Below are 100,330 nucleotides of genomic sequence, written 5' to 3'. Positions count from 1 at the left end.
GTCATCATGCCCTACCAATCCCCAATCTCCCCCGGCCGCTCCTGGTACGAGGGCACGGCCGGCCCACGGCCCGAATATCCGGCGCTCGACGGCGATCGGACATGCGATGTCGTCATCGTCGGCGGCGGCTTCACCGGCCTGTCGGCGGCGGCGCATCTCGCTAAGGCCGGCAGCAATGTCGTGCTGATCGAAGCGCATCGTTTCGGCGACGGCGCATCGGGCCGCAATGGCGGCCAGCTCGGCACCGGCCAGCGCGCCTGGGCCGAGGAACTGGAAGCGGAATACGGCTTTTCCCGCGCCAAGGCGCTGCTCGACCTCGCCGAAGAGGCCAAGGCGCATCTCTTCGAATTCGCCGCCGTCAACAAGATCGAGATCGACTACATGCCCGGCCAGATGTCGGTGGCGCACAAGCAGCGCTATGTCGACGACTATAAGGCGCATGCCGAGATCATGGCGAACCGCTTCGGCTATCCGCACATCACCTTCATGGACGCGAGGGAGACGGCGGAGCGGTTGGGCTCGACGCGCTACTTCGGCGGCACCCGTGACACCGGCACAGGGCACATCCATCCGCTGAAGCTGGCGATCGGCACGGCAAAGGTGGCGGCGCAGGCGGGCGCGCAGCTGTTCGAGCAGACGCCGGCGACCGGCATCGCGTCCCTTGGCGGCAAGGTGAAAGTGACGACGCCGAAAGGCACGATATCGGCCGAGAAATGTCTGATCGGCGTCAACGCCCATGGCGGCACGCTCGAGCCGATCAGTGCCGCGCACATCATGCCGATCGGCTCCTTCATCGGCGCGACGGTGCCGCTCGGGGCCGACACAAAAGTGCTGCCGGGCGGTGAGGCGGTCGATGATTCCCGCTTCGTCGTGCGCTACTTCCGCAAATCGACGGATGGGCGGCTGCTGTTCGGCGGGCGCGAGATCTACGCCGTCAACGATCCGAAAGACATCCATGTCCACATCCGCCGGCAGATCGCCGAGCTTTACCCTGACCTCAGGGATGTCGAGATATCCCATGGCTGGGGCGGCTATGTCGGCATCACGATGCCGAGAAAACCCTTTGTGCGCGAGGTGATGCCCAATGTGATCTCGGTGGGCGGCTATTCCGGCCACGGCGTCATGCTGTCGAACTTTTTCGGCAAGCTCTATGCCGAAACCGTTGCCGGCAACCGGGACCGGCTGAGGCTGATCGAGGATCTAAAAATCCCGGCCTTTCCCGGTGGCCGTCGCTTCCGCGCACCCCTGCTCTTTCTTGCGCTCAATTGGTATGCCTTGAGGGACCGGATCTAACCACAGGTTGCAGAATCCCTCGCGAACATGCAGAATCCCGTGCAAGGGCGCAGTGATGCCACAATCGCAGGCAAAAGATGAGGGCCGTGGGCAGTTAAACGGGGGAATTTGCGGGCCTGCCCGCTTTTTGGTTTTGGGACCGATCTAACGCCGGTTTTCCGATTGAACGTCGGCCCGCAAATGGAGGTTGCAAGAGTGAGAGAGCCCTTCAGTTTCGGCGCGCCGGAACGACGGCGCTTTGCGATGCAGTTTGGCTACGACATGAGGCCCAGGTTTTGGCAGAAAGTCCGGTCGAACTTGCATCTGGTAATCGCCGCGCTTGGCACAGCAGCGCTGCTTGGCGTGGCCGCGGTGGCGCTATGGCTGGCATTGCCGGCCAATGAGAGACAAGCTGTCGCGAGCCCCGAGCAGATCGTTCCAAGCGTTCCCGTAAAAACGACGAAGATCGTGCCGGCTGCTGCCTCGACGGTCGCCGCGGTGCAGCCGGCCACTGGCAAGGCCGATGCGGTTTCGCCGGCGGTGGTTGCGGCTGAGGCCGAGATACCGGCGCTGGCGCCCAATGATCCTCGCTGGACAGGATCGAGGCAGAAGACCGCATCCGGCCAGATGGCGGGCCAAGTCGAACCAACGGCAGACAAGCCGTCCACTGCGGCGGCATTCGCCGATCCGGCAGCGAAAAACAAAGCCGCAGCATTGCTTGCCAAAGTCGCGGCTCCCAACAAGACGGCGCCGGACGGTGCGCAAACCGCCGCCATTCCCACTGCTAAGCCGCAATTGCCGGCGGCGACGCAAGCCAAGGTCGAGGCCAAGAAAGTGAGCGCGGCAGACACCGGACGCATACTAAGGGCCGTCACCATGCGCACCGGACCGAAGAAGAATGCGGCCCCCATAGTCACCGTTCCCGCCAAGACCTCGGTTCAGGTGATGGGCTGCAAGAAATGGTGCCAGATCGTCTACAACGGCAAACGCGGCTGGATCTACAAGAGCTTTATCAAGACTGGCGCGTAGGACTGCTCGGGCTCAGATGGCTTCCGTACTATGGTTGGCGGCCGAGCAGACGCCGAAAGCGTTGCCATCGTCTGGCATGCCTGCGTTCCCTGACATGGTTGCGATGCTCTTCGAACGGCACTTCGAACAGACCGCAGGTATCGCAGCCTTCCCGCTTGCCGCAGACGGGAACCCAGCATTTGACGTCGTGCTTCCAAGCCAGCGCGATCCTCTCTAGGTGAAGACGGGACGAGCTCTTGAGTAAAATGAGCTCACCGGCGACGGCCGTCCGCTTGATGTGGTCCGAGACCTCCTTGGGCATACGCAATTCGTGAAAGCGGCCGGCGTCACGATCGTCTTGCCCGGCTCCCGAGCGATGCGCATTGTCGCCGACATAGATGACCTGGTCTGCGATTTCCCGCGCGGTCTTGTAGGCGTAATGGTACTTTCTGGTCGAGCCTGCATAGTCTGAAATCTGCCCCAGAACGATGCGCTTCCGCTCGACAGTGGCCTTGGCCATCATGTCGAACGCAAGATTGATCGAATGCCAGGGCGACTTGGCGGCGTCGACGATGAATTGCGGACCGCCATTGGTGACGAGCACCTGGCATCGATTTGGCAGTGGCTGAAATGTCGCCACCCTTGCCGCCACTTTTTCGGGAGGAACGCCAAGCTCCAGCGCTACGCTGACTGCTGCGGCGGTCGGCAGCCAAAAATGTTCGGCCGGGAACGGCGTCTTCAACTCTAGCACGCCGCCACGCCAATGGATGGCCAGCTCCAGCCTATCCGGATAGGCGGCATTGACATTAGTCACGCGGTAGTCGGCCTGTTCCGACAGGCCGAAAGTGACGACGCGATGCGGAGTGGCGGAAGCCATGCCGATCACATGGGGATCATCCGCATTGAGCAGAGCGAAGCCGCCCGGCTGCAGCGCATCGACCAATGCGCGCTTTTCCCCGGCGACGTTCTCCAGGGTCCTGAAAGCTGTAAAATGTTCGAGGCGCACCATGGTGACCACAGCCACATGCGGCTGCAACATATCCGCCATCGGCTTGAGCGTATCGGGCCCATGGGCTCCGGCTTCGAAAACGACGTAGTCGACCTCACCATCAGTCTTCATGCGCTTGTAAAGTGTGCTTACCAGCGACTTGATCGTGTTGGCGAGAACCTGTGCATAGACTGAGCCATGGCTGGCCAGTATGTGTCCGAGCAAACTCGCTGCCGTCGACTTACCCGAACTGCCGGTAATGCCGATGAAAGTCGCGCTGCTTTTTGCCCGAGCGCGTCTTGCTTTATAGACTCTGAGACGTTGCCCCAGGTCTTCGCGAACTTTCCGCAATCTAGCGTTCATCGCGCCACCAAACCCCCACCCTATTGCCGTCTTATGCCTTTCGCTGGATGGTCAAGTCAATTGAAGCCAGGCAAGTTGAAGCCCGATATGGCCGGACGGCTCAGATGCAACGTCCACCATCGACCTCCAACGCCACGCCGGTGATGAAAGCCGCCTCGTCCGACGCCAGCCAGAGCGCCGCGTTGGCTATGTCGAGCGGCGTCGAAAGCCGGCCAAGCGGGATCGACGCGCGAAATTTCTCGCGGATTTCCGGCGTGTCGGCGCCCATGAATTTTCCCAGCATGCCGGTCTCGCCGGCGACCGGACACAGGCAGTTGACGCGGATGTTCTTGGGCGCGAGCTCCACCGCCATCGACTTGGTCGCGGTGATCGCCCAGCCCTTCGACGCGTTGTACCAGGTAAGGCCGGGCCGCGGCCTGATGCCGGCCGTCGAGGCCGTGGTCAGGATGACGCCGCCGCCCTGCCGATCCATGATCGGCACGACCGCCAGAGCGGCGTGGTAGATCGCCTTCATGTTGACAGCCGTGATCAGGTCGAAGGTCGTCTCGTCGACATCCAGCATGTCGCCGTTGCGATGGGTGTAGCCGGCATTGTTGACCATGATGTCGATGCGGCCGAAGGCACTCTTTGCCGCATGGACCATCTCGTCGAACTCGGAACGCAACGAGACGTCGGTCTGGGTCCAGATCGCCGCGCGGCCGATCTCGTTGGCGACGCGTTCGGCGCCCTTGGCGTTGAGGTCGGCGACAACGACGCTCGCGCCCTCTTCGGCAAAACGCTTGGCCATGCCTTCGCCGAAACCTGACGCGGCACCGGTGATGATGGCAACTTTGTTTTCCAGGCGCATGGTTTTCTCACTCATGATTGAAGACGATGGCTCGGCCAACCGCCGGCGATGGCGGCCGAAAGATCAATATACTCTCGATTTCTCCTTTGGCTTTCAGCTCGGTCCCGCTTTATGCTGCATCTGCGAAGGCCTCCCGGAACCACCTCGCCGACAAGCGTCCGGGTTGCGCCAGTGTCAAGGGCACACATCAGGACCAATCGGCAAAGGCCGATTGGCCTTGGAGTGTGACGCCGTGGCACTGGAAAATCTAAATCGATTAGATTATATCAGCCGCGTCACAGCGACCGGCGTCAAAGCGGACAGACCATGACCAGCCAGATCATTCCCGTCGACCCTTTCGACTTCATCATTTTCGGCGGCACCGGCGATCTGTCGGAACGCAAGCTTTTGCCGTCGCTCTACCATCGCCAGCGCGACCATCAGTTTTCCGAACCGACGCGCATCATCGGCACGTCGCGCTCGAAAATGACCGACGAGGAATTTCGGGATTTCGCCAGGCAGGCGATTTCCGACCATGTGAGACCGGCCGATATCGACGCCGCGGAGCTGAAGACGTTCCTTGCCCGGCTTTCCTACGTCTCGGCCGATGCGACCACTGGCGCGGGCTTCGACAAATTGAAGAAGGCGATCGGCGAAAGCGAATGCATCCGCGCCTTCTACCTGGCAGTCGCGCCGGCGCTGTTCGGCGACATCTCGCACAAGCTGAAAGAGAACGGGCTGATCACGCCGAACTCGCGCATCGTGCTGGAGAAACCGATCGGGCGCGATCTCGCCTCGGCGCGCGCGCTCAACGATCTGGTCGGCGATGATTTCCATGAAAGCCAGATCTTCCGCATCGACCACTATCTCGGCAAGGAGACGGTGCAGAATCTGATGGCGCTGCGCTTTGCCAACGCGCTCTACGAGCCGCTGTGGAATTCCGCCAATGTCGACCATGTCCAGATCACCGTCGCCGAGACGGTCGGCCTCGAGGATCGCGTCACCTATTACGACAAGGCCGGCGCGTTGCGCGACATGGTGCAGAACCACATGCTGCAGCTTCTCTGTCTCGTCGCCATGGAGGCACCGTCGTCGATGGATGCCGATGCCGTGCGCGACGAAAAGCTGAAAGTGTTGCGCGCGCTGAAACGCATCAACGGCAACGAAGCGCCCAAGCACACGGTGCGCGGGCAGTACCGTGCCGGGGCCTCGGCCGGCGGGCCGGTGAAAGGCTATGTCGAGGAGCTCGGCAAGAACAGCAACACCGAGACATTCGTTGCGCTCAAGGCCGAAATCGGCAACTGGCGGTGGGCGGGCGTGCCGTTCTACCTCAGAACGGGCAAGCGGCTGGCGACCCGCGTCTCGGAGATCGTCATCGAATTCAAGCCGATCCCGCACTCGATCTTCGGCGACAGCGCCGGGCCGATCTCCGCCAACCAGCTGGTCATCAGGCTGCAACCCGACGAAGGCGTCAAGCAGTTCATCATGATCAAGGATCCGGGGCCGGGCGGCATGCGGCTGCGCCAGATCCCGCTCGACATGAGCTTCGCGCAATCCTTCGACGGCCGCGCGCCCGATGCCTATGAGCGCCTGATCATGGATGTCATCCGCGGCAACCAGACGCTGTTCATGCGCCGCGACGAGGTCGAGGCGGCGTGGAAATGGATCGACCCGATCCAGGATGCCTGGGAAAGCGGAAGGCAAGAGGCACAGGGCTACACGGCCGGCACATGGGGCCCCTCGGCCTCGATTGCGCTGATCGAACGCGACGGGCGGACATGGCACGAGAGCAATTGAACAGCGCCGCCTACAACTGGCACGCGTTTGCCGGACGCCAGGACCTGGCGGCAGCACTTGCCGGCCACGTCGCAGGCCGCCTGACCAATGCAATCGCTGAGCGCGGCACAGGGCTGCTCGCTGTTTCCGGCGGCACGACGCCGGCGAGATTTTTCGCATCGCTTTCGAATATCCCGATCGCCTGGAACAAGGTGACGGTGACGCTGGTCGACGAGCGTTGCGTGCCGGCCTCCTCTCCGCGCTCCAACGCCGGGCTGGTCGCCGCTAATCTCTTGCAAAACGCGGCTGCAGCCGCACGTTTCGTGCCGCTCTATGAAGAGGTAGCAAGCGGTGGCGATACGTCGGAGTCCGATAGCAGGATGTTGCGGTCGCTGCCCTGGCCGCTCGATGTAGTCGTGCTTGGCATGGGAACCGATGGCCATACCGCATCGTTCTTTCCTGACGCCGACAATCTGGAAAAACTGCTCGATCCGTCCTCGGAAAGGGTCGTGCTCCCGGTTCACGCGGCAAGCGCCGACGAGGCGCGGCTGACGCTGGCGCTGGCGCGGCTCGTCGAAGCCGGCTTCGTCGCGCTGCACATCGAAGGCGAAGACAAGCGCAAGGCATTCGAGAGCGCGATGGCATCGGTAACACGAAAGCCCATTCGCGCCGTGCTCGACGCAGCCGAGAGGCCCGTAGAGGTTTTCTGGGCACCCTGATTTCAACTTGCCGAGGGTCCCGGCAGATAGCCGGAAGGTGTTTGCGGGACCTCGCCTGAAAGGACCGACGTCATGACCGCGAGACGCGACATCGAAGCCATCACCGAGCGCATCCGCCAACGCTCCAGACCTGGTCGCGAGGCCTATCTCGTCCGCATCGCCGAGGCCTCGAACCGCACCGCCAACCGGGCCGTGCTTTCCTGCGGCAACCTCGCCCATGGCTTTGCCGTCTGCAGCCCTTCGGAGAAGGTGGCACTTGGCGGCGACCGGGTGCCGAACCTCGGCATCATCACCTCCTATAACGACATGCTGTCGGCGCATCAGCCTTTCGAGACATTTCCGGCCCTGATCAAGGACGCAGCGCGCGAGGCCGGCGGCATTGCCCAAGTCGCCGGCGGTGTGCCGGCGATGTGCGACGGCGTCACGCAGGGCCAGCCCGGCATGGAGCTGTCACTGTTCTCGCGCGACGTGATCGCCATGGCCGCGGCGATCGGCCTGTCGCACAACATGTTCGACGCGGCTGTCTATCTCGGCGTCTGCGACAAGATCGTGCCGGGGCTGGTGATCGCAGCCCTGACCTTCGGCCATCTGCCGGCGGTATTCATCCCGGCCGGGCCGATGACGACAGGCCTGCCCAATGACGAAAAGGCCAAGGTCCGCCAGCTCTATGCCGAAGGCAAGGCAGGAAGGGCCGAACTGCTCGAGGCCGAGTCCAAATCCTATCACGGACCAGGAACCTGCACCTTCTACGGCACGGCGAACTCCAACCAGATGCTGATGGAGATCATGGGCCTGCACACGCCAGGCGCCTCCTTCGTCAACCCCGGCACGCCGTTGCGCGACGCGCTGACCCGAGAGGCGACGAAGCGGGCTCTGGCGATCACCGCGCTCGGCAACGCCTATACGCCGGTCGGCCGGATGATCGACGAGCGCTCGATCGTCAACGGCATCGTCGGCCTGCATGCCACCGGCGGATCGACCAATCACACCATCCATCTGATCGCCATGGCGGCCGCGGCCGGCATCGCCATCACCTGGCAGGATATTTCGGACCTTTCGGAAGCCGTGCCGCTGCTGGCGCGGGTCTATCCGAACGGCCTTGCCGACGTGAACCATTTCCATGCGGCCGGCGGGCTCGGCTTCCTGATCCGCGAACTGCTCGACGAAGGCATCCTGCACGAGGACGTCCAGACGGTTTGGGGCGAAGGCCTGCGGCCTTATGCGGTCGAAGCCAAGCTCGGCGCCGATGGCGGCGTGGTGCGCGAGGCCTCACCCCGCGAAAGCGGCGACGAGAAGGTGCTGGCGCCGTTCAAGAAAGCGTTCCAGCCAACGGGCGGATTGAAAATGCTCTCGGGCAATCTCGGCCACGCCGTCATCAAGACGTCCGCCGTGAAACCGGAGCGGCGCATCATCGAGGCGCCGGCAAAGGTTTTCGACAGCCAGCAAGGGCTCAACGAGGCGTTCAAGGCAGGCACATTGACCGGCGATTTCATTGCCGTCATCCGCTTCCAGGGGCCGAAAGCCAATGGCATGCCGGAGCTGCACAGGCTGACCACCGTGCTCGGCGTCCTGCAGGATCGCGGCCAGCATGTGGCGCTGGTCACTGACGGACGCATGTCGGGCGCGAGCGGCAAGGTGCCGGCGGCCATCCACGTGACGCCGGAAGCGGTCGAGGACGGGCCGATCGCCAGGATCCATGAGGGCGATATCATCAGGCTCGACGCCGAGGCCGGAACGCTGGAAGTGCTGGTGCCGGCCGGCGATTTCGCACTGCGACGGGCGGCGGACAGCGATCTTATCGCCAATGAATTCGGCTTCGGCCGCGAGCTTTTCGCTGGGTTCCGGCAAATGGTCGGCCGTGCCGATCACGGCGCCAGCGCCTTCGGAAACAACGTGGCGGAACTCGCACTGCAGTGAAAAAAGGGCGGCGCAATGCCGTGGCTGGCGGGCCGCCCTTTTGCCGGCGTCGAATTACGTCCCTACTGCACCGTCAGCTCGGCTCGCTCGCCGGCCTTGATCGTCACTGTGCTTTCCCTTGAGCTGTTGTCCAACTTCTCCGAGACGACCGCATAGTCGCCGGCCGGCAGCGCCGCCTGATACTTCTCGTCATAGGCGTAACCGAGCGATTTGCGGTTGCCGTTGATGTCCTTTTTCGGATCGAAAATCTCGATCTTCGAGGCCCCTGGCGCGGTGATCGCCAGCACGCCGGCATTGATGGCGATCTTCAGATCCTGATTCTCACCGGCCTTGACGCTGAACGGCTGCTCGGCGACGGCGAGGTCGACCGTCGCCATCAACACATAGTCATCGGGCGGCAGATCGAACTTGCTGTCGGGACCATAGGCATAAGTCACCTCTTCCCTCGTTCCGTCGATCTTCTTTTTTGCCTTGAACACCTTGAAGCCGATGCCCGAACCGTCGGCCTTGTCGCCGCCGGCGACATAGTAGGCGTTGGCGACGACGTGGCCGACGCCGACGATGATATCCTTGTCGATGACCCTGCCGGCCGTGAGCGAGATGGTTTCGGTAACCTCGCCCTGCCCAATCGTGACCGTCACTTTCTGGTCGCCGGCCGGCAACACGACTTTCGTGTCGCCATAATAAGTCGGGGGCGTATCGACGCCCGGATAGACGATCACGACAGCTGCGCCATCGGCCACATCCGCTCCCTCACTTGGCCGCGGGTGAATGATGAGCGTGCCGGCATTCAGCGCGAAGATAGGCTTATAGACCTGCCCCGCCTCGACCTTGAGCTTCTGTTCGGTCCTGGCCTCGCCATCGCGTGCGACAATTATGTAGTCGTCGGGTTCCAGATTGCCCTTGTAGGCGCCGTATTCGGTGGTGACGTAATCGCCGCGCGTGCCGTCGGAGCTCGCCTTGTAGATCTCCCAGGAATTGCCGTCGGTGACGGGATCGCCACCCTCGGCTAGCACCACGGTCGGCACGAAGTTGAACTCTGGCTTTTCCGGCTCGAGAGCCGGCGCCGGTTGCGGCGCAGGCGCTGGTTCGGGCGCCGGTGCAGGCGCGGCGGCGATAGTTTCGACCAATGCGTTCTGTAGCGCTTGCTCGTCGGACGCCTGGATGTATTTGCCGCCGGTGTTGTCGGCGAGGCAAGCGACCTGCCTGCCCTCGTCCGCGGTCAGGCCGAAGCCGACGACGTCGACGGTGAAGTCGACACCGGCAGCCTTCAGCTCCTTGCCGAGCGCGCACGGGTCGCCATTGCAGGTCTCAAGCCCGTCGGTGATCAGGATGACGGTGGCCTTGTCCTCGGTGTATTTCAGCGCCTCGGCCGCCTGCTTGACGGCCGCGGTCAGCGGCGTCTTGCCGATGAATTTCAGACTGTCGGCGGCAGCGGAAACAGCACCTGCCGAGCCGGCTTGCGGCGGCACGATGAGCTCGATGTCCTCGCAACTGCCCTTCTCGCGATGACCATAGGCCATGAAGCCGATTTCCTTGTCGGCGGGGACCGACTGCAGCACGGTTCGAAGCGATTCGCGGGCAATTTCGAGCTTGGGCTTGCCGTCGATCTGCGCCCACATGGAGCCGGAAGCGTCGAGAACGATGACGACACGGTCGGCGGCATGGCCGGGCGTCGTCATCCACAACAGGAGCATCGCCGCGGCGAGGCTCCGTGCAAGTCCCGCCATGAAAATCTCCCCCAGTCAGTCACCGTCAGTTCCGGGAAGCTATTTGACGCGGCACTAGGACACAAGCCCGGACGCAGGGTGTGGGAGGGTCGGCCCTTGAGCCAAACCCCTCAATACGTCGTGCGCCGCTCTTCGGAAGGCGGCCGGCCGAACTGCAGCCGATAGCTCTGGGCAAAATATGAGTGTGAGGTGAAGCCGGTGGCGATCGCCACGTCGAGGATCGGCATGTTGGTCTGGCGCAGCAATTCGCGCGCGCGCTCAAGCCTGAGCCGCATATAATAGCGACCGGGCGTCACTGTGAGGTGACGCAGGAACAGGCGCTCGACCTGGCGCACCGACAGGCCCGCCGACTTGGCGAGTTGCACCGCCGACAACGGCTCGTCGAGATGATCGGCCATCAGCTCGACGATGCGCCGCAGCTTTTCCGATTTGCCGGTCAGGTCGCGCTCAGGGCCGACGCGCTGGCGGTCTCCGGCGGAGCGGATGCGCTCGTGTTGGAACTGGTTGGCGACGCCGTTGGCGAGGCTGGAGCCGAAATCGCCGCGCACGATCTCCAGCATCAGGTCGATGGAAGTGGTGCCACCGGCGCAGGTGTAGCGCTTGCGGTCGATCTCGAAGACATTGCCGGTGCAGTTGATGTCGGGAAACCGCTCGACGAAGCCGGCGCGGTTTTCCCAGTGGATGGTGCAGCGATAGCCTTCGAGCTGGCCTGCCTCGGCGAGCAGATAGGAGCCGACCGAGAGTGCGCCGAGCGCGTTGCCGCGCCGGCCCCAGCTGCGCAGCGCTGCCAGCACCTTGCTCTTGCCGGGAAACTCCGTCGTCAGCCCGACCGAGACGAAAAGGATATCGACCGGCGGCAGATCGGCGACAGCGTAGTCGATCTTGAGCGGCAGGCCGTTGGAGGCCATGACGGCATCGCCATCGGCCGACACCGTCGTCCAGCCATAGAAGTCGCGGCCGAGCAGCCGGTTCGCCGACCGGAACGTGTCGATTGCCGCAGCCAGCGAGAACATGGAAAACTTGTCGACCAGCAGGAACCCGAACTGCCGGCCGCCTTGAACGGGATCGTTCGTGACCGGCCGCTCTGAGGGAACAGTGAGGTTCGGCAAAGCTGCGCTTTCCAGGATCAGAAGGAGGGCCGTTTCAACCCGGCCGCGAGATAGGCAGAAGCTAGCGTGTTGGCCATCAGCATGGCAATGGTCATCGGTCCGACGCCGCCAGGCACCGGCGTGATGGCGCCGGCCATCTTCGCCGCTTCCGCATAGGCGACGTCTCCGACCAGGCGGGTCTTGCCCTCGCCCTTTTCGGGCGCCGCGATGCGGTTGATGCCGACGTCGATGACGGTAGCACCGGATTTGACCCAATCACCCCTGACCATTTCAGGTCTCCCGACAGCGGCAACGAGAATGTCGGCGGTGCGCGCCAGTGCAGCCAGGTCCTTGGTGCGGCTATGCGCGATGGTGACGGTGCAGTTGGCGGCGAGCAAAAGATTGGCCATCGGCTTGCCGACGATGTTGGAGCGGCCGACGACCACCGCATTGAGGCCGGAAAGATCCTTGCCGCGCACGCGCTCGATCAGCAGCATCGAGCCGGCCGGTGTGCAAGGCACGAACGCCGTCTCCAGTTCGCCGGTGCCGAGCTTGCCGACATTGATGAAGTGGAAGCCGTCGACATCCTTTTGCGGCGCTATTGCCTGGATGACCTTGCCCGCATCGACATGGCCAGGCAGCGGCAGCTGCACCAGGATGCCGTTGATGGCCGGATCAGCGTTGAGTTCGCCGATGATATCAAGCAGCTCCTGTTCGGAGATCTCGGCCGGCAGCGTGTGCTGGACCGAATGAAAGCCGCATTCCTTGGCGGTGCGGGATTTGGAGGCGACGTAAACCTGGCTGGCCGGATCCTCGCCGACGATGACCACGGCGAGACCGGGCTTCTGCGCGCCCTTTTCCATCAGCTCGACAGTCAAGGCCTTGACCCGCTGCACCACGTCTTCGGCGATGCGTTTTCCGTCAATCAACTCGGCCATGAAGCACCTTCAACATCATTCTTCTTCGGGCGGCATTTTCACGAAAATGCGGCTGGGCAATCCCGTCAAAGCGCCGTCTTATGCCGTTAACTCGAAACCGAGGGCTTTTATTCGGCGCTCAGAAATAGCGGCGGCCCGATCGGCTTTCGGTGAGTTCGCGAACCGCTTCGCGGAATTCGCGCAGGCTGGCTCGGATTTCCTCGATAGAGGCTTGCTGTGCAGCGGCTTCCGAAGCCTGATTTGCCTTGTCCCATGGGGCTCGGGGATAGATCGACTGCTGCTGCGGATAAGGCACTTGCCCGGCATCGGGCTTCGGCGGCTGCGTATAGGGGTACGCCTGCATTGGCGGGGCCGGATACATCTGTTGCGGGTGCGAAGCATAGGCGCCCTGCTCGGCTTGCGGCTGCTCGTAGCCGGCAGGCGCCGGCTGACGCGGCGCGAAGGGAGACGCCGGTTCCGGGCGAGCGGAATAGATCGGATTCCGCTTCGCGCTTTCGGCGACTGCCGGTGAGCCACTGGCCGGTGAGCCGGAACGCGTGTTGGCAGGGTCTTCTCTGCTCACCTTGCGCGGCATGATGTTGCTCACCGCCGACAGCAGCGCACTGATCGGACCTGAACGCCTGGTGGCCTCGACTGGCGGAACGGGCGGCGGCGCCTCGTATGCCTTGTTTTCAATGGGTGTCCGGCGCTCGTCCGTCCTTCGGCGCGGCCGCGTATTGGCGGTTTCGCGCAGGCTCGCATAGGCACCGCGCATGGCGCCCAGACCGACACCAGAGGCGGGGCCCGCCAGCAGGCCGGCAAGCACCGTCACGGCGCGCGAAGGTCCGTTCGGCTCAAGCGGGGCGAAGGCCTTGGAGATCACGTTGATGTTGGCGGTGTTGATGTCCTTTTGCTCGCCGGTTTCCTTGGCGCGCAGAAGATATTGTTCATAGACGGAGCGCTTGGCGGCGGCCTCGCGCTCCAGTTCGCGCAGGGTGACCAGGTCGCTGTTGACGTCGCCGCTGCGGACCTTCAACTGCGCCAGTCGGGAGGCCAGATCCTGTTCGAGCTGCACGGCGCGCTTCAGGTCGACCTGCAGCGAAGAGGCGATGCGGCGCAGCTCCCCGGTGATACGCTCGCGCGAGCCGGCAAGCTGGGCATTGAGCGCCTGGAGCTCGGGATGGCGCGGCCCGAACCGGATCGCGGCGCGGTCGGCCTCCTGTTTGAGCGTCGCATATTGCGAGCGCAATTCGCTCATGGTGTTGGAGTTGATCTCCTCCGGCAAGGTGCCGCTCAGAACCGAATTCACGTCGATCGAGCGCGCCGACGCCGCACGGGCGTTGAGTTCCAGCGTGCGCGCGCGGGCGATGGCAAGCTGCTGGTTGAGCTTGAGCATCTCGTCGTCGCTGATCAGATGACCTTGCGCGTCGACGAGGTCATGCGTGGCCCTGAAATCCTCGACCTTGCGCTCGGCCACTTCCACGCCCTCGCGCAGCTCGTCGAGCCTGCCGGTCAGCTCGTTGGTCGCGCGGCCAGCGGTGTCGGACTGGATCTGTCCGAAGGTCTGCAGGAAAACGTCCGTCATCGTGTTGGCGATGAGGGCCGACTTCTCGCCATTTTGCGTGGTGGCGCTGACGGAGATGACGAAGGTCTTGCCGCCGCGCTCGACCGAAAGGCTTTCGGCCAGATTGCCGACGGCCAGCGCACGGCGGCGGTCCGCATCGGCACCCGGCTCGTCATTGCGCGACAGGATCGACCGGATGAGCGTCATCACGCCCAGGCCGCCGGAATCTTGCCCGTTGAACTCCGGATCGTTGACGAGATGAAGCTTGTCCACGACCTTGTTGAGAACAGTGCCGGAGGTGAGCACGCGAACTTGGTTTTCGACGATGGCCAGCGTGGCGTCGGATGCAACCACTGATTGGGTAAGATCGCGGTCGGTGAGCTTCAGGTCGCGCGGGTCGACGATCAGCTCTGCGGTGGCTTCGTATTTCTTCGGCGTCGACAGCGCGATCGCGACGCCAAGCGTGGCGCCCAGTATGGTCATGGCGACGATCAGCAGCTTCGACCGGGCAATGCCGCGGACGACCTGCATCGGATCGATCAACGGCCTCCATTCTTGTCCGTCGTCGCGGGAAGACCGTTGCTCGTCATCGGCATATCGGGGCTCGAATGCGGCATATCGAGGCTCGAATGCGGCATATCGAGGCTCGAATGCAGCATATCGAGGCTCGTCGCCGGTGTATCGAGGCTCGGACGCGGCATATCGAGACTCGTCACCGGTGTATCGAGGCTCGAACGCGGCATGTCGGGGATCGGCATCGAAACGGCGGTCCCCGGAAACACCGGCAGCAACCGGCTCCTCCCGCAGCCTGGCTTCCGCATAGTCTGCTTCAACGGCCTCGTCGGTCTCAAGCGGTATCCGGGCGGCCGAAGCGGATGCATAGCCGGCTCGAGGCTGGCTTGTTTCATCGTCTGCCGAGAATTCCGAAGCTACCGGGCGTTCCTGGGGTGCCGAGGGCTCCGGAGCTGCGGAGAGTTCCGGATGCGCTCGCGCCTCCCGGCGTGAGCGCGCGAGACGATGGCGCGTGGCGGCATCCTCGCGCCATGACGGGTCCGCCCGGTCCCCGATCGAAACCAGCGATGGTTCAGCGTCATCTTCGCCGCGCATCGCCTGGCCGAGCGCCAGCAAGGATCGCTCGCGCTTCCAATCTTCACGGTTTTGCCTGTCGACCATTGTCGTGGAGCTTGCCCCTGGCGGCTTGGACGCGCGGTCAGCCATTCGTTAAGCCACGCTAAACAAGCATAGGAAACAAAAGGTTAATTTCTCTGCCTTGAAGATGAGGTTTCCCTCTTCGGTTGTGTCCTTCTTGAAGCAACAAAAGCGTTCAGAACGGCGCGTTAAACTTTCCAACCTATGCTGTCTCCGACACATGACTCAGGCTGGCAACATCCCGCAAAGGCGGCCCCTCGCCCGGATCGGCGCTTTCGTGGCCGAGCGACGGGGACTGGTTCGCGACTATCTCTCGGCGATCAGCGGCGCAGGCGGGCGGCTGGTGTTTTCGCTCGCCTATTTCATCGCGCTGGCCAACACGCTGTCCATCGCCGAGTTCGGCATGTTCGCGACCGCTTCGGCGGCCGGCGTGATGCTGTCGCGCATCCTGGGCTTCGGCTTCATCTCGGCGCTTTACCGAACCGCCACCATCCGCCCCAATCTGATAGGCACCTTCACCGCCGGCTTCCTTCTGCTCGGAGTGATATCGCTGCCGTTGCTGGCTGCCGCCTCCTACGGCGTCTACCTGATCTTCTTTGCCAGCACCGTGCCGCTGTCGGTCTTTGCGGCGATCGTCTTTGCCGAGGCGCTGTTATGGCGGCCGGTCGAGGTCGCGCTGATCGTCAACAACGGCCTCGGCAAGTTCGGCCGCGCCGCGCTGCTGACGATCCTGGCAACGGCCTTGCGGGCGCTCGGCGCCGTGCTGTTCATGTTCGCTGCGCAGCCGACCATAGGGGTCTGGTCCTGGTTTTATATCGGCGCCAACGCCGCCTCGCTGCTCATCGCCTTCGGATTTTTCTATCCGCGCCAGAGGCTGCGGCTGCGACTGGAACTCTATCTGCGGCGGCTCGCCGATTCCATCTACGTGGCCGGCGCGGAGGTGCTGTTCTACCTGCAGATGGAATTCGACAAGCTGCTGGTGCTGGCGATCGGCGGTCCGCACCTCGCCGGCATCTATGCCATCATCATGCGGCTTGTCGACCTGACCGCGATCCCGATCCGCACCTTCTCGATGATGCTGGTGCAGCGCATGATGCGCGCGCCGGAACTGCTGTCGCGCCTTTCGGTCAAGAGCGGCATCGAAGGCGGCGTGTTCCTGGTCTCGACGCTGGCGCTGGCGGCGCTCGCCATCGTGCTGCATTTCTTTCCCAACGCGCTGGGCAAGAATGTTGCCGAGGCTGCCCCTCTGGTGGCGCTGGCGATCTGCGTGCCAGGGCTGCGCAACCTGGTCGAATATCAGGCCGAGCTTCTGTTCGCGCGCGGCCAGACGCTGGTGCGGGCGATCAACCTGGCCCTGCTTGCCGGGCTGAAGGCGGTCCTGCTGACCTATGTGCTGACCACCATCCTGGACATGCCGGAACTGGTGTTGTCGCTCAATGTCGTCTTCCTGCTGCTCTACCTCGCCTCGACGCTGCTCACCTATTCGGCGATGCGCAATCCGGCCAAGCCGGTGTAGGGTCGATCAACTGCCTGCCGTCAATGGCCGAGATGGGATGGAAAGTTTCCCTCTCGACATGCAATATCGGGGGGCATGACCGAGTTATCTTTCCGCCACCTGAACCCTAACTGGAACGCCGAGCCCAATGCTCCTGACGTAGAGCTAGTCGTCGAGGGCGACACAGTTCAGATTTCCTTTCTTTTGAAGCCATTGGCCCACGACGCCGAAGAGGGAGAGTCGGCAACGCTTCGCTTCGTTGGCTGTAGTCGTTGGCAATGGGACGCCTCAGATGATCGCGCGTGGTTTGCAGGTGAAGGCCGTTACAGCAATCAGGCTCCAAAATGGGGGGCGTTCTACGAGGTGACCGGCGAGAGCCGGGCAACCGACGATTGGGAGATTCTGGCGCCAGACAGTCCGAATTCACGGCATTTCGTGTTATGTTTTCGAGACGACATCATAGAATTTGTTGCCCGAGATTGGTCGCTCACTCGAAAAAATGCCTGATGTCGAATAGCGGGGAAAGCGCCGCCGTTTACCGACCTTGCCGCCGCTTCTCCAGAGCTACGTTCGCGCCACGACTGCTACCGGTTCGTTGCGGCCGTTTATCGTTCAGCCCGCCTCAGTTAGGCATTGCGCGGCAGTGTGCTATCGGGCAGGTGAGCCCGGGCCAATAGGGTTGGGCCCGGGCCAACAGAGTGATGAGATGCGTCTGAGCAACTGCCACAACTTCCATGACTTCCGCAGCATGGCCAAACAGCGCCTTCCCCGACCGATCTTCAACTACATTGACGGCGCGGCAGATGACGAAGTCACCTATCGGCGCAACAGGGCTGCCTTCGATGACTGCGACCTGGTGCCGAATGTCCTGCGCGGCGTGACCAATGTGGACATGTCGGTGACCGTCATGGGCCAGAAGCTGGCGATGCCGGTCTACTGCTCGCCAACAGCGCTCCAGCGCCTGTTCCACCATCAGGGCGAACGTGCGGTGGCGGCAGCGGCGGCGAAATATGGCACGATGTTCGGCGTCTCCTCGCTCGGCACCGTCAGCCTCGAAGAGGCGCGCCAGATCAGCAATGGGCCGCAAGTCTACCAATTCTACTTTCACAAGGACCGCGGATTGAACCGCGAGATGATGGCCCGGGCCAAGCAGGCGGGAGTAGAGGTGATGATGCTGACGGTCGACAGCATCACCGGCGGCAACCGCGAGCGTGACAAGCGAACGGGGTTCGCTATTCCCTTCAAGCTCAACCTCGCTGGCATCGCCCAGTTCGCGGTCAAACCATCGTGGGCGATCAACTACTACACGCATGAGCGGCTCAAGCTGCCGCAGCTCGACGGTCATGTCGACATGGGCGGCGGCGCGATGTCGATCAGCCGCTACTTCACGGAGATGTTGGACCCCGCAATGTCGTGGAACGACGTTGCCGAGATGGTGCAGCACTGGGGCGGACAGTTCTGCCTGAAAGGCATCATGTCGGTCGAGGACGCCAGGCGTGCGATCGAGATTGGCTGCACCGGAATTGTCCTCTCCAATCACGGCGGTCGACAACTCGACGGCTCGCGTACCGCGTTCGACCAGCTTGCGGAGATCGTCGCTGCGGTGGGAGACAGAATCGATGTGATGATGGATGGCGGCGTGCAGCGCGGCACGCATGTGCTCAAGGCGCTCTCGCTGGGCGCAAAAGCCGTCGGATTGGGCCGCTACTATCTCTTCCCACTGGCGGCCGCCGGGCAGGCCGGCGTCGAACGCGCGCTGGAATTGATGCACATCGAGATCGAGCGTGGCATGAAGCTGATGGGCTGCACCTCGGTCAACGAACTCACGCGACGGAACCTGCGCTTCCGTCTGTAACAGGTGACTTCCACCCTTTCATCACCCCTACCGGGAAAACGGCAAGGGGTCGAAAACCGGTCGTTCAGGGTCTGACCCAAGGACTAGTCGAGCCGATCAGGCGGCGGATTCGGCCGATATCCGTGCCGATGAAGGACTGCATGCCGATGGCCACTTGTTCCGGCGCCATGGCGGCGACGAAGCGGCGGAACTCGTCATCCGACAGCGCTTCGCCCGTCCAGTGGACGCGGCAGAATTCCTCCGAGCCGTGGAAATGGCCGGCACCGGCGAGCACGTCGTCGACATAGCGGCCGTAGATCATGCATTCGGAGAATTTGCGCACCGCACCGACGATTTCGACCCAGTTGCGGCCATGGACCTTCTCGATCCGGGCACACATGGCGGTCACTGTTTCGCGGCGCCATGCGATCAGCGTCGAAATGTAATCGTGGGTGGAAACCTCTGATGGCTCGATGCCGAGCGCCGAGCCCGCATTGCGCGACCAGATCCGGTGTTCCTCATGGCCTTCGGACAGCACGCCGCCGCGGCGGAACAGACGCACCTTGCCATCGCGCCAGAAGGCGCTGCAGTCGAAAGGTTTTAGGAACGCCACGTCGGAATCGCAGAAGATCAGCACGTCTTCCCCGGCACGCGCTGATATCGCGATGCGGCGAAGCTGCTGCACATGCCAGCCGCGCAGCGGCATGGTCTTCAGGCTGAGCCAGATGCGCCGGCGGAACAGGCTCAGTGGATCGTCGAAGGCGTGCAGCCAGCGCGGCAACAGGTCCCGCTCGTCGACGACGGTGCGGCGGCTGTTCTCCAACTGGCGAAACAACGCCACGTCGCGATGCTCGACAAGAATATAGTGGTGCGCCACGCCGGAAACGTAGCGGTCGAGGGTTTCGCACAGCAGGCGACAACGCTCCAAATCCGGCGCATAGCTTGCCGTCACGACCGCCGCCGTCGGCGTCCGGCGAAGGACATCGGGGGCGGCGGCAGGGCTCGGCACGAACCGGCTGTTCAACGGCCCACTCCGGAGCCTGCTCCGCGGCCTGATCTGGCAGGGGCGGGCCTGCGCAAGAATTTCTGGCCAATGACGCGCCACAGAAACACAGGATTACCGACGACATAGCGGCGCCAGAGGCGGCCCGGCTCGATCCACAGCCGAAACAGCCATTCGAGCCTGAGCCGGCGCATCCACAGCGGCGCCCGCGGCACCGCGCCGCTCAGGAAATCGAGCAGCGCGCCGACGGCGATCGGCAGTGTGCAGTGGCGCGCATCGATGTGGCGCGCGATCCACAATTCCTGGCGCGGCACGCCCATGGCGACAAGCAGCACGTCCGGCCGCAATCTGGCGATGCGATCGACGATTGCCGGCTCCTCTGCGGGGGAGAAATAGCCGTCGTGGATGACCACGAATCTGTGCTGCAACGCGAGCGCTGCCAGCTTCTTCGATGCCGCCTCGGCGTTGGCCTGCGTCGCGCCGAGCAGCCCCACGGTCAGCGGCCTGGCGGACGCCTGGAGGAAAGCAGGGATGAAATCGGTGCCGTTGAGATTGTCGGGAAACCACGTTCCGTAGAGCAGTTTCGCCGCCAGATCGACACCGACACCGTCAGGCAGGATGAGAAAATCGTCGAGCGCCTCGGCAAAGACCGGCTCCGTGTAGGCGACATTGGCATTGTGGGCGTTGAGAAAGCTGACCTTGGTGAAGCGTCGCTCCGCAATCAATCGGGTCAGCAGGGCGACCGCATCGTCCCAGCGGATGGCGAGAACGGATATACCGAGGATCGATTTCAAACTGTCGACCCCGAATGCGGCGCGGGCGGTGTGCATGTTCACGCGAACACCTCCTGCCTGATGGGATCGAGCTTTTTCAGGCCACGCCTGATTGCGGCATCGAGCGCTTTCATCTGCCGGCGGTGGAAAGCGCTGCCGTCGACGTCCCTGACGTCGGTTGCCGCGGCTTCCAGGGCGCCGGCGAAGGCGACCGGATCGTCGGTCACGATGCAATTGACCGGGCGATGATCGATGCCGCGCAGCGAATGGCTGGTGGCGACGGAAGGCAGGCCGAGTTCGAAGGTTTCGATGGACTTGAGCTGCACGCCGCTGCCGGAGGTGCTGATCAGCGGGATGACGGCGGCACTGCGCACGAAGGCCTGCGCGTCCGGCACGCGACCGACGAATTCGACACCGGGATGCGTGGAAATGACGCCCGGCGGCACGCTGCCGGCGATCCTGACCCGGAAATCCGGCCTGAGATGCGGCACCACTTTGTCCAGGAACCAATCGAGGCCGATGCGGTTCGGCTGCCAGGTCCAGGTGCCGATCAATGCCGCGTCGCAATCGATACTGCGCAGGGTTTTTTGCGCGGGCGGCTCGGCGCAAGTCACCAGCGGCAGCATCGCCGAACGATCGTCGGAGCCGACGCCGAGCGCTGAGCGATCTTCCTCGGCCAGCGTGAAGACGAAGCGTGCCCGGCGGCAAAGCCGTGCTTCAATGACCTTGAGCAGCTTGGCCTCACGGCGAAACAACATGCGCTGGAAAAGACCGCCGGCAGCAGCGGCGTTCTGCAGCGCCGAACTGTGCTCGACATTGTGGGCGACGAAGATCGACGGCCGGTCGCCGAAGAGGCTTTCGAAGGCGCCGGCGAACTGCACGGAATTCAAGACATAGCCGTCAAAAGGGCCGGCGCGATCGACGGCGGCCTGGACCTCGCTGTCGGTGACCACGCGCAGCTTGACCGACGCGAAAGTGAGGCCGGAGAGCAGCGCCTTTGCAACCCAAGCGAGCTTTTGCAGCGATGACGCGCTTTCGGTGCGCACATCGACGGCACCGAGCACGATGGTGTTTTGCGGATCGCTCGCAGGCTTGCCGGGCCAGGTGAAGCCGATCACCGTGACGCGCGCGCCGGCGCGCCGCAACGCGGCGATGATCGCGGCATTGGCGATCTCATAGCCCGAGGCAAGAGCGCCGTCGGGCACGATCGATGTGGCGAACAGCAGATGCATCTCACCTATCCTGAGCGGATACAGCTAGCAAAGCGCGGTGAAGCCTTGATTAAGTGAAGGTATTTGGCGGCCTGGAGTCGCGGATTTGCGGGCTTGTCCGCGAAAGGTGATTAACGAAACGTTATCGTCGCGATGCTATCAAGGACCAAACTCACCATCCCGGGCTGAACACGGATGATCCCATTGCCATCGGACGATTCGGTATCGATCGCGGGGCGCTCTCCGGGACTTGTCACGACGGCCGTCGAGGCGGTCGTGACGCTGCCGACCTTCAAACGGCCCGAGCAGCTGCTGGCGACGCTGGCATCGCTCAAGGCCCAGCAAACCGGCAGACGCTTCGCAATCATCGTCATTGAGAACGAGGCCGAGGCGCGCGCCGGCGCCAGGGCGGCGCTGCCGCTGTTCGAGCGCGGCGAGATATCAGGCATGGTCATCGTTGCGCATGAGCGCGGCAATTGCAGCGCCTATAATGCCGGCTGGCAGACGGCGATCCTGCACTTTCCAAATTTCAGGCACTTGCTGGTCATCGACGATGACGAGATCGCCGATCCGCAATGGCTCGAGCGCATGTGCACGGCGGCCGAGACACTCAGTGCCGACATCGTCGGTGGCCCGCAAAGGCCTGTGTTTGCCGACGCCGCCCATGCCGGATGGGCCGATCACCCGGTCTTTGCGCCACCCTACCGGGAGACCAGGCGTGTGCCTGCGCTCTATTCCTCCGGCAATCTGCTGGTTGGGCGTTACGTGCTCACCGCCATGGGGCCGCCCTTCCTCGACCTGAAATTCAACTTCATAGGCGGCGGCGATTCCGATTTCCTGAGTCGCGCCGCGCAAAGAGGCTTTGTGCTTGGCTGGTGCGCCGAGGCGCAAGTGCGGGAAAGCGTCCCGGCCCGACGCGTCGAAGCCGACTGGATCCGCGCCCGCAGCCTGCGCAATGGCGTCATCTCGACACTGGTCGAGAAGAAGAAACGGGCTGGCACGCCGTTCGCCGGCACCAAGGTCTTTCTAAAGAGCCTGGCGCTGCTTGCCGCCTCGCCGTTTCGCGGCGCGGCCAGGCTGATGCGGACGGGATCATCGGCGGCCGCCTTATACCCCATTCATGTCGCCCTCGGCCGCGTGCTTGCCGAATTCGGATATGCCAATGAGCAATACCGGCAGCCTGAGAAGAACTGAGCGCGCGCCGCTCAGCGCGGCGTTCACGCGCGACGGCGTCGCGACCGCGATCGCGGCGCTGCTGTTCACCGTCATCCTGGTGTCGTTCCGCCCCTTCCAGCCGGCCGGCGCCGAAATGACCGGCGACGGCGGCGACATCGTCAACCAGCTCGGCTTCGGCTCGCTTGGCGCGATCTCGATCTTCTCGCTGATGGCTTTCGCCGACGCGCGCGTGGTGCGCTCGCTGCTCAGCCCGTCCTGGCTGCTGATGCTGGCTTTCCTCGTGCTGTCGGTGGTGATGGCGACCGACCCGCCGTCGGCCATGCGCGCCGCCTCCTTCACGCTGATCGGCATTTTGACGATGGCGACGATCCTGGCGTTGCCGCGCGACGCCGAGGCTTTCTCGAAAGTCATCATCTTTACGTCAGTCGTCGTCATGGCCCTCTCCTACATCGGGCTCGTCGTTTTTCCGCACGAGGCGCTGCACACCACCGCTTCGCTGGAGCCGGAACATGCCGGCCTGTGGCGCGGCGTATTCACCCACAAGAATATCGCCGGGCCTGTCATGGCGTGTTTCAGCTTCGCCGGGCTGTACCTCTACCGGCGCGGACAGCGGCTATGGGGCGCGTCGATCTTTTGCGCGGCGATGATTTTCATGTTGCACACCGGTTCCAAGACGACCGCGGGACTGGTGCCGTTTTCGATCCTGATCGTCGTGCTGCCGAGCCTGATCGGCATGCGGCTCGGCACGCCGATCCTGTTTGCGCTGGCGATCATCGCCACGGCGATCGCCACGCTGGGTATCGTCTTCCTGCCGCTGGTGAAGCATCTGGCGGCACTCTATTTCCCCGACCTGACCTACACCGGGCGGACGACGCTGTGGGAGTTCGCCGGCGAGATGCTGGCGAAGCGGCCGTGGACCGGCTACGGCTACGAGAGCTTCTGGGGCACGCCGCTGCTGCTCAACCAGGACCAGCCCTTCGACCGGGCCTGGGATATCAGAACCATCGTGCATGGCCATAATGGCTATCTCGACATCGCGGTGCTGATGGGCATCCCGGCGCTCTGCGTGGCGGTCTACACGTTCCTGATCGCGCCGCTGCGCGACTACATGCGCATCCCCTTGCGCAAGGAAAACATCTATCTCGGCGACTTCTTCATGATGGTGGTGCTGTTCGCAGCGCTGAACGCCTTCCTCGAAAGCTTCTTCTTCCATCGCGCCGATCCGGTCTGGTTGTTCTTCGTGTTCGGCATGTTCGGCCTGAGGCAGGTGTCGCTGCGGCCGATGGCAGTTCGGGGCCTGTCCTGACGCCATCCGTCCCAAGAGGGCTTTCCCGCCTAGTCGCGAGCGTCTATGGGAGAACCTTTTAGCGGAGGTTTTCCATGACGATCAGGCTCGTTCTCGCCGGCTGCGGCAATATGGGTCACGCCATGCTCTCGGGCTGGCTGAAATCGGGCAAGCTCCCCCCGGCGGCGGTTTTCGTGGTCGAGCCCAATGCCGATCTGCGCAAGCGCGCCGAAGCGCTGGGCTGCGGTGCCGCCGCAGATGCCGGCGGCATTCCGGCGGACGCGGTGCCGGCCCTCGTCGTCATCGCGGTGAAGCCGCAGGTGATCCGCGACGTGACCGCCGCCTACAAGCGCTTCAATGATGGCCGCACCACCTTCGTCAGCATCGCCGCCGGAACGCCGGTCGCCACGTTCGAGGCCATTCTGGGCGATCGCGCGCCGATCGTGCGCTGCATGCCCAACACGCCGGCGGCGATTGGCAAGGGCATGATGGTGGTGTTTTCCAACAGGCTGGTTTCCGACGACACCAAGCGTTTCGTCGCCGATCTGCTTTCGGCGAGTGGGGAAGTGACCGATATCGACGACGAAGGCCTGATGGATGCGGTGACGGCGGTGTCCGGGTCGGGACCCGCCTATATCTTCCATTTCATCGAAGCGTTGACCGTGGCGGCCGAGAAGGCCGGCTTGCCGACCAAGACGGCCAGGCTGCTGGCCATGCAGACGGTCTATGGCGCCGCCTCGCTCGCCGCCGAAAGCGGCGAAGATCCGGGCGTGCTGCGCCAGCAGGTGACCAGCCCGAACGGCACCACGGCCGCCGCGCTGGCCGTGCTGATGGGCGAGGACCGGCTGACCCACCTGCTCACCGAAGCGGTGGAATCGGCGCGGCTTAGGTCGATCGAGTTGGGGAAGTAGGTTCGGCTTCGCGGATTACGCGAGATCGGTATGCGAAAAGTCGTTACCCTTGTAGAGCAGTGCGGAGCCATGACTTTTTGCGCAGGCATAAGAAAGGCAGTCGGCTAAGTTGAGCTGGGCGGGATGCCCACGCCCCTTTCCATAGTCTGAAAACGCCTGGATCGCGAGCGCGGCATCGCCGGCGTCGATCGGCACGATTTCGATTTCAGCCTCGCGAAGAAACGCCTCTATCGCGTCCCCGGCGACAACCGGCTGGACGGCGAGCATCGTTGAAAGCCGCATCGCCGCTTCAAGCACGACCAGCGCCGAAGTTATCCTTGCTGGCGCTGCCTCGATGCGGTTGCTCCACTCGCCGGCATCCTCTTCTCCTGAAAGAATCGCGACAACCACGGAGGTGTCGACGAACATCAGGAATGCCCCCACATTTCGTCGATCTCATCCTTCGTCACAGCCCGACCGCCCTGGCCTGCCTTGGCCTGGAAGTCGTTGGCAATGGCTGCTAGCCGCGCCGCCAGGGGAATGCGTCCGCTTTCCCGCTTCAATTCGGATTCAAGCGCTTCGATGACCGCTTCGGTCATCGAAATCTTTCGTTTGGCAGCAAGCTCTCGCGCCAGTTCGCGTGCGCGCGGGTCCCTGATCTGAAGATTCATGTAATCGGCCTCCGCCTTCGCTGTCACTACAATATAGAGAGTTTGTCATGACAATACCAGCGTGCTCGGGAAAGCCGTCCGACAGCTCCCACTCTCGACGGCATCAAGCCCCATACAGCATTTCGTCCTGCAGCCGGCGCAAGGCGAACAGCCTAGTCGTCGGGTCGGGCGCGGCATTGCCTGATGTCAGCAGCTCGCCCTTCCTGACCGGTCTCAGCACCTTGCCGCCTTCGAGCAGGCCGACCGGCACAGCGCGGTTGGCGCGGGCCTCTTCGACAGTCATGGTCCACGAGCGGTAGCAGGTCTCGCCGATCGCATCGAAAATCTCTCCTGCCGCCAGATCGCGCTTGGCCACGGCGCAGACCTCGGCAACCGGCCTCGGCAGCGGCACCATGTCCGGTTTGCCATAGAGCGCTATTCGGGCGGCGGTGAGCGGCACTTCCAGCGAGGTCAGATGATAGGGCCGGAAGAAGCTGTAATACGGGCCGTGGCCGATATGCAGATCGTCCATGCGCTCGATGATGCGCGGATGCGTCGCCTCGACGATGACGAAGACGCCGGGCGCCACGCCTTTGCCGATGGTGTAGTCGACGACGCCCTTCTTCGACAGGATGCCGCCATCCGCGCGCGGGATGAGCACCTTGGCCAATTCATCGCGATCGGCCTTGGGGCCATGCATGCCGGCAATGTCAGGCACCAGCCCGGTGGCGTTGGCGATGGCGCACATCTCGACCATGGTTTTGGATCCGTCGACGAACTCGACCAGCATGCGCGGGTTCATGTTGCGGCGCAGCGCTTCCGCGCGATAATCATCGGGCACGGCGTCGTGGTTGAGCGGGTTGTTCTTGCCCTTGCCGGCCGAGACGATGGTGTAGCCGAGCGCCGAGGCGAACTCGATCAGTTCCATGCAGCTCGACGGCTCGTCGCCGGCACCGACCGAATAGACGACGCCGAGCCGGTCGGCCTGCTGCTTCAAATAGCAGCCGATGGTGACGTCGGCCTCGACGTTCATCATCACCAGATGCTTGCCGTGCTCCATCGCCATCAGGTCAAAATCGGCGGCGACCCCTGGCTTGCCGGTGGCGTCGATCACCACGTCGATCAGCGGGTTGGTCACCAGCATCTCGTTCGAGGTGATGGCGATCTTGCCGCTCTCGATCGCCTCGCTGACCTTCGACGGCGTATCGGCCTCCCGTGCCATCGCCTCGTCGCCATAGGCGATGCGGACGGCGTCACGTGCCGTGTGCGGGCGCCGGGTCGAAACGGCGCACACCGAAATGCCCGGCATAAGCATGCCCTGCGTCACCAGGTCGGTGCCCATCTCGCCGGAGCCGATGACGCCGATGCGCACCGGACGGCCTTCCGCGGCGCGCTTGGCGAGATCGCGGGCAAGCCCGGTCAGGGCGACATTGGTCATGCGCAAGTCCACTGCTTTTGATTTGAAGGGGGAATAGCAGGGAACGGTAACCTTTTGCCAACGAAACCGGCCGCCGTCGGCAATTTCTTGTGGCTGGCTCTCACGCCACGACCGGATAGTGTTCAGCCTAGATACTGTTCAGAGATGAGGAGACGTCCTTGTCGGCGCGGCGCGCCCGACAGGGTCTCAGGCGAGGTTGGCATGACAAAATGAGTTCACGCCCACACCGCAGTCATGCTGCCGTCAGAGCGACGACGGTGCCCAAGCCTGCGCTCAATTGCCTGAGGCCGGCTTGGGTCGTCCAGGGACCGCAGTCGGTTCGTCTGCTGGCGTCGTTTAGACTAGAACTTGTATGCGAGGCCTACAGAGACGGTGTGCATCGTCAGGTCGACTTCCCCGCGCGTGATGTCTTCCGTGCCGAAATCGTAATAGCGATACTCGGCCCGTCCAAGCCAGTTGTCGGTGAAAGCATGTTCAGCGCCGAGCCCCGCGGTCCAGCCGGTGAAGCTCATATCGTCATCTTCCACAACCGTAGACACTTCGCCATGCGCAAAAGCAATACCGGCCGTGCCAAAAAGCAAGGTGCGATCCCAAGCGTAGCCCACACGTCCGCGCACGGACCCGAACCAGTCGATCTCGGCGTCCCCGTCATCATCGTCGAGCTCGATCCAGCTCTTGTTTATGTCACCCTCGACACCGAACACGAAATTCCCGGACTGGAAATTATAGCCGGCAAGCGCTCCAACAAATGCTCCGTCCAGATCGGCCGTTCCAACAAGTGGTGGATTGGTGAAAATCGTCACATCCGCATCAGCCCAGCCATATCCGCCTTGCACGCCAAGGTAGACACCGCTCCAGTCATAGACTGAAGCGACCACGGGCTCCTCATATACTGGGTCTGCCGCGAGAGCGCATCCGCCCCAGGCAAGCAGCATCGTGGCGGTCAAAGCAGTCCGTCTGATGGAAAACATGGCACCCCTCCTCGGCTCCAGAATATCCCCCACAGTAGCCGGCTATCTCCCCGAAGTCTGTTGCTGAACTGCAACGCTGCGGGAAAACATTCAGCACGTCGAACTCTGGCCGTATTGCCGTAAAGGGGAACCGCACGCCCGCTCCCAGGTCTGCAATCTCCGCCGCCTGCTACCTCCTCGTCGTAGCAGTGGCACCTCGCCAAACAACTCAAGATCCATCACCTAACCCCCGGATCCAAACGGACCAGGACTTCTCCCATTTGCTGCTCTGGTCCGCTGCCGTGCTGCCTCTAATTGCTTGCTGAGAAGCAGGTGAGCAAAACATGTGGAATCTGGCGAAAGAGGGCTGGGCACTCCTTGCAGAGAGCGTCCTCGGCTTCATCAATGACAACGCCCTGAGTCACGGCGCAGCGATGGCGTTTTATGCCACAACCTCGCTCGCGCCGATCCTGCTCATCGTTGTCGCTATCGCTGGCCTGGCCTTCGGAAACGATGCGGCGCAACTTGCCCTTTCGGCCCAGCTCGCGGGCCTGATGGGGCCGCAGAGCGCGGAGCTTTTGCAAGCGACGATCGAAAACGCCTCCCAACGGACGGCGGGCACTCTTGCTGCCATCCTGGGGCTCGTCACGCTGTTCGTCACCGCATCCGGCGTGTTCGGCGAAATGCAGCTTGCGCTGAACGAAATCTGGAAAGTCAAACCGGTTAAGACATCGATTTCCGGGCTTGTGCGGGCCCGCGCCGCAAGCCTCGGGCTCGTCGCCGCGCTTGGCTTCCTGCTCCTGGTGTCCCTGGTCGCGAGCGCCGCAATTTCTGCGCTCGGCGAAATCATCAACGCATATCTACCCTTCGGCACCATTATCCTGAGTACAATCAACGGGATCGTCTCGTTTGCCCTGATCGCGCTTTTGTTCGCGGCAATCTACAAGGTCCTGCCCGACCGCGCGCTGCGATGGCGCGACGTTGGCATCGGCGCCGTGGTGACGGCGTTTCTCTTCACGATCGGCAAGTCGCTGATCGGCTGGTATATCGGAGCAAGCGCGACCGCATCGTCATACGGCGCAGCCGGCGCATTGCTCGTCGTGCTGTTGTGGGTCTTTTATTCGTCCGAGATCTTTCTGCTGGGCGCCGAATTTACACGAGCCTACTCGGTTCGATACGGCAGCCGATCCGATCTGGAGGCGACCATCAAAGCAAGTGATCGCGAACAGAAGCTGGCGACGGCGGCCAGGATTGAAAAGTCTGAAAACGAAATCCTCGGCTGGATTGTTTTCAGCAGTCTGCTCACCGCGTTTCTAAGCCATTTCTGGCATCAACACCGGCGTTGAGACGTCCGGCGCGGCGGCCCGAGCCTAGCAGCGGCTTGGGGACATCCGATCGAAGCGACGTGCGAAGTTCCTTCGCCGCCGCCACCAGCTTGGCGCGGTTGCTTCCATATCTCTTGATCAACTGATGGACTTGCGCTGGAGTGATGCCGTTTTGCCGGGCAAAATGCGCTACTATGTAGTCCTCGCTGCCGGAGATCCGATCCCGGTGGCGGGGATAGAGCTTCGCCGCGTCGGCTGTCATGCTTACTCTCCTTTGGTCACGTTTGCTGAACGATGCATGATTGGCCAACGCAAAAGGGGCGATTTCGTTGCCGCATGCGACACCAGTGCACTCCGCTTTTTCGCCGCAGCCCTAACGCAGCAAAGCAATCGGCCGACGCGCGCCTTCGGTTCCATACGTCGATTTTTCGAGACTCAGCCCTCTGGCACGCGCATGATATGGGCAGGGAGGAAAAGCCATGCGCGAATTGCCAAAGAGCATTGACGCAGACGTTGTAATCGAAATCAGCAGGTTGCTCGACGACCGTGCGAAGTCGGCACCAGTGCCAGTCCACAAGCTTGCCTCGATGATCTCGAATAGTGTCGAGACCGACCTGCCGACAGCTTCCATTGAAGAGCTGATCGTTGAAATGGCCATGACCCGCCAACTCCCGATGCTGTTCGATCTACCGGGGGCGGATGCAGATAACGTCATATCGATCGCCTTGGCGCGCGCCAGCTGATCCCGCTGGGGAACCTTTCTGTCGAGTTTCAAGACGCGGATGGTTCCATTCGCTCCCCTGCTCCAATTCGCCCCGCCGGCTCCGGCTGGCGGCTTTTTGCTCGCCAACAATAATCGTCATGGGCGATCCGCTGCTCGGGAACGTGTGGTGTCCAATTGCATTTCCTCTAGACGACAAAAGGAGGAATCCATGAATTGGGATCAAATCAAGGGAAAATGGATGCAGTTCAAAGGCAAGGCCAAGGAGCAATGGGGCGACCTTACGGACGATGACCTTGATCGCATCGAGGGCAATCGTGACCAACTCGCAGGGCGTATTCAGGAGCGGTATGGAATCGCCAAGGAAGAGGCAGAGCGCCAGATAGACGACTGGTCCAGAAGCCTCACCTGAGCGTTCAGAATCAAGGCTGCGCCACAGATCGGCGCAGCCTTTCCAAAGCCTGCCGCTCCGAAATGAGCGGCGGGCGACGTGTATGCGATGGTGGCGAGGTGATCTACGCCACTGTCGCTTTCAGGATGTTCGGAACGAGAACTAGCGCGCCGATTGTCTGTTGGCTTGTGCGGCGACTGCCGTGAGGAAAGCCGTTGCAGCAGTATCGCACGCCGCTCGGGACGGGCTGTAGGCGAAAAGGATCAGCTCGGCAGCCCCTATCGTAAGGCCATGCTTTTCAGCGAAAGCAGCTATTTCGTAGGGCTTGTCGTGACCTATGGCCAGATCGTAGTCTTCGTTCATTATTTCCTCCCGTTTGCGACGTTCCTCGCCTTGGCCCCTCCTTGGCGCAAAGATTAAGTTCCGGGGCATTGAGAGAGTCTACCAATTGGAGATTGCAAAAGGCTTAGGCCTACGGTGCCTGATGCGATCCGGTCGAGGCGGAGGACTCCATTTTGTCCGCTGCACATCGAAAAAGATTATATGATTGCGCTGATATCGCAGGTGGTCGACGCAAGCCAATGCCGATTTTTTCAGTCAAGCACACGACCGTCTATCGCTACACGCAACCGGTGACGTTCGGCGAGCACCGGCTGATGTTCAGGCCGCGCGATAGTTTCGATCAGCGACTTCTCGATCACGCGCTGTTTGTGAACCCCAAGCCCAAAGAGATTCGCTGGATCCACGACGTTTTCGGAAACTGCGTTGCGGTGGTCGACTTCAAGGGTTCCGAAGACGAACTGCGTTTCGTGACAGACATTCGGCTCGATCACACACCGCAGCATGCGCCTGATTTCCGGATCGATGAAGCGGCACTCAGCTATCCCTTCTCCTATGATCCCGACGAGGCAACCGACCTCACTCAAACCATGGAGCGCCATCATCTCGATGACGGCGACGAGATCGGCAAATGGGCGCGACAGTTCGTGAGTGCCAGAGGGCACACCGAGACGGGCAAATTGTTGATGACGCTTTGCTACGCCATCCACGAGAGCTTTGTGTATTCCCGACGAACTGAACCAGGGACGCAACCGCCGCTCATGACGTTGCACCTGCGTCGAGGCACATGCCGGGACTTTGCGTTGTTCATGATGGAAGCGGTTCGTTCGCTGGGTTTTGCCGCGCGTTTTGTGACTGGCTATGTCTATGTGCCGAACCGCGACAGTGCTTCTGTCCTCGGCGGCGGTTCGACGCACGCCTGGTGCCAGGTCTATTTGCCTGGCGCGGGTTGGGTCGAGTTCGATCCCACCAATGGCATTGTCGGCAACCGGGATCTGATCAGGGTGGCCGTCGCCAGGCATCCGCAGCAAGCCATCCCCCTCTCCGGGAGCTACTCCGGCAGCGCGTCGAGTTTTCTCGGCATGACGGTGGAGGTCAAGGTGGCGAAGGACGCTGGCACCAATGGAAATTAGAGAACCCTAATGTTTTGCGGAACTGTTCGGACAGTCTGGAGTTTGCTGAAATCAACGCGTTGGAGCTGCCATGCGTATCCGCGCCGGTTTCAAGCTTGCCTACGAATGTCCGCAGCCGACACCGATGCTGCTCGTCCTTGATATCCATCCTTCACGTCGCATCGATCTTTTGACAGAACAAATCATCGGCTTCGATCGCCCGAGCGAGGCCCGCGGCTATATCGACGCTTTCGGCAATCTATGCACGAGAATAGAAGCGCCCGCCGGGCTGACGACGATATCAACGAACTTCGAAATCTATGACACCGGTAAGCCAGAAATTGTGGTCGCCGACGCCATCCAGCACGATATCAAAGAGCTGCCCGACTACGTGCTCAGGTTTCTTCTCGGCAGTCGCTATTGCGATACCGATCGGCTTGGCGACTTCGCTTGGGCCAATTTCGGCAACACCGCACCCGGATGGGCGCGCGTCCAGGCGATCTGTGATTTCGTTCACGAACACATCGCCTTCAACTACCAGGCCGCGGACACGCTGCGGACCGCCTACGGCGCGCTAACCGATCGGGCCGGCGTTTGTCGTGATTTTGCGCATCTGGCAATCACGCTGTGCCGTTGCATGCACATTCCGGCGCGATATTGCACCGGCTACCTCGGCGACATCGGGATACCGCCGATGCCGTATCCCATGGATTTCAACGCATGGTTCCAAGCCTATCTCAGCGGCCATTGGTTCACCTTTGATGCACGGCATAACCAGCCTCGTATCGGCAGAATCCTGATGGCGACGGGATGCGATGCGAATGACGTCGCCATCTCAACGAGCTTCGGTCTTTCCCGGCTTACTCGCTTCGAAGTCATCACAGAAGAAGTCCAAGCCGAGCCTGAGAAGGCGCCAGCCCGCCGCACCTTTCGGCATGACGGGCTTCAGCGGGAGGGGTCAAGTCAATCGTAGACCTTCACAATCTTGCGGGTACCTGGATCGACCAGGACGGTTCGGCCGTCGATGACTACGTAGCGGTACTGAACGTCCGGCACCTCGTAGAGCTCGACTGTCTCGGGCAGAGCAGTGCCGATGTTGAGCTCCACGCCGGGAAGGCTGAGGGATGCCAACGGTTTCTTTTTCACGTATTCCCGGATCACAGTGTCCTGCTCGGGTTGAATGATGACGTCCTGAGCAGCGGCGGCGCTGACACCAACGAGCAGAAGGATGCCTGCCGCAGCCGATGTAAGTTGCTTACCCATATTAGCCTCCGAGCAACCTTCAGCTGCGGTGCTTGATTGCTGCCGCCACGGGTTGCTTACTTATCTAAAACGGGGCGGAGCAATTCTTGTTCCGGTGGCGCGGCGCGAACCCGCTGCCACGGCATATCAACGCTGACGTTTGAGGTCGCGCCCGCTCAAGGCTTAGTTTCTTCCTGAGGAGGCGCTCTTGGGACTGGACAATCAGGATGCGGCCATTGTTCACACGGAGAGGGCTTGTCGCCAGCGTCGCCATAACGTTCCACGAGTTTTGCGAATCCGTAGGCGAAGGCGGCAAGAAGCGCCAGGATAACCACTATGCGAGCGGCCATACGGTATTGTAGCAGGATCCGGCTTAGGATTGACCCAGCATCAGCTTGCGCTCGGCAGGCTGCCCGTCACTTTCTGCGAAACTTGTCTCGGTTCCGAAGGTCCCAAGCATAATAGTAGGCGGCCATGATGCAGGGCAGCCCGATACCGATCAACAAAAAGAAACCGACCTCACCGATCAGCGGCTCGAGCAATTTGCCGATCGCCAAGAGCGCGAACAATCCGATTAAGACCACAACAGGCATCGCGTCTTTTAGCTGACGGGAGACATACCGTCACTCCTCGTCGACGGCTTGAATTTCCGCACGACTCGTAAATGCAACAGGAACAAAGTCCACGGAAAATCCACGGATACTGGTCCCGTGTTGCGCCTTCGTTCGCCTGCTGGTGCCGGAAGAAGAAATGACCAGGCGAAGCGCACTATTGAAAATCTTCGGGAAATCTGGTGCTGCGAGAGAGGATTGAACTCTCGACCTCTCCCTTACCAAGGGAGTGCTCTACCACTGAGCTACCGCAGCCGCTAATGGCGGGGCTTCTGCCATATAGAACCGGCAAGCGCAAGGCCAAGCGCAAGCCATCTGTGAAAGCCCGCTCCGACGGCTTTTCCGGACATGGCACCGCCACAATGTTGGCTATCCCTGAATAGCGGCTGGCGAGATAAAAAGTGTTAGAGCGTACTTTGTGCGTCCAAGCGGACGCATGTCGCTCTAATCGCCGGCCGGGACGGGACCATGAACGACACGACAATTCCACCTGACAAGGGCGGTCCATCGAAGAAGGACAGTCAACCGAAAAAGGCCGACCGCAAGAGCCGGCTTGCCGAGCAATTGCGCGCCAATCTGCAGAAGCGCAAGGCGCAGTCGCGCTCGCGGCGCGCTGGCGACGCCGACAAGCAGCGCGCTGGCGACGCCGACAAGCGGCCTGACGGGCTTGGTCCGTTAAGGGAAAAACAAAAGGATTGACCTATATCAACAGGCTGGGTCCAGGGTGGGAATCCTGTTTCTTGAACCAAGTCGGCCAATGGTCTAGACCGGCCACAACAGACTCAACCGATTGAAAACCGGCCTTTCGGCCGAGGGGAACGTTCTTTCATGGATCGCATCAGAATTGTCGGCGGCAACAAGCTTGCCGGAAGCATTCCGATCTCGGGCGCGAAAAATGCCGCGCTGCCGCTGATGATCGCCTCGCTTTTGACCGACGACACGCTGACCCTGGAAAACGTGCCGCACTTAGCCGATGTCGAGCAGCTTATCCGCATCCTCGGCAATCATGGCGTCGACTATTCGGTCAACGGCCGCCGCGAAAAGCAGCAAGAAGGCTATTCGCGCACCATCAATTTTTCCGCCCGCAACATTGTCGACACCACGGCACCCTACGAGCTGGTGTCGAAGATGCGCGCGTCTTTCTGGGTGATCGGGCCGCTGCTTGCCCGTATGGGCGAGGCCAAGGTCTCGCTGCCCGGCGGCTGCGCCATCGGCACGCGCCCAGTCGATCTTTTCCTGGAAGGCCTTCAGGTGCTTGGCGCCGATATCGACGTCGACACCGGCTATGTCATCGCCAAGACCAGGAACGGCCGTCTTGTCGGCAACCGCTACGTCTTCCCGAAAGTATCGGTCGGCGCCACCCATGTGCTGATGATGGCGGCTTCGCTGGCCAAAGGCGAGACGGTGCTCGAAAACGCCGCCCGCGAGCCCGAGATCGTCAACCTCGCCGATTGCCTCAATGCCATGGGCGCGAGGATTTCCGGCGCCGGCACCGCGACCATCACCATCGACGGCGTTGAAGCGCTGTCGGGCGCGCGCGTCCGGGTGATACCCGACCGCATCGAGACCGGCACCTATGCGATGGCCGTCGCGATGACCGGCGGCGACGTCGTGCTCGAAGGCGCACGCGCCGACCTGTTGCAGACCGCGCTCGACGTGATTTCCCAGACGGGTGCCGAGATCACGCAGACCAATTCCGGCATCCGCGTCAGGCGCAACGGCGCCGGCATTGCGCCGGTCGACGTGGCGACGGCGCCCTTCCCGGCGTTCCCGACCGATTTGCAGGCGCAGTTCATGGGCCTGATGACCATGGCCAAGGGCAAATCGCGCATCACCGAGACGATCTTCGAGAACCGCTTCATGCACGTGCAGGAGCTTGCCCGGCTCGGCGCCCACATCACGCTTTCCGGCCAGACGGCGATCGTCGACGGCGTCTCGAAGCTGAAGGGCGCCCCGGTCATGGCGACCGACCTCCGCGCCTCGGTGTCGCTGGTCATCGCCGGCCTGGCGGCCGAAGGCGAGACCACGGTCAACCGCGTCTACCATCTCGACCGCGGCTTCGAGCGGCTGGAAGAAAAGCTGTCCGGCTGCGGCGCGGTGATCGAGCGGATTTCCGGCTAGGCGATTTCGCAAGGTTTGCGGCGCGGTTGCGCGGACCGAAAAGACCGCCTAACAGAAGGTTGAATTGTCAACTTTCAGGTGTGAAATCCGCATGGCTCTCAAGCTTGTCGCGCTCGACGATCAGGATCTGAGCATCGTCTCGGCCCATATCCAGGACGCCGTGCTGAAGGTCGGCGACCTCGAATACATGCCGGCGGCCAAGCGCTTCGTGGTGACCATGAACCGCTTCGTCTGGGAGGCGAAATCGGGCCTGTTCCGTCAGCACAATGAGCGGCGGCAAAGTGTGCTGCATTTCGACCGGGTGCTGGGCGCCAAGACCAGCGGCATTGCCCGCGACAAGCCTGATGAGGTGCTGTCGCTGCTGGCGATCAGCTTTCTCGCCCTCGACAAGCCGGCCGGCATTGTCGAGCTGATCTTTTCAGGCGGTGGCGCGATCATGCTCGATGTCGAGTGCATCGAGGCGCGGCTCGCCGACATCGGTGGTGCCTGGGAAGCGACCTCGCGCCCCTTCCACAGAGCCTGAGCAGCGCAAGATGGCCATCACCCTTCGCCTGTCCGATGCCGATTTCGAGCAGCGTTTTGCCGCGTTCCTTTTGACCAAGCGGGAAGTCTCGGCTGATGTCGATGCCGTGGTGCGCGAGATCATCGCACGAGTGCGCGCCGAGGGCGACGCGGCGCTGGTCGACTACACGCAAAAATTCGGCGGCGGCGACCTGATCAAGCTCGGCATTGCCGTCTCCGAGGATGACATTGCCAAGGCGTACGACGCAGCGGATCCGCAGACGATCGAAGCGCTGAAATTCGCGCGCGAGCGCATCCGCGCCCATCACCAGCGGCAACTGCCGCAGGATGACCGCTATACGGACGCCGCCGGCGTCGAGCTCGGCTCGCGCTGGACGGCGGTCGAAGCGGTCGGGCTCTATGTGCCGGGCGGCACGGCGAGCTACCCGAGCTCGGTGCTGATGAACGCCATCCCAGCCAAGGTCGCCGGCGTCGAGCGCATCGCCATGGTTGTGCCTGCCTCCGGCGGCGGGGTGCCGCCGCTGGTGCTGGTGGCCGCCGACCTCGCCGGCGTCTCCGAAATCTACCGCGTCGGCGGCGCGCAGGCGATCGCGGCGCTGGCCTATGGCACCGAGACGATAAAGCCGGTCGCCAAGATCGTCGGCCCCGGCAATGCCTATGTCGCCGCGGCCAAGCGCCAGGTCTTCGGCACGGTCGGCATCGACATGATCGCCGGGCCTTCGGAAGTGCTTGTCGTGGCCGACTGCAGCAACGATCCGGACTGGATCGCCGCCGACCTGCTTGCCCAGGCCGAGCATGACGTGTCGGCGCAGTCGATCCTGATCACCGACGATCCCGCCTTTGGCGCGGCGGTCGAACAGGCGGTCGAGCGCCAGTTGAAAAGCCTGCCGCGCGCCGAGACGGCGGCGGCGAGCTGGCGCGATTTCGGCGCCGTCATCCTCGTTCCCCAAATCGAGGCAGCACTGCCGCTGGTCGACCGCATCGCGGCCGAACATGTCGAGCTTGCGATCGACGAGCCGGAAGCCTTCCTGGCGCGGATGCGCAATGCAGGTGCTGTTTTTCTCGGCCGCCACACGCCGGAAGCGATTGGCGACTATGTCGGCGGCTCCAACCACGTGCTGCCGACGGCGCGCTCGGCGCGCTTCTCATCCGGGCTGTCGGTGCTCGATTTTGTCAAGCGCACCTCGATCCTGAAGCTCGGGCCGGAGCAGTTGCGGGCGCTGGCGCCGGCGGCCATCGCGCTGGCCAAGGCGGAAGGCCTCGACGCGCATGGACGCTCCGTCGCCATACGGCTGAACATGTAGACTGACATGTCCGACTACGATCGAACCCATGGCAGGCTGATCGATGTCGAACTCGACGAATCGATCGGCCGTTCGACGCCCGATGTCGAGCATGAGCGGGCGGTGGCGATCTTCGACCTCATCGAGGAGAACCGCTTCCAGCCGGTCAATGACGACGGCGCCGGGCCTTACCGGCTAAAACTGTCGCTGGCCGAATCCCGCCTGGTCTTCGCGGTGACGCGCGAGGACGGCACGGCGGTCGTCACCCACATCCTGTCGTTGACGCCGCTCAGGCGCATCGTCAAGGACTATTACATGATTTGCGAAAGCTACTACGACGCCATCCGCACCTCGACCCCCAGCCAGATCGAGGCGATCGACATGGGCCGGCGCGGCCTGCACAACGATGGCTCGCAGACCTTGATGGACCGGCTGGCCGGCAAGATCGATATCGATTTCGACACGGCGCGCCGGCTGTTCACGCTGGTCTGCGTGCTGCACTGGCGAGGCTGAACTGCCAGCCCCTCTGCCCCGCTCGATCCTGCCCCGCTCGATCCTGTTTGTCTGCGGCATGAACGCCGTGCGCTCGCCGATGGCCGAGATGCTGGCGCGCCAAATGCTTCCGGCGACCACTTTCGTGGCGTCGGCCGGGGTGCGCGGCGGCGAACGCGACCCATTCGTCGACGCCGTGCTGGCCGAGGACGGGCTTTCGCTGGGTGGACGACACCCGAGGACACTGGACGATCTTGAGGACGACTATTTCGACCTGATCGTCACGCTGTCGCCGGAGGCGCATCACACCGCGCTCGAGCTTACCCGCTCGCTTGCCGTCGACGTCGAATACTGGCCGATGCCGGACCCGACCGGCGTGGGCGGCACGCGTGAGCAGATCATGGCCGCCTATCGTGAAGTGCGCGAACGGCTAAAGGCGCGGATCGGCGGCCGTTTTCTGGCGCCGGAAGCAAAAAAACCGCGCTGATTAAGCATGTTCACAAGCGCACGATTATCATATAGGTTCCGCCCAAATTCCGGCCGGGGCGCTGGGAATCCCCATCCAAGCAAAGGTATCGAATGCCGAAGGAAGAAGTCCTCGAGTTTCCGGGTGTCGTCACGGAATTGTTGCCCAACGCGATGTTCAGGGTGAAGCTCGAAAACGAACACGAGATCATCGCCCACACGGCCGGCCGCATGCGCAAGAACCGCATCCGCGTGCTGACCGGCGACAAGGTCCTGGTCGAGATGACACCATACGACCTGACCAAGGGCCGCATCACCTACCGTTTCAAGTAAGATCGTCAGAGTTCGGCCGGGATCGCGATGAGCATTTTGCAGAAGCTCGTGCTTGCCTCGGGTTCGCCGCGCCGGATCGAGCTGTTGCAGCAGGCCGGCATCGAGCCGGATCGCGTGCTGCCGGCCGGTGTCGACGAGACGCCGCTGCGCGCCGAGCATCCGCGCTCGCTGGCCAAGCGCCTGTCGAAGGAAAAGGCCGAGAAGGCGCTGGGCTCACTGCAGACGGAAGAGGACTATGCGCCCAGCTTCGTGCTGGCCGCCGACACGGTGGTCGCCGTCGGCCGGCGCATCCTGCCCAAGGCCGAAACGTTCGACGACGTCGCCAATTGCCTCGGGCTGCTGTCCGGCCGTTCGCACCGGGTCTATTCCGGCATCTGCCTGATCACGCCGGCCGGCAAGCTGCGCCAGCGGCTGGTCGAGACCAGGGTGCGTTTCAAGCGGTTGCCGCGCGCCGAGATCGACGCCTATGTGGCCTCGGGAGAATGGCGAGGCAAGGCCGGCGGCTATGCCGTCCAGGGGCTGGCCGGCGCCTTCGTCGTCAAGCTTGTCGGCTCCTACACCAACGTCGTCGGCCTGCCGCTCTATGAGACGGTGGCGCTTCTGACTGGCGAGGGGTTCAAGGTGCACGCCAACTGGCAGTCAGTTCGGCCATGAGTTTCGGGGTGGCCATGAGTTTCGGAGCGGCTATAAGTTCGGGGCGGCCATGAGCTCGGACGACAAAGTCACGCCGCTGCGCCCCAAGCGGCCATGCCCCGAATGCGGCAAGCCGTCGGCGCGCGAGACCTATCCATTCTGCTCGACACGCTGCAAGGACATCGACCTCAACCGCTGGCTCAAGGGCGCCTACGTCATTTCGGCCCGCGACGACGAGGACGAAACGGACGGTGACCCTCCCAAATGAGGCCCGTTCAGAGCAGTCCGCTGGTCCCGACCGTGGCCCATGAATCAGCCTGTCGAACAACTGCTGGTCTCCCGCTCGAAATCAACGCTTAAGCGCTGGACAGGCCGGATTCCCGTGCTATAACCCACGCGCTTTCAAGGGGCGCCTGCGGCGCTTTCAAGAAATCCGGTGTGCAACACTGCCCGCGTGCCGGAACAGGCCCAGATAGCTCAGTTGGTAGAGCAGCGGACTGAAAATCCGCGTGTCGGTGGTTCGAATCCGCCTCTGGGCACCAATTTTTCCCAAATAAATTCAGATGTAGCGGGAACTTGAGTTCTGCATTTTTGCCGGGATTTTTGCATCTTTGGCATTAAATATCTGCATCACCGCAGGAGAGCGTCGTCTGCCCTCCCGCAAAGACAGTCAAACGACGGTTCCCAACCATTGTGTACATAGAAGCTGAATTTGGCAGCAAGCCAGCAATGTTGATCAGCCTCGCCGGAAATTGGGCTGCAGTCCGCAGGGTTCCTGTAAGCATCTGCTGAAGTCGGATGGTTAGGTGCGCATCGCGCACTAGCGCTGCAAAAGCATCCAAGACTCACACCGACCAAACTGCTTCCGGCCGGGCAGATAAATGGCCACACCATATGCACCACATGGAGGATTGCACTCAAGTTTGGATGTCTAAACGCTTGTGCCCTCCGAAGGCAGAGGTCACGGGTTCGAATCCTGTCGGGTGGCGATTGATTGTCGGACGACACAGAAGTCTGGACAACGACACAGGTCGTTGGACTCTTCTCAACCAAATCTCAACCAAATAGTAAGAAAAGGTGGCTAGCGACCTCCCGAGTTAAAGCGACTAAGCCGCATCTCTCCGCGGCCGACTTCCGCGCCATCCTCAGCCGAACCGAATATTGAAATCGGATTAATTGCTACCGTGCGAGCCGTGGAAAAGGACCTCATGAACTAACTTGTCGCCGGTCTCGCCAGTCTGCACCTCTTTCGTAGTCGACAAGCCTCTCAGCAAGCATTTCGTGATATCAGATTTTTTGCGAAGAGTTGCGCCGGATACGCCGCAACAGCAAGGCCCGACTATATAACCGCACCGATCACATGCCCTCGACGTTAGAAGACCCCTTGCATCACAGGGCATCAACACATGATGCTTGGTACACGCGATGACCGGCAGGATCCGACCCCCGGCAGACCATCCCTGAAGGGAGGCCAAAGGAAAGTCATGACCCGATGCCGCCTTTCCGGCGCCGATTTTTCTCTCAAACCGGATCTTCCTCGCTATCCAGCGTTGAATGACCCGTTGGTGACCTTCGTTCCTCGCCGAACGTGTTGGCCAAATACTGACACCTGCTAGATGTGGCCTAAGGACCGCAAACCGTTGTAAACCGGGGCGTGGCCGAACGCAAGAAACACCATTTCCTCCCAGTATTCTACCTCAAGCAGTGGGCAAACGCCGACGGCAGATTGGTCGAATTCAAAAAGCTACATGGCGATATCGTCAAACCTCGCCGCACCCATCCTCGTGGCACCGGATGGATTGACCGATTATACGCGCTCAAGGGCGTGTCCGGTACAGCTGCTGTTGAATTCGAAACGGCATTTTTGTCGCCCGTGGATAGTAAGGCTGCCGATGCACTACGGGTGATGAAAGATCCAAAGGCGGCGAAATTATTTTCTCCGAAGCAACGCATGGCCTGGGCGGGGTTTGTAAATACCCTGCTTGCGCGCATGCCCGAAGACATTGCCAAGATCAAGAAATACGTCAAAGGCGATTGGATAATGTCCATCGCGGGATTGGAGGCCGGTTACAGGCAAACCAAAGCCCCGACCGACCCTGAAACGCTGAGAGAATATCTAGAGACCACTGACAATCCTTTGTTTGAGCAAGGAGCGATGGCGGTCGGACGCAAAGTCATGGGTCACCAGGGTGTGACACGTTCTATCGCGGCCATGCATTGGTCGATTTTGACCATGGATCGGGCCAGGCACGAATTGCTAACGTCGGACCAGCCCGTAATTTATACGAACCTGTTTGGGAAGCCCGATTCACACCTCATGATGCCGATTGGCCCTCGCTTAATATTTCTCGCCGTTCACGACCGCCGACTGGCCGAGCAGATGAAGAAAGAAAACAACCAGCACACTATGGTCACGAAGATGAATCGCTTCTTGGTCGAAAGCGCGGACAACTATGTCTTTGGATCTGCGGATACCCAAAAAGCCTTCGTGCAAAAATATATGTCGACCGTTCAACGGCCGACACTAATTGACCGGCTGCATGCAATGCGCATGCAGCGGCTAGAGGAAATCATCCGAAGCACGCCCGAGACCTAGCCCCGCACGAGATCCTTTATCATTTACGCGTGCGTGGGTGATGTGGGACTCTAGCAATGGCGGTTTCGATACCCGGGGCGAGACCAGCATGTTGCCCGCCGTGATCGCTGGGACTTTGGCGCCGCAGTATCGCCTGACCAGCTTCACAAAATTCGCTCTCGTGCCGGCATTGCAATGCGCGACATGGTTTCGAATATAGCGAACTTCCGTGATGGCCTTTCCAACCTGTCGCCTTGAGGTGACGGTATAGAATCCGCCATCCCGGAGGTTGTCATGAACCGCGCCACCCACTACCGGCCAATAACGTTCCATAGCGGCAAAACGTCGGCTACATTGAACGGATAGGCTTTCCGTTCTAGATTCAGCGCCCAGCCAGGATTTCGGACCACCGGCAGCTGCCAACCATGGTGCTCCGGAAGCTGGCTTTTGCGAAGCGTTTCCAAGAACTCGTCCTCAGTGGAAACCGCCAATACGTCGTCCAACTCCTCAATCGAGCAGAACACCACTTCCCGCATGTCCTCGGGGGCAATGCCTGGCTCGTCGGCCGCTAGCTGCGCCGCCTTCTTCCGAAGCTCCGGGAGCTGGGTTCCTGTCAGATTGAACCAATTGTCCATCGTCAGGATAACGCCATAGACATCGGGGCTTACGGTCTCCTCGGCATAAATCCCCCGACGCGCTCGGCTAAAGAATTTCCAAAGCTGAGACATGCCTTTGGCAATCTGGTTGAATGCCGTTGGCGCCTCGGCGTATTGGTTGTCCGCGAATTGGGCGGCGAACGTGAGCTTGGTCGCCTTGCATTCAAAAACCACTTTGATTTGATCGTTCTCCATCAAGAGCAGGTCAGGCGTTTTCATCCTAGCCTTCTTGGGGCCAAAGGTCTTCTCGCGAGACACGCTGAAGCGCGGGCAACGCGCTTCGATAAGCTCCTTCGCGTATTGCTCGAAGCGGGAGTTGGCCTCCTCGATCAGTGTTTGTGGTCCGTCGGCAAAGTCGTAGTAAAGGCCTGACGTTGCCCGAAGCATGATAAGCTGCGGCAACGGCGCGATAATTCGGTTGCCATTCTTTTTAGAGGTGATGATTGGATAGTGCCGCAGGCTGCTCGGGAGATAGCTGAGCTTGGAAGAGTATTTATCGGCCACCTCGTAGATCCGCTTGGCTGTATCGGTCCGCAGATCCACCAGCTCCTTTGAGATGATATTCATGGTGAGGTCGATAACCTCCGTGCGTAACTCCTTTACACCCCCTAAGCCTGGGACTGGTTCCCACGCCGACTGCAGCATCTTCATGTACAGTCCGATGCAGGAAAGCGCGAACTCTTCCATCGTCAGCCCATACTTCTGTTCGAAGTAGGTGGCGCAGTTTCCCTGCCCGTAAACGTAATAATAGCGGTAAATGCGTTCGGGCTGAAAAAACTCCCGCTGCCACAAAAATTGCTTATGGGCGTAGCGCTGCATCTCAGAGATTATGTTCTGTTCGGTGATAAGAATCTTGTTCTCGGCTTCCTCGGCCTTCTTGTAGAGGTTTAGTAGGATGCAGGCGGTATCGAACTCGAAGAATCGGTCTGGAATAATGTTTTCCCTGGTTTTAGGGTTCGACAGCATCAGAAGAAGCAGGTTCTCGATTTCCCACTTAAGAGCAAACGCCTTGTCGCCTAAACGAGCTTTTGCTGCTGGCGGCGGATATCTTAGATAAGGTCGCAAATCCGGCCGCAGCTCTGTCGGACAGTCGAGCTGGAGCACATTCAATGCCCACAAGAGCTGAAGCGCCTGGATGTCGCTGAATTGGGAAAGCACACTGAGCAGCTCGTCCCGAGTCTTGGTGCGTTTACGTTTCTTGATTTCAAGGCTCACTGAAGTAGCCATAATAGGATTTTTCTCTCCGGAGAGCCATTGTGCCAGACCTGATGCAGGCGGCGCTGCAAAACTTGCAAGTCACGCTAGGGGGTGCCGCGCTATTCGGCCTTCTTCGGCTTGGCGGCCTTTGCAATCGCTGCGCTCAGTCTTTCGTATCCGATTGGCATAAGCTCACCGATAGATTTGTAGGTGACGAACGGCCTTGCAGACTTGTCCGAAATTTTGGCGGCTGTGCCGCCGGAAATGGCTTTAATGGCCGCCATAACATCCTGCGGGACCGCGAAGATAAAGTGGTAAAATGTGCCCCCTCCCGCCTTCGCGGGTTTTTTTTCGGGTATAACTGCCCAGTCAGCCGTCGTTGATAATTTTACTGTTTTCTGAAGAACGTTGGCCACAGTTTCGGGCTTCTTTCCCTGAGCGTTGACCAGCGGCAGCTTTAGCCGAGAGCGTACGCCGAGCCCGTGCCCCGTTTTATGCTTCTCTACGAAGTCATTCCAATTCATTTTCGGCATAAGCCCCTCCCACTTTTCAGAATAAATAGTTGCTAGCGAGCCCGCTCACAAGCCGTTCAACTTGGCTAGACGTGTGTGCGACCGAGAAGTGCTTTCAGCGAGCACTTGTGGACGAGTGAAGCCCAAACGGCGACGAGCCGGACCCTTTCCGGCATGTCGGCTTTGCGCCGCATTATCGGCCGTTGAGGTGATCGTTGCTTACACCCCTGACAGCAGACATTGTTGCGACCAGTCCGGAGGTCGCGGTTGCGCAAAGAGCGGACGCTCAGGATCAGCTGGTGTTGCGTCTCGGCATCACGAATCTAGATGCGCACGCGCAGCATAGGATGCCCCTACTAGACTTCGCTGCGACCAAGCCTGTGCAAAGTGGGGACGCGTCCGTAAAAAGTGCTCGGCTGCCACGACTCACACTATATTGGGCAACCTTGAAAAGGCGATGCCTGATGATTGATGACGACGAGATTGACTCACAAGCCGAGCAGATGGGGGTGCATGTCGCAAACGTCGAGCGCGACTATGTCTTCGGCTGGCTGCTGAAATGCTTCTTTGAGAACGCGTATCTTGGCCGACTCTTGATCTTCAAGGGCGGAAACTGCATGCGAAAGGCCTATTATCCCCACATACGTTATTCCGGGGATTTGGACTTCTCAGTACAGGCAACCATCGATCCGCAGCGCTTTCAGGATGAAATCAACAGCGCCTGCCGCGTCGCGCAGGAGGTGAGCGGCGTTTCCTTCGATCTCGGTAGAACCAGCTTCAAGCCTGACCGGATGATTGACGAGCAAAGGCAATCATTCAAAGGCCGTATCTACTTTCAGGACTTCTACGGAGAAGCCAGCGAGATTTCGATCTCGGTGCGGCTCGACGTAACGGAGTATGACCGTGTTTACCTGCCGACCGTGACACGCCCTCTGATACATCCCTACTCTGACAGGAGCGACTGTGTCATCGAGCTTCGATGCATGTCGCTAGAAGAGCTGATCGCGAACAAACTGAAATGCCTCATCCAGAGGCGACATTCCTTCGACCTTTACGATCTTGTGTATGCGGCGTTCTTCGATCGCTCTGTCGAGATCAACCGTACGCAGGTGCTCCGAACCTTTCTGCAGAAGACGATTTTTGAGCCCAGCCCGGGAGCCGCTAAGGGCATTCTGCTTGGGCTCCCGATGGCGTTCTTTCGCGCCGCGTGGAGCAAGTACATCTCACCGTTGAAGGGGCGGATCGACTTCGATCAGGCGGCGGAGGGTTTCAAGGTCGCGATCGAGGACATTTTCGGGAGTGTCGCTGATGAGCATTGGGGACACGAGCCGTTCTATCCGGCGGAGTTGCGCAACCTCATACTGGAGGCTGGTGCCGGTAAGCGTATCATGCGAGTGGTCTATGATGGCCGCGGCCGGGACATCGAGCCGTACGCCCTTTCGTACAAACGTCCGCAAAACAAACCTGCCTCGGAATATTTCTACGTCTGGGACTTGACCGGTGGCGCAGCCAGCGGCCCAGGGATGAAGACCTTCTTCCACCACAAGATTCAGACACTCGAATTGACTGACAGAACGTTTGAGCCGCGCTTTCCGATCGAGCTTTCTAAAGCTGGAGAGGCATCGCACAAGGACTATTTCGGGAATCCATTCTCGGCCAAACCGCCAAGGGCAATGCGCCCTAGGAAGCCTACCGCAATGCGCATCAGGGGTTTCGGGCTGGCTCCGTCGTACACGGTCGAATGTCCGTACTGTCAGAAGCGCTTCAAGCGTTCAGCGCCAACCATTGCCTTGAACCAGCACAAGGATGACAACGGATATCCGTGCGGCGGTCGAACCGGCTATCTGGTTTGATAGTGGCGGCGCGCTCATAAACATCAACCTTGGAAGCCACAAAGAGCCGAGGGCTGGAGAGGTCTGCGCAGACCCAAAAAGGAACTTTCAGCCTTAACGGCCTGGGGCCGCTGCCGGTCGTGGGTTGTAGATCCGGCCGTCAGCCTCGCGCCTCCTCCCGGTCATCCGATCAAATTTACTGTCATAAAAAAGCAGTCTTAGCGACCCGATCTAACCAGCCGACCAAGGCTCGTGGCCGGGCGCTCCAGTTATTGGGAGTGGCGAACGCTTCCGGAAGTGACCGGTCGTCTGTCAGGCGGAAGTTACAGAAAGGCCATTCCATAAGCGCGATTAAACGGCGGACGTTTCAATGGTGCCGTAGAAGTTCTATGCGCCGGATTCGCTCCGGGTTGGGAGATGCAACAGGGGTGCGTAGCGACCTCCTTGCCAAGATTGCGGTACTGCACCGCACTTCTTGCACTTACCCATTTTCGCGTTTTGCCCCTGACGCGGACGGTGGTTTCTAGTCAATCAACTTCCAATGGGCTGACGAACTCGCACTTGCCGGTTTCAGTGAGAACCTTTTTTCGGGGGCCGCAGAGTGCGTTATGATTTGGAAAATATCGTTCAAAATTGGCTTCGCCTCGGCTACGTAGCCGTGCCCCCATCCGAGGAGGTCCGTCTTTTCAACCTCGACGGTATCGATCTTGTCGAACAGAAATATCGGAGGTAGTAGGCCAACCCGCGCGTAATCGTGAAGCCATCCTGAAGCAGACAGCGCGACATCCCCGCCGCAAACGTACGATGTGGTACGTCCGGAGTTAAGAATAATGTGCGGACCGACGTTCGTCATCACATCTTGGTCTACGTCCGCAGCTGCCACTATGATCTGATTGATGCCGTTTAATTTGTCCGGCTGCTGGAATCCGATGATTTCAAGGGCGCCTACTAAGCAGCGGCAGCCCATGCTGTGCGCGATGACGTTCACACCGACACCTCTCGCGTTTTTCAGGTACCTCAATAGGTATTCGACCAACACATATTTGCTCGCTTCCACGGCTGCCTCATCGGCAGCGTACCCTTTCAACGTTCCCTTCGAAGGCCAACTGAACAAGCTTACTCCGCGTTCGAGGCCAAGATCGAGCCCAATTTGGGCAGCCCAAAGCACGGCTGTTTCAAACTTATTGTTGTAGCCATGGATTAGAATAGTCGGCGGGGAAGCGCCCTTTGACGTCGAGAAGTTGTCGCGCACGACTTGCCAGTGAAGCTCATCGTCGAGAAGGACAAGATTCCTAATTTTCAGGCGGTCATCACCCTTGAGCAGCCGTTTCCAGAATGGCGAACCAATAGATCCTACCTTGTGCGACTTGGGAACGAAGACCTCACACGACCCGTAAGAGAGAGCGGTGTTGCGTTCGGAGCCGAACGAAATGTTGGTCCCCGTTCGAAGGAGATTTCGATTTGTTGCATAGAGTACCTGGTAGGTCGGCTCTTTGCTTTCTGCAGGGTTTTGCATCTCCAGGCGCGGCCGCGAGTAAGTCTTGCCCGCCCATCCGTCGAGGACGAAATCGTCAATCTTGTCAACGGACGCGAGGACGCTCTGCCTCTGAGCTTGCGGTATTGAAAGCCGTTCGATGATCGCCCCAGCGAAATTTGCGTCTTCTAGTTGTGCATTTTCAAATCGTGCTCCGGCAAAATTTGCATGAACAAAGTGGGCTCCCTGCGCTCTGACTCGCGAAAGGTCCGCTCGGTTGAATTTTGCGCTATTGAAGGTGGCTTCGGTTAGGTCTGCGCCAGAGAGATCAGCGCCTTCAAACTTTGATCTCGAAAAATCGAAGCCAGCAAAATTGGCCTCCCTGAGGTTGGCGTCGGAAAAATTGAACCGCCTAAAGAAATCTGATCGCGTCCCGCCACTATACCATTCGGGAATAGCCTCGCGAAAATTCAACCCCGAAAGGTCGGGGCTGAATTTCACCAGCCGACGGCGGTCATTCCAAGCCGAGTGGCCATCTTTGACCCACTCTACATGTTCTGCTTTTGCCACGTGTTCCCCCTTGACCTGCTACGCTTTTCAGATGTGCTGCCTTCTAAATTCAAGAACTAATCGACGAATAGATCCTTCCCACGGAGTGGAGTTACACACTAGGTGACATGAGCCCAAAAACCCCTCCGGTTTTTGGGAAGTCCCTAGGTTGATGTTGGCCTGAGGCGGCTTGCTTTTCCAAAACTAGTTTTTTGGCGAACTCGTGGGCGTAAAATTACCCGGCGAGAAGTCCCGTCGATGGTTGTTGTTGGTCCCCCTTCCATGGGTTGATCCGGATCCGAGTCTCACCAGGAACGAGAAGAGCGTCTCGAGCTGAATGCGGTCGTATGTGTTAGTGCGGCATCACGTTAGAGCGCTGCTGACACATTCTGCCCCTTTTGGCTCCCCAGCGAAAGCAGCAGACCGGGGTCTGGGGGTCCGACATGCTGGCGACCGTCATTGCGGCGATGGTGGAATGACCGCTTTCCCATGTTCGTCTGCTTCAAGCGGAACGACGGCATACGGCCGCGATAGCCGCGGACAGCCTCGCGGTCTCCTTGCGGCATAGCAGTCCCCGTTCCAAACTTCCCAATTCGAGCCAAAATGGACATGTGTGGCGGCAAAACAAATTGCATGGCTTGTTCGCGGCGGTTCGCGGACGACCTTACTTTGTAGGGTTCTTCAAAACCTCTTCGATCGCTGCCATGCTTTGGGGGTTCTTCGACATATTCGAGAAGATGTCGCTCTGCCAGGCAATGACAGAATTCATGCCGACGTTATGATAGATTTCCGGTACATCGAGGACCTCAGTGGACTTTGGGGCGACCATTTGGGCAAGCCGCGCGACCCGTTCTTTTGGAAGGAACCAGCCCAAGGGGAGGGTTAAGTCGTCGGTTCTAATGACACTTTCATGCAAACCCCAGTCTGACGCAAGTTCGACCTGCGGCGCACAGTTGTAACTCCCGCACAACTGAGAAAGCAGTGCGTACCTGGCTGTCTCGCCGCGACGGGAGCGGGCATTGAGAATAGAGGTGATGGGGTCCAGAAAAAAATTCTGAGCGGAAACGCCGCGGTTATAGGGCACCTCGGCCCGGATGGCGATGACATGGACGTTGAATTTGATCCCGCACGTCTCGACGGCTTCCGACGGCGGCCCGGGATTTGCTACGGGTTCGTAGCGCGGGGGATCTTGGCAATCGGGCTCGGGAGAAGGTGCCTTGAAAGACCGCGGCGGCTTGAGCGCGGTGATCGTAGCACCGTCGAAGTCGATGCTAGGCGTTTGCAGTTCCGCCAGAATGTCGCGGGCCGTCTCCGCCCCTGAATTGTCGATGTATCCTCCGTCGACAAGAGCCAACTGCTCCAACAACCTGCCGGAGATAACCCGGCTCGGGGTAACATAAGGGAAGCTCGCGCTAGCGATAGCCGCGTCCATGAACCGGATGTCGGAGCTCCGCGGTCCCACCTCGTCAGGTCCCGTCCAGTTTAAATCAAGCAGGCTTTCCTCGAATCTGTCTTTCGGGAAGCTGAACGCAAACGGCGCAAAAACATAGCGCTTCCCGGATACGAGATTTGTCGCGACGTCGATGACAGCCGGCTTATCGCTCATTGTCCAGACATCGCTGGGACCTTCGGTCCAGTGGTGCTGCCAATAGAACGGGTTCGTCTTGTCCGGCGAAATGCCGATCGACTCGACAAGCGAGGCTCTGAGCGCGTCCGCACGGTCGCGTTCCCCGAAGATAGACCAGAACTTATTCGGAAAGTCTTTGAAATAGAGCGCCGCCAGGACTGGAGATAGGTTGTCTGTGGAAAGTCGGTCAATGGCGCGAGGGTCTCCGGCCACTTCTGTGCAGCCTTTAGACTCGGACAGGTTTACTTCGTCGGTTAGCCCTGCCCAGAAGGTCGAGTTTCCGACCGAGCCTCCCGATACCCCGACCAGCGCGAACACATGCTGCGCAAAGTTCGGGCAGCGCTTCTGAACTTTGGAGAGGAATAGATCCGCGTGGGCGGCTGCGTATCCGCCGCCGCCCTCTGAGGTGACGAGGAAGACCGGATAGGGATTACCGCTGTCGCGGTAGGTACTGAGATCGTTCCGACTCGCCAGCCAGACTGCGAACGCCTGCTGAAGCGAAACCGAGGCGCGCCCCCCGGTCCAGTCTTCTTCGTTCGAGCCATTGTTGGTGAGATCGGATTGCTCGATCTGATGCGGGCGCTCCTGAAAAAGGAAGAGGTAGCACAGCAACGCCACGATCGGGATGCCCAGCGCGGGATACCGCAGAGCCAGTTGGAAGAAAACCGCGACGAAGGCAACGAAAGTGAGCGTCAGAGCGACGCTTCCGAACTCCCTCGGGAATGTGATGGGTAAACTGCGGACTGCAATGAATAGGCTGAGCCAAAGAAGAATGGTCACCAGGGCTACGACACCCGCAATCTTCCAGTTGGCGTCTACAATACCCTGGAGACGGAAACATACTGCTATTGAGATTAGCGCTCCCACGCACGCGACATACGTGGCCGCCCTATCGAATTCATGAAACGCGACGACTAGAAGGATCGAAGGCAGCGAGAATAACAGGGCATCGACGACCCTCCAGACGGCGTTTCCCCGTTGGACTTGCGAGAGGAGGACGACGCCGGACAAGATCGCTATCGCTACGATCAAAACCGTGTGGGGGATGGTGGTGTAGTCGAACAGCGCGGATATCTGGTCGCCCCGTCGTGTTGCCACCAATAGGTATAACGCGCTGACCAAGACGATCGGGGTACGGTCGACTAGGGCCCTGACGCCCCAAATGTTCTGGTCGACTTCCGGCAAAGCAGTCGTCATGCCACTCCCCCTAGGATTTTTCGTGTACAATCGGGAAGATAGCCTATGGCGCGCGTACGGAATGTAAAGCCGAAACCCTATCCCATAAGTACATAAATCCAGAACCTCGTCAGCTCCAAGTTTTCCCCTCCAGTTCAACTGTTTACCTGATGCGGAAGTCAGGCGCAAAGGCTGCCAAACGGCGGCAGGTGGCGAGACGCGATGTCCAGCTTGGTGCACGCCAGCTTCCCATCCATTCAGATCGCACGCTCGCAATGGCTGGATTGGATCCACGTCACGACGATGCTCGGGCCGACCTATACGTCCGTTTTGAGGCTTCGAGTTCCGAAGCTGCCGGACCGCTTCCGCCCAAGGCTGCCGGCGGCAATGCGCCTCAAGTCGGTCAGTAGTCGCTCTGCTGTCGTTGCCCAAAAGCTGCCACTGTCAGAAACTATGGCGCGCTTGGGCTCGCAATAGACCTCGGGCAGCGAGTTCGCGCGACTTTCTCAATCCCATCAGTCGTAGCGAGCAATTCAAATCTTCAGGCTCCTCAACCCTTGGCGGCACCTCTAGGCATCAAAGCACCGTGTGCTATAGCTCCCGGATTGCGGCATTTGGCTTCTCGGATGGTTGTCGCTGCGCGATCAGGCGCACATTACCCTCTGTGAAGCATAATCAGGATTAGTCGATAACCTGCTCAGTTACGGGTCGCGTTGTTGAACTGAGCTGGATAGGTGGCTGTCGGGCAACGTCTTTGTGGCTCAAGTTGAACGTTGACCTTTCGTCGAGCGCGACCAAGATCGCTAACCGTTTCATCCCGTGAGTACAGCGTTGCAACATGACTGAGCCTTTCCAACCCTTTTTGCAGCGTTGCGTTTCGGTCGATCTGGAAGTGGATCCTGCAACCGCTACCATCTTCGCTTTTGCGGCGGTGCGTGACGACGCTCGTCCCTCAATCCTCGCAAAGAAACGCGATCTCGATGCGGCCCTTGACCGTCTGGGAGCAGAGTCAGCCGCGGCCGAACATCTGCTCGGCCACAACATCATTCGACATGACTTGCCTCATCTGGTCGCATTGCGGCCTGGACTCGTGAATATTTTTCGATCGCCGATCGACACCCTATGGCTCAATCCGCTCGCATTTCCGCGCAATCCCTACCACCACTTAGTCAAGCACTACCATGACGGGCGCCTGCAAGCGGGCCACATCAACGATCCGGAAATGGACGCGCGACTGGTGTTTCAGGTGCTGCGCAATCAACTGGCGGCTTTGACGCAGCAGAATGCCGACCAGCCCGATGCCGTAGCAGCCTTTCATTTCCTTATTACGAGAATGGAAAACCCGGGTGGGTTCGACGCAGTGTTCCAGGAGGTTCGGGGCGCTCCCGCGCCGGGTCCTCTTGCGGCGAGAGAAGCGATTTCCCGGCTGCTGGCGGGGCGTGCCTGCGAGAGGCGGGTCGAGCAGACGCTGAGCCGCCTTTCGAACCCGCAGCTCGGATGGCCCATGGCCTATGCTTTGTCCTGGATCCTGGTCGCGGGCGGAGATTCCGTCATGCCGCCCTGGGTGCGGGCGCAATTCCGCGAGGCTGCACTGATCGTGCGGCACCTGCGCGATACCAATTGCGAAAGCCCGGATTGCGCCTGGTGCAGCGAGAAAAACGACCCGGTCCGCGCGCTGTCGCGCTGGTTCGGGTTCAATGCCTTCCGCGCGCAGCCGGTGGACGACATGGGCCGCCCCCTGCAGGAGCGAATCGTCGATGAGGCGATGCGTGGGGCGAGCATCCTTGGCATTTTGCCGACCGGCACCGGCAAATCGGTCTGCTACCAAATTCCCGCCCTGTCGAAGTTCGACAAGACCGGCGCGCTGACCGTGGTAGTCTCGCCGCTGGTCGCGCTGATGGCCGATCAGGTGCAGGGCATGGCGCGGGCGGGCATTTCCTCGGCCGTAACCGTCAACGGAATGCTGTCGATGCCCGAGCGGCAGGATGCGCTGGACCGTGTGCGTATGGGCGAGGCGGCAATGCTGCTGATCTCGCCCGAGCAATTGCGCAGCAACTCGGTCCGCTCGGTTCTGGCACAGCGTGAAATCGGACTCTGGGTGCTGGACGAGGCGCATTGCGTGTCGAAATGGGGCCACGATTTTCGGCCCGACTACCGCTATATCAGCCGCTTCATCAAGGAATCCGTAGGGGATGAAGCTGCTGCCCCGGTGCTTTGTCTGACCGCCACCGCCAAGCCCGAAGTGGTGCGCGACATCCGCGACCATTTCCAATCACGTCTAGAGCGCGAACTGATGCTGCTGGACGGCGGCGCGGTGCGCACCAATCTCAGCTTCGAGGTCCGGCGGACACAGCGCGGCACCAAGCTGGCCGATATCCTCGACGTGATCGGAGCCAAGCTGCCACAGGACGGCGCTTCGGGTGCGGTGGTCTACTGTGCCACCCGCAGTGAGACGCAACGCGTCGCCGATTTCCTCAAACAGCAGGGTCTGTCGGCGGAACGGTTCCACGCCGGTCTGACGCCCGAGGAAAAGCGTGACATTCAGGAACGCTTCCGCATCGGCGAACTGCGCATCATCGCCGCGACAAACGCTTTCGGCATGGGGATCGACAAGCCCGATATCCGGCTGGTCGTGCATGGTGACGTTCCGGGCTCATTGGAGAACTACCTGCAGGAAGCCGGGCGGGCGGGCCGCGATGGCGCGCTTGCCAATTGCGTGCTGCTCTTCGCCGCTGAGGATGTCGAGCGTCAGTTCTCACTTTCGGCCCGCTCGCGCCTGGCCCGGCACGAAATCGGCGCGATCCTCAAGGCCCTGCGGCGGCTGGACGAGCGGACGAAGAAGACCGGCACCGTGGTCGCCACCTCGGGCGAAGTCGTACGAGCCGAACGCGATCAGGAGTTCGAACGCGACAGCACCACCGACGATACCAGGGTGAAGACTGCGGTGTCCTGGCTGGAAGAGGCCATGCTGCTGCGCCGCGAGGAGAACCGGGTTCAGGTCTTCCCCTCATCCCTTAGGATCCGCAACCTGGAAGAAGTCGAAGCGATCCTGGCCAAGGCCGCGATCACTGGCACCCGTCGCAAGCAGCTTCTGGATATCACCCGCCACCTGATGAACGCGTCCCCCGATCAGGGCATTTCCACCGATGAGCTGGCCGGGATCAGCGGATTAACAGGGGTTATGCTAATCAAGGCGATGGCCGATCTCGAGGCGCTCGGGATCGCCCGCAACGACGTCGTGGTCACGGTCTTTATCCACGTCGCCGTCGAGGGTCATTCGCAGCAACGTCTGACGCAGGCCACACGGCTTGAAACCGCGCTGATCACCCTGATGCGCGAGGCCGCCCCCGATGCCGAAGGTGCCGGAGGAATTCCTCTGCATCTGGCCGAAACCTGTCAGGCGCTCCGCAATCAGGGGCACAGCGCAGTGCGACCCGACATCGTGGAAAAGCTGCTGCGCGGCATGGGCCGTGACGGGCGCGATCAGGATGGTGGCAAGGGCAATCTGCGGCTGCGCAAGGCTTCGCGCAACACATTGATGGTGACGCTGCAACGGACCTGGCAGGCACTGGAACAGACGGCAAGCCTGCGGCGGCAGGGCGCAGAACTGTTGCTGGGGCATTTTCTGGGCAAGCTGCCGAAGGGCAGCCGCGGCAAGGACATCCAGGTCGAAACCACCATGGGCGATCTGCTCGCCACCCTGACCGGAGACGCCCTACTGCGCGGCAGCGGCATTCAGGACATGACCAAGCTGATGGACCGCGCACTTCTGTGGCTGCACGAGCAGGAGGTGGTAACGCTAGGCAAGGGGCTGACGATCTTCCGGCAGGCGATGACGGTCCATTTGAACCCTTCGGGCGGCCAGTTCACCGTGAAAGATTTTGTACCCCTCGAGGAACACTACGCCGAGCAGACGATCCAGACCCATGCAATGGCGGCCTACGCCGAAAAGGGCCTTGCCGCGATGGATCAGGCGCTGCGGCTGTCCGAGGACTACTTCGTGCTGGAGCGCGACGCCTTCCTGCGCCGCTGGATGCCCGGAAAGGGCGGGGAAATCCGGCGTCAAACCACCGGCACCTCCTGGAAAGCGATCGTCGAGGCACTGAAGAACCCAGTTCAGCAAGAGATCGTCGCCGACGACCGCGAACAGACCAGCGTCCTGGTCCTGGCAGGACCGGGTTCGGGCAAGACGCGCGTTCTGGTGCACCGCATTGCCTATCTGATCCGGGTCCGTCGCGAGGATCCGCGCGGCATCCTCGTGCTGACTTACAACCGTCATGCCGCCGCAGAGATACGCATCCGGCTGCGCCACCTGATCGGCGATGATGCGAATGCAGTGACGATATCCACATGCCACGCCCTCGCGATGCGACTGGTGGGAGCGAGCTTTGCCGGAACTGCGAACGAGACGACGCACGACTTCGACGGGATCGTCATGGAAGCCGTGCGTCAGTTGAACGGCGAAGGGCTCAGCAAGCCCGAGGCGGAGGCACAACGCGACACCCTGATCCAAGGTCATCGCTGGATTCTGGTGGACGAGTATCAGGACATCGGCTCTGAGGAATACGCGCTGATCTCGGCCGTTGCGGGCCGCTCACTGGACGATCCGGACCTTCAGCTCAGCCTTTTTGCGGTGGGCGATGACGATCAGAACATCTACGCCTTCGCCGGGGCGTCCATCCGTTTCATCCGGCAGTTCGAGGCCGACTATCGTGCACGACCGCAGTTCCTGGTCGAGAATTACCGCTCGACAGGACATATCATTGCGGCGGCCAACGCAGGCATTGCGCCAGCCGCTGACCGTATGAAAGCGGGACACGACATTGCCATAGATCGCAATCGTAGCGACGCGCCGCCCGGCGGCGACATGGCGGCGCTTGATCCGGTTGCGCGAGGGCGAGTGCAGGTGCTGGACTGCCGAGCCGGTGACATGGCGCAGGCCATGGCCGCAGTGGATGAGCTCGTCCGGCTTTCGCGCCTTGATCCTGAGTGGAGCTGGTCGCGCGCCGCGATCATCGCGCGCGACTGGCGGCGGCTGGCTCCGGTGCGCGCCTATGCCGAATCGATTGGCATTCCGGTGGAGATGGCTAACGAGAGCATGCCCAGCATCTGGCGCCTGCGCGAGATGCTGCAGTTCATCGACACACTGCGCCGCGATAATACGCGTCTGCTGGCCGTCCGTGATCTGGTGGATATGCTGAACGCGATACCTTCCAACCGCTGGACGGATCTGATCGCCGAAGGCATCGCCGCGCTTGCGAAGGAGCTTGCGAAGAAGACCATGCCCGTGCCGGACCTTGTCGAGTGGTTCGCTGAGTGGGCCAATGATGCCCGCAGCGATCAGCGCGCGCTGCTGCTGCTGACGGCGCATCGATCGAAAGGTCTGGAATTCGAGGATGTCATCATCCTGAATGGCGGTTGGGACAATCCTTCCAAAGGCGAGGACCCCGATGCGCCGCGTCGCCTGTTCTATGTCGCCATGACCCGGGCGCGACGCAGCCTCGCGATCATTGCTCAAGGGCAGCATCCGTTCGTCCAGCAGGACAAAAAGCATGTGCTGCGCCGAGCCGCGCCCGCTGTCGCCGACGGCGTCGCTCTTCCGACAGCGCTGTACCAGGTGCCGAACCTTAAGACCGTGGACCTGTCATGGGCAGGGCGTCTCAGGCCGGGCCATCTCTCCCTCGCCGCCATCTCCGCGGCGAAAGCAGGAGATCCGATTCAGATCGCGCGCGATGGCACGCTCTGGATGATACAGGACAAACAAGGGCAGGCCCTCGGACGCATGGCCAGAAGCTGGTCGCCTCCCGAAGGCCTCAGCTTCCTACGCGGCGAGGTCGGTGCCATCGTGCGCAGGCGCAAGTTCGATAATCTGGAAGAGTTCCGGGTGCACCTTCACCGAGATGTCTGGGAAGCGGTTCTGCCGGAGCTTGTATTTGGCTGACGGTTTGCCCGCAGGGATGGTGAACGCCGAAATATCTACGCACCTTAAGGACCTCCGACGTCACGGCACCTACCAAGGCGATAGCTTCAGTGCGCTGATTCATTGTTTGGGCGAGGCCGATTTCTGATGCCTGGATAAGCGCGTCAAGCCCAAGCCCTCGCATACCGATTTTTCTCGGTAGTTTGCAGGAATTCAGTTGGATCAAACACTAACGGTATTGTCCGCCTGCCATTCGAACGGCGAACGGCTCCAAGCTGTCTGCGCTGAAACTGCGAAGGGCGGCCTCATCGTCCAGAAAACGGCCGTGCATGGGTCTGACAAACTGTCCTTTAAGAGAGATGAATGCGCGAGGCCGAAGACTTGATGGTCTGATCGAGAGCGGCGGCGACAGCTTTTTCGACGGCGACGGACAACGTTCCGGCCGATCGGACCCAAATTCAAAACCGGCTAGAGGCCGATGTCAAAGCAGGCATATGAGAAGATCGAATACCTCGACCACAAGGAGACGCCGGACAACACCCCGAAACGGGCGGCATTCAGCGGAACTATTGGTTCGCGCTCAATGGAGATCGCCCGCTGTTCTTCTTCGCCGGCCTGTGGACGCGCTGGCATGGTGTGCGCAAGGTCAAGGAAGGCCCTGGCGATCATGAGGTCTATGGTTTCATGACCACGAAGCCGAACGCCCTGATCGCGCCTATCCACGAAAAGGCGATGCCAGTGATCCTGACCACGCAAGAGGAAACCGAAACGTGGCTTACCGCCCCATGGTCGGAAGCAAAACGGCTACAGCGAACGGCACCGGATGATGCACTTCTGATCGTCGAGAAGCCGGCCACGCAGATCAAGGTGCCGCAGGCAACAGCACAGGGCACATTGCTTTGAGCGACGAAATCCGCCTTCCCGGTGCAATGGAGCCCGCCACCCGCCCCGGCATGCAACACCATCAGTGTGAGCATCCCGGCTGTGGCAAGAATGCGGGATGGGGCTTCGCTAAGCCGAGGCAATCATCGCACTGGTTCTGTTTCGAGCACCGCGCCGAGGGCGAGCGATATATATCGATATATATGAGGAAGCCGGGATGGTCAGACCGCCAAGACGACAAGGCGAATACGGCGATCGGGAGATCGATTGCCAGGAGGCGATGGAGCCCGGCTTTCAGGCGATCGTTGATTGCATGCTCGAGGCTGGCTGGACGCGAGGAGAGATCATGCGCTCGCTACGCCGGCTTATCGCCGCCGACAACATGACGCAAAAGGAAAACGCCAAGGTCGAGGCGCAGCTCGCGATCGCGCGTGCCATCATGCGCGCCGGCCGGGCCTTCTAGCCCTTGACGATTGCCACGCCAGCGCCAGTTGGCTCTGACATGAAACGGATCAGGACCGATAACATCGCGACCGGATACAAGGGCAAGCCGCACGCTGGCCCCGTGGACGACGAATCGAAACACCTCATCCACTGCCCGGTCTGTGGGCAGACTTTCGACGCGCGCGACCTGGGGCAGGTGTTTGAACATGCCGAGCCGGAGCACCAGCCGATTCCTGCAGAACAATAAGACCGCTCATCCAACGCGGAACATTAGTAGGGACCAGTGGGCTACCCCCCGCTTAGCCCAGCCCGCCGCAGATCGGGTGCTGCAACCCGGTCGGCCCGCGCTCGGAGGAGGAGCGCGGGTTCTTTTCTTGGCAACCCTAATCCTCGTCACCGAAACCCAGCAGCGACGCATGGCGTATGTGGCTGTGATCGCCACGCAGATGCTTGACGCGCAGCTTGACGCCAGGCCTGACCCACTGTGTCGCCGGCCGCTTTTTCATATCCTTGGGCGGCGGCCCGGCGTGCTCCCGGACCCGCTTTAACAGCCGCTCCTTCATGTCGCGGCCCAGGGTGATAAACGCGGAACCGACATACCTGCCGGTTCCGGGCTGTCCCAAAAGGGCGAAGGCTGCCTTGCCAGGCTCGCGCTCGACGCCCAGCAGATCGAATTCGTCGACCGTGAAGCTCTTGGTCTTCAGCCAGTTCGTGGTCGGGCCGCTGCGATATTTGCTGTCGGGGCGCTTCGATACAATGCCCTCAAGCTCGATCTGCTCGACGAGATAGAAGATCGATTTGGCGTCGCCAGGCATAGCCTCGCTGAACTGGATCCGGCTGTTCGGCTTGATGATGCCGGAGAGAATTTCGCGACGCGCCTCGCAGCCGATGTCGCGCAGGTCCTGGCCGTTCAGGTGCAGCATGTCGAAGGCGCAGAGATACATGGCATAGCGATTGCTGTGGACGGCATTCTGGAGCGCATTGAAGTCGGGCATGCCGGCAATGTTGGTGACGAGCGCCTCGCCGTCGATGATGGCGTTCTCGACGGCGAGCTCCCTCGCGGCTTCCACGATGCCCAGGTATTTACGCGTCCAATCCTTGCCGGTTTTGGTGAAGACGCGAATATCCTCGGGGCTGTTGATCACGATCTGGGCGCGGTAGCCATCGAGCTTGATCTCATGAATCCAGTTGTCACCCTCGGGCGGCTTGGCCACCAACTTGGGCTCCATCGGGGGGATGAACCGCAGCCGGCCGGTAACGGTACTTACAATTTTACGCACTCATAAGATTCTAGGCGGAAGGCTTATATTAGCCAGAGCGAATGGATGTAAATCCGCAGGGCAGGAACAAAACCGCTTGGCCAACGACGCTTGGACCCTGATGGGAGCATCTGCTCCGGACGGGTCCCCGGCCGGAGTTAGGAAGGGCATATTGCTTCTGATTGCCCAAGAAGGGCAGTCGGGATTGCGCATCAAGGTGGCTCAGAACACCGATATTGTGTACCCAACGGAAGCATCTCTGTTGCGCAAGGACGGCCTAGCGCAGCCCTGTCTGGCCGATAAATGGCTGGGCAAAGAGGTTGCGTTACCTGCCGATGATCGCGTTCGTTCGGCGAAGGGAATTCCGCTTTCACACGAACACAAAGTCATGCTCGGTCAACGTGTTCGTGAAGTTATCGAGAGTGACTTGATCCGCTCCTGCGGTAATGATGGTGCCAGTTCCAATTCTGGTGATTGTGAGATCATTGAAAGATTGCACATCCTCCACGCCGCTAAACACAATTTTGTCCTTTTGGCTCTGGCTGAAGTCTTCGATTCTGTTACTGATTCCGACTGTCATTGGACCGTCGTCCTTGAATACAAACCGATCTCTCCCGCCTTGAGCCTGAGCGCTGTCAAATTCCCCATCGCCCCACATTAGGTTACTGACCAAGCTGCCGGGTGCAGCGGTCCCAGCGTACAGGGTATCGTTGCCGCCCTTGGCGGAATCAACGAAAACAAATGCATCGCCGAAGAGACCGTTAAGAACCTGGCCACCGCCAGTGTTGTTGCCGCCGATCAGGGTATCGTCGCCACCCTGAGCGGAGTCGAACATGTTTGCCCCGTCGCCCACGAGACCGTTGGAAACTAGGGCACCGCCACCGCCAGTGTTGTTGCCGCCGATCAGGGTATCGTTGCCGCCCTGAGCGGAGTTGCGCATGTTTGCTGCCTCGCCCCAGACTTCATTGAAAACCACGCCATTGCTGCTGCTGTTGCTGGCGCCAATCAGGGTATCTTTGCCGCCCCGAGCGTGGTCGAACATGAACAGCGCGTCACCCGAGATACGATTGCCGGTTAGGGTATCATTACCACCCCGAGCATGGTCGAACATGCTGCCGCCAGCATCCCCACACAAGACGTTTGGGGTGCCGGGGCCCACAGGGATGTCAGCGGTGACGTCATCGGTCCCCCTTTGATGGTCCGTTAAATCTCCCAGAGTAAATGGAACGCGCTTGGACATCCTGCCCTCCTGCTGAAGTGGGGGCCCCGGCCGACTATAATCTTAGACTAAAATATCAAACACGCATCATGCCTTTGATGGATTTCAGAGGCCAAAAAGCGAGATAGCATGCGGGCGCGGGAGAACGGGCGCAAATCTTTCCAGGTCAAACGATAGTGGAAATGGTCGCCACCAAACTCAGGCGTGAGCGGGTGCTGGACGCTAGACGTTGGGCCTATGCACTTCCTCGGCGCCGGGGGCGACCGTTCCGCCGGGCTTCGCCCAATGAGGGACAAAGCCGCGCGGCTAGCCTATCGCGAGCGGAAGCTAGCTGAACAGGAATGCCCGTTTTGCGGCACGGGAGGGGTACCCATTCCCGTCTACCTTGCTTCTAAATCGCACCGGATTTTTTCTGACTTCCTTATAGCGGGTGTTCACATCGAAGACCATTATTGAGTACCAACCCGACGGTACCGGAAGTGATTGCGGATGTGTTCGTTGAAGAAGCGGCCCTTGGCGAAGGCGGCTCGGAACTCGGCGAAGGTCTCCGGCGACACGTCCTCAAACTGGTAACATTTACCGCTAGCCACGAACCACACGGAGAGGACTTTGCGCTCCGGATCGTATTCCGTTTTGTGTATCGAGGTGGACGGCATGACGGTCGCTCGATTAAAAGCCGTCAACGATCGGAAGCCCGTCACGTTCCTTGCGATCTTTGTCGGTGGCGACGCACAAGAGCGATGCGATGCGCTTGCCGTCACTCGCTCATCGCGACTTTCATTTTCGGAGCCGGGCGCTTGGTTTCTCGGCGCTTCCTGTATTTGAGCTATGATCGGCGATGCCCTGGTGGTGGCCATGCTTGAGGAGCTTGTCGCCGATTTCAGCATCTTTCCTTCCGCCTGGAGTCCACGCACTGGATTGTATGCCTTGTTCTCCCGTTTCCACGCCTCCGCTTTAGACCGCGTGCCTACGTGGAACCTCGCAGGTGGCGGTCAGAGCGGCGACACCGACGCGATGTTTCTTTCGCCGGTACGGCGCCAAGCACTTCTCCTCGTCGCCGTCGAGGGTTTCGACATGGTTGAAGCTGCCGAGACGCTTGCGATGTCTGAAGAGGAGTTCGCGGAGCACTTGACCTCTGCCTATGCGGACGACGTGATCCAGACTTCCTACGAGAGCGAGATCTCGATGTGCACGCTAGCTAATGCGACCACTGTCGCGGCGGACCGAGTCCCGGACCAGCTTGTGGTCCACAGCGAGCTTGCTATTCCTGCATTCGCATAGTGAGGGGTGTCGTGCGTACTCCTCCTCTACCCACCCGTCGCATTTTAGTTTTCAAACAATGCTTCGAATTTTACGCTCACCGCCCTCGCCTTCATCGTTGAGCTCAACCGATAGCAAGGGCCTGTCTAATGCACGAATAATATTAAACGCAATTTTATCTAGATTTATGAAGTATCCTGTTAAATGATTGCCAATATCAATTTGATCAAGTTCGGGATCACTCAATACTGGAAGCTCGTTGTCAAGTGAAAATAGAAATCTTAAAGGTTCTTGTGTTTCATCACCGACCAATGTTGCCACCATTTTTACGTCATTATCAAAAATAGCTCTGAATTCTTTGACGCCGTCTTTTGAGCCGATGACTTCACACATTCCGCCCCTCAGTAGTGCCAGCCTTAGTACGAGGGCCGCATGAGTCTTCCCCATCACGACTGCGTCTCCCGGCATAAATCCTTGTTTAGTTAGCGCAACCGCCACTGCCACAGCAGCTGCCTCTTGCGCGGTAAATCTAGCGTGAGTGCCCTGACGATCTGATAGCTGACCTCTTCGTCTCCAAACCCTTTGCAACTCTGTACTCAGCCCGCTGGCGGCTTCGAGTTCGGACGGACTGAGCGTGGCCAGTGATATTTTCCACCTCGAGAAATCGATGACGTTGGCGTCGTGCACTCGTCTACTCCTTAAAGATCAGCAAACACGTTGCAACCGAGGACCGGCCGTCGCAAGCGGCAGTTCATTCAATAAGCTGCGCCGCATCGGCGAAGACAACCGCGCGGTGGAATCCTTGATCAAGCGACCTCCAAAGCGTTCTACCAAAAAAATTTAATGGTACACGCTTTGTTCACTTTACCGGTAACCATTCACGGTTTATCTGATATTACGGTAACCCAATCGATCGCTGATGTCCAGCAGGCTGATTGTGCCGTTGCGTAACCTGACGTCTTGGACGTCGATGAAAGTGAGAGTGTCATGAGTTTGTCAGCCTCTATCGCGCCGCATCTGCCCTGCCTGCGGCGATTCGCAACAGTCTCGTCGGGCTCGCAGGAAAGCGGTGACGCACAGATTTGCGCACTGCTGGAGGCGATCATTGCGGACGTTAGTATCTTCCCACCAGCATCGAGCGCTCGCGTGGCGCTTTATAACGTTTTCACAAAATTCACGTCCTCAGCGACAGTAAAGATGCGCGATTGGGACCCGAACCCGGCTGATGGGCTCCCCCACTTCGACATCATGCGTACGCCGCTCGTTCACCGCCAAGCGCTCCTTCTCGTTGAGTTCGAGGGCTTCAGTGTCGTGGAGGCGGCCGAGGTGCTCGCCGTGTCGGAGAGGCAGCTTGCTGAGTTGTTGACACAAGCCAAGGAGGACATCTTTGGTTCTGCGGCCAATTCTACGCATATTAATCACGACGGCACAGACAATCCGCGCACGGTCATTACTGCGCTCGAAGCCACGGCAATGGCTTAGTCCGGAGCCGCGACGTGGAATCAGTCGTTCGATCGTTTCGGAACAGGCCTCCAGCTAGCCAAGCCAGCGATGACGCTTGGCGTGCTCCGTCGGAGAGCATCGCCACGCGCAATATATCCTTCCGAAGCAAAGGCTCTGCGCGAGGTTCGATGGTCGGACCGGATCGGCGCGTACTCAATTTCGAGAGCCACCTTGAGCGCAAGGCGGCTTCTGTCCTAGTCGCTCGCCCAGACATCGTACACCTCTGGGATCAACCGCCCGCGGTCAACTACAAAGACTACGACGGCTCGTGGCGGCGGCACACGTTCGACTTTCTTGCTACACGACGGTGTGGAACTAAGTTCGCAATCGCGGTCAAGCCAACCGAACTCGTCAAGCTGAGGAAATTCGACGCACTGCTGCGACTTATTGCGCAACAAGTGCCGCCATCCTACGCGACAGGCGTCATACTCGTGACCGAGAAGATGATCTCGGATGACGACTTCTCGAATTCGCTCTTGCTTCGTAGCGTGCTCTCGGACACCGACTTCGAGGCTTACGAGTTCCTGACATCGATCGTCATGTCTCTGAACGGCGCTGCGACAATTGCGAACCTCGGTAAAACCTTGAAGCGCCAGAACGGCGGATTCCGCGCCGTGGTGAGACTGATCTCTGAAGGCATTTTGGTCAAAGTGGGCCCGGGTCTGCTCTCGCCGAAGACCTTGGTGCGCGCGGCAGAGCGGGCTGCAGCATGACGACGCCTGACCAAATTCCTCGTTGGTCCTTCGAGAAGACTGATCGGATTTCGATCGCCGGTATTCCCTATCGGTCCGCCAACGCGACTTCTGCTGGCCATGTCCTGCAGCGGGTCGACCAGCCTGATCTATATGAGGAGTTCTCGCATGCCGAAGTTTTGGCGTTCCACTCTTCTGGCAAATTGAATATCGACCGAAACTATTTTTCGGAGAGTAGAACTCATGCGCGCCTTTCGAGCAAACTGGACTTCTTGTCGGACCTGAGTCCCAAGCGCAAAGCCAAGTTCCTTTTCAAGCAGAATCTCGTAGTGAGCTTCATGCGCGGATACGCTGACGGCCGCTTCCGCCGCACGCCGCAAGGCTACGCTGACGCCATAGAGATGATAGAAACGGAGCTCCGCAATGAGCAAGCAGAGAGCGAAGTCACCATCCGCCGACGCGAGACCGCGCTGCGCAAACAAGATCGCAGGGTCACAGCCGAAATTAGAAAGCATGGCGTCCGGGCATCATTCCCTCGGTGGGACAATCCCGATCGCTTAGTCAATCCTAGCGGGCGTTTGGATCCTACGCCAAGGTTCCCAACCCTGGGAAATGGGCTGGCTATGCCAAGCCCCCGCGCTCTTGCTGGTTGGGTCAGTAAATTTGAGGCAGCGGGATGTGATCCCGCCTCGCTTTGGGATTCGTATGGGAACTGCGGCAGCGTGCCGAAACTGTCGCCGCAGGTTCTGCGATTGATCGACGAAGCGGCCTTGGCGTACCCTGATGAGCGGCGTCCCTCCATGACCGCCGTTTACAAACTGTTCAAAGGGCTCCTCGCACAGACCAACGCTGAAATCATAAAGCGCGGCGAAGAGCCGTTGCGCTGCCCGTCGCCCAAGACATTCGCCAAGAAAGTTAAACAGACTCCCGCCTTTGCTCGCACGCTGGCACGAAACGGGCGTGTCGCCGCAAGCAGACAATTTGCCATGGCCTCGAAAGGGGTTCGGGTGCTCAAGCCCATGGAGCGCATTGAGATCGATGAATGGGAGATCCATCTCCAAGCGCTGGACTGGAATTCTGACCTGCTCGCCCACCTCTCCGACCAAGATATCCGCGAAATCAAGCGAGTCCGAATCCATGTCGCTGTGGCCATGGATGTGGCGACACGTTTTGTCCTCGGCGTCAGCTTTGCCGAAACGGCCAGCGTGCCAAATGTTATGGCGGCGTTGAAGATGGCGGTGTCGGATAGAAGCAAAATTGCATCAGCTGCTGGCGCGGCGACTCGTTGGGGACCATTTGGTGGACTGCTCGGCGGGGTTCACTCCGATATGGGTTCTTCATTCGGAGAAACCTTCAGAGTGGCCGTCACCGACCTGCAGGGGGACCATGTTGCAGGACCCGCCGCAAGAAGCGAAATCCGCGGCCATATCGAGCGACTTTTTCGAACCCTTCACGAGACTTTCCTAGTGAACTTCACCGGGAGGACATTCAGCAACCCGGTGGCGAAAGGGGATTACGACTCAGCCAAGCGAGCATCCCTGACAATAAACGAGCTCTACCTGAATTTCGTTCGCCATATCCTGGATGTATATCACAACACGCCCCATGGAGGCCTACACGGTCAAACTCCCTACAACGCCTGGATCGGCGCAGTGGAACAGTTCGAGCTGCCACCGCCGCCTGATCAGCGTGCCTTGAGGGCCATCTTCGGACTGGAGTTCGACCGTGTCACAACTCCAGAGGGCATTCATTTTCAGAACCTGAAGTACAATTCGGAGAAATTTCAAAAGCACAGGCAGCTCCACGGCGACGGTCGTGTCAGAATTCGTGTCGACTGCGACAACATCCATGAAATCTCTGTTCTCCTAGGCGGGGAGTGGCATCCGCTCAGAACCCATCATTCACTTGAGGGCATCTCCATCGCAGCCTGGGCTGCAGTGCGAAACGAGCTTGCTCGCCGCTTTGGTGAAGAGGCGAGGATAGCTGAGCCGATCGTGCTTCAAGCTATCAGTGACATCAAGGCTGCCGGCGATGCCGCAGCAGTTCGCGCTAGGCTCGGAGCGACCCACCCATCCGCTCAAGATATTGAGCGAGATCAGCGCAAGCTGTTCATCGGTTTCGACATGGGGGCTCCGCAAGTGGAAGCGCCCAGTCTCGCCCAAGATAGCTTCGACGTCTTGATCCCATTCAGTGGGGAAGTGCCGAAGCCGCCCTCCGCAATGCAATCAGAGCGGGCTGATAGAACCGCCGGTCAGCAGCCGGTGGTAGATCCTTCTAGAAACTCCCCCATCAAGGACCGCGGTCATGTGGGGCCTGCACCGACTATCGCGGACGAGGCGGCAGTTTGGCTGATTGAGGAAGAACCGTGATGGAAGAAGTGGGAATCGAGGCGGAAAAGGACTCCCTGTTTTCGCTTGAAGCGAGCTTGGGGTCGCTTTCTTGGGACCGCATCAAACACGCCGAAGCGAACGCGAAATTTTACGTGCCCACAGAGCGGGATGAGCAGCTCAAGAACGCAATAGGACGGCTTCTGGATGGAGTAGTCACAAGAGCAGACAGAAATATCCCCCTGACTCGCTCCAACCGGAAGGAAGGCCGAGCCCTGCTCGTCGCCGGACAATCCGGCGCCGGTAAGTCCAGGGCGCTTTCAAGGTTGTTGACCGCCCATGACGCTTTGCGGCCAGCCGACGATCCGATCGCTGCCCGGCGGCCACTCATATCAATCAAGGCTCCCGAAACGTTCACCCCGCGAGCCTTCTACATTCGCTTGCTACACGCCATGGGCTACCCTTTGGTGAATTCTCCGGTCACCGAGTTGCTGATCGAACGCGTGCGGAAGCACGCGCAGCGTCTTCAAGTTCTCGTCTTACACATCGACGATTCGAGCAACTCACTTGTCGGCCACAGCCCTAGGGCACGGGATAGGGCTGTGGAGCGGGTAGCAACCACTTTGAGAGGTCTTATGGTCGATGCCGAAAATCCGCTTTCGGTGATTGTCTCGGGCTTGCCATCCATATTGGATTTGGTGCGGGTGGAAGAGCAGTTCGGCCGCCGGGCCGAGATCGTCCATTTCAATCCGCTCCAGGCCAATGATGCCGACCGACTTCGACAGATCGTAGCGAAGAGAGCAGAGACGTTTGGCCTCGCAGATAAGGAGACGTCTGGCGATTTCGCGCTGCGCTTGCTTCATGCAGGAAACTACCAGCTTGGCACCGTCATGGAGATCACTTCACACGCAATCGGGTCCGCGCTGGAGAAGGGGCATAGCGGAGATCGTTCTGCTGGACTAAGCGCCATGGATTTCGCTGACGTCTATTTCCGTAGGACCGCGTGCTCCTCCCAGCTGAACGTCTTTACGGCGGCTGATTGGAGCAAGATTGATACATCGCAGATCGTGCCCCGCTGGATCGAAGAAAGGCCGATTGGCAACAGGAAGCACAAAGGGGGTGCCAGATGAGTCTGTTCGCTCGGGTATCTCTGCAGCCTGACGAACTTTCACAGGCAAGTTTCGTCTCGCGCCTCGCCGCCGTGAATGGATGCCAGACCGCCGCTCAATTCTGCAAGGAATTGGGGCTGAATGTTACCAGCATCAGGCATGGTCACGCTGACGCCTTGTCCGCTCTAGCAGCGTATTCAGGGGCCGATGTGGCGACCCTTGCGCGAAACGCTTTAACGCTCATTGGTCCCCGGGCATATTCGCTCCGTGGATGCGACGCCCACCAGCGGATGCTGAGGACGGATAAATTCGGCGTTTGTCCGGCCTGCGTAAGAAGCGACGTGTTTTCGGGTCCAAACAGCGACCGCTTCAGTGCTGTTTACCTCCGCGTCCCATGGCACTTTCGTGCTATCCGATGTTGTCATGTTCATCACCTTCGTTTGATCGAGCTTTCGACTAGGAGCATTCGAAGCGAAAAGAGAGAATTTGCGGCGATTGCGTGGGATGCGGCCATCGACCTTGTCGACAATGACACAGAAGACAAACATCAGGCGCCCGACCTTTTTGAGCAGTATGTCCTCAACAGATTGGACGGATCCTTAACGGGTTCTTGGCTGGACGACATGCAGCTCTCCGCGGTCGTTCGATTGTGCGAGGTACTTGGCGCGACGGAGCTCTTCGGCACGAATAGCAGCCTTCGTGGACTAACGGACGAACAAACAGCCAAATCTGCACTGGCGGGGTTCGACATACTTGGCGAGGGACCCATGGGTCTCACACGAATGCTAGAGAGGCGGCTGGCTGCTAACTCTCGTCCGAAGGCGACGATTGGCATTATCACTTTGCTGGGTGGATCAATAGGCGAGGTTTTGAGGCACCGAGACAACCGAAAAACCGATATTACAATGTTTCGGGAGGAACTGAAAAAATTCGCCAACTCCCATCTCGCTCGCACCGTGATTAATTTCAACCTGCAACTTACTCCACAGCGGCGGCAATCCATCGCTGAAGTAGTTGCCCATTCTGGAGCATCCTCGAATGCGATACGGAGGTCGCTGGTTCAACTGAATATTCTGGACGAGGTCGACGCAAGCAAGAGCGGTAAAGAGATTTGCGTCGACATCGGACTGATGCGAGCTGCAGTGAAGAAGGCAACTACGCCGTTTGCCGCAGGAAGGGTGATGGCCCTACTAGGCCTTACTCGCGATGAACTCGACACGGTTGCCGCGAAAGGTCTCTTAGGGGACGCCCTGCGGGGTGAACGATTGGATCGCAGATTCTCCGCCCACGCCGTTCACCACGTGTTGGACATTCTAGAGGCGATACCGGTCAGCACCATTCCTGAATTCGGTAGCTTCCGAATCAAGCCCACTGCAAAGGAAATTGGCAGCAGCTTTGCGGAGATCGTCCGACTTCTGATGGATAAGTCCGTCGCTAGCGCGAGGCGTGACGGAACTGTTAACGGCCTCCCCTCGATCTACGTTTCTCCTTCGGAAATAAGATCGCTTCTGTTCGGATCCAGGTCACCCGGCGTTTCGATTAGGCAAACAAGAAAAGTGTTGGGAACGACCGCGGAAGTGGTGAAGGGTCTTATTGCCACTGGCTATCTGAAGGCCCCGCCCAATGAGGGCTCGAAAAGTCGCGTTAAAATACAGATACCACAAGACAGCTTGAACGAATTCAAAGAAGAGATGATTTCGCTGCATGCGCTCTCAAAAATTCGCCATCGACCCATGAAGAAGGTCGCCAGCGAACTTCTCGGGCAAGGGATAGTGCCCGCAATCACGCATGATGAATGCGGCGCGACATTCTATAGAAGATCCGAAGTCTGCTAGGCGGCGCGGGAGGTGAACTGCGCGTTCGCCAACGTAGTGCACTGGCCAACATATGTCAGGACGGCGCGCGAGATGGATTTTCATCGATCATGCCTTCCTCCTTCCTCTCTGAAGAAGTTTTTCCTTCCTCGAACGAAGTACGGGACGTCAAGTTCGCTATGGCCCCGGGAGGTCTACCGAAGGCACGGAAACGGCTATCGACCACCGGCGAGGTGTTGAGCGCCGCCGACAGCCGACACGTCGCAAGTTGACCCGTTTGAGACCTTCGGCAGCCAACCCGCAAATGGCGGCTTCGCGAGCAGCTTTTTCCGTTGCCATTCCCAACGTCACGCTTTGCTGGTTTGCTGAATTCCCCAGCGCTTCCCTTCAGAGGAGAAGGCTCGGATCGTTGCGGAGAGCTACGAGGCTGGCGGGACGGTTTGTGCTGTCCGATACGGTCTTACAGTGCCGCCGCAGAAAGATATTCGAATCCTTGGTCGACCAGCTCATTTACTTCACCACTTCAATTTCCCCGGGTTTCCACGTTGTGCCGAACCACTGCTCGAGCAGGCCGTAGAGGCGAAGGATCGCGAACCATCCCTTGCTGGGGATGGACTGGAGCCAGGTGGCTTCCTTGCCCTCCGATCAGTTGATCGCGCTTGCTGTTGCGGCCGGGGAAGGCCTGGCTGGTCTGCAGTCTGTGGGTCGTAGAGCACCATCGACCAGAAGTCCTTGGCCGGAGGTGTGTTAAACGGAATAGGATTCCGCGATCATTGACAACTTCAAACCGGATTAAGCCGAAGGGGCAACGTCAGATACTCGTCGTTCACCAATTGATTCGAGGCACAATTATCGTTCAGCAGCTTGACAAACCTACTAGCGAAGCCGCTGCCAACATCGCCTCAGTATTGTCGTCGTAGTACCCCGTCGGCTCCAATCCGTATCGCTTTTGAAATCTACGGAGGGCTGCAGATGTCCTGTCGTCGAACGTCCAATCGGGAACCTCTAGAAAATACCCGAGTACACTTAACCGTTCCTCAGCCTCCTCGACAACGGAGGACACGTCCCCTGGTCTCCACTGAACACTGACGTGTTCAACTGCGGCCCGGCAATTGCGCCCGCCAGCAGCATCTGAGACGGGCATTAGAGGGAACATCCCTGAGAAAGAGCCTAAACTGCCTTGAGTGGCTAAGATACTAATCGATCCTTTAAGTGAGTAAACAAGCCCTTTGGCGTAGGCGTACACTTTGGGACCGCGGAGAGTAATCTTGAGAGATCCGCCCTGACAATCTTGCCCACATTCTAGAAACTTATCACTTTTTTTTGAACAATACCCTTCCCAAAGATGCTCGTGGTTCGGAAATCCCCATAACGAATAACTTAGGACTACAGATCCCGTCCCTACAGGAGAGTACCCCTTTGTTATTTCTTGAGAGCCCACGAATCGAAGTCGTACCTGCTTTATATTTGATGCTTCCTTCGAGTAGTCAGCGCCTAAGCATTGTCCAGCTAAGCTTGAAATATCGTCACCTGACCAAGCAATCGCGGGTAAACCGGCTGACGCTAACAGGGTCAAAACTGTAATTGAAGACATCCTCCAACGGGTAATCATTGCCAATTCCCCATAAGAACAAATGGCGCCCAATAGTATGGATGTGAAAAGTTCCCTAACGGCTTTGACCCTGTCAGGGGCACACCTAGCTGTTGCGCTGATTCGACTACGATCGAGGTGCGATCGCTCGGGATGGTGCTGTCAAAACGGCCCTCGATAAACTCAGACTGGGCCTTTGCGAGCGCGCTTGCACGTGTCAAGGGGCCTCTCTCGCTGATCTCATAGAAGCGCTGCAATATGAGCGGAGTTGTCTTGTCGGATATTTTCCAGAGGCTAGCTAGGACTGATCTCGCGCCTGCTTTGGTGACAGCGGTCGCCAAGCTACCGAGTTCGCTCCCATCATCAGTTTCATGGGCAAATCCAGTGGAACATGCTGATAAGGTAAGCAGGTCAACATGTTTGAATGAAAATCGCAGATGTTGCGTTACAATTTCGTCTACGTAAAGCTTGTCACCATTTCCCAGTAGGAGAAATGAGTCCATTTTGGTTCTGGCGGCCTCGAAGTGAGACGACAGGTGCACGATTGCCTTGGAGTTGTGATTGTCACGGCCAAAGAGCAATGCGGCTGTAAATGCGTTGCGATTGAAGGCCTTATCGAGTTTCACCGTACCGGGAAACAAGCCAGACCGGGTTTCGTCTCCAACCAACCCAGCCAGTTCAACCTTTACTCCCGGAAGTGCCTCGAAATCGGCAACTCGATGAGTGGTACCAAGTGCAGCCATCGGCAGGTTAGACAACTTGGGATCTCCCAATTCGAATCCTGCGTCCGATAGTGATGCAAGAGCGTATTTCTGAGCCAAGTATTCTGTTTCCGTGTGCAACGCTGCGAAAGGTATGTAGTTCAATCTCCTGTCAAGTGATATCAATAGTAGTTCTGGTCTTGCCGTATTGATATCACGTTCAATAGGGCCAAGAAGGAGGCGATACATTCTTTTAGCTCGAACAAGTGGACTTTCAGCCTTATTTCGTAAGACATCAATGAATTCCCTTATCTCGCGATTGAGCAAGGCTTCAGTGAAATCTTCACCCCCCCATTTTTTCCAGGTGTGTGACGTCCAGCCATCTTTAGTAGTTACGAGAACGTGCATGCGATCTGGTAGAACCAAATAGCGCAAAACGACAATCCGGTCTTTGGATGCCGCAAGTGAATTTTGGATCTGGGTCGCCTCTGCTAAGAAGATGCCCTTAATGCCTCGATTCAGCGAAGCAACGGCAGCCTTCGCCTCTTCCAGCGACTGATCGTAGTTCGCCTGGGCAATTTTCAGTTCGTTTTCAATCTGGAAGAGCTCATCTCGCTCCTGCGACGACAATTTGTCACCTGATTCTTTGGCAACAAGTGCGCTCGCACGCGCCCATAGCAGCGTTACAGGAGGGCGCAAATTTGCTATCGCTTCCCGAACATCGCGTTCTTGAATTGCCGTGGGCACCTGGTCGAAGCTGCGTCCGGCATACGCGGGGTCGTGGTTCATGTACCTGTCGACCTCCCCACCCTTTATCAAATGCCTAACGTATTCACCTTCCGCGAGTCTTTCCTTCTCGATCAGCATGCTGGCGAGCTTTCGATACGGCTCCGATATCGCGTCGTCAAAGCAGGCACGGAGCTGTTCGGGCAGTTCTCTGATCTTAGAGCGTTGTGCCTGCAGGGTGTTAACCGCCTCCTTCGCTAGAGCAATAGCTGCATCGCTGTAACCGAGACGCCTAACCACCTCACTTGATTTTGACAAATGACAGGCCCTCGTAAGCGAAGCAGAAAAGTTCCCAACCGTTCCCTCGGAAACCGTGTCAAGCTGCAATTCAACCGAGAGTGCGGTCATCTCCTGTAGCAGAGAGTTGGGGAAGTCTCCCTCTAACGCCAGCGCTTCCGAAAGCTCGCGTGCTGCGAGCGCCAATCCTTTGCTGATAGCTCCCCTCGAAAGCTGGGTTTGAAAGCTTTTTTGGAGCTTCCCAAGGTCGAGCCGATCTGGGGTGCTATCCGCCATAACGACATCACCATCGATCATGCTCTTAAGCGCCAAAGACGTTTCGTCTCCACGAGAAGCAAGAAACTGTACGAGGTCTAAAAGGGACTTAGGTATTTCTGTTCCATTGTCTAAATGCAACGAAACGGTTCTCCGAAGGATATCCCTCCGGTTTCCTGCCCTACCAAACTCAAAGCTTAATTGAGCCCCCTTTAAGAGGTTGTTTTCCCGCCGGGTGCCTTCGGTGATAGCATTCTCGAATGCGCCAATCGACGTAAGGATGTCGACTACATAGCCAGCATTTTGCTCATAGAAGATAGAATCTTGGAGACTCTGCGGTGCAGGGATCGGCCGTTGCAGCGTTCTTAGTCCAATAGGGATCAGGCTTGGGTCAATTACACCGCTGGCAAAGTGGTAGGCTACTTCGTCACAAGCCCCACTACTTTCATCGCAAACCTCCAGTAGGAGAGCACGCATAGAAAAAAGCAGCTCTTTCGGGTTCGATCCGTAGCGTTCCGACCAATACTTAAACAAAAGAAAGGACTCCATTATGTCGTGCTCGTTGTTTATCAGCATATCGACATCAAACTTGTCGCCCAGGTTTGCTTTAAGCAGGTCGAGGTGTTCAAAGGGGCTTATTTGGAGGTCAGGAAAGGCAATAAGTAAACGCGCGAGCGAAAGCCTGCCCTGTCGGTCGCCTTTTCGCGCTGCCAGTCTATACCAACTCGACGCCTCAGCTGGATCAACAATACTTTCACATGATGTGCAAACATATGCATCTCCTATCGCGCGCCCAACTTGAGGGTGAGCATCTGCGAGTGATCGAAGCATAGATATGCCATCGGGGCCGTGTAGTAAATCATTACCGGCAATAAAGCGGTTTACCAGTTGTGTCGTTTCTGGAGAGTACTCCCCCATGTAGGAGGCATTGCTTTTGGAAGCAATATTTATGGCTGAAGAATACCACTTAAGCGCGTCGACTTTTGTAGCTGCATCCATTTGACTGAAGTCAGCAGCCAACACTGCTGCAAAGGGGTCGCCATTCCGAGCGGCTTTGGTGGCTGAATCGAGAGCGCGATCTATATCCACTGGTGTCCCCAATCCGTAGAAGTAGAGCAAGGACAGACGGGTAGATGCGAAGTTGTTTCCAGACTGGGCGGCTTTCTCCAGTAGAATAACTGCAAGTTCAGCATTTTTTCCGTCGTGTCCCGCTCCTTCGAGGAGCCTCTCAGCAATCGCATTTATGAGAAGAGGCTCTGCTTCTAACAAGACGACGTCCCGGGCCTCCTTATGTAAACTGACAAGTTGTGATATACGCGTCAGTTCGGCTGCCATATGAGTAGGGATGAGCTGATCCCTCTCCACGAGGAAAGGGCCGACCCGAGTCACTTCGATGTTTCCCTCGCTTGGCCCAACCTTCTCCTTCCAGTCCGCCATGAACAAACGCACTGCCTCGACCGCGCTTGATACGCTCTCAAGGCCGTCAATATAGAGCTGATATCGCCCAACGCCGGCCAGACCAGCCAATCGCCTCCACTTGGCAGCCTCGCGTTCTGAGGGCGCTGTTCCAAGTCCATGAGCGTAGATTTCTGCCAGGGCTCCGCTGACGTATTTGGTAAAATCTCCGCTGATTTCAGAACGAACTATGGCCTTAAGGATGTCGATCGTCTCAGCGAAATCTTGTCCTTCTTCTACGCAGCATGAATTATAAATCCAGTCCCGCATATTTTTTCTGAAGAGAGCGGATCGGGCAACCGTCTTATTTGACGAGGCTATAATCCCGAAGATTTCGTTATTGAGCACTTTTTCCGGGAGGTATTCTCCTCCCAAATGCATGAAGAACAACCTGCCGGCTAGTTCAGATCCATTCTTGGATCGTGCCAATTTTCGAAGGGCGTCGACATCATCAGGGGGCCTTTCGATACTGACGATCAATTCGAGCGGGGAGAGATATTGACCGCGGTTGTGTGATGTTGCGGCGTCACATGCACCAGACGCTACCCTTGCTTGCCCAACTTCCACGACCTCTCGAAACGGAGGCGGCGATGTTGGACTTGAGCGACCAAGTTCCGTCGTGAGTCTGGACCACGCATATGCATCTCCCAACCGGTACGAGTTCGGCAGTGTGTCTCTGAAACTCATATCGTTGGGATAGCAACCATGAACAAAAGCAATCGCCTGGGCCCAATATTGCGCAACCAGCTGCCCTGTTGGCGCGCAATTTACGAGATCACGCCGCTCTTTTAACTTTTCAGCTACACTCGGCGGTAGCCTGACGCTTGAGGGAGGCGGGCTCAGCTTCAATTTTGGCGGTGCGGCAGGTCTTGTTGGGTAGCATCGGATATCTCGCTCGCCTTCTTGCTCGTAGGCCATTTGAGTGAGAGAAGGCTTTAGCGTGGCCTGCCAGGCCCAGCATGGAACGCTCACCAATCCCCCATTCACGTCAATCAACTCTTCTAACGAAGAGGGATTTTCCTCGAGTATCAACTGAGTAGCATCACGTGCGACTTTCGCAACTGCGCTTGCACGCGGTTCAAGCCCGATCTCGTACTGTGTCAGGATATCTTCAAATGCTTTGCCTCCCACAGCTCTTTTGGTAAGCTGCTCCAAGGATACACTTGACCAGATTGAAAGAACCTGCAGGTCTAACGCAAGATCCTCTCTCACCTTGACAGAGCCAATACATTCCAACTTTCGGAGAAGCTCTCGATAGGATTCTGATACCGTGGAAGCTGAACTGCCGTATCCAGAGGAAGACAATGTAACGATCGATATGCACAGGATGCGCAACAGGTGGCTCAGCTGTCCAATCACGGCATGCCCTCCTATTATGCATGAAGGCTGTTATCTGTTCTAAATGAGTGGAACTGCAACTCAGAGCCGTCGAATGGGATTCGCTTGACGTTTATCTCTCCGGTGTTCACTCGCTCGTAGGCTCCTTCCGCCTTAACGCGCAGAGGCATCTGATTTCCTCCCAAAACAAACACGTGAGTTTGCGTGTGCTTCACATAAAACCCCACGTGACCTCTGGAGGGCACGGATCGGTGTTTGAACACAACCAAATCGCCGAAAAATGGGGTATCAGTCTTCTGACCCCAGCTGCGGAAAGTCGCGGATGCGGCGCTTTTGGTCGTACTTAGAAATTCGCTCGCCCGCGCCTTATTCTTCCGCCCTCTCTCAATGCACCAGTTTACGAAAGCGGCACACCACGGCGTCTGATCGCCACTTGGTTTCCGGAGTGTCGTTGCGTCAAAGAATTGGACTATAACTGGATTCGCACGGACAGGCCATTCTTCACAGAACATCCAAGCATCATCCAGTATCTCTCCATCAAAGTCTGAAATCAATCCTTCCCTAATCGCGAGGAAATATTCTGCAACCTCAACAGGCCTGCAATCTAATGCGCAGCTACCTATGATTTTCCTAGCGCTTGCTATCTCGGCAGAATTGGGTGCGCCTCGCCCGCGATTGGTCTCAAACTCATCTAGGGTTGGAATTGTTTCAGCAGGGTTCCACATAAATGGTTCAGCGACGCCCATCTCATTCGGCGTAGCACGTGCTCGGGCACAAACGGCTAATAATGCGGCAGATCCGACTAAAACCGAACGACGTCGCATTGAACTACTCCTTAGCTCACAATAATTTATGCGCACAAGCTATACTACATCGCAGGCAATGCCTTGGCGAGGGGTGTGCGAGCAGCGGCGAGTTGTTGCGATTATCACCAGTCGGGCGTTGGAGCTGAATAGTGCCGATCTGATCCGCCAACCCCTCACCACCAGCCGACCCAGCGGTGGCAGCTCCGGAGCCTCATCGGTGGAGAGCCGCCTCGCCAATCGCAAGGCCTGATGCAGGCCACGTGCCATCTCGATCCCGAATTCGGCCAGGAGACCGCGCAGCATGTTCACAAGCTGCGTACGCTGCCTCACTAGTAGATCTCGCGTCCGATGCAGCGCCAGCGCCGCCTGCTGCTCGGCCGACTTCACCGGCACGAAGCGCATGGTCGGCCGCGTCACCGCTCGCTGATTGCCTCAGGATCCCCCCATCCGTCTTGCCCCGCTTCACATAGGCTGGCGGCATTAGGCGCACCTCAGCTTTGTCATCTCGCGTGCCCAATGATGCGAGGCGCCGCGGGCCTCCATGCTGACGAGGCAAGAGGGAAGCTTGGCAAAGAACGGCAGGACTTGCGCCCGCCGCAACGCCTTGCGGACGACAACGTATCCTTCAGCATCGACGGCGTGGACCTGAAAGAGGCTCTTGGCCAGATCGAGGCCGATGGTGGTGATTTGCATAACGGATGGCTCCTCTTTCGTGCGGTCGCTGCGACAGCACCACTTCAAAGCATCAAAATGCCTTCAACGGGAGCGGGAGCCATCCACCCCATCTGCTTTCCGGAAGCGGCAAATCTGATCTCCACGACCTATATTGAGGAGCCGCACCGGGCGCGGCCGTCGTACTCGAAAAGGGGACAATGATGGCGATCCTGTGGTCCGGAGATGGCGCGCTGTACTCGTTCCCGCCGACCGATTCAAATGGCAAGGTTCCACCTCAGCCTGCTGTTGAGTTTTGACCTTGGTGTTGCCTAACCTCGCTAAAGCACACCATCTCATCTTCAGAAGCGACGACGACTATAACGTGAGCCACCGTCCGAAAAAATTTGACAGCTGCACTGTTGTACGAGACAATTCCAGCAAGTCTTCCGACGGGGTCGGCGACCCTTCCCATCAATTCCAACTTAAAGGTGTACCATGTCGTACTCGTATGTCCCGTCGACTCCGAATACTGCCGATCCGTTGGCGAAATTTCGTTGTTCGCTTGATCCAAACAAAATTAATGCCCTCTCATCTAGCGAAAGGGACGCTGTCCATCAGTATGATTTGATGATCGCAAAATGGCGTGCTGAACTCAGCGACATTGAGGACGCGATCGCGATCTCTCCAGAAGGCCCGATCAAGTTCGGACTCGTCCGTCAAGCGAATGAACTTCGACGAGTGGTCGGAGCTCTGTTTCCGTTTGTTCAGCCCTATCAACACTGAGATTCCATCCCCAACTGCGCCTCCTGCTGGCTTGCCGGAAGCCTCTCGGGAAACTTATGTTCCAACCGATGCAGAAAGTTCGTTCCGCCTGGGAATTTTTATTAATGTTTTCGGGCAAAACAATGCAGAACTCAAGTTCCACCTACATCAGAAACTTATGAAAAAGCTGTGGTTCGGGATGAACTTCGAGCAGCGTGACTTTGATCTCCGGCTTGCACCGGCTGCAATCGAACTCCAGCTTTAGCGGACCGAACCCGCCGCCATACACCATCGTCAGGTCGGCCGAACGGCAATAGCGGACATTGCCGCAACTGCATTCCGCCTTGATGAGCATATTGTGCCGGGCCTTTCCCAGCGTGTCGATCGGATCGTGCGCCATAAGGTGGAGGCCGGCGCTCCCTCCGGCAAACCTTGGGGAACCTGGCCGGTCCGAGCACGTTGTGTCCGGTCAGCCCGGGTTACTCATGCAACAACTCCTCCAAGAATTCGGCCATCCGACATACGTCCCGTTTCCGGTTATTGCGGCCAGGCTTCTACTGGCGTCGATCTTCGGTGCTGCGATCGGTTTCGAACGCGAATGGCGAAATCGGCCTGCTGGCCTTCGCACCCATATCCTGATCTGCGTGGCAGCGGCTACTTTCGGTATTCTGACGATTGAAATCGTTCACGCGCCGATGTTTCTGCAGGAATCGGTGAAGGTGGATCCGATTCGTGTTGTCGAAGCGGTTACCGCTGGCGTCGCGTTCCTTGCCGCCGGATCGATTTTGTTTTCGAGAGGCGAGATCCACGGGCTGACGACCGGTGCAGGCATGTGGCTGTCCGGCGCAATTGGCGTGGCGTGCGGGCTCGGTCTGTGGCAGGTGGCGGCCCTCGGCACGCTTTTGGTGCTTGTCGTGGCAGGCCTTCTTTATAGTTTGGCAGCCAAGTCCGGGATTGGCGAGAGCACCGAACAAGGAAAGCCCATGTCGGAAGAAGATAAGTCCAAGCGGCGCAAAGGCTGAGGGCAACGCCCCGCGTGCAAAGGACGAACCGCGGCGTGCGTGACGGATCCCAAGCTGGCCCCTGGCGCGTCATATCCCTCGCTGCCTGGAGAAATTTGACCCCGGAGGTGGTTCGATTCCACCTCAGGGCACCATTTTCCAACACAGCCGGCCTCGCCCGACGAAACATCTTTGCTCGCTTTGGGCCGATGACGGATTTGATTTGCTTGGTGATCCCCTATCCTTAGGGCAAACTACCTCTGGGCTCTAGGAGGAGAAATGAGAGCACGCGCAGCAACGGTTGGAGATCTGGAAGCTCTTTTCCGTGATCTGTCCAAGCGGATATCGGACGAGTACGCCGCGGCCGGCAAGGACAGCAAGATCGCGTACGACAATCTGATGATGAATTTGAAAGAGGGCCGTGCTCATGCGCTTGTCCAGGGTGAAAAGACCGTGGCGATCATCGCGTGGCACGAGCATAGCGACGCCGCCGATACGCTATTCGCCGCACAGGAGGATTTCTTCAGCGCCGCAACGGTTCGCTTCTGTAAGCGGCACATTCGCCATATCCAGGCGCTCGCCGGTAACCTCCCCATTCACTCGCGCAGCTGGCTCCAGAGACCGGATGTCGCAAAATGGTTTCGAATAATCGGCTATGTCGAGCGAGGCCAGGAGAATGGCGCCAACCTGTTCGAACTACCGCCGGCTCGCGCCGAATAACAAACGCTACCTTGGAGATCCGGTGGCGACGCGCTCACAGCGGCGCGCGGATGGTTGAATCCAACTGAAGTGTGATTTTGCAATTCGCAGCTGTTGCCTTAGCCGAAAAGGCCCGCCGCTCCATTTGCGAAGCGGCGAGGCCCCATACTCGGGGACGATGCCGGGGTGTTACCCGGCATTGCCTACGGTGCAATTCAGGTGCCAGACATGTTGACCCATAATGGGTCACCGCATCCGGGAAGCGCGAACGACCTTCCGCGATCACACCACTGCCATCGCTTGCCACGCCTGCTATATTCCCTTGCGGTGGACCTGATTTCCGCCTGGCCGGCGCCCATCAGGCAAACCTACCCCAACGCCCCCCCAAGTGGCGCCGGCCAATCTTCGCCACCGACATCTCCAGCAAGCCCTGCGAGGGCGAGACTTGCGCGCCACCGTCGCCAGGCCCGATAGTCACCTCGAGCGGACCTCATATCGGGCACACACGGATCTGCGATCGGAAGAGGCGCCCTCGGCGCCGCGTTGGCGCGCCCCGAGCACCTGCGTTCAGGGACGATGCACCGCGAATGCCGCCTGAACGGCACGGTTGACCGTGACCGGCAGGATGGACATGTGGTTTTCGCCGGCATGCAGTTCGAAACCGGCGCTCAGGCCAGGGATCGTGCCGAGACGTTCCGCCATCTGCCGCGCGAATTCGCCGGTGCGCGTCAGCTTCTTGTGCTCCAGGCGCTTTGCTTCATCCGCAGCACCGATCTGGAACGGCGCCAGCTTTTCCGTCTCGTATTCGCCGGCCGACAGGATCACCTGCGTCCTCAAGCCACCCGGCACGGCGGCTTCGAACGCCTGGAGAAAGCGGTCGATGAGGCGATCCTCCCAATAGATGGCCGGGCTGGCAGCAATCCAGGTCTGGAAGGCGAGAGGGCGAGTGAACAGGGCATAGAGCGCGAACAGCCCGCCAAAGGAGTGGCCGTATAGCGCCTGCCGGCCGCTGTCGATCCTGGTGCGGTTCGCCACCCACGGCTTCAATTCGTCCTCGATGAAGGCGAGGAACTCTTCCGCCCCGCCGGTCCTGACCTCCGGGCCACCGTCATGGAATGGCGGGTAGGTCTTGCCCGGCGGCGGACCGAGATCCCATGAGCGCCTGAGCGGGTCGTAGGCGCCTGCCACGGGATAGCCGATGGCGACGATCGCGCCGTCCTCGACATTGGTGCCGAGCGGGTAACCCGCCTGGGCGCGCATGGCGTCGACGGCGGTGCCGATCACGGCGTTGCCGTCGGTCATGTAGAGAACCGGCCAGCCGGTCTGCGGTTCTGGCTTTGCCGGCACGTGCAGGAATATCCGGTAGGGATCGCCGCCATGCGCGGGAGCCAGATCGTGGACTGTGGTGTCGGCGATCAATGCGGGTGTCGAAATCAGTCGTTCGGACATGGGTGCCTCTTGCATCGGGATCAGCGGCGGCGCAGCAACCACATCAGCATCGGGCCGCCGATCAGCGTGGCGACGAGCCCGGCCGGAACCTGGCGCGGGAAGATGACGGTGCGGCCGATCCAGTCGGCGGCGACCATGATCAAAGCCCCGACCAGCACCGCGCCGGCGGCTTGCGGCAGCGCACGGGCGAGCCCAAGGCGGCGGGTGAGATGCGGCGCCATCAGGCCGATGAAGGTCAGCGGGCCGACGATCAGCGTCGATGCGGCGGTGAGAGCAGCAACCATCAGCAGTACGAGAAGCCGGGTCTTGGGCACATCGACGCCAAGCGACTGGACGGCGGAGGACCCGAGCGGCAGCATCTCCAGCCAGCGCAGGAAAAGCGGCGCGAGCAGCAACAGGCAAAAAGCGATGGCGCCGGTCAGAAGCGCGGCACCGGCATCGACGCCATAGGTCGAGCCGGTAAGCCAGTTGAGGAGCTTCACGGCGCGCGGGTCGCCGGTGGCGGTCAGCACGAGGATCAGCGCATCGAACAGCGCCGTCAGGGCCACGCCGGCCAACAGCAGGCGCTCCGGCGCATAGGCGGCGCGTCGCCCCATCGCCAGCGTCACCAGCAGAGCGGCGAAGGCGCCGACGGTCGCCGCCGCGGTCTGGGCCGGGCGGCCTGCATCGGCGAGCGAAAACAGCGCCACCATCATGCCGAGCGCCGCACCGGCGCTGATGCCGAGCACCTCGGGACTGGCCATCGGATTGCCGGTCAGCCGCTGCATCATCAGCCCGGCAAGCGCCAGCATAGCGCCGGCTGCCAGCGCGGCGGACACGCGGGGCCAGCGCCACGACAACAAGGGCTGCAACTGGTCGCCGAAGGCGAACGTCCAACCGTCCGGCCCCGGTCCATAGAGCAAGGCCAGCCCAAGCAACAGAAGCAGGGACAGGCCAATCGTCGCCAGCACTAGGCCGGGCCGGCCTGTTCTGGGCAGGCGCTCCTCGGTGAGCGCCGGAATCTCCAGGCCAAGCGCCAGGCGTGGCAGCAGCCACAGCAGCAGCGGTGCGCCGAGAAGGGCTGTGATCGCGCCGGTCGGCAGCAGGTCGCCCTGCGCCCCGGTCGCCAATTGCACCGCCTGGTCGGCGGCCCACAGAAGCGCTGCACCTATGAGCGGCGCCATGACCAGCCGCTGGCTCAGCCGGCGCGCACCGCCGATGCGGGCAAGGGACGCCGCCGCCAGGCCGACGAAGCCGACCACGCCGACGGCAGCGACGACGAAAGCGATGAGTGCGACGGAAGCAGCCAGCCCAGCGAAACGATACACGCCAAGCGGAACGCCGAGGCTGCGCGCGCCTTCATCGTCGAGGCCAAGCAGGGTGAGCGGCCGCACCATGAGGCCGATCGCCAAAGCCGCAGCGCCGATGCGCGGCAACAGCCAAAGCGTCGTCGTCCAGTCTTGCTGGCCGAGCGAACCGGCGCCCCAGATAAACAGGCTGGTCAGCCATTCGTGCCGCAGCACGATGAGGGCTGCTCCAGCCGCGCCGGCATAGAGACTGACGACCAGCCCTGCCAGCACGACGGAAAGCGGCGACAGGCCCTTATGCCAGGACAGGGCAAAGACGGCCGATATGGCGACAAAAGCGCCGGCAAGCCCCACCCATTCGCGGCCATAGGCAAGCAGGGAGGGTGCCAGAAGCGTCGCCAAGGCTAGAGCCAGATAGGCGCCGGCCGAGACGCCGACGGTTTCCGGCGAGGCCAGCGGGTTGCGCAAGACCTGCTGCAGAACGGTTCCGGCTAGGCCAAGGGCGGCACCGCACAAAAGGCTGACCGCAAGCCTGGGCAGAAAGGCATAATGGACGAGAACCTGCCGCATGTCCTCGATATCGGGAGCGGTGAGCGTTTGCAGCCAAAGTGCCCAAGGCAGCTGCACGGTGAGATTGGAGATAGTTGCCGCAACCGCTGCCGCCGACAGCACCGCACAGAGCAGGATCGCGGCCACCGGCTGTTTGCCCAACATGCGGCGCGACCCTCTCCGGCCAGCCAGTCTGCCGTCTTCCGCCAAGGCTGCTGCGTCCTTAGCCACGGGCAGCTTCCCCAGTCATCGCCTTGGCCAGGACGCGGGCAAAACGGGTGGCGGACGGCAGCGCGCCGAACATCAGGACGGCGGGAAGACGCATGATCGAGCGGTTGCGCACGAAGGGCATCGCATTCCAGACCGGGCTTTCGGTCAGCGTGCCGCCGGCGCCCTCGGGCAAGGGTTCGAGATAGGCAAGGCGCGCGTCGCTCGACGTCGCCAGGCCGTCGATGCCGACGGTCGAAAACCCCCAATAATTGGTCTGGCCCGCCCAGGCATTGCGCAGTCCGATACGGTCGAACACCTCTTGAAACAGGCTTTTCCTGCCGTAGACGCGCACATTGCGCGGATCCAAGAAGCTGACGACATAGATCGGCCGCGCCGAAAGCGGCGCCAGTTCCCGGCGAACCTCTGAAAAATACGCATCCGTCGCCGCGATCAGCGCTTCACCTTCCCTTTCCTTGGCGACAAGCCTGGCCAGTTGGCGGGTTGCCTCGACGGCGCGCTGATAGGGCTGTCCCGCTTCGGTATAGAGCCCAATCGTCGTCACCGGCGCCACGCGTTCGAGCAGCGGCTTGATGCCGTCGAGATACGGCATGGACAGGATGATGTCCGGGGCAAGCTGCTGCAGCAGTTCGAGATTCGGTTCCAGCAATGTGCCGACATCGGCGATCTCCGGCGGCAGCGGCGGTTCGACCACCCAGCTCTCCCAGACATCGCGACCGGCAATGGCCACCGGATTAACGCCGAGCGTGAGCAAGGTCTCGGCCAGCCCGTCATCCAGGCAGACGATGCGCAGCGGTTTCGCCTCGACCGTCGAGGGCGCAACGCCGGCGAAGGGCAGCGCGAAAAGCCCGAGCGCCGCGCGCCGGGTCATTCGGTTGCGAGGGCGGATGGCCGTCTGGATGTGACGCTCAAGCACGGTCCCTGGTCTCTCCCTTCAAACGCGGTGTGGGCATTTCCGGAATTTGGCTGCCGGCGGTCGATACCGGTTGACTATGAAACATGACTTTAATAGTCAACATTGAAGATGACTAAAAGAGTCAACATTTATTGCGCCGGCCGAATCGATGCCGCGCGCTTCGCAGACAGTGAGGGATGATCGAGATGGGGTTGAGCGCATATCGTGCGGCAGGTCGGCGAAACGGTATTCCAAGCCAAGGCGCCCTGATCGCTGCGACATGCCTCTCGACCCTGCTCTGCACCCAGGCCTTCGCGCAGGAAAATACGGTCGAGCTCAACCCGATCAATATCGAGGGACAGACCGACAGCCCGATCGGCCCGGATGACGGCTATATCGCCAAGAACACCACCACCGGCTCGAAGACCGACACGCCGCTGAGGGAAATTCCGCAGTCGGTGTCGGTGGTGACCCGCAAGCAGCTCGACGACCGCCAGCCCGGGCAGCTTGAGGACGCGCTATCCTATCTTGCCGGCGTCACCACCTCGCCTTGGGGCGTCGACAACCGCTTCGACCAGTGCCTGATCCGCGGTTTCGACCTCTGCACCTCGGCGATCTACCGCGACGGGCTGCCACAGAAGGTGATCGACTTCTCCGGCTTCAAGATCGAGCCCTACGGGCTGGAGCGCGTCGAAGTGCTAAAGGGGCCGTCATCAGTCCTCTATGGCGAGAACGAAGCCGGCGGCATGGTCAACGCCATCAGCAAGCGGCCGACGGACACGCCGATCTATGACGGCTTCCTCAGCTATGGCAGCTTCGACACGGTCGAGGCCGGGCTCGACATCGGCGGGCCGGTCGACGACGCCGGCGTGTGGTCCTACCGGCTGACCGGGCTGGTGCGCAACGGCGCGATCGAAACCGACTATTCGCGCAACGACCGCATCTTCGTCGCACCGGCGCTGACATGGCAGCCGGACGCGCAGACCTCGCTCACCATCCTCGCCAACTACCAGTGGGACAGGCTGGCGCCCGGTCAGTTCCTTCCCGTGGGCTACGGCCTGCCGCGCAGCTTCTTCACCGGCTCGCCTGACTTCGACCGCTTCGACGCCAACCACGGCTCGATCGGCTACCAGTTCAGTCACGAGTTCGACGACCATTGGACGGTGCGGCAGAACCTGCGCTACTCCCAGCAGGATACCGACTACCGGCAACTCTATTTTGGAGACTGGCTCGGCGGCCCGGCGATGATCGACGACCACACGATGGCGCGCACCCTGTTCACGGTGGACGAGACGGCACGGCTGTTCAGCGTCGACAACCAGGCCGAATACAAGGCTGACTTCGGGCTGGTCGAAAACAAGCTGCTGTTCGGTCTCGATTACAACAGGCAGTCCGTCGATGGTATAAACCACTATGGGCAAGGGCCAGTCCTCGACATCCTGAACCCGGATTACTCGATCCCGATCACGCCACCCCCCGGCATCCTTGTGGATCGCGTGGAGACGATCGGACAGGTCGGCCTCTATGCGCAGAACCAGTCCAGGATCGCCGACCACTGGGTGCTGACTTTCGGCGGCCGACAGGCCTGGATCGACCACACCAATGAGGACCGCAGCGGCAACGGGGGCAGCTACGACCAGAACGACCATGCCTTCACCGGCAATGCCGGCGTCGGTTATCTTTTCGACAATGGCCTGACGCCCTATGCCAGTTATGCCGAATCCTTCACCACCAATATCGGCCAGTCCCAGTCCGGAGACGCGTTCCAGCCTTCGTTGGGAAAGCAATACGAAGTCGGCGTGAAGTACGAACCGAGCTTCTTCCCCGGTTTCATCACTGCTTCGCTGTTCGACCTGCGCAAGACCAATGTCGTGACCTCCATCGGTCAGTTTCAAGTTCAAACCGGAGAAGTCCGGCATCGCGGCCTCGAGATCGAGGCCAATGCCGACCTCGCGTCCGGCCTGAGCATGACTGCGGCCTACACCTATCTCGACGCCGAGATAACCAAGGATGCCCCCGCCGTCGTCGGCAACCGCCCGTCGCTGGTGCCTGAACATCAGGCGTCGCTGTGGGCCAATTACGAGGTCGGCAACGGTATGCTTGAGGGCTTGAGCGTCGGCGCCGGCGTGCGTTACATCGGCGCAAGCTTCGGCGACAACGCGAACGCAACCAACGTGCCCGGCCACACGCTGGTCGATGCGGCACTGCGCTACCAGAAGAACGGCTGGCAGGCCGCGATCAATGTCTCCAACCTGTTCGACAAGACCTACTACTCGACTTGCTATAGGGCCGGCAGCAATGAAGACCTCAGCTGCATCTATGGCGAAGGCCGCGTCATCAAGGGCAGCCTCAGCATGAGGTTCTAGGGGCAGCGGCGGCGGCCTCCAGCATCATTTTTCCTCCATGAACGCATTGCATGCTGAAACGGCTCCGACCTGCGATTCCAGCCGGGCAGATCGCCTGGAACGGCAGGACGACCCGACATAAATCCAAAAAACCGGTAGCAAGCCGCCGCCAGAAAGTGTTGAAGACCGTGCCGATCGTATTCCACGCGGCGCGATCCAGTTGCGCTCGGCAAGGCTTGATGATTTGTTGCCGCTTCAAGGAGAATGAATGATGCGCGAGCCTGTCGGTCAAGACGAATATGGGTCGGCCAACCCCTTCGACCCGGACGACCTGTCGACGTTGAACGCAATGGGTCCGGGTGTGGCCAGCAACGATTTCGAGAAATACGCGGTCGCCGTGATCATCGTGTTCGGCGCCCTTATCATCGGTGGGCTGATGGCCGCATCCCTGGCCTTGGGGCACCGCAACGGCTTCCTGTACGCGCTTGGCGGCGCCACCGCGGCGTGGATATCCGGAAATGCGCTTCTGCTCGATCGGCCGCGTATCTATGCCTTGTTCGTCGGCGTGGCGGCGGTGATGCTGATTGCGTCCACCGTCACCTTGGTCATCTGACGGGTCTGCCGATATTCAGGTGATGCCGGCCTGACCTGAATCTCAACAGACCCCGGGGCGCACGAAACCTAATATCCGATTGCCTCGCCGGATGCGGCGCGGCTATCGATAGCGCCATTGTAGCGGGCGCCGCCGCCCTTTTCGATCTCGGCTAGGCTCTTGCCGCCGACCAGGATGCCGGCCGCCTGGCCCCAGGTCGCCTCGGTGACATCGAGGCGGTAGCCCATGCCGGCAAGCATTTTTTCGGTGTCCGGCGACAGGCCAAACGGCTCGATGTAGACCGTGTCGGGCAGCCACTGGTGGTGGATGCGCGGCGCGTCGATCGCCTCCTGGATGTTCATGCCATGATCGACGACATTGACGATCGCTTCTAGCGTGATGGTGATGATGCGCGAGCCGCCGGGGCTGCCGATGACCATGAACGGCTTGCCGTCTTTGGCGACGATGGTCGGGCTCATCGACGACAACGGCGTCTTTCTCGGCTCGATCGCATTCGCCTCACCCTGGACGAGGCCGTAGAGGTTGGGCACGCCCGGTTTCTGGGTAAAGTCGTCCATCTCGTTGTTGAGCAGGATGCCGGTGCCGTCGGCGACAACGGCGGCGCCGAACGAGCCGTTCAGCGTATAGGTCACCGCGACGGCGTTGCCGTCATTGTCGACGATCGAATAATGCGTCGTTTCCTGGCTCTCGCCAAAACCCTCCGGCATCAATTCCTGCGACACGCCAGCCCGGAACGGATCGATCTTTTCGCGGATTTCTTTCGCATAGTTCTTGTCGAGCAGCTTTTCGACCGGATTGTCGACGAAGTCGGGGTCGCCGAGCGCCGAGTTGCGATCGACATAGGCATAGCGCATCGCCTCGACCATGACTTTGACGGTTTCGGCGGAACCGGCGCCGAGATAGGACAGCGGGTAACCTTCCAGCACGTTGAGGATCTCGCAGATGATGACGCCGCCCGAGCTCGGCGGCGGCGAGGAGGTGATCTCGTAGCCACGGTAGTTGCAGGTCACCGGCTCGAGCTCGCGGACCGCGTAGGTTTCGAAATCCGCCTTGGCCAGAATGCCGCCCTTCTCCGCGCTCGCCCTAACGATGCCGTCGGCGATCGGTCCTTTGTAGAAGGCATCGCGACCTTGCTCCGAAATGGCTGAAAGCGACGCGGCGAGGTCGGCCTGAACAAGGCGCTCGCCGATGGCATACGGCTTGCCGTCCGGCTTCAGGAAGATGGCAGCGGCCGCTGGGTCCTTGGCCAGCCGCTCGGCGCCGCCTTCGAGCGAGGCGACATCGCCCTGCTCTAGCACGAAGCCGTCCTTGGCATAGCCGATCGCCGGCGCCATCAGGTCCTGCCGCGTCAGCGTGCCGTACTTCTCCCGTGCCATCTCGAAGCCGGCCACCGAGCCCGGCACGCCGACCGCGAGATAGCCGTTAAGGCTGGCGCCCTTCACCGGCTTGCCATCCTTGTCGAGATACATGGTCTTCGTCGAGGCGAGCGGCGCACGCTCGCGGAAATCGAGGAACGTCGAGCGGCCGTCCTTGAAGCGGACGGTCATGAAGCCGCCGCCGCCGATATTGCCGGCGTTCGGGTAGACCACGGCCAGTGCGTAGCCGACGGCGACCGCCGCATCGACGGCGTTGCCGCCTTTCTTCAGCACCTCGACGCCGACTTCCGACGCAAGATGCTGGGCGGTCACCACCATGCCATGCTCGCCCTTCGCCGGCTGTGGCGAGGCGGCGAATGCGGCCACCAGCGGCGCAAAGGTCAAGGTGAGGGAAAGACTGACGGCGATCAACGTTCGGCGGGTGTGGTGCATGGCCGTTCTCCGAGGGGCGTTGGATGTGCCTAGAAGACCCTGTCGGAGGGGTTGAGTCTACTGCCAATGGTAGAAAGATTCCGGAGGCCTTCGCGCGCTTTGCCGGTCCGCTTCGTAAAGCGCCGTTGCGCTCTTCGGCTGATGTTACCGCATGGATCCTAGAGCGGTTCACGGCTTGATGGAATCGAAGGGGATTCCAGATTTGTGGGTTTTGTGATTCAAGATGCTGGCTGGAGTGGAGGCCAGCATCTGATGACTCGACCCCTTTCCAATGATCTTCGCGAGCGGGTGGTGGCGGCGGTTTTGAGTGGTGAAAGCCGCCGGTCTGCCGCCAAACGGTTCGGCATTTCGGCTTCGGCGGCGGTGAAGCTGTTGCAGCGCCATGAGGCAACCGGCTCGGTGGCACCGGGCAAGATGGGCGGACATCGCAAGAGGGTGCTGGAGCCGCACCGTGCCTTCATCGAGGCGCGTATGCGCGAGACGCCGCATCTGACGCTGCACGGTCTGAAGGATGAGTTGGCCGGGCGCGGAGTCAAGGTCTCGCACAATGCGGTGTGGCTGTTCCTGCGCCGCGAGGGCCTGAGCTTCAAAAAAAACGCTGTTCGCCCTTGAGCAGGCGCGTGCTGATATCGCCCGCAGGCGCCAACGATGGCGATCCTGGCAGGCCAACCTCGATCCGCAGTGCCTGGTCTTCATCGATGAGACCTGGATCAAGACCAACATGGCTCCGCTGCGAGGTTGGGGCCGAAGGGCAAACGGCTGCGCGGCCTGGCTCCGCACGGCCACTGGCGCACATTGACCTTCCTCGGCGCGCTGCGCTGCGATCGGCTCGCGGCACCTTGTGTCTTCGACGGCCCGATCAACGGTCAATGCTTCCGCGCCTATGTCGAGCAGCAGCTCATCGCCGTGCTAAAGCCCGGCGACATCGTCGTCATGGATAATCTGGGAAGTCATAAGTCGGCGGCCATCAGGCAGATGATCAAGGCTGCCGGCGCCAGGCTTTGGTATCTGCCGCCCTACTCTCCGGACCTCAACCCGATCGAGCAGGCCTTCGCCAAGATCAAACACTGGATGCGTCAGGCTCAGAAACGCACCATCGAGGACACTTGGCGACACATCGGCCATCTCGTCGCAACGATCGAACCCGGCGAATGCAAGAACTACTTCGCAAACGCCGGGTACGCTTCCGTCAAAACGTGAAAGACTCTAGGGTCTCCGCGACGTCGCTTCGCTCCTGCTCCGCCCTAGGGTCCACGCCGTAACATCTCAGTGTCGCAGCGTTGATGGCAAGCCCCATGCTTCACGCTTCAGCCGTTTTGTTCTTGCTTTGTGCCGACAGTTATGCTACAAATTCAATTACGGTGCTGATTTGCGCCGCGACCCGCATTAGGCGGGTTTTCGTTTTCAGACCGACCCCGAATATCAAACAATCCCACCGCTGCCACCCGCAACCGCCGGCCGTTCCGCCGCGACCTTGGCCCGGTAGCCGGCCGCCCGGTAGGCGGCAACCGGATCGATGGCGCCGCCCGTGTTCAGCCGCGCCATGGCGAGGATCGGCTCGACATCGGTGCGATAGGCGGCTTTCAGCGTCTGCGTCGCCATCAGCGCGTCGTTAGCGTCCTGATAGCCTTCCAGTGCCTTGCGATCGACCAGCAGCGCTTGCGCATAGGCGCGCTGCACCTCGATCGCCGACAGCATCAGGCTTTCGATCGGATCGGTGACATTGTGGCTCTGGTCGAGCATGTGGGCCGGATCAAAACCTTCGGCACCGGAAAGCTCCGCATCGACCAGCTCGTTGAAGACGAGGAACAGCCGATAAGGATCGATCGAGCCGGCGTCGAGATCGTCGTCGCCATATTTCGAATCGTTGAAATGGAAGCCGCCGAGTTTCTTGAACTGGATCAGCCGCGACACGATCATCTCAATGTTGACGTTGGGCGCATGGTGGCCGAGGTCGACCAGGCAGAAGGCCTTGTCGCCGAGCTCTTTGGCGATGATGTAGTTGGTGCCCCAATCCTGCACGACGGTGGAATAGAAAGCCGGCTCGTACATCTTGTGCTCGGTGAACAGCTTCCAGTCGTCCGGCAGTCCAGCGTAGATCTCCTTCATAGCGTCGAGATAGCGTTCGAACGCCTTGGCGAAATTGACCTGGCCGGGGAAATTCGAGCCGTCGCCGATCCATACCGTCAGTGCCTTGGAGCCCAGCGTCTTGCCGATCTCGATGCATTCGAGATTGTGCTCGACCGCCTGCCGGCGCGTTGCGGCATCGGCATTCGACAGCGAGCCGAATTTGTAGGAAAGCTCCTGGTCTCGGGCGTCGGAAAACGTGTTCGAATTCATCGCGTCGAAGCCGAGGCCGAAGCGGGAGGCCGCCTGTTTCAGCCGGTTCGGATCGGCCTTATCCCACGGAATGTGCAGCGAGACGGTCGGCGTCGCCTGCGTCAACTGCCGGATGACGGCGCAATCCTCGATCTTGTCGAAAATGTCGCGCGGCTCGCCGGCGCCGGGAAAGCGGGCAAAGCGAGTGCCGCCGGTGCCGACGCCCCAGGACGGGATCGCCACGGCGAATTTTTCGACCTTGTCTCTGATAGAGTCGATGGCGATGCCGCGGCGGTCGAGGCGCTCGCCGAGCGAGCCATAATCGCGCTTGAGGTCGGCTTCGCGCGCGGCATTGTCCTTGTCGACGATATCGGCGGAGATGATGGTTTCGGACACTGCGTTTCCTCCCAAATGCGTTCGGTTGGCGCTGCCCCTCATCCGCCTGCCGGCACCTTCTCCCCGTATGGAGACGGGGAGAAGGTGAAGCTCCGCCGCTGGCGACCCCTCCCCGTTCTTCACGGGGAGAGGGTAAGGGTGAGGGGCAGCGCCGCCTTCAAACTATTAGCGCGTAAAGCTCTGCGCGTTGCCCGCGTCGACATTGACGATGTTGCCGGTCGACTTGGCCGACATGTCGGAGGCGAAGAAATAGATCGCCTCGGCGATGTCTTCGGGGAACACCGAACGCTTCAGCATCGAGCGCGAGCGATAATGCTCCTCGAGATCGTCGGTCGACATCTTGTAGGCGGCGGCGCGCTGTTCCTTCCACTCGCCGGTCCAGATCTTCGAGCCGCGCAGCACCGCGTCCGGGTTGACGACATTGACCCTGATCTGCGCTTCCGCGCCCTCCAGCGCCAGGCAACGCGCCAGATGGATCTCGGCGGCCTTGGCCGTGCAATAGGCAGCGGCATTGGGCGAGGCTGCAAGGCCGTTCTTGGAGGCGACGAAGACGACGTTGCCGCCGATCTTCTGCGCGCGGAGCAACCGGAATGCTTCCCGCGAAACGAGGAAATAGCCGGTCGACAAGATGTCCATGTTCTTGTTCCACAGCGCCAGCGTCGTCTCCTCGATCGGCGCAGAGGTTGCCAGGCCGGCATTCGACACCAGAATATCGATGCCGCCGAACTCGACCGCGGTCTCAGCGAAGCCGGAGATCACCTGGTCTTCAGCGGTGACATTGATGACCAGCGGCCGCACGAAATCCTTGCCATAAGCTTGGGCCAACTCACCATTGGCGCTGGCAAGGGCGGCTTCGTCGATATCGGCCAGCACGACGCAGGCGCCTTCGCGCAGCAGCCGGTTGGCCGTCGCCCGGCCGATGCCGCCGGCGCCACCGGTGACCAGCGCGATCTGGCCGGCCAAGGCTTTCGGCTTCGGCAGACGCTGCAGCTTTGCCTCTTCGAGCAGCCAATATTCGATGTCGAAAGCCTCCTGGTCGGGCAGGCCGACATAGGCCGACACCGTCGAGGCGCCGCGCATGACATTGATGGCGTTGACGTAGAACTCGCCCGATATGCGCGCCGTCGCCTTGTCGCCGGCGAAGGTGAACATGCCGACGCCGGGCATCAGATAGACCACCGCATTCGGATCGCGCACGGGTGGCGAATCCGCATGCTTGCACCTGTCATAGTAAGCCTGATAGCCAACCCGATACTCCGCCACGTCGTCGTGGAGACGGGCGATGACGGCATCGACATCGGGGTTCTTGGGATCGAACTCGATGACCAGCGGCCGGATCTTGGTGCGCAGGAAATGGTCGGGGCAGGATGTGCCGAGGGCCGCCAGTGGGCGCAAATCCTTCGAATTGACGAATTCGAGCACGGCAGGCGAATCGTCAAAATGGCCAAGCTTATGGCTCTTCTCCGAGATCAGGCCGCGGATCCGCGGCATCAGCTTTGCCGCCACGGCGCGACGCGCCGGCGCGTCGAGCGATTTGACCACTTCGCCACCGAAGATCGGCTTGCCTTCAGACTTGCGCTCGAACCAGTCGATCGCCTGGTTGATCACCGAGATCGTCGTCTCGTAGCATTCCCGAGGCGTCTCGCCCCAGCTGAACAGGCCATGGCTCGCCAGCACGACACCCTTGGCCTCGGGGTTCTCGATGCAGAATTTTTCCAGCCAGAGGCCAAGCTCGAAGCCCGGACGCTTCCATGGCAACCAGCCGATCGTGTCGCCGAAGATCTCCTTGGTCAGCGCTTGCGAATCCTTGGCGGCGGCGATGGCGATGATCGCGTCGGGATGCATATGGTCGACATAGGGCTTCGGCACGAACGCGTGCAGCGGCGTGTCGATCGAGGCCGCGCGTGGGTTAAGATTAAACGTGCAATGGGGCAGATAGCCGACCATCTCGTCCTCATGCTCGACGCCGCGATAGAGGCCCTTCAACGCGCGCAGCTTGTCCATATAGAGAGTGGCGAAGCCGTCGAGCTTGATCGAGGCGCTGTCGCCTCCCGAGCCCTTGACCCACAGCACTTCCACGTCCTCGCCGGTAAGCGGATCCTTTTGCCAGATCTTGGAGGAGGTGTTGCCGCCGCCATAGTTGGTGACGCGCTTGTCGGAGCCGAGAACATTCGAGCGATAGACGAGACGTTCCGGCTCGCTCATTGCTTGGGCTTTCGCCTCATCCCAAAGATTGGCGAGGCGCGTGCCGGAGCGCTTGTCGAGCATAGGTAATCCTCCCGTGACGTGAGACGCGCAAAACGGTGCGGTCAAGCCACCGCATAGCGGGTCAGCTTTGGTCGAATGTCCTCGGAAGCGGCGGCATTGTCAATCATAAACGATCAAGATTGATCATATTGCACTGCACAATGGAATTATATGATCGGAAATGATTGACACTGCGCGTTTTGGGTGCCTAGATGCTCAGGCAGGGAGGAACCATGCACGAGAAAGAGCGCCACAGGATCATTTTGTCCGCCGTCCAGGAAAAGCCTGTGGTGACGGTGCAGGAAATGGTCGACCTGACGGACTCGTCCGAGGCGACGATCCGGCGCGACATCGCGGCGCTGCATGTGCAAAAGCGCCTGCGCCGCGTGCGCGGCGGCGCCGAGGCAATCTCGCCACCGCAGTTCATCGGCCTTGCCGGACGGCCTTTTTCCGTCAACGAGACGATCAACGCTTCGCAGAAGCGGGCGATCGCGCGGGAAGCCGTGGAGTTGTGCAAGGAAGGCGAGCCGATCATCATCAATGGCGGCACCACCACCTTCCAGATGGTGCATTTCCTGACCGGCCGCCGCATGCCGATCTTCACCAATTCCTTCCCGATCGCCGAGCACCTGCTCAAGCACTCCAAGAACACGGTGATGCTGTCGGGCGGCACCATCTACCGCGAGCAGAACATCATCCTGTCGCCCTTCGACAATGACGTGACGCGCAATTTCTATGCCCGCCGCATGTTCATGGGTGCGCAAGGGCTCGGGCCGTTGGGTCTGATGGAAGGCGATCCGCTGCTGATCCAGGCCGAGCAGAAACTGATCGATCAGGCCGACGAGCTGGTGGTGCTGGTCGATTCGTCGAAGTTCCGCAAACGCTCGAGCCTGATCCTGTGCGGCCTGTCGCGCATCGCCACGGTCATCACCGACGACGGCATCGAGGATCGCGAGGCCAAGATGTTGGAGGCCGCCGGTGTGACGCTGATCGTCGCCCGCACAGCGGCAAGCAATAAGGAAGAATCTTCGCTGCAGGCCTGAGGCCCGCAGCGGCGATGGAATGCAACGCTCAAGGGAGGATATTCGATGAGCTTTCTTAGGAAATTGATGGTTACGGCGGCGTTTTCGGCCGCCATGTTCGTGAATGCCGCCTATGCCGAGAACGTCAAGATCGCGCTGGTGGTCAAGTCGCTCGGCAACGGCTTCTTCGATGCCGCCAACAAGGGCGCCGAAGAGGCGGCCAAGGAACTCGGCGGCGTCGACATCATCTACACCGGCCCGACCAAGGCGACCGCCGAAGCGCAGATCGAAGTGATCAATTCGCTGATCGCCCAGAAGGTCAACGCCATCGCCATTTCGGCCAATGACGCCGACGCGCTGGTTCCGGCGCTGAAGAAGGCGATGGATCGCGGGATCACCGTCATCTCGTGGGATTCTGGCGTCGCTCCGGAAGGCCGCCAGCTCCACCTCAACCCGTCGGACACCAACCTGATCGGCGAGACCATCATCAAGCTTGCCGCCGACTACCTGCCGGAAGGCGGCGATGTCGCCATCCTGTCGGCTTCGTCGACCGCGACCAACCAGAACGCCTGGATCGACGCGGCCAAGAAGGTGCTGCCGGAGAAATTCCCGAAGATCAACGTCGTCGCCACCGTCTATGGCGACGACGACTCGGCCAAGAGCACGGACGAGGCCAAGGGCCTTTTGAAGTCCTATCCGAACCTCAAGGCGATCATCGCACCGACCACGGTCGGCGTTGTCGCCGCCGCCCAGGTGGTGACCGACGCGAACCTGATCGGCAAGGTCAACGTCACCGGCCTGGCGCTGCCGTCGGAGTTCAAGAAGTTCATCGACAATGGCGCCAGCCAAGCGGTTGCGCTGTGGAACCCGATCGACCTCGGTTACTCGGCCGTCTACCTCGCCCATGATTTGGCGGTGAAGAAGGAGGAAGCCAAGCCGGGTGCCACGCTGTCGATCGGCCGCGTCGGCAAGGTCACGCTCGACGATACCAACTCGGCCGCGATGGCTCCGCCCTTCAAGTTCGACAAGTCGAACATCGAAGAGTTCTCCAAGATCTATTGATCCTGGAGCCCTTCAAGCCGGTGCGGCGGGACCTTAGGTCCCGCCGCGCCTTCAAACGAACCTTGCTTCAGGGCTTGATACGACTATGGACACGACAGCCCAACTCAACCCGACGACCGAGCAGCCTTTGGCTCCGGCTCCGCGCCTGACCCTGTCCGGCATTTCGAAGAGTTTTCCCGGCGTGCGCGCGCTGCACGATGTCAGCCTGTCGCTCTACCCCGGCCAAGTCACCGCGCTGATTGGCGAGAACGGCGCCGGCAAGTCGACGCTGGTCAAGATCATGACCGGCATCTACCAGCCCGACGCAGGCACCATCAGTATCGACGCCCAGGCCGTCACCCTGCCCAGCGCCCATGCCGCCTTCGGGCACGGCATCACCGCCATCCATCAGGAAACCGTGCTGTTCGACGACCTGACGGTGGCCGAGAACATCTTTCTCGGCCATGCGCCGCGGTCGCGCTTCGGCACGATCGACTGGCGCACCATGCGCAAGAATGCTCGCGAGGTGCTGGACACCATGGGTGCCGGCCACATCGACGCCGACGCGCGCCTCAAGGATCTCGGCATCGCCAACAAGCATCTAGTGGCGGTCGCCCGCGCCATGTCGATCGATGCGCAGATCGTCATCATGGACGAGCCGACCGCAGCGCTTTCGCTGAAGGAGATCGAGGAGCTCTTCTTGCTGGTCGAATTCCTGAAGAGCGAAGGCAAGGCGATCCTGTTCATCAGCCACAAGTTCGACGAGATCTACCGCATCGCCGACCGCTATACGGTGTTTCGCGACGGCGAGATGGTTGGCGAAGGCCTGATCAAGGACGCCGGCCAGAGCCAGATCGTGCGCATGATGGTCGGTCGCGCCGTCGATCATATCTTTCCGCAACGCAAGGCCGAGATCGGCGCGCCGGTGCTCACTGTCTCCGGCCTGTCGCATCCGACCGAGTTCGACGACATCGGCTTCGAGCTGCACAGAGGCGAAATCCTCGGCTTCTACGGCCTTGTCGGCGCTGGCCGCAGCGAAGTGATGCAGGCAATATCAGGCATCACCCGCACCAGCAGCGGCACGATCGCCTTGGAAGGCAAACAGATCGCGCCGAAATCGGCGGCGGATTCGATCGACGCCGGCATCGTCTACGTGCCGGAAGAACGCGGCAAGCAAGGCGTGGTGATCGGCCTGCCGATCTTCCAGAATATCTCGCTGCCCTCACTCAAGCGCACATCCAAATCGGGCATGCTGCGGCTGGCGGAGGAGTTCGCGCTGGCCCGCTCCTACACCGAGCGGCTCGACCTGCGCGCCTCTTCGCTGAGCCAGGACGTCGGCACGCTGTCGGGCGGCAACCAGCAGAAGATCGTCATCGCCAAATGGCTGGCGACCGCGCCGAAGGTGATCATCCTCGACGAGCCGACCAAAGGCATCGACATCGGTTCCAAGGCGGCCGTGCACGGCTTTATGGCCGAGCTCGTCGCGCAAGGCCTGTCGGTGATCATGGTGTCGTCCGAACTGCCCGAAATCCTCGGCATGTCCGACCGGGTCGTCGTCATGCGCGAGGGGCGCATCGCTTCGGTATACGACAACAAGGGGCTCGACGCGGAAACGCTGGTCAAGACGGCAGCGGGGATCGCGGCATGAAGGCTTTTCTGAAGTATCGCGAAGTCTGGCTGCTCGCGGCCATCGTCTTGCTGATCGGGCTGATCTCGATGCGCTTTTCGGGCTTTGCCGCTCCCGGCAATCTGCGCCAGGTGTTCAACGACACCTCGATCCTGATGATCCTGGCGCTGGGTCAGATGGTGGTGATCCTGACCCGCTCGATCGACCTGTCGATGGCCTCGAACCTCTGCTTCACCGGCATGGTGGTGGCGATGCTGAACGCCGCGCATCCGGCAATCCCGATCCCGCTGCTGATCGTCATCGCACTTCTAGTCGGACTGGTGCTCGGCGCGATCAACGGGTTTTTGGTGTGGCGGCTGAACATTCCCTCGATCGTGGTGACGCTCGGGACGCTCACCATCTACCGCGGCGCCACCTTCGTCATTTCAGGCGGCGCCTGGGTCAATGCCGACCAGATGAGCCCTGATTTCATCGGCCTGCAGCGCGCGGCTTTCCTCGGCATTCCCGTCCTGTCGTGGATCGCCATACTGGTCATCGCCCTGTTCTTTCTCTTGATGACGCGCACCGCGCTCGGCCGCTCGATCTACGCCATCGGCGTCAACCCGACGGCATCGGTCTATGCCGGCATTGATGTCGGCCGGACCAAGTTCATCGTCTTCTGTATCTCGGGGATGGTCGGCGGTCTCTGCGGTTATCTCTGGATCTCGCGCTACGTCATCGCCTCGGTCGAGGTCGCCAATGGCTACGAGCTCAACATCATCGCCGCCTGCGTCATCGGCGGCATCTCGATCGCCGGCGGCATCGGCTCGGTCGGCGGCGCGGTTCTCGGTGCGCTGTTCCTCGGCATCATCTCCAACGCGCTGCCGGTCATCAACATCTCGCCCTTCTGGCAGATGGCAATTTCGGGCAGCGCCATCATCCTGGCCGTGGTGCTCAACGCGCGCGGTGAACGCCGGCAAGGCCGCATCATCCTCAAAAAGGCGGAAGCGGCATGACCGACACTCCTGCTCCACGCCACATTCCCGACCGGCTCGACAAGCCATTCACTTCGGCGATCTTCTCCTGGGAGGCGCTGCTGGTTGCCGTGGCGGTCGCCATCTTTGCCGTCAACAGCTTTGCCTCGCCCTATTTCCTCGACGCGTGGTCGCTGTCGGACCTGACCTTCAACTTCACCGAAAAGGCGCTGATCGCGCTCGCCATGGCGCTGCTGATCATTTCCGGCGAGATCGACCTATCGGTCGCCGCCATCATTGCATTAGCTTCGACGATGATGGGCATGGCGGTGCAGGCTGGCGCCGGCACGCCGGTGCTGGTGGCGATCGGCATCCTGGTCGGGCTCGGCTGCGGCGCCTTCAACGGGCTGCTCGTCACAAGGCTGGGATTGCCGTCGATCGTCGTCACCATCGGCACGATGAGCCTGTTTCGTGGCATCGCCTTCATCGTCCTCGGCGACCAGGCCTACAAGGGCTATCCCTCGAGCTTCGCCTTTTTCGGCCAGGGCTATGTCTGGTGGGTGGTGTCGTTCGAACTGACGCTTTTCCTCGTCGCGGCCGTCATCTACTGGTTCCTGCTGCACCGGACGAGCTTCGGCCGCCGCGTCTTCGCCATTGGCAACAACCCGGTTGCGGCGCAGTTTTCCGGCGTGCGCGTCGGCCGCATCAAGTTCATCCTGTTTTGCCTGACCGGCCTGATGGCGGGCATCGCCTCGGTGCTGATCACCTCGCGCCTCGGCTCGACCCGGCCGTCGATCGCGCAAGGCTACGAACTGGAGGTCATCACCATGGTGGTGCTCGGCGGCGTCAGCATCCTGGGCGGCGCCGGCAGCATTGTGGGCGTGGTGCTGGCCGCCTTCATCATGGGGCTGGTGACCTTCGGCTTGGGGCTGCTCAACGTGCCCGGCATCGTCATGTCGATCTTCATCGGCCTGCTGCTGATCATCGTCATCGCGCTGCCGATCATCTGGCGGCGCGTGCGGCGGGAGCGCTTCACCTGATGCCCGAGAAATACGCGTTCAAGATGAAGCTCAATCCGGGCATGAAGGCCGAATACAAAAGGCGCCACGACGACATCTGGCCGTCGCTGGTCGCCCTGCTCAAACAGGCCGGCGTTTCCGACTACTCGATCCATCTCGACGAAGAGACCAACACCTTATTCGGCGTGCTGTGGCGGCTCGACGCCCACGGCATGGACGAATTGCCGAAGCACCCGGTGATGCAACGCTGGTGGGCGGAGATGGCCGACATCATGGAGACCAAGCCTGATAACGAGCCGGTGGCGGTGCCGCTGGAAACAATGTTCCATATGGAATGACCCGCCACGTCGCCGTCATCGACATCGGCAAGACCAACGCCAAGGTGGCGCTGGTCGATCTCGCCGACATGCGCGAAGTCGCGCTGCGCCGCATGGCGAACGCGCCCGTCACTGACGGTCCCTACCCGCACCACGATGTCGCGCTGCTGTGGTCGTTCATCCTCGACAGCCTCGCCGGGATTAATCGCGAACAGCGCATCGACGCGATATCGATCACCACCCACGGCGCGACGGGCGTGCTGGTGGACGCTGCCGGTGAACTGGCGCTGCC

The 100,330-nt window shown here is 60.2% G+C and carries 83 protein-coding genes, 2 tRNA genes and 3 pseudogenes; 53 read left to right on the top strand and 35 right to left on the bottom strand.

Annotated elements, in window-relative coordinates; genetic code table 11:
* Positions 1-6: 6 nt before the first annotated feature.
* Positions 7-1,293 (top strand): FAD-binding oxidoreductase, encoded by a 1,287-nt coding sequence (locus EOB36_RS03945; RefSeq protein ID WP_128284344.1) that lies wholly within the window; start codon positions 7-9, stop codon positions 1,291-1,293.
* A gap of 195 nt (positions 1,294-1,488) precedes the next feature.
* The gene (locus EOB36_RS03940; protein WP_164897447.1) at positions 1,489-2,301 is read left to right on the top strand and encodes an SH3 domain-containing protein; all 813 of its coding nucleotides are present in this window, start codon (positions 1,489-1,491) and stop codon (positions 2,299-2,301) included.
* A 28-nt stretch (positions 2,302-2,329) separates the two neighbouring features.
* On the opposite strand, the gene EOB36_RS03935 is transcribed toward EOB36_RS03940, so the two are convergent.
* A complete protein-coding gene (locus EOB36_RS03935) occupies positions 2,330-3,631 on the bottom strand; it encodes a Mur ligase family protein (protein WP_128284337.1) in 1,302 nt (433 codons plus the stop codon).
* A 100-nt stretch (positions 3,632-3,731) separates the two neighbouring features.
* Positions 3,732-4,478, bottom strand: a complete 747-nt coding sequence (locus EOB36_RS03930; RefSeq protein WP_126103654.1) for an SDR family oxidoreductase — start codon at positions 4,476-4,478, stop codon at positions 3,732-3,734.
* A gap of 306 nt (positions 4,479-4,784) precedes the next feature.
* Here EOB36_RS03930 and zwf point away from each other — a divergent pair, with 306 nt between their 5' ends.
* The 3 genes from zwf (at position 4,785) to edd (ending at position 8,869) form a co-directional block, all read left to right on the top strand.
* Complete coding sequence (zwf, locus tag EOB36_RS03925) at positions 4,785-6,254, top strand: glucose-6-phosphate dehydrogenase (protein ID WP_095483534.1); 1,470 nt, start codon at positions 4,785-4,787, stop codon at positions 6,252-6,254.
* Positions 6,236-6,952 carry a 6-phosphogluconolactonase gene (gene pgl / locus EOB36_RS03920; RefSeq protein WP_128284336.1) on the top strand — a complete coding sequence of 239 codons (717 nt, stop codon included), beginning with the start codon at positions 6,236-6,238 and terminating at the stop codon, positions 6,950-6,952. Before zwf ends, pgl begins: the two co-directional genes overlap by 19 nt.
* A gap of 72 nt (positions 6,953-7,024) precedes the next feature.
* Positions 7,025-8,869 carry a phosphogluconate dehydratase gene (gene edd, locus EOB36_RS03915; RefSeq protein ID WP_128284335.1) on the top strand — a complete coding sequence of 615 codons (1,845 nt, stop codon included), beginning with the start codon at positions 7,025-7,027 and terminating at the stop codon, positions 8,867-8,869.
* Positions 8,870-8,931: 62 nt separating this feature from the next.
* On the opposite strand, the gene EOB36_RS03910 is transcribed toward edd, so the two are convergent.
* The 4 genes from EOB36_RS03910 to EOB36_RS03895 all read right to left on the bottom strand — a co-directional run bounded on the left by EOB36_RS03910 (position 8,932) and on the right by EOB36_RS03895 (position 15,341).
* Positions 8,932-10,599 (bottom strand): VWA domain-containing protein, encoded by a 1,668-nt coding sequence (locus EOB36_RS03910; protein WP_127203594.1) that lies wholly within the window; start codon positions 10,597-10,599, stop codon positions 8,932-8,934.
* Between the two features lie 110 nt (positions 10,600-10,709).
* Complete coding sequence (locus tag EOB36_RS03905) at positions 10,710-11,708, bottom strand: GlxA family transcriptional regulator (RefSeq protein ID WP_095483530.1); 999 nt, start codon at positions 11,706-11,708, stop codon at positions 10,710-10,712.
* A 17-nt stretch (positions 11,709-11,725) separates the two neighbouring features.
* Complete coding sequence (gene folD, locus EOB36_RS03900; RefSeq protein ID WP_127203593.1) at positions 11,726-12,625, bottom strand: bifunctional methylenetetrahydrofolate dehydrogenase/methenyltetrahydrofolate cyclohydrolase FolD; 900 nt, start codon at positions 12,623-12,625, stop codon at positions 11,726-11,728.
* 118 nt (positions 12,626-12,743) lie between these two features.
* Positions 12,744-15,341, bottom strand: a complete 2,598-nt coding sequence (locus EOB36_RS03895; RefSeq protein WP_128284343.1) for a Wzz/FepE/Etk N-terminal domain-containing protein — start codon at positions 15,339-15,341, stop codon at positions 12,744-12,746.
* Between the two features lie 196 nt (positions 15,342-15,537).
* On the opposite strand from EOB36_RS03895, the gene EOB36_RS03890 reads away from it, so the two are divergent.
* The 3 genes from EOB36_RS03890 to EOB36_RS03880 all read left to right on the top strand — a co-directional run bounded on the left by EOB36_RS03890 (position 15,538) and on the right by EOB36_RS03880 (position 18,667).
* Positions 15,538-16,833, top strand: a complete 1,296-nt coding sequence (locus EOB36_RS03890; RefSeq protein WP_128284334.1) for a lipopolysaccharide biosynthesis protein — start codon at positions 15,538-15,540, stop codon at positions 16,831-16,833.
* A 75-nt stretch (positions 16,834-16,908) separates the two neighbouring features.
* On the top strand, positions 16,909-17,319 hold the full coding sequence (locus EOB36_RS03885) for a hypothetical protein (protein WP_128284333.1): 411 nt from the start codon (positions 16,909-16,911) through the stop codon (positions 17,317-17,319).
* Positions 17,320-17,518: 199 nt separating this feature from the next.
* On the top strand, positions 17,519-18,667 hold the full coding sequence (locus EOB36_RS03880) for an alpha-hydroxy acid oxidase (RefSeq protein ID WP_128284332.1): 1,149 nt from the start codon (positions 17,519-17,521) through the stop codon (positions 18,665-18,667).
* A gap of 64 nt (positions 18,668-18,731) precedes the next feature.
* Here the strand turns inward: EOB36_RS03880 and EOB36_RS03875 are convergent, their stop codons facing one another.
* From EOB36_RS03875 to EOB36_RS03865, 3 genes are read right to left on the bottom strand one after another with little or no spacing between them, the layout of a single operon-like run.
* On the bottom strand, positions 18,732-19,670 hold the full coding sequence (locus EOB36_RS03875) for a DUF6492 family protein (RefSeq protein WP_128284331.1): 939 nt from the start codon (positions 19,668-19,670) through the stop codon (positions 18,732-18,734).
* Positions 19,667-20,485 carry a WecB/TagA/CpsF family glycosyltransferase gene (locus EOB36_RS03870; protein ID WP_127203589.1) on the bottom strand — a complete coding sequence of 273 codons (819 nt, stop codon included), beginning with the start codon at positions 20,483-20,485 and terminating at the stop codon, positions 19,667-19,669. Before EOB36_RS03870 ends, EOB36_RS03875 begins: the two co-directional genes overlap by 4 nt.
* The gene (locus EOB36_RS03865) at positions 20,482-21,654 is read right to left on the bottom strand and encodes a glycosyltransferase family 4 protein (protein ID WP_128284330.1); all 1,173 of its coding nucleotides are present in this window, start codon (positions 21,652-21,654) and stop codon (positions 20,482-20,484) included. Before EOB36_RS03865 ends, EOB36_RS03870 begins: the two co-directional genes overlap by 4 nt.
* A gap of 174 nt (positions 21,655-21,828) precedes the next feature.
* Here EOB36_RS03865 and EOB36_RS03860 point away from each other — a divergent pair, with 174 nt between their 5' ends.
* The 3 genes from EOB36_RS03860 to proC all read left to right on the top strand — a co-directional run bounded on the left by EOB36_RS03860 (position 21,829) and on the right by proC (position 25,005).
* Entirely contained in the window at positions 21,829-22,827 is a 999-nt protein-coding gene (locus EOB36_RS03860; RefSeq protein WP_128284329.1) for a glycosyltransferase, read from the top strand.
* A complete protein-coding gene (locus EOB36_RS03855) occupies positions 22,796-24,115 on the top strand; it encodes an O-antigen ligase (protein WP_128284328.1) in 1,320 nt (439 codons plus the stop codon). The genes EOB36_RS03860 and EOB36_RS03855 overlap by 32 nt, the downstream gene beginning before the upstream one ends.
* A 74-nt stretch (positions 24,116-24,189) precedes the next feature.
* A complete protein-coding gene (gene proC, locus EOB36_RS03850) occupies positions 24,190-25,005 on the top strand; it encodes a pyrroline-5-carboxylate reductase (protein ID WP_128284327.1) in 816 nt (271 codons plus the stop codon).
* Positions 25,006-25,020: 15 nt separating this feature from the next.
* Here the strand turns inward: proC and EOB36_RS03845 are convergent, their stop codons facing one another.
* From EOB36_RS03845 to EOB36_RS03830, 4 genes are all read right to left on the bottom strand, one after another.
* The gene (locus EOB36_RS03845) at positions 25,021-25,413 is read right to left on the bottom strand and encodes a type II toxin-antitoxin system VapC family toxin (protein ID WP_095483519.1); all 393 of its coding nucleotides are present in this window, start codon (positions 25,411-25,413) and stop codon (positions 25,021-25,023) included.
* Positions 25,413-25,655, bottom strand: a complete 243-nt coding sequence (locus EOB36_RS03840) for a type II toxin-antitoxin system VapB family antitoxin (RefSeq protein WP_127290393.1) — start codon at positions 25,653-25,655, stop codon at positions 25,413-25,415. The genes EOB36_RS03845 and EOB36_RS03840 overlap by 1 nt, the downstream gene beginning before the upstream one ends.
* Before the next feature lie 103 nt (positions 25,656-25,758).
* Positions 25,759-27,072, bottom strand: a complete 1,314-nt coding sequence (locus EOB36_RS03835; RefSeq protein WP_127290391.1) for an NAD(P)H-dependent oxidoreductase — start codon at positions 27,070-27,072, stop codon at positions 25,759-25,761.
* Between the two features lie 341 nt (positions 27,073-27,413).
* Positions 27,414-28,019, bottom strand: coding sequence for an outer membrane protein (locus tag EOB36_RS03830; protein WP_245467594.1), 606 nt, complete (start codon positions 28,017-28,019; stop codon positions 27,414-27,416).
* A gap of 347 nt (positions 28,020-28,366) precedes the next feature.
* Here EOB36_RS03830 and EOB36_RS03825 point away from each other — a divergent pair, with 347 nt between their 5' ends.
* Positions 28,367-29,368, top strand: a complete 1,002-nt coding sequence (locus EOB36_RS03825; RefSeq protein WP_128284326.1) for a YihY/virulence factor BrkB family protein — start codon at positions 28,367-28,369, stop codon at positions 29,366-29,368.
* On the opposite strand, the gene EOB36_RS03820 is transcribed toward EOB36_RS03825, so the two are convergent.
* On the bottom strand, positions 29,325-29,609 hold the full coding sequence (locus EOB36_RS03820; protein ID WP_127203583.1) for a DUF3606 domain-containing protein: 285 nt from the start codon (positions 29,607-29,609) through the stop codon (positions 29,325-29,327). The two genes, EOB36_RS03825 and EOB36_RS03820, sit on opposite strands and share 44 nt — an antisense overlap.
* Positions 29,610-29,826: 217 nt before the next feature.
* Between EOB36_RS03820 and EOB36_RS03815 the strand changes: the two genes are divergently transcribed.
* Positions 29,827-30,090 (top strand): hypothetical protein, encoded by a 264-nt coding sequence (locus tag EOB36_RS03815; protein WP_029348484.1) that lies wholly within the window; start codon positions 29,827-29,829, stop codon positions 30,088-30,090.
* Positions 30,091-30,279: 189 nt separating this feature from the next.
* Complete coding sequence (locus tag EOB36_RS03810; RefSeq protein WP_095483513.1) at positions 30,280-30,480, top strand: CsbD family protein; 201 nt, start codon at positions 30,280-30,282, stop codon at positions 30,478-30,480.
* A 141-nt stretch (positions 30,481-30,621) separates the two neighbouring features.
* Here EOB36_RS03810 and EOB36_RS03805 read toward each other — a convergent pair whose 3' ends face one another.
* Positions 30,622-30,822 carry a hypothetical protein gene (locus EOB36_RS03805; protein ID WP_095483977.1) on the bottom strand — a complete coding sequence of 67 codons (201 nt, stop codon included), beginning with the start codon at positions 30,820-30,822 and terminating at the stop codon, positions 30,622-30,624.
* A gap of 218 nt (positions 30,823-31,040) precedes the next feature.
* On the opposite strand from EOB36_RS03805, the gene EOB36_RS03800 reads away from it, so the two are divergent.
* Both EOB36_RS03800 and EOB36_RS03795 read left to right on the top strand, forming a co-directional pair.
* Positions 31,041-31,931, top strand: coding sequence for a transglutaminase family protein (locus EOB36_RS03800; protein ID WP_128284342.1), 891 nt, complete (start codon positions 31,041-31,043; stop codon positions 31,929-31,931).
* A gap of 70 nt (positions 31,932-32,001) precedes the next feature.
* Complete coding sequence (locus EOB36_RS03795) at positions 32,002-32,883, top strand: transglutaminase family protein (RefSeq protein ID WP_128284325.1); 882 nt, start codon at positions 32,002-32,004, stop codon at positions 32,881-32,883.
* Here EOB36_RS03795 and EOB36_RS03790 read toward each other — a convergent pair.
* A complete protein-coding gene (locus EOB36_RS03790) occupies positions 32,874-33,173 on the bottom strand; it encodes a DUF1236 domain-containing protein (RefSeq protein WP_095483510.1) in 300 nt (99 codons plus the stop codon). The genes EOB36_RS03795 and EOB36_RS03790 overlap by 10 nt on opposite strands.
* A gap of 215 nt (positions 33,174-33,388) precedes the next feature.
* Here EOB36_RS03790 and EOB36_RS35680 point away from each other — a divergent pair, with 215 nt between their 5' ends.
* Positions 33,389-33,514: a hypothetical protein gene (locus tag EOB36_RS35680; RefSeq protein WP_281035468.1), complete on the top strand. Its 126-nt coding sequence runs from the start codon at positions 33,389-33,391 to the stop codon at positions 33,512-33,514.
* 112 nt (positions 33,515-33,626) lie between these two features.
* The gene (locus EOB36_RS35675) at positions 33,627-33,761 is read left to right on the top strand and encodes a hypothetical protein (RefSeq protein WP_281035467.1); all 135 of its coding nucleotides are present in this window, start codon (positions 33,627-33,629) and stop codon (positions 33,759-33,761) included.
* A 182-nt stretch (positions 33,762-33,943) separates the two neighbouring features.
* Here EOB36_RS35675 and EOB36_RS03785 read toward each other — a convergent pair.
* Positions 33,944-34,018, bottom strand: a tRNA-Thr gene (locus EOB36_RS03785).
* Positions 34,019-34,231: 213 nt separating this feature from the next.
* Between EOB36_RS03785 and EOB36_RS03780 the strand changes: the two genes are divergently transcribed.
* From EOB36_RS03780 to EOB36_RS03730, 11 genes are all read left to right on the top strand, one after another.
* Positions 34,232-34,462 (top strand): hypothetical protein, encoded by a 231-nt coding sequence (locus EOB36_RS03780; protein ID WP_206637137.1) that lies wholly within the window; start codon positions 34,232-34,234, stop codon positions 34,460-34,462.
* Between the two features lie 129 nt (positions 34,463-34,591).
* On the top strand, positions 34,592-35,884 hold the full coding sequence (gene murA / locus EOB36_RS03775) for a UDP-N-acetylglucosamine 1-carboxyvinyltransferase (protein WP_095483508.1): 1,293 nt from the start codon (positions 34,592-34,594) through the stop codon (positions 35,882-35,884).
* Positions 35,885-35,975: 91 nt separating this feature from the next.
* A complete protein-coding gene (locus tag EOB36_RS03770) occupies positions 35,976-36,407 on the top strand; it encodes a DUF2948 family protein (RefSeq protein WP_128284324.1) in 432 nt (143 codons plus the stop codon).
* Between the two features lie 10 nt (positions 36,408-36,417).
* Complete coding sequence (gene hisD, locus EOB36_RS03765; protein WP_128284323.1) at positions 36,418-37,710, top strand: histidinol dehydrogenase; 1,293 nt, start codon at positions 36,418-36,420, stop codon at positions 37,708-37,710.
* Between the two features lie 6 nt (positions 37,711-37,716).
* Positions 37,717-38,202, top strand: a complete 486-nt coding sequence (locus EOB36_RS03760) for a UPF0262 family protein (RefSeq protein ID WP_126103672.1) — start codon at positions 37,717-37,719, stop codon at positions 38,200-38,202.
* Between the two features lies 1 nt (position 38,203).
* The gene (locus tag EOB36_RS03755; protein WP_281032968.1) at positions 38,204-38,668 is read left to right on the top strand and encodes a low molecular weight phosphatase family protein; all 465 of its coding nucleotides are present in this window, start codon (positions 38,204-38,206) and stop codon (positions 38,666-38,668) included.
* Positions 38,669-38,760: 92 nt separating this feature from the next.
* On the top strand, positions 38,761-38,979 hold the full coding sequence (gene infA, locus EOB36_RS03750) for a translation initiation factor IF-1 (RefSeq protein ID WP_006200926.1): 219 nt from the start codon (positions 38,761-38,763) through the stop codon (positions 38,977-38,979).
* Positions 38,980-39,006: 27 nt separating this feature from the next.
* Complete coding sequence (locus EOB36_RS03745; RefSeq protein WP_126103674.1) at positions 39,007-39,633, top strand: Maf-like protein; 627 nt, start codon at positions 39,007-39,009, stop codon at positions 39,631-39,633.
* A gap of 49 nt (positions 39,634-39,682) precedes the next feature.
* Positions 39,683-39,880: a DNA gyrase inhibitor YacG gene (gene yacG / locus EOB36_RS03740; RefSeq protein ID WP_095483502.1), complete on the top strand. Its 198-nt coding sequence runs from the start codon at positions 39,683-39,685 to the stop codon at positions 39,878-39,880.
* Positions 39,881-40,078: 198 nt separating this feature from the next.
* Positions 40,079-40,154 (top strand) — tRNA-Phe (locus tag EOB36_RS03735).
* A gap of 1,112 nt (positions 40,155-41,266) precedes the next feature.
* Entirely contained in the window at positions 41,267-42,208 is a 942-nt protein-coding gene (locus tag EOB36_RS03730) for a DUF4238 domain-containing protein (protein WP_128284322.1), read from the top strand.
* Positions 42,209-42,498: 290 nt separating this feature from the next.
* Here the strand turns inward: EOB36_RS03730 and EOB36_RS03725 are convergent, their stop codons facing one another.
* Together EOB36_RS03725 and EOB36_RS03720 are read right to left on the bottom strand one after the other, a co-directional pair.
* Positions 42,499-44,058: a hypothetical protein gene (locus tag EOB36_RS03725; protein WP_128284321.1), complete on the bottom strand. Its 1,560-nt coding sequence runs from the start codon at positions 44,056-44,058 to the stop codon at positions 42,499-42,501.
* A 101-nt stretch (positions 44,059-44,159) separates the two neighbouring features.
* Positions 44,160-44,573, bottom strand: coding sequence for a hypothetical protein (locus tag EOB36_RS03720; protein ID WP_128284320.1), 414 nt, complete (start codon positions 44,571-44,573; stop codon positions 44,160-44,162).
* A gap of 443 nt (positions 44,574-45,016) precedes the next feature.
* Between EOB36_RS03720 and EOB36_RS03715 the strand changes: the two genes are divergently transcribed.
* Complete coding sequence (locus tag EOB36_RS03715; protein ID WP_164897446.1) at positions 45,017-46,405, top strand: nucleotidyl transferase AbiEii/AbiGii toxin family protein; 1,389 nt, start codon at positions 45,017-45,019, stop codon at positions 46,403-46,405.
* A gap of 502 nt (positions 46,406-46,907) precedes the next feature.
* Here the strand turns inward: EOB36_RS03715 and EOB36_RS03710 are convergent.
* Both EOB36_RS03710 and EOB36_RS03705 read right to left on the bottom strand, forming a co-directional pair.
* Complete coding sequence (locus EOB36_RS03710; RefSeq protein ID WP_128284318.1) at positions 46,908-48,428, bottom strand: alpha/beta hydrolase; 1,521 nt, start codon at positions 48,426-48,428, stop codon at positions 46,908-46,910.
* 643 nt (positions 48,429-49,071) lie between these two features.
* Positions 49,072-51,231 (bottom strand): patatin-like phospholipase family protein, encoded by a 2,160-nt coding sequence (locus tag EOB36_RS03705; protein WP_128284317.1) that lies wholly within the window; start codon positions 51,229-51,231, stop codon positions 49,072-49,074.
* A gap of 817 nt (positions 51,232-52,048) precedes the next feature.
* Here EOB36_RS03705 and EOB36_RS03700 point away from each other — a divergent pair.
* The 4 genes and pseudogenes from EOB36_RS03700 to EOB36_RS03685 all read left to right on the top strand — a co-directional run bounded on the left by EOB36_RS03700 (position 52,049) and on the right by EOB36_RS03685 (position 58,703).
* Complete coding sequence (locus EOB36_RS03700) at positions 52,049-57,151, top strand: RecQ family ATP-dependent DNA helicase (protein WP_128284316.1); 5,103 nt, start codon at positions 52,049-52,051, stop codon at positions 57,149-57,151.
* A 519-nt stretch (positions 57,152-57,670) separates the two neighbouring features.
* Positions 57,671-58,033 (top strand): annotated as a pseudogene (locus EOB36_RS03695) (SOS response-associated peptidase family protein); the annotation flags it as partial.
* A gap of 196 nt (positions 58,034-58,229) precedes the next feature.
* Positions 58,230-58,475: a hypothetical protein gene (locus tag EOB36_RS03690; RefSeq protein ID WP_128284315.1), complete on the top strand. Its 246-nt coding sequence runs from the start codon at positions 58,230-58,232 to the stop codon at positions 58,473-58,475.
* 39 nt (positions 58,476-58,514) lie between these two features.
* Positions 58,515-58,703, top strand: coding sequence for a hypothetical protein (locus EOB36_RS03685; RefSeq protein ID WP_128284314.1), 189 nt, complete (start codon positions 58,515-58,517; stop codon positions 58,701-58,703).
* Positions 58,704-58,839: 136 nt separating this feature from the next.
* On the opposite strand, the gene EOB36_RS03680 is transcribed toward EOB36_RS03685, so the two are convergent.
* From EOB36_RS03680 to EOB36_RS03670, 3 genes are all read right to left on the bottom strand, one after another.
* Positions 58,840-59,670 (bottom strand): ATP-dependent DNA ligase, encoded by an 831-nt coding sequence (locus EOB36_RS03680; protein ID WP_348631790.1) that lies wholly within the window; start codon positions 59,668-59,670, stop codon positions 58,840-58,842.
* 415 nt (positions 59,671-60,085) lie between these two features.
* A complete protein-coding gene (locus EOB36_RS34285) occupies positions 60,086-60,955 on the bottom strand; it encodes a hypothetical protein (protein WP_164897445.1) in 870 nt (289 codons plus the stop codon).
* A 428-nt stretch (positions 60,956-61,383) separates the two neighbouring features.
* On the bottom strand, positions 61,384-61,590 hold the full coding sequence (locus EOB36_RS03670) for a KTSC domain-containing protein (protein WP_128284313.1): 207 nt from the start codon (positions 61,588-61,590) through the stop codon (positions 61,384-61,386).
* 172 nt (positions 61,591-61,762) lie between these two features.
* On the opposite strand from EOB36_RS03670, the gene EOB36_RS03665 reads away from it, so the two are divergent.
* A complete protein-coding gene (locus tag EOB36_RS03665) occupies positions 61,763-62,215 on the top strand; it encodes a hypothetical protein (RefSeq protein WP_128284312.1) in 453 nt (150 codons plus the stop codon).
* 51 nt (positions 62,216-62,266) lie between these two features.
* Here the strand turns inward: EOB36_RS03665 and EOB36_RS03660 are convergent, their stop codons facing one another.
* The gene (locus EOB36_RS03660; protein WP_128284311.1) at positions 62,267-62,881 is read right to left on the bottom strand and encodes a hypothetical protein; all 615 of its coding nucleotides are present in this window, start codon (positions 62,879-62,881) and stop codon (positions 62,267-62,269) included.
* A 300-nt stretch (positions 62,882-63,181) separates the two neighbouring features.
* On the opposite strand from EOB36_RS03660, the gene EOB36_RS03655 reads away from it, so the two are divergent.
* From EOB36_RS03655 to EOB36_RS03635, 5 genes are all read left to right on the top strand, one after another.
* Positions 63,182-63,676: a hypothetical protein gene (locus tag EOB36_RS03655; RefSeq protein ID WP_128284310.1), complete on the top strand. Its 495-nt coding sequence runs from the start codon at positions 63,182-63,184 to the stop codon at positions 63,674-63,676.
* A 149-nt stretch (positions 63,677-63,825) separates the two neighbouring features.
* On the top strand, positions 63,826-64,410 hold the full coding sequence (locus tag EOB36_RS03650; RefSeq protein WP_128284309.1) for a hypothetical protein: 585 nt from the start codon (positions 63,826-63,828) through the stop codon (positions 64,408-64,410).
* Positions 64,407-66,758: a Mu transposase C-terminal domain-containing protein gene (locus EOB36_RS03645; protein ID WP_128284308.1), complete on the top strand. Its 2,352-nt coding sequence runs from the start codon at positions 64,407-64,409 to the stop codon at positions 66,756-66,758. Before EOB36_RS03650 ends, EOB36_RS03645 begins: the two co-directional genes overlap by 4 nt.
* Entirely contained in the window at positions 66,758-67,846 is a 1,089-nt protein-coding gene (locus tag EOB36_RS03640; RefSeq protein ID WP_128284307.1) for an ATP-binding protein, read from the top strand. Before EOB36_RS03645 ends, EOB36_RS03640 begins: the two co-directional genes overlap by 1 nt.
* Complete coding sequence (locus EOB36_RS03635; protein ID WP_128284306.1) at positions 67,843-69,660, top strand: TniQ family protein; 1,818 nt, start codon at positions 67,843-67,845, stop codon at positions 69,658-69,660. Before EOB36_RS03640 ends, EOB36_RS03635 begins: the two co-directional genes overlap by 4 nt.
* 1,587 nt (positions 69,661-71,247) lie before the next feature.
* Here the strand turns inward: EOB36_RS03635 and EOB36_RS03625 are convergent.
* The 4 genes and pseudogenes from EOB36_RS03625 to EOB36_RS03610 form a co-directional block, all read right to left on the bottom strand.
* Positions 71,248-76,023: a CHAT domain-containing protein gene (locus tag EOB36_RS03625; protein ID WP_128284304.1), complete on the bottom strand. Its 4,776-nt coding sequence runs from the start codon at positions 76,021-76,023 to the stop codon at positions 71,248-71,250.
* Between the two features lie 14 nt (positions 76,024-76,037).
* Entirely contained in the window at positions 76,038-76,826 is a 789-nt protein-coding gene (locus EOB36_RS03620) for a CHAP domain-containing protein (protein ID WP_128284303.1), read from the bottom strand.
* 118 nt (positions 76,827-76,944) lie between these two features.
* Positions 76,945-77,501 (bottom strand): annotated as a pseudogene (locus EOB36_RS03615) (IS110 family transposase); the annotation flags it as partial.
* An 886-nt stretch (positions 77,502-78,387) separates the two neighbouring features.
* A complete protein-coding gene (locus EOB36_RS03610; protein WP_128284302.1) occupies positions 78,388-78,624 on the bottom strand; it encodes a hypothetical protein in 237 nt (78 codons plus the stop codon).
* A gap of 85 nt (positions 78,625-78,709) precedes the next feature.
* Between EOB36_RS03610 and EOB36_RS03605 the strand changes: the two genes are divergently transcribed.
* Together EOB36_RS03605 and EOB36_RS03600 are read left to right on the top strand one after the other, a co-directional pair.
* Positions 78,710-79,246 carry an MgtC/SapB family protein gene (locus EOB36_RS03605; RefSeq protein ID WP_095483501.1) on the top strand — a complete coding sequence of 179 codons (537 nt, stop codon included), beginning with the start codon at positions 78,710-78,712 and terminating at the stop codon, positions 79,244-79,246.
* Positions 79,247-79,504: 258 nt separating this feature from the next.
* On the top strand, positions 79,505-79,945 hold the full coding sequence (locus EOB36_RS03600) for a hypothetical protein (RefSeq protein ID WP_095483500.1): 441 nt from the start codon (positions 79,505-79,507) through the stop codon (positions 79,943-79,945).
* A gap of 546 nt (positions 79,946-80,491) precedes the next feature.
* On the opposite strand, the gene EOB36_RS03595 is transcribed toward EOB36_RS03600, so the two are convergent.
* From EOB36_RS03595 to EOB36_RS03585, 3 genes are read right to left on the bottom strand one after another with little or no spacing between them, the layout of a single operon-like run.
* On the bottom strand, positions 80,492-81,373 hold the full coding sequence (locus EOB36_RS03595) for an alpha/beta hydrolase-fold protein (RefSeq protein ID WP_128284301.1): 882 nt from the start codon (positions 81,371-81,373) through the stop codon (positions 80,492-80,494).
* A 20-nt stretch (positions 81,374-81,393) separates the two neighbouring features.
* A complete protein-coding gene (gene fhuB, locus EOB36_RS03590) occupies positions 81,394-83,373 on the bottom strand; it encodes a Fe(3+)-hydroxamate ABC transporter permease FhuB (RefSeq protein ID WP_164897443.1) in 1,980 nt (659 codons plus the stop codon).
* Positions 83,374-83,431: 58 nt separating this feature from the next.
* Entirely contained in the window at positions 83,432-84,307 is an 876-nt protein-coding gene (locus tag EOB36_RS03585) for an ABC transporter substrate-binding protein (protein ID WP_128284339.1), read from the bottom strand.
* A gap of 230 nt (positions 84,308-84,537) precedes the next feature.
* On the opposite strand from EOB36_RS03585, the gene EOB36_RS03580 reads away from it, so the two are divergent.
* Both EOB36_RS03580 and EOB36_RS03575 read left to right on the top strand, forming a co-directional pair.
* Positions 84,538-86,697: a TonB-dependent siderophore receptor gene (locus EOB36_RS03580; protein WP_164897442.1), complete on the top strand. Its 2,160-nt coding sequence runs from the start codon at positions 84,538-84,540 to the stop codon at positions 86,695-86,697.
* A gap of 247 nt (positions 86,698-86,944) precedes the next feature.
* Positions 86,945-87,289 carry a hypothetical protein gene (locus EOB36_RS03575; RefSeq protein WP_164547040.1) on the top strand — a complete coding sequence of 115 codons (345 nt, stop codon included), beginning with the start codon at positions 86,945-86,947 and terminating at the stop codon, positions 87,287-87,289.
* A 68-nt stretch (positions 87,290-87,357) separates the two neighbouring features.
* Here EOB36_RS03575 and ggt read toward each other — a convergent pair whose 3' ends face one another.
* Entirely contained in the window at positions 87,358-89,097 is a 1,740-nt protein-coding gene (gene ggt / locus EOB36_RS03570) for a gamma-glutamyltransferase (protein ID WP_128284298.1), read from the bottom strand.
* 204 nt (positions 89,098-89,301) lie between these two features.
* On the opposite strand from ggt, the gene EOB36_RS35915 reads away from it, so the two are divergent.
* Together EOB36_RS35915 and EOB36_RS35910 are read left to right on the top strand one after the other, a co-directional pair.
* Positions 89,302-89,709, top strand: a complete 408-nt coding sequence (locus tag EOB36_RS35915; RefSeq protein ID WP_348631789.1) for a transposase — start codon at positions 89,302-89,304, stop codon at positions 89,707-89,709.
* Positions 89,710-89,835: 126 nt separating this feature from the next.
* Positions 89,836-90,297 carry an IS630 family transposase gene (locus tag EOB36_RS35910; RefSeq protein ID WP_348631788.1) on the top strand — a complete coding sequence of 154 codons (462 nt, stop codon included), beginning with the start codon at positions 89,836-89,838 and terminating at the stop codon, positions 90,295-90,297.
* A 222-nt stretch (positions 90,298-90,519) separates the two neighbouring features.
* On the opposite strand, the gene rhaI is transcribed toward EOB36_RS35910, so the two are convergent.
* Positions 90,520-91,854 (bottom strand): L-rhamnose catabolism isomerase, encoded by a 1,335-nt coding sequence (gene rhaI / locus EOB36_RS03560; RefSeq protein WP_127203575.1) that lies wholly within the window; start codon positions 91,852-91,854, stop codon positions 90,520-90,522.
* Between the two features lie 123 nt (positions 91,855-91,977).
* Entirely contained in the window at positions 91,978-94,080 is a 2,103-nt protein-coding gene (locus EOB36_RS03555) for a bifunctional rhamnulose-1-phosphate aldolase/short-chain dehydrogenase (protein ID WP_128284297.1), read from the bottom strand.
* A 212-nt stretch (positions 94,081-94,292) separates the two neighbouring features.
* On the opposite strand from EOB36_RS03555, the gene EOB36_RS03550 reads away from it, so the two are divergent.
* The 7 genes and pseudogenes from EOB36_RS03550 to EOB36_RS03520 form a co-directional block, all read left to right on the top strand.
* The gene (locus EOB36_RS03550; protein ID WP_095488051.1) at positions 94,293-95,102 is read left to right on the top strand and encodes a DeoR/GlpR family DNA-binding transcription regulator; all 810 of its coding nucleotides are present in this window, start codon (positions 94,293-94,295) and stop codon (positions 95,100-95,102) included.
* Positions 95,103-95,147: 45 nt separating this feature from the next.
* Positions 95,148-96,143: a rhamnose ABC transporter substrate-binding protein gene (gene rhaS, locus EOB36_RS03545; RefSeq protein ID WP_095488049.1), complete on the top strand. Its 996-nt coding sequence runs from the start codon at positions 95,148-95,150 to the stop codon at positions 96,141-96,143.
* Between the two features lie 85 nt (positions 96,144-96,228).
* Positions 96,229-97,770 (top strand): sugar ABC transporter ATP-binding protein, encoded by a 1,542-nt coding sequence (locus tag EOB36_RS03540; protein ID WP_095488047.1) that lies wholly within the window; start codon positions 96,229-96,231, stop codon positions 97,768-97,770.
* Positions 97,767-98,744 (top strand): ABC transporter permease, encoded by a 978-nt coding sequence (locus EOB36_RS03535; RefSeq protein WP_128284296.1) that lies wholly within the window; start codon positions 97,767-97,769, stop codon positions 98,742-98,744. Before EOB36_RS03540 ends, EOB36_RS03535 begins: the two co-directional genes overlap by 4 nt.
* The gene (locus EOB36_RS03530) at positions 98,741-99,742 is read left to right on the top strand and encodes an ABC transporter permease (RefSeq protein ID WP_095488043.1); all 1,002 of its coding nucleotides are present in this window, start codon (positions 98,741-98,743) and stop codon (positions 99,740-99,742) included. Before EOB36_RS03535 ends, EOB36_RS03530 begins: the two co-directional genes overlap by 4 nt.
* Positions 99,742-100,059: an L-rhamnose mutarotase gene (gene rhaM, locus EOB36_RS03525; RefSeq protein ID WP_127290361.1), complete on the top strand. Its 318-nt coding sequence runs from the start codon at positions 99,742-99,744 to the stop codon at positions 100,057-100,059. The genes EOB36_RS03530 and rhaM overlap by 1 nt, the downstream gene beginning before the upstream one ends.
* Positions 100,056-100,330 (top strand): annotated as a pseudogene (locus EOB36_RS03520) (carbohydrate kinase); the annotation flags it as partial. The gene rhaM and the pseudogene EOB36_RS03520, both read left to right, overlap by 4 nt.

Origin of the sequence: Mesorhizobium sp. M6A.T.Cr.TU.017.01.1.1 (assembly GCF_004023115.1) — a bacterium.
Classification (GTDB): domain Bacteria; phylum Pseudomonadota; class Alphaproteobacteria; order Rhizobiales; family Rhizobiaceae; genus Mesorhizobium; species Mesorhizobium mediterraneum.
The sequence above is the reverse complement of the archived record's forward strand: the minus strand, read 5'-3'. Positions and strand labels throughout refer to the sequence as shown.

Excerpts from the sequence above, each read along its gene's own strand:
- EOB36_RS03945 (WP_128284344.1), top strand. The coding sequence starts at position 7 with ATGCCCTACCAATCCCCAATCTCCCCCGGCCGCTCCTGGTACGAGGGC.
- EOB36_RS03935 (WP_128284337.1), bottom strand. The coding sequence starts at position 3,631 with ATGAACGCTAGATTGCGGAAAGTTCGCGAAGACCTGGGGCAACGTCTC.
- EOB36_RS03930 (WP_126103654.1), bottom strand. The coding sequence starts at position 4,478 with ATGCGCCTGGAAAACAAAGTTGCCATCATCACCGGTGCCGCGTCAGGT.
- zwf (WP_095483534.1), top strand. The coding sequence starts at position 4,785 with ATGACCAGCCAGATCATTCCCGTCGACCCTTTCGACTTCATCATTTTC.
- pgl (WP_128284336.1), top strand. The coding sequence starts at position 6,236 with ATGGCACGAGAGCAATTGAACAGCGCCGCCTACAACTGGCACGCGTTT.
- edd (WP_128284335.1), top strand. The coding sequence starts at position 7,025 with ATGACCGCGAGACGCGACATCGAAGCCATCACCGAGCGCATCCGCCAA.
- EOB36_RS03910 (WP_127203594.1), bottom strand. The coding sequence starts at position 10,599 with ATGGCGGGACTTGCACGGAGCCTCGCCGCGGCGATGCTCCTGTTGTGG.
- folD (WP_127203593.1), bottom strand. The coding sequence starts at position 12,625 with ATGGCCGAGTTGATTGACGGAAAACGCATCGCCGAAGACGTGGTGCAG.
- EOB36_RS03895 (WP_128284343.1), bottom strand. The coding sequence starts at position 15,341 with ATGGTCGACAGGCAAAACCGTGAAGATTGGAAGCGCGAGCGATCCTTG.
- EOB36_RS03890 (WP_128284334.1), top strand. The coding sequence starts at position 15,538 with ATGACTCAGGCTGGCAACATCCCGCAAAGGCGGCCCCTCGCCCGGATC.
- EOB36_RS03885 (WP_128284333.1), top strand. The coding sequence starts at position 16,909 with ATGACCGAGTTATCTTTCCGCCACCTGAACCCTAACTGGAACGCCGAG.
- EOB36_RS03880 (WP_128284332.1), top strand. The coding sequence starts at position 17,519 with ATGCGTCTGAGCAACTGCCACAACTTCCATGACTTCCGCAGCATGGCC.
- EOB36_RS03865 (WP_128284330.1), bottom strand. The coding sequence starts at position 21,654 with ATGCATCTGCTGTTCGCCACATCGATCGTGCCCGACGGCGCTCTTGCC.
- EOB36_RS03860 (WP_128284329.1), top strand. The coding sequence starts at position 21,829 with ATGATCCCATTGCCATCGGACGATTCGGTATCGATCGCGGGGCGCTCT.
- EOB36_RS03855 (WP_128284328.1), top strand. The coding sequence starts at position 22,796 with ATGAGCAATACCGGCAGCCTGAGAAGAACTGAGCGCGCGCCGCTCAGC.
- proC (WP_128284327.1), top strand. The coding sequence starts at position 24,190 with ATGACGATCAGGCTCGTTCTCGCCGGCTGCGGCAATATGGGTCACGCC.
- EOB36_RS03845 (WP_095483519.1), bottom strand. The coding sequence starts at position 25,413 with ATGTTCGTCGACACCTCCGTGGTTGTCGCGATTCTTTCAGGAGAAGAG.
- EOB36_RS03840 (WP_127290393.1), bottom strand. The coding sequence starts at position 25,655 with ATGAATCTTCAGATCAGGGACCCGCGCGCACGCGAACTGGCGCGAGAG.
- EOB36_RS03835 (WP_127290391.1), bottom strand. The coding sequence starts at position 27,072 with ATGACCAATGTCGCCCTGACCGGGCTTGCCCGCGATCTCGCCAAGCGC.
- EOB36_RS03825 (WP_128284326.1), top strand. The coding sequence starts at position 28,367 with ATGTGGAATCTGGCGAAAGAGGGCTGGGCACTCCTTGCAGAGAGCGTC.
- EOB36_RS03820 (WP_127203583.1), bottom strand. The coding sequence starts at position 29,609 with ATGACAGCCGACGCGGCGAAGCTCTATCCCCGCCACCGGGATCGGATC.
- EOB36_RS03815 (WP_029348484.1), top strand. The coding sequence starts at position 29,827 with ATGCGCGAATTGCCAAAGAGCATTGACGCAGACGTTGTAATCGAAATC.
- EOB36_RS03810 (WP_095483513.1), top strand. The coding sequence starts at position 30,280 with ATGAATTGGGATCAAATCAAGGGAAAATGGATGCAGTTCAAAGGCAAG.
- EOB36_RS03805 (WP_095483977.1), bottom strand. The coding sequence starts at position 30,822 with ATGAACGAAGACTACGATCTGGCCATAGGTCACGACAAGCCCTACGAA.
- EOB36_RS03800 (WP_128284342.1), top strand. The coding sequence starts at position 31,041 with ATGCCGATTTTTTCAGTCAAGCACACGACCGTCTATCGCTACACGCAA.
- EOB36_RS03795 (WP_128284325.1), top strand. The coding sequence starts at position 32,002 with ATGCGTATCCGCGCCGGTTTCAAGCTTGCCTACGAATGTCCGCAGCCG.
- EOB36_RS03790 (WP_095483510.1), bottom strand. The coding sequence starts at position 33,173 with ATGGGTAAGCAACTTACATCGGCTGCGGCAGGCATCCTTCTGCTCGTT.
- EOB36_RS35675 (WP_281035467.1), top strand. The coding sequence starts at position 33,627 with ATGATGCAGGGCAGCCCGATACCGATCAACAAAAAGAAACCGACCTCA.
- EOB36_RS03780 (WP_206637137.1), top strand. The coding sequence starts at position 34,232 with ATGAACGACACGACAATTCCACCTGACAAGGGCGGTCCATCGAAGAAG.
- murA (WP_095483508.1), top strand. The coding sequence starts at position 34,592 with ATGGATCGCATCAGAATTGTCGGCGGCAACAAGCTTGCCGGAAGCATT.
- EOB36_RS03770 (WP_128284324.1), top strand. The coding sequence starts at position 35,976 with ATGGCTCTCAAGCTTGTCGCGCTCGACGATCAGGATCTGAGCATCGTC.
- hisD (WP_128284323.1), top strand. The coding sequence starts at position 36,418 with ATGGCCATCACCCTTCGCCTGTCCGATGCCGATTTCGAGCAGCGTTTT.
- EOB36_RS03760 (WP_126103672.1), top strand. The coding sequence starts at position 37,717 with ATGTCCGACTACGATCGAACCCATGGCAGGCTGATCGATGTCGAACTC.
- infA (WP_006200926.1), top strand. The coding sequence starts at position 38,761 with ATGCCGAAGGAAGAAGTCCTCGAGTTTCCGGGTGTCGTCACGGAATTG.
- EOB36_RS03745 (WP_126103674.1), top strand. The coding sequence starts at position 39,007 with ATGAGCATTTTGCAGAAGCTCGTGCTTGCCTCGGGTTCGCCGCGCCGG.
- yacG (WP_095483502.1), top strand. The coding sequence starts at position 39,683 with ATGAGCTCGGACGACAAAGTCACGCCGCTGCGCCCCAAGCGGCCATGC.
- EOB36_RS03720 (WP_128284320.1), bottom strand. The coding sequence starts at position 44,573 with ATGCCGAAAATGAATTGGAATGACTTCGTAGAGAAGCATAAAACGGGG.
- EOB36_RS03715 (WP_164897446.1), top strand. The coding sequence starts at position 45,017 with ATGATTGATGACGACGAGATTGACTCACAAGCCGAGCAGATGGGGGTG.
- EOB36_RS03705 (WP_128284317.1), bottom strand. The coding sequence starts at position 51,231 with ATGACGACTGCTTTGCCGGAAGTCGACCAGAACATTTGGGGCGTCAGG.
- EOB36_RS03700 (WP_128284316.1), top strand. The coding sequence starts at position 52,049 with ATGACTGAGCCTTTCCAACCCTTTTTGCAGCGTTGCGTTTCGGTCGAT.
- EOB36_RS03690 (WP_128284315.1), top strand. The coding sequence starts at position 58,230 with ATGGTCAGACCGCCAAGACGACAAGGCGAATACGGCGATCGGGAGATC.
- EOB36_RS03685 (WP_128284314.1), top strand. The coding sequence starts at position 58,515 with ATGAAACGGATCAGGACCGATAACATCGCGACCGGATACAAGGGCAAG.
- EOB36_RS34285 (WP_164897445.1), bottom strand. The coding sequence starts at position 60,955 with ATGTCCAAGCGCGTTCCATTTACTCTGGGAGATTTAACGGACCATCAA.
- EOB36_RS03670 (WP_128284313.1), bottom strand. The coding sequence starts at position 61,590 with ATGCCGTCCACCTCGATACACAAAACGGAATACGATCCGGAGCGCAAA.
- EOB36_RS03665 (WP_128284312.1), top strand. The coding sequence starts at position 61,763 with ATGATCGGCGATGCCCTGGTGGTGGCCATGCTTGAGGAGCTTGTCGCC.
- EOB36_RS03655 (WP_128284310.1), top strand. The coding sequence starts at position 63,182 with ATGAGTTTGTCAGCCTCTATCGCGCCGCATCTGCCCTGCCTGCGGCGA.
- EOB36_RS03650 (WP_128284309.1), top strand. The coding sequence starts at position 63,826 with ATGGTCGGACCGGATCGGCGCGTACTCAATTTCGAGAGCCACCTTGAG.
- EOB36_RS03645 (WP_128284308.1), top strand. The coding sequence starts at position 64,407 with ATGACGACGCCTGACCAAATTCCTCGTTGGTCCTTCGAGAAGACTGAT.
- EOB36_RS03640 (WP_128284307.1), top strand. The coding sequence starts at position 66,758 with ATGGAAGAAGTGGGAATCGAGGCGGAAAAGGACTCCCTGTTTTCGCTT.
- EOB36_RS03635 (WP_128284306.1), top strand. The coding sequence starts at position 67,843 with ATGAGTCTGTTCGCTCGGGTATCTCTGCAGCCTGACGAACTTTCACAG.
- EOB36_RS03620 (WP_128284303.1), bottom strand. The coding sequence starts at position 76,826 with ATGCGACGTCGTTCGGTTTTAGTCGGATCTGCCGCATTATTAGCCGTT.
- EOB36_RS03610 (WP_128284302.1), bottom strand. The coding sequence starts at position 78,624 with ATGGCGCACGATCCGATCGACACGCTGGGAAAGGCCCGGCACAATATG.
- EOB36_RS03605 (WP_095483501.1), top strand. The coding sequence starts at position 78,710 with ATGCAACAACTCCTCCAAGAATTCGGCCATCCGACATACGTCCCGTTT.
- EOB36_RS03600 (WP_095483500.1), top strand. The coding sequence starts at position 79,505 with ATGAGAGCACGCGCAGCAACGGTTGGAGATCTGGAAGCTCTTTTCCGT.
- EOB36_RS03595 (WP_128284301.1), bottom strand. The coding sequence starts at position 81,373 with ATGTCCGAACGACTGATTTCGACACCCGCATTGATCGCCGACACCACA.
- fhuB (WP_164897443.1), bottom strand. The coding sequence starts at position 83,373 with ATGTTGGGCAAACAGCCGGTGGCCGCGATCCTGCTCTGTGCGGTGCTG.
- EOB36_RS03585 (WP_128284339.1), bottom strand. The coding sequence starts at position 84,307 with ATGACCCGGCGCGCGGCGCTCGGGCTTTTCGCGCTGCCCTTCGCCGGC.
- EOB36_RS03580 (WP_164897442.1), top strand. The coding sequence starts at position 84,538 with ATGGGGTTGAGCGCATATCGTGCGGCAGGTCGGCGAAACGGTATTCCA.
- EOB36_RS03575 (WP_164547040.1), top strand. The coding sequence starts at position 86,945 with ATGATGCGCGAGCCTGTCGGTCAAGACGAATATGGGTCGGCCAACCCC.
- ggt (WP_128284298.1), bottom strand. The coding sequence starts at position 89,097 with ATGCACCACACCCGCCGAACGTTGATCGCCGTCAGTCTTTCCCTCACC.
- rhaI (WP_127203575.1), bottom strand. The coding sequence starts at position 91,854 with ATGAGGGGCAGCGCCAACCGAACGCATTTGGGAGGAAACGCAGTGTCC.
- EOB36_RS03555 (WP_128284297.1), bottom strand. The coding sequence starts at position 94,080 with ATGCTCGACAAGCGCTCCGGCACGCGCCTCGCCAATCTTTGGGATGAG.
- EOB36_RS03550 (WP_095488051.1), top strand. The coding sequence starts at position 94,293 with ATGCACGAGAAAGAGCGCCACAGGATCATTTTGTCCGCCGTCCAGGAA.
- rhaS (WP_095488049.1), top strand. The coding sequence starts at position 95,148 with ATGAGCTTTCTTAGGAAATTGATGGTTACGGCGGCGTTTTCGGCCGCC.
- EOB36_RS03540 (WP_095488047.1), top strand. The coding sequence starts at position 96,229 with ATGGACACGACAGCCCAACTCAACCCGACGACCGAGCAGCCTTTGGCT.
- EOB36_RS03535 (WP_128284296.1), top strand. The coding sequence starts at position 97,767 with ATGAAGGCTTTTCTGAAGTATCGCGAAGTCTGGCTGCTCGCGGCCATC.
- EOB36_RS03530 (WP_095488043.1), top strand. The coding sequence starts at position 98,741 with ATGACCGACACTCCTGCTCCACGCCACATTCCCGACCGGCTCGACAAG.
- rhaM (WP_127290361.1), top strand. The coding sequence starts at position 99,742 with ATGCCCGAGAAATACGCGTTCAAGATGAAGCTCAATCCGGGCATGAAG.